At 54.1% G+C, this 114,285-nt stretch carries 113 protein-coding genes and 5 tRNA genes (2 of these 118 running past the window's edge); 45 read left to right on the top strand and 73 right to left on the bottom strand.

What is annotated here, in order from left to right; genetic code table 11:
• The 18 genes from yedE to rlmE all read right to left on the bottom strand — a co-directional run.
• A protein-coding gene (gene yedE / locus KGP17_RS02310) for a selenium metabolism membrane protein YedE/FdhT (RefSeq protein WP_223498766.1) crosses the window boundary here: on the bottom strand, nucleotides 1-529 show its start. Its footprint begins 686 nt before the window's first position; only the first 529 of its 1,215 coding nucleotides appear in the window; its start codon is at nucleotides 527-529; its stop codon lies off the left edge, out of view.
• A 139-nt stretch (nucleotides 530-668) separates the two neighbouring features.
• Nucleotides 669-2,627 (bottom strand): DEAD/DEAH family ATP-dependent RNA helicase, encoded by a 1,959-nt coding sequence (locus tag KGP17_RS02305; RefSeq protein WP_223498765.1) that lies wholly within the window; start codon nucleotides 2,625-2,627, stop codon nucleotides 669-671.
• Nucleotides 2,617-2,691, bottom strand: coding sequence for a protein YrbN (gene yrbN / locus KGP17_RS27955; protein ID WP_223499600.1), 75 nt, complete (start codon nucleotides 2,689-2,691; stop codon nucleotides 2,617-2,619). The genes KGP17_RS02305 and yrbN overlap by 11 nt, the downstream gene beginning before the upstream one ends.
• Before the next feature lie 123 nt (nucleotides 2,692-2,814).
• A complete protein-coding gene (nlpI, locus tag KGP17_RS02295; RefSeq protein WP_021179056.1) occupies nucleotides 2,815-3,699 on the bottom strand; it encodes a lipoprotein NlpI in 885 nt (294 codons plus the stop codon).
• A gap of 129 nt (nucleotides 3,700-3,828) precedes the next feature.
• Nucleotides 3,829-5,949, bottom strand: a complete 2,121-nt coding sequence (pnp, locus tag KGP17_RS02290) for a polyribonucleotide nucleotidyltransferase (protein ID WP_021179055.1) — start codon at nucleotides 5,947-5,949, stop codon at nucleotides 3,829-3,831.
• A gap of 240 nt (nucleotides 5,950-6,189) precedes the next feature.
• Nucleotides 6,190-6,459, bottom strand: coding sequence for a 30S ribosomal protein S15 (gene rpsO / locus KGP17_RS02285; protein WP_010279698.1), 270 nt, complete (start codon nucleotides 6,457-6,459; stop codon nucleotides 6,190-6,192).
• Nucleotides 6,460-6,574: 115 nt separating this feature from the next.
• Nucleotides 6,575-7,519, bottom strand: coding sequence for a tRNA pseudouridine(55) synthase TruB (gene truB / locus KGP17_RS02280; protein ID WP_021807515.1), 945 nt, complete (start codon nucleotides 7,517-7,519; stop codon nucleotides 6,575-6,577).
• Nucleotides 7,519-7,929, bottom strand: a complete 411-nt coding sequence (gene rbfA / locus KGP17_RS02275; protein WP_021179053.1) for a 30S ribosome-binding factor RbfA — start codon at nucleotides 7,927-7,929, stop codon at nucleotides 7,519-7,521. The genes truB and rbfA overlap by 1 nt, the downstream gene beginning before the upstream one ends.
• Before the next feature lie 70 nt (nucleotides 7,930-7,999).
• Nucleotides 8,000-10,687, bottom strand: a complete 2,688-nt coding sequence (gene infB, locus KGP17_RS02270; RefSeq protein WP_021807516.1) for a translation initiation factor IF-2 — start codon at nucleotides 10,685-10,687, stop codon at nucleotides 8,000-8,002.
• Between the two features lie 23 nt (nucleotides 10,688-10,710).
• Nucleotides 10,711-12,219, bottom strand: coding sequence for a transcription termination factor NusA (gene nusA, locus KGP17_RS02265; protein ID WP_021179051.1), 1,509 nt, complete (start codon nucleotides 12,217-12,219; stop codon nucleotides 10,711-10,713).
• A 21-nt stretch (nucleotides 12,220-12,240) separates the two neighbouring features.
• Nucleotides 12,241-12,693 carry a ribosome maturation factor RimP gene (gene rimP / locus KGP17_RS02260; protein WP_024529072.1) on the bottom strand — a complete coding sequence of 151 codons (453 nt, stop codon included), beginning with the start codon at nucleotides 12,691-12,693 and terminating at the stop codon, nucleotides 12,241-12,243.
• Between the two features lie 217 nt (nucleotides 12,694-12,910).
• A tRNA-Met gene (locus KGP17_RS02255) sits at nucleotides 12,911-12,987 on the bottom strand.
• A gap of 60 nt (nucleotides 12,988-13,047) precedes the next feature.
• Nucleotides 13,048-13,134 (bottom strand) — tRNA-Leu (locus KGP17_RS02250).
• A gap of 69 nt (nucleotides 13,135-13,203) precedes the next feature.
• A complete protein-coding gene (gene secG, locus KGP17_RS02245; RefSeq protein WP_223498764.1) occupies nucleotides 13,204-13,539 on the bottom strand; it encodes a preprotein translocase subunit SecG in 336 nt (111 codons plus the stop codon).
• 249 nt (nucleotides 13,540-13,788) lie between these two features.
• Nucleotides 13,789-15,126: a phosphoglucosamine mutase gene (glmM, locus tag KGP17_RS02240; protein WP_021807518.1), complete on the bottom strand. Its 1,338-nt coding sequence runs from the start codon at nucleotides 15,124-15,126 to the stop codon at nucleotides 13,789-13,791.
• Between the two features lie 7 nt (nucleotides 15,127-15,133).
• Nucleotides 15,134-15,967: a dihydropteroate synthase gene (gene folP / locus KGP17_RS02235; RefSeq protein ID WP_021807519.1), complete on the bottom strand. Its 834-nt coding sequence runs from the start codon at nucleotides 15,965-15,967 to the stop codon at nucleotides 15,134-15,136.
• A 139-nt stretch (nucleotides 15,968-16,106) separates the two neighbouring features.
• The gene (ftsH, locus tag KGP17_RS02230; RefSeq protein ID WP_037376529.1) at nucleotides 16,107-18,038 is read right to left on the bottom strand and encodes an ATP-dependent zinc metalloprotease FtsH; all 1,932 of its coding nucleotides are present in this window, start codon (nucleotides 18,036-18,038) and stop codon (nucleotides 16,107-16,109) included.
• Between the two features lie 56 nt (nucleotides 18,039-18,094).
• Entirely contained in the window at nucleotides 18,095-18,724 is a 630-nt protein-coding gene (rlmE, locus tag KGP17_RS02225) for a 23S rRNA (uridine(2552)-2'-O)-methyltransferase RlmE (RefSeq protein WP_021179046.1), read from the bottom strand.
• A 143-nt stretch (nucleotides 18,725-18,867) separates the two neighbouring features.
• Here rlmE and yhbY point away from each other — a divergent pair, with 143 nt between their 5' ends.
• Nucleotides 18,868-19,161 (top strand): ribosome assembly RNA-binding protein YhbY, encoded by a 294-nt coding sequence (yhbY, locus tag KGP17_RS02220; RefSeq protein ID WP_021179045.1) that lies wholly within the window; start codon nucleotides 18,868-18,870, stop codon nucleotides 19,159-19,161.
• A gap of 115 nt (nucleotides 19,162-19,276) precedes the next feature.
• On the opposite strand, the gene greA is transcribed toward yhbY, so the two are convergent.
• Nucleotides 19,277-19,753 (bottom strand): transcription elongation factor GreA, encoded by a 477-nt coding sequence (greA, locus tag KGP17_RS02215; protein WP_021807521.1) that lies wholly within the window; start codon nucleotides 19,751-19,753, stop codon nucleotides 19,277-19,279.
• Between the two features lie 304 nt (nucleotides 19,754-20,057).
• Here greA and dacB point away from each other — a divergent pair, with 304 nt between their 5' ends.
• The 3 genes from dacB to pmrB are packed head-to-tail and all read left to right on the top strand — an operon-like array spanning nucleotide 20,058 to nucleotide 23,226.
• Nucleotides 20,058-21,491 carry a serine-type D-Ala-D-Ala carboxypeptidase gene (gene dacB / locus KGP17_RS02210; RefSeq protein WP_021807522.1) on the top strand — a complete coding sequence of 478 codons (1,434 nt, stop codon included), beginning with the start codon at nucleotides 20,058-20,060 and terminating at the stop codon, nucleotides 21,489-21,491.
• A gap of 11 nt (nucleotides 21,492-21,502) precedes the next feature.
• Nucleotides 21,503-22,165, top strand: coding sequence for a two-component system response regulator PmrA (pmrA, locus tag KGP17_RS02205; RefSeq protein ID WP_021179042.1), 663 nt, complete (start codon nucleotides 21,503-21,505; stop codon nucleotides 22,163-22,165).
• Complete coding sequence (gene pmrB, locus KGP17_RS02200; RefSeq protein ID WP_223498763.1) at nucleotides 22,162-23,226, top strand: two-component system sensor histidine kinase PmrB; 1,065 nt, start codon at nucleotides 22,162-22,164, stop codon at nucleotides 23,224-23,226. Before pmrA ends, pmrB begins: the two co-directional genes overlap by 4 nt.
• 88 nt (nucleotides 23,227-23,314) lie before the next feature.
• Here pmrB and cgtA read toward each other — a convergent pair whose 3' ends face one another.
• From cgtA to rplU, 4 genes are all read right to left on the bottom strand, one after another.
• Nucleotides 23,315-24,487 (bottom strand): Obg family GTPase CgtA, encoded by a 1,173-nt coding sequence (gene cgtA / locus KGP17_RS02195; RefSeq protein ID WP_021179040.1) that lies wholly within the window; start codon nucleotides 24,485-24,487, stop codon nucleotides 23,315-23,317.
• A 16-nt stretch (nucleotides 24,488-24,503) separates the two neighbouring features.
• Entirely contained in the window at nucleotides 24,504-25,475 is a 972-nt protein-coding gene (locus KGP17_RS02190; RefSeq protein ID WP_021807524.1) for a DMT family transporter, read from the bottom strand.
• A 107-nt stretch (nucleotides 25,476-25,582) separates the two neighbouring features.
• The gene (gene rpmA / locus KGP17_RS02185) at nucleotides 25,583-25,840 is read right to left on the bottom strand and encodes a 50S ribosomal protein L27 (protein WP_004933559.1); all 258 of its coding nucleotides are present in this window, start codon (nucleotides 25,838-25,840) and stop codon (nucleotides 25,583-25,585) included.
• A 17-nt stretch (nucleotides 25,841-25,857) separates the two neighbouring features.
• Nucleotides 25,858-26,169, bottom strand: a complete 312-nt coding sequence (rplU, locus tag KGP17_RS02180) for a 50S ribosomal protein L21 (protein WP_004955927.1) — start codon at nucleotides 26,167-26,169, stop codon at nucleotides 25,858-25,860.
• A gap of 269 nt (nucleotides 26,170-26,438) precedes the next feature.
• On the opposite strand from rplU, the gene ispB reads away from it, so the two are divergent.
• Nucleotides 26,439-27,410 (top strand): octaprenyl diphosphate synthase, encoded by a 972-nt coding sequence (ispB, locus tag KGP17_RS02175; protein ID WP_021807527.1) that lies wholly within the window; start codon nucleotides 26,439-26,441, stop codon nucleotides 27,408-27,410.
• A gap of 44 nt (nucleotides 27,411-27,454) precedes the next feature.
• Here ispB and KGP17_RS02170 read toward each other — a convergent pair whose 3' ends face one another.
• Both KGP17_RS02170 and KGP17_RS02165 read right to left on the bottom strand, forming a co-directional pair.
• Entirely contained in the window at nucleotides 27,455-27,829 is a 375-nt protein-coding gene (locus tag KGP17_RS02170) for a DNA-binding protein (RefSeq protein ID WP_094981886.1), read from the bottom strand.
• A 242-nt stretch (nucleotides 27,830-28,071) separates the two neighbouring features.
• Nucleotides 28,072-28,428, bottom strand: a complete 357-nt coding sequence (locus KGP17_RS02165; protein WP_039995487.1) for a DNA-binding protein — start codon at nucleotides 28,426-28,428, stop codon at nucleotides 28,072-28,074.
• 181 nt (nucleotides 28,429-28,609) lie between these two features.
• Here KGP17_RS02165 and KGP17_RS02160 point away from each other — a divergent pair, with 181 nt between their 5' ends.
• Nucleotides 28,610-28,870 carry a helix-turn-helix transcriptional regulator gene (locus KGP17_RS02160; RefSeq protein ID WP_071783710.1) on the top strand — a complete coding sequence of 87 codons (261 nt, stop codon included), beginning with the start codon at nucleotides 28,610-28,612 and terminating at the stop codon, nucleotides 28,868-28,870.
• A gap of 62 nt (nucleotides 28,871-28,932) precedes the next feature.
• On the opposite strand, the gene mdh is transcribed toward KGP17_RS02160, so the two are convergent.
• Nucleotides 28,933-29,871, bottom strand: coding sequence for a malate dehydrogenase (gene mdh, locus KGP17_RS02155; RefSeq protein WP_021179035.1), 939 nt, complete (start codon nucleotides 29,869-29,871; stop codon nucleotides 28,933-28,935).
• Nucleotides 29,872-30,336: 465 nt separating this feature from the next.
• Between mdh and argR the strand changes: the two genes are divergently transcribed.
• The 3 genes from argR (at nucleotide 30,337) to yhcN (KGP17_RS02140) (ending at nucleotide 31,871) form a co-directional block, all read left to right on the top strand.
• Nucleotides 30,337-30,807, top strand: coding sequence for a transcriptional regulator ArgR (gene argR, locus KGP17_RS02150; protein WP_021179033.1), 471 nt, complete (start codon nucleotides 30,337-30,339; stop codon nucleotides 30,805-30,807).
• Nucleotides 30,808-31,210: 403 nt separating this feature from the next.
• Nucleotides 31,211-31,474 (top strand): peroxide/acid stress response protein YhcN, encoded by a 264-nt coding sequence (gene yhcN, locus KGP17_RS02145; RefSeq protein ID WP_021807531.1) that lies wholly within the window; start codon nucleotides 31,211-31,213, stop codon nucleotides 31,472-31,474.
• A 133-nt stretch (nucleotides 31,475-31,607) separates the two neighbouring features.
• Nucleotides 31,608-31,871, top strand: coding sequence for a peroxide/acid stress response protein YhcN (gene yhcN, locus KGP17_RS02140; RefSeq protein WP_021179031.1), 264 nt, complete (start codon nucleotides 31,608-31,610; stop codon nucleotides 31,869-31,871).
• Between the two features lie 212 nt (nucleotides 31,872-32,083).
• Here yhcN (KGP17_RS02140) and mpl read toward each other — a convergent pair whose 3' ends face one another.
• A complete protein-coding gene (gene mpl / locus KGP17_RS02135) occupies nucleotides 32,084-33,463 on the bottom strand; it encodes a UDP-N-acetylmuramate:L-alanyl-gamma-D-glutamyl-meso-diaminopimelate ligase (protein WP_024483358.1) in 1,380 nt (459 codons plus the stop codon).
• Between the two features lie 170 nt (nucleotides 33,464-33,633).
• Here mpl and fbp point away from each other — a divergent pair, with 170 nt between their 5' ends.
• Nucleotides 33,634-34,638 carry a class 1 fructose-bisphosphatase gene (fbp, locus tag KGP17_RS02130; RefSeq protein ID WP_029711176.1) on the top strand — a complete coding sequence of 335 codons (1,005 nt, stop codon included), beginning with the start codon at nucleotides 33,634-33,636 and terminating at the stop codon, nucleotides 34,636-34,638.
• A gap of 34 nt (nucleotides 34,639-34,672) precedes the next feature.
• Here fbp and KGP17_RS02125 read toward each other — a convergent pair whose 3' ends face one another.
• Nucleotides 34,673-36,226 carry a methyl-accepting chemotaxis protein gene (locus KGP17_RS02125; RefSeq protein WP_059199539.1) on the bottom strand — a complete coding sequence of 518 codons (1,554 nt, stop codon included), beginning with the start codon at nucleotides 36,224-36,226 and terminating at the stop codon, nucleotides 34,673-34,675.
• Between the two features lie 258 nt (nucleotides 36,227-36,484).
• Here KGP17_RS02125 and ppa point away from each other — a divergent pair, with 258 nt between their 5' ends.
• Nucleotides 36,485-37,012 carry an inorganic diphosphatase gene (ppa, locus tag KGP17_RS02120; protein WP_021179028.1) on the top strand — a complete coding sequence of 176 codons (528 nt, stop codon included), beginning with the start codon at nucleotides 36,485-36,487 and terminating at the stop codon, nucleotides 37,010-37,012.
• Nucleotides 37,013-37,062: 50 nt separating this feature from the next.
• Here the strand turns inward: ppa and KGP17_RS02115 are convergent, their stop codons facing one another.
• Genes KGP17_RS02115 through KGP17_RS02105 form a run of 3 tightly spaced genes read right to left on the bottom strand, consistent with a single transcriptional unit; the run spans nucleotide 37,063 to nucleotide 42,973 of the window.
• Nucleotides 37,063-37,413, bottom strand: a complete 351-nt coding sequence (locus KGP17_RS02115) for a gamma-glutamylcyclotransferase (RefSeq protein ID WP_024483355.1) — start codon at nucleotides 37,411-37,413, stop codon at nucleotides 37,063-37,065.
• A gap of 2 nt (nucleotides 37,414-37,415) precedes the next feature.
• Entirely contained in the window at nucleotides 37,416-41,240 is a 3,825-nt protein-coding gene (locus KGP17_RS02110) for a translocation/assembly module TamB domain-containing protein (RefSeq protein ID WP_223498762.1), read from the bottom strand.
• Nucleotides 41,237-42,973, bottom strand: coding sequence for an autotransporter assembly complex family protein (locus tag KGP17_RS02105; protein ID WP_071682908.1), 1,737 nt, complete (start codon nucleotides 42,971-42,973; stop codon nucleotides 41,237-41,239). The genes KGP17_RS02110 and KGP17_RS02105 overlap by 4 nt, the downstream gene beginning before the upstream one ends.
• Before the next feature lie 284 nt (nucleotides 42,974-43,257).
• Here KGP17_RS02105 and msrA point away from each other — a divergent pair, with 284 nt between their 5' ends.
• Together msrA and KGP17_RS02095 are read left to right on the top strand one after the other, a co-directional pair.
• Nucleotides 43,258-43,896, top strand: coding sequence for a peptide-methionine (S)-S-oxide reductase MsrA (msrA, locus tag KGP17_RS02100; RefSeq protein WP_094981894.1), 639 nt, complete (start codon nucleotides 43,258-43,260; stop codon nucleotides 43,894-43,896).
• A 175-nt stretch (nucleotides 43,897-44,071) separates the two neighbouring features.
• Nucleotides 44,072-45,403, top strand: a complete 1,332-nt coding sequence (locus KGP17_RS02095) for a hemolysin family protein (protein WP_021179023.1) — start codon at nucleotides 44,072-44,074, stop codon at nucleotides 45,401-45,403.
• Between the two features lie 65 nt (nucleotides 45,404-45,468).
• Here KGP17_RS02095 and KGP17_RS02090 read toward each other — a convergent pair whose 3' ends face one another.
• Nucleotides 45,469-45,675 carry a DUF1107 domain-containing protein gene (locus KGP17_RS02090; RefSeq protein ID WP_021179022.1) on the bottom strand — a complete coding sequence of 69 codons (207 nt, stop codon included), beginning with the start codon at nucleotides 45,673-45,675 and terminating at the stop codon, nucleotides 45,469-45,471.
• Nucleotides 45,676-46,005: 330 nt separating this feature from the next.
• Here KGP17_RS02090 and KGP17_RS02085 point away from each other — a divergent pair, with 330 nt between their 5' ends.
• Nucleotides 46,006-46,557 (top strand): YtfJ family protein, encoded by a 552-nt coding sequence (locus KGP17_RS02085; RefSeq protein ID WP_059199535.1) that lies wholly within the window; start codon nucleotides 46,006-46,008, stop codon nucleotides 46,555-46,557.
• Between the two features lie 41 nt (nucleotides 46,558-46,598).
• Here the strand turns inward: KGP17_RS02085 and cysQ are convergent, their stop codons facing one another.
• Nucleotides 46,599-47,339 carry a 3'(2'),5'-bisphosphate nucleotidase CysQ gene (gene cysQ, locus KGP17_RS02080; RefSeq protein ID WP_021807539.1) on the bottom strand — a complete coding sequence of 247 codons (741 nt, stop codon included), beginning with the start codon at nucleotides 47,337-47,339 and terminating at the stop codon, nucleotides 46,599-46,601.
• 254 nt (nucleotides 47,340-47,593) lie between these two features.
• Between cysQ and KGP17_RS02075 the strand changes: the two genes are divergently transcribed.
• The 3 genes from KGP17_RS02075 (at nucleotide 47,594) to KGP17_RS02065 (ending at nucleotide 50,511) form a co-directional block, all read left to right on the top strand.
• Entirely contained in the window at nucleotides 47,594-49,546 is a 1,953-nt protein-coding gene (locus KGP17_RS02075) for a bifunctional 2',3'-cyclic-nucleotide 2'-phosphodiesterase/3'-nucleotidase (RefSeq protein ID WP_209523765.1), read from the top strand.
• Nucleotides 49,547-49,680: 134 nt separating this feature from the next.
• The gene (locus KGP17_RS02070; protein ID WP_209523783.1) at nucleotides 49,681-50,109 is read left to right on the top strand and encodes a hypothetical protein; all 429 of its coding nucleotides are present in this window, start codon (nucleotides 49,681-49,683) and stop codon (nucleotides 50,107-50,109) included.
• A 75-nt stretch (nucleotides 50,110-50,184) separates the two neighbouring features.
• Nucleotides 50,185-50,511 (top strand): hypothetical protein, encoded by a 327-nt coding sequence (locus tag KGP17_RS02065; protein ID WP_209523764.1) that lies wholly within the window; start codon nucleotides 50,185-50,187, stop codon nucleotides 50,509-50,511.
• Nucleotides 50,512-50,772: 261 nt separating this feature from the next.
• On the opposite strand, the gene KGP17_RS02060 is transcribed toward KGP17_RS02065, so the two are convergent.
• A complete protein-coding gene (locus KGP17_RS02060) occupies nucleotides 50,773-51,252 on the bottom strand; it encodes an Hcp family type VI secretion system effector (protein WP_071784892.1) in 480 nt (159 codons plus the stop codon).
• Nucleotides 51,253-51,580: 328 nt separating this feature from the next.
• Between KGP17_RS02060 and ytfE the strand changes: the two genes are divergently transcribed.
• Nucleotides 51,581-52,246, top strand: coding sequence for an iron-sulfur cluster repair protein YtfE (gene ytfE / locus KGP17_RS02055; protein ID WP_223498761.1), 666 nt, complete (start codon nucleotides 51,581-51,583; stop codon nucleotides 52,244-52,246).
• 48 nt (nucleotides 52,247-52,294) lie between these two features.
• On the opposite strand, the gene KGP17_RS02050 is transcribed toward ytfE, so the two are convergent.
• Nucleotides 52,295-52,915, bottom strand: coding sequence for a peptidylprolyl isomerase (locus KGP17_RS02050; protein WP_021179017.1), 621 nt, complete (start codon nucleotides 52,913-52,915; stop codon nucleotides 52,295-52,297).
• Between the two features lie 341 nt (nucleotides 52,916-53,256).
• Here KGP17_RS02050 and KGP17_RS02045 point away from each other — a divergent pair, with 341 nt between their 5' ends.
• On the top strand, nucleotides 53,257-53,925 hold the full coding sequence (locus tag KGP17_RS02045; protein ID WP_037376533.1) for an OapA family protein: 669 nt from the start codon (nucleotides 53,257-53,259) through the stop codon (nucleotides 53,923-53,925).
• Here KGP17_RS02045 and KGP17_RS02040 read toward each other — a convergent pair.
• The 6 genes from KGP17_RS02040 to KGP17_RS02015 form a co-directional block, all read right to left on the bottom strand.
• Complete coding sequence (locus tag KGP17_RS02040; RefSeq protein ID WP_021807544.1) at nucleotides 53,922-54,281, bottom strand: DUF488 domain-containing protein; 360 nt, start codon at nucleotides 54,279-54,281, stop codon at nucleotides 53,922-53,924. The two genes, KGP17_RS02045 and KGP17_RS02040, sit on opposite strands and share 4 nt — an antisense overlap.
• 110 nt (nucleotides 54,282-54,391) lie before the next feature.
• On the bottom strand, nucleotides 54,392-54,844 hold the full coding sequence (rplI, locus tag KGP17_RS02035; RefSeq protein WP_004933629.1) for a 50S ribosomal protein L9: 453 nt from the start codon (nucleotides 54,842-54,844) through the stop codon (nucleotides 54,392-54,394).
• 39 nt (nucleotides 54,845-54,883) lie between these two features.
• On the bottom strand, nucleotides 54,884-55,111 hold the full coding sequence (rpsR, locus tag KGP17_RS02030) for a 30S ribosomal protein S18 (RefSeq protein WP_000135199.1): 228 nt from the start codon (nucleotides 55,109-55,111) through the stop codon (nucleotides 54,884-54,886).
• 4 nt (nucleotides 55,112-55,115) lie between these two features.
• Complete coding sequence (priB, locus tag KGP17_RS02025; RefSeq protein WP_065684090.1) at nucleotides 55,116-55,433, bottom strand: primosomal replication protein N; 318 nt, start codon at nucleotides 55,431-55,433, stop codon at nucleotides 55,116-55,118.
• 8 nt (nucleotides 55,434-55,441) lie between these two features.
• Nucleotides 55,442-55,840 (bottom strand): 30S ribosomal protein S6, encoded by a 399-nt coding sequence (rpsF, locus tag KGP17_RS02020; RefSeq protein ID WP_004933634.1) that lies wholly within the window; start codon nucleotides 55,838-55,840, stop codon nucleotides 55,442-55,444.
• Nucleotides 55,841-55,983: 143 nt separating this feature from the next.
• Nucleotides 55,984-56,130, bottom strand: a complete 147-nt coding sequence (locus tag KGP17_RS02015) for a hypothetical protein (protein WP_223498760.1) — start codon at nucleotides 56,128-56,130, stop codon at nucleotides 55,984-55,986.
• 181 nt (nucleotides 56,131-56,311) lie between these two features.
• Here KGP17_RS02015 and KGP17_RS02010 point away from each other — a divergent pair, with 181 nt between their 5' ends.
• Nucleotides 56,312-56,578, top strand: a complete 267-nt coding sequence (locus KGP17_RS02010) for a DUF1471 domain-containing protein (protein ID WP_071682913.1) — start codon at nucleotides 56,312-56,314, stop codon at nucleotides 56,576-56,578.
• 87 nt (nucleotides 56,579-56,665) lie between these two features.
• Here KGP17_RS02010 and yjfP read toward each other — a convergent pair whose 3' ends face one another.
• Nucleotides 56,666-57,418, bottom strand: coding sequence for an esterase (gene yjfP / locus KGP17_RS02005; RefSeq protein WP_223498759.1), 753 nt, complete (start codon nucleotides 57,416-57,418; stop codon nucleotides 56,666-56,668).
• Nucleotides 57,419-57,518: 100 nt separating this feature from the next.
• Here yjfP and bsmA point away from each other — a divergent pair, with 100 nt between their 5' ends.
• Nucleotides 57,519-57,827 carry a biofilm peroxide resistance protein BsmA gene (bsmA, locus tag KGP17_RS02000; protein WP_094982804.1) on the top strand — a complete coding sequence of 103 codons (309 nt, stop codon included), beginning with the start codon at nucleotides 57,519-57,521 and terminating at the stop codon, nucleotides 57,825-57,827.
• A gap of 66 nt (nucleotides 57,828-57,893) precedes the next feature.
• On the opposite strand, the gene KGP17_RS01995 is transcribed toward bsmA, so the two are convergent.
• The 16 genes from KGP17_RS01995 to nnr all read right to left on the bottom strand — a co-directional run bounded on the left by KGP17_RS01995 (nucleotide 57,894) and on the right by nnr (nucleotide 79,039).
• Nucleotides 57,894-60,425, bottom strand: a complete 2,532-nt coding sequence (locus KGP17_RS01995; protein WP_223498758.1) for a filamentous hemagglutinin N-terminal domain-containing protein — start codon at nucleotides 60,423-60,425, stop codon at nucleotides 57,894-57,896.
• 393 nt (nucleotides 60,426-60,818) lie between these two features.
• A complete protein-coding gene (locus tag KGP17_RS01990) occupies nucleotides 60,819-62,447 on the bottom strand; it encodes an isovaleryl-CoA dehydrogenase (protein ID WP_223498757.1) in 1,629 nt (542 codons plus the stop codon).
• A 123-nt stretch (nucleotides 62,448-62,570) separates the two neighbouring features.
• Nucleotides 62,571-63,302: a 23S rRNA (guanosine(2251)-2'-O)-methyltransferase RlmB gene (rlmB, locus tag KGP17_RS01985; RefSeq protein ID WP_021179009.1), complete on the bottom strand. Its 732-nt coding sequence runs from the start codon at nucleotides 63,300-63,302 to the stop codon at nucleotides 62,571-62,573.
• A gap of 60 nt (nucleotides 63,303-63,362) precedes the next feature.
• Nucleotides 63,363-65,882 carry a ribonuclease R gene (gene rnr, locus KGP17_RS01980; protein WP_094982807.1) on the bottom strand — a complete coding sequence of 840 codons (2,520 nt, stop codon included), beginning with the start codon at nucleotides 65,880-65,882 and terminating at the stop codon, nucleotides 63,363-63,365.
• 59 nt (nucleotides 65,883-65,941) lie between these two features.
• On the bottom strand, nucleotides 65,942-66,367 hold the full coding sequence (nsrR, locus tag KGP17_RS01975) for a nitric oxide-sensing transcriptional repressor NsrR (RefSeq protein WP_037376535.1): 426 nt from the start codon (nucleotides 66,365-66,367) through the stop codon (nucleotides 65,942-65,944).
• 219 nt (nucleotides 66,368-66,586) lie between these two features.
• Nucleotides 66,587-67,885, bottom strand: a complete 1,299-nt coding sequence (locus KGP17_RS01970) for an adenylosuccinate synthase (protein WP_024483338.1) — start codon at nucleotides 67,883-67,885, stop codon at nucleotides 66,587-66,589.
• Nucleotides 67,886-67,982: 97 nt separating this feature from the next.
• The gene (locus tag KGP17_RS01965; protein ID WP_021179005.1) at nucleotides 67,983-68,183 is read right to left on the bottom strand and encodes a DUF2065 domain-containing protein; all 201 of its coding nucleotides are present in this window, start codon (nucleotides 68,181-68,183) and stop codon (nucleotides 67,983-67,985) included.
• Between the two features lie 106 nt (nucleotides 68,184-68,289).
• The gene (gene hflC, locus KGP17_RS01960; protein ID WP_021807553.1) at nucleotides 68,290-69,300 is read right to left on the bottom strand and encodes a protease modulator HflC; all 1,011 of its coding nucleotides are present in this window, start codon (nucleotides 69,298-69,300) and stop codon (nucleotides 68,290-68,292) included.
• A gap of 3 nt (nucleotides 69,301-69,303) precedes the next feature.
• On the bottom strand, nucleotides 69,304-70,572 hold the full coding sequence (hflK, locus tag KGP17_RS01955) for an FtsH protease activity modulator HflK (protein ID WP_059199522.1): 1,269 nt from the start codon (nucleotides 70,570-70,572) through the stop codon (nucleotides 69,304-69,306).
• A 92-nt stretch (nucleotides 70,573-70,664) separates the two neighbouring features.
• A complete protein-coding gene (gene hflX, locus KGP17_RS01950; RefSeq protein WP_021807555.1) occupies nucleotides 70,665-71,945 on the bottom strand; it encodes a ribosome rescue GTPase HflX in 1,281 nt (426 codons plus the stop codon).
• A 98-nt stretch (nucleotides 71,946-72,043) separates the two neighbouring features.
• Entirely contained in the window at nucleotides 72,044-72,355 is a 312-nt protein-coding gene (gene hfq / locus KGP17_RS01945; RefSeq protein ID WP_021179001.1) for an RNA chaperone Hfq, read from the bottom strand.
• 113 nt (nucleotides 72,356-72,468) lie between these two features.
• Nucleotides 72,469-73,410, bottom strand: coding sequence for a tRNA (adenosine(37)-N6)-dimethylallyltransferase MiaA (gene miaA / locus KGP17_RS01940; protein ID WP_186486533.1), 942 nt, complete (start codon nucleotides 73,408-73,410; stop codon nucleotides 72,469-72,471).
• Nucleotides 73,403-75,265 carry a DNA mismatch repair endonuclease MutL gene (gene mutL, locus KGP17_RS01935; protein ID WP_094982809.1) on the bottom strand — a complete coding sequence of 621 codons (1,863 nt, stop codon included), beginning with the start codon at nucleotides 75,263-75,265 and terminating at the stop codon, nucleotides 73,403-73,405. Before mutL ends, miaA begins: the two co-directional genes overlap by 8 nt.
• Before the next feature lie 28 nt (nucleotides 75,266-75,293).
• The gene (amiB, locus tag KGP17_RS01930; protein WP_021807558.1) at nucleotides 75,294-77,036 is read right to left on the bottom strand and encodes an N-acetylmuramoyl-L-alanine amidase AmiB; all 1,743 of its coding nucleotides are present in this window, start codon (nucleotides 77,034-77,036) and stop codon (nucleotides 75,294-75,296) included.
• Nucleotides 77,037-77,043: 7 nt separating this feature from the next.
• Nucleotides 77,044-77,514 carry a tRNA (adenosine(37)-N6)-threonylcarbamoyltransferase complex ATPase subunit type 1 TsaE gene (gene tsaE, locus KGP17_RS01925; protein WP_021178997.1) on the bottom strand — a complete coding sequence of 157 codons (471 nt, stop codon included), beginning with the start codon at nucleotides 77,512-77,514 and terminating at the stop codon, nucleotides 77,044-77,046.
• Nucleotides 77,515-77,524: 10 nt separating this feature from the next.
• Entirely contained in the window at nucleotides 77,525-79,039 is a 1,515-nt protein-coding gene (nnr, locus tag KGP17_RS01920) for a bifunctional ADP-dependent NAD(P)H-hydrate dehydratase/NAD(P)H-hydrate epimerase (RefSeq protein ID WP_209523755.1), read from the bottom strand.
• On the opposite strand from nnr, the gene queG reads away from it, so the two are divergent.
• Nucleotides 79,038-80,177 carry a tRNA epoxyqueuosine(34) reductase QueG gene (queG, locus tag KGP17_RS01915; RefSeq protein WP_059199518.1) on the top strand — a complete coding sequence of 380 codons (1,140 nt, stop codon included), beginning with the start codon at nucleotides 79,038-79,040 and terminating at the stop codon, nucleotides 80,175-80,177. The two genes, nnr and queG, sit on opposite strands and share 2 nt — an antisense overlap.
• A gap of 288 nt (nucleotides 80,178-80,465) precedes the next feature.
• Here queG and KGP17_RS01910 read toward each other — a convergent pair.
• The 4 genes from KGP17_RS01910 to KGP17_RS01895 all read right to left on the bottom strand — a co-directional run bounded on the left by KGP17_RS01910 (nucleotide 80,466) and on the right by KGP17_RS01895 (nucleotide 81,864).
• Nucleotides 80,466-80,541 (bottom strand) — tRNA-Gly (locus KGP17_RS01910).
• 55 nt (nucleotides 80,542-80,596) lie between these two features.
• Nucleotides 80,597-80,672: transfer RNA gene (locus KGP17_RS01905), tRNA-Gly, on the bottom strand.
• 64 nt (nucleotides 80,673-80,736) lie between these two features.
• A tRNA-Gly gene (locus KGP17_RS01900) sits at nucleotides 80,737-80,812 on the bottom strand.
• 233 nt (nucleotides 80,813-81,045) lie between these two features.
• Entirely contained in the window at nucleotides 81,046-81,864 is an 819-nt protein-coding gene (locus tag KGP17_RS01895) for a helix-turn-helix domain-containing protein (RefSeq protein WP_021807562.1), read from the bottom strand.
• A gap of 102 nt (nucleotides 81,865-81,966) precedes the next feature.
• Between KGP17_RS01895 and KGP17_RS01890 the strand changes: the two genes are divergently transcribed.
• From KGP17_RS01890 to KGP17_RS01845, 10 genes are all read left to right on the top strand, one after another.
• A complete protein-coding gene (locus KGP17_RS01890) occupies nucleotides 81,967-83,133 on the top strand; it encodes an efflux RND transporter periplasmic adaptor subunit (RefSeq protein WP_223498756.1) in 1,167 nt (388 codons plus the stop codon).
• The gene (locus KGP17_RS01885; protein WP_037376537.1) at nucleotides 83,130-84,656 is read left to right on the top strand and encodes a DHA2 family efflux MFS transporter permease subunit; all 1,527 of its coding nucleotides are present in this window, start codon (nucleotides 83,130-83,132) and stop codon (nucleotides 84,654-84,656) included. Before KGP17_RS01890 ends, KGP17_RS01885 begins: the two co-directional genes overlap by 4 nt.
• Before the next feature lie 38 nt (nucleotides 84,657-84,694).
• The gene (locus KGP17_RS01880; RefSeq protein WP_021807564.1) at nucleotides 84,695-85,105 is read left to right on the top strand and encodes a hypothetical protein; all 411 of its coding nucleotides are present in this window, start codon (nucleotides 84,695-84,697) and stop codon (nucleotides 85,103-85,105) included.
• A gap of 269 nt (nucleotides 85,106-85,374) precedes the next feature.
• A complete protein-coding gene (locus KGP17_RS01875; RefSeq protein WP_021807565.1) occupies nucleotides 85,375-86,547 on the top strand; it encodes an acyl-CoA dehydrogenase family protein in 1,173 nt (390 codons plus the stop codon).
• A 39-nt stretch (nucleotides 86,548-86,586) separates the two neighbouring features.
• Entirely contained in the window at nucleotides 86,587-87,006 is a 420-nt protein-coding gene (locus tag KGP17_RS01870) for a thioesterase family protein (protein ID WP_021807566.1), read from the top strand.
• A 51-nt stretch (nucleotides 87,007-87,057) separates the two neighbouring features.
• Nucleotides 87,058-87,963, top strand: coding sequence for a CoA ester lyase (locus KGP17_RS01865; protein ID WP_037376538.1), 906 nt, complete (start codon nucleotides 87,058-87,060; stop codon nucleotides 87,961-87,963).
• Nucleotides 87,964-87,967: 4 nt separating this feature from the next.
• Nucleotides 87,968-88,633, top strand: a complete 666-nt coding sequence (locus tag KGP17_RS01860; protein WP_223498755.1) for a pyridoxal 5'-phosphate synthase — start codon at nucleotides 87,968-87,970, stop codon at nucleotides 88,631-88,633.
• On the top strand, nucleotides 88,624-89,853 hold the full coding sequence (gene metC / locus KGP17_RS01855) for a cystathionine beta-lyase (protein ID WP_051363762.1): 1,230 nt from the start codon (nucleotides 88,624-88,626) through the stop codon (nucleotides 89,851-89,853). Before KGP17_RS01860 ends, metC begins: the two co-directional genes overlap by 10 nt.
• A complete protein-coding gene (locus KGP17_RS01850; RefSeq protein ID WP_094982814.1) occupies nucleotides 89,847-90,488 on the top strand; it encodes a glutathione binding-like protein in 642 nt (213 codons plus the stop codon). The genes metC and KGP17_RS01850 overlap by 7 nt, the downstream gene beginning before the upstream one ends.
• Before the next feature lie 23 nt (nucleotides 90,489-90,511).
• Complete coding sequence (locus KGP17_RS01845) at nucleotides 90,512-91,237, top strand: glutamine amidotransferase (RefSeq protein ID WP_094982815.1); 726 nt, start codon at nucleotides 90,512-90,514, stop codon at nucleotides 91,235-91,237.
• A 61-nt stretch (nucleotides 91,238-91,298) separates the two neighbouring features.
• On the opposite strand, the gene orn is transcribed toward KGP17_RS01845, so the two are convergent.
• On the bottom strand, nucleotides 91,299-91,844 hold the full coding sequence (gene orn / locus KGP17_RS01840) for an oligoribonuclease (protein ID WP_021182111.1): 546 nt from the start codon (nucleotides 91,842-91,844) through the stop codon (nucleotides 91,299-91,301).
• A 162-nt stretch (nucleotides 91,845-92,006) separates the two neighbouring features.
• Here orn and rsgA point away from each other — a divergent pair, with 162 nt between their 5' ends.
• The 3 genes from rsgA to mscM all read left to right on the top strand — a co-directional run bounded on the left by rsgA (nucleotide 92,007) and on the right by mscM (nucleotide 97,372).
• Nucleotides 92,007-93,056: a small ribosomal subunit biogenesis GTPase RsgA gene (gene rsgA, locus KGP17_RS01835; protein ID WP_021182110.1), complete on the top strand. Its 1,050-nt coding sequence runs from the start codon at nucleotides 92,007-92,009 to the stop codon at nucleotides 93,054-93,056.
• Nucleotides 93,057-93,120: 64 nt separating this feature from the next.
• The gene (gene asd, locus KGP17_RS01830; RefSeq protein WP_021807572.1) at nucleotides 93,121-94,014 is read left to right on the top strand and encodes an archaetidylserine decarboxylase; all 894 of its coding nucleotides are present in this window, start codon (nucleotides 93,121-93,123) and stop codon (nucleotides 94,012-94,014) included.
• Between the two features lie 4 nt (nucleotides 94,015-94,018).
• On the top strand, nucleotides 94,019-97,372 hold the full coding sequence (gene mscM, locus KGP17_RS01825) for a miniconductance mechanosensitive channel MscM (protein ID WP_223498754.1): 3,354 nt from the start codon (nucleotides 94,019-94,021) through the stop codon (nucleotides 97,370-97,372).
• Nucleotides 97,373-97,422: 50 nt separating this feature from the next.
• Here the strand turns inward: mscM and epmA are convergent, their stop codons facing one another.
• Nucleotides 97,423-98,400, bottom strand: coding sequence for an elongation factor P--(R)-beta-lysine ligase (gene epmA, locus KGP17_RS01820; protein WP_021807574.1), 978 nt, complete (start codon nucleotides 98,398-98,400; stop codon nucleotides 97,423-97,425).
• Nucleotides 98,401-98,803: 403 nt separating this feature from the next.
• Between epmA and frdA the strand changes: the two genes are divergently transcribed.
• The 5 genes from frdA to blc all read left to right on the top strand — a co-directional run bounded on the left by frdA (nucleotide 98,804) and on the right by blc (nucleotide 102,743).
• Nucleotides 98,804-100,606 (top strand): fumarate reductase (quinol) flavoprotein subunit, encoded by a 1,803-nt coding sequence (frdA, locus tag KGP17_RS01815; protein WP_223498753.1) that lies wholly within the window; start codon nucleotides 98,804-98,806, stop codon nucleotides 100,604-100,606.
• Nucleotides 100,599-101,333, top strand: a complete 735-nt coding sequence (locus KGP17_RS01810; protein ID WP_021182105.1) for a succinate dehydrogenase/fumarate reductase iron-sulfur subunit — start codon at nucleotides 100,599-100,601, stop codon at nucleotides 101,331-101,333. The genes frdA and KGP17_RS01810 overlap by 8 nt, the downstream gene beginning before the upstream one ends.
• A 16-nt stretch (nucleotides 101,334-101,349) precedes the next feature.
• Nucleotides 101,350-101,742: a fumarate reductase subunit FrdC gene (gene frdC, locus KGP17_RS01805; RefSeq protein ID WP_021182104.1), complete on the top strand. Its 393-nt coding sequence runs from the start codon at nucleotides 101,350-101,352 to the stop codon at nucleotides 101,740-101,742.
• Nucleotides 101,743-101,754: 12 nt separating this feature from the next.
• Complete coding sequence (gene frdD, locus KGP17_RS01800; protein WP_021182103.1) at nucleotides 101,755-102,114, top strand: fumarate reductase subunit FrdD; 360 nt, start codon at nucleotides 101,755-101,757, stop codon at nucleotides 102,112-102,114.
• A 95-nt stretch (nucleotides 102,115-102,209) separates the two neighbouring features.
• Nucleotides 102,210-102,743 (top strand): outer membrane lipoprotein Blc, encoded by a 534-nt coding sequence (gene blc / locus KGP17_RS01795; protein WP_021807576.1) that lies wholly within the window; start codon nucleotides 102,210-102,212, stop codon nucleotides 102,741-102,743.
• Here the strand turns inward: blc and sugE are convergent.
• From sugE to efp, 4 genes are all read right to left on the bottom strand, one after another.
• Nucleotides 102,737-103,054, bottom strand: coding sequence for a quaternary ammonium compound efflux SMR transporter SugE (sugE, locus tag KGP17_RS01790; RefSeq protein WP_021182101.1), 318 nt, complete (start codon nucleotides 103,052-103,054; stop codon nucleotides 102,737-102,739). The two genes, blc and sugE, sit on opposite strands and share 7 nt — an antisense overlap.
• A gap of 170 nt (nucleotides 103,055-103,224) precedes the next feature.
• Nucleotides 103,225-103,356, bottom strand: coding sequence for an entericidin A/B family lipoprotein (locus KGP17_RS01785; RefSeq protein ID WP_021807577.1), 132 nt, complete (start codon nucleotides 103,354-103,356; stop codon nucleotides 103,225-103,227).
• A gap of 120 nt (nucleotides 103,357-103,476) precedes the next feature.
• On the bottom strand, nucleotides 103,477-103,608 hold the full coding sequence (locus KGP17_RS01780) for an entericidin A/B family lipoprotein (protein WP_179253911.1): 132 nt from the start codon (nucleotides 103,606-103,608) through the stop codon (nucleotides 103,477-103,479).
• A 69-nt stretch (nucleotides 103,609-103,677) separates the two neighbouring features.
• Complete coding sequence (gene efp, locus KGP17_RS01775; RefSeq protein ID WP_024484772.1) at nucleotides 103,678-104,244, bottom strand: elongation factor P; 567 nt, start codon at nucleotides 104,242-104,244, stop codon at nucleotides 103,678-103,680.
• 42 nt (nucleotides 104,245-104,286) lie between these two features.
• Here efp and epmB point away from each other — a divergent pair, with 42 nt between their 5' ends.
• The gene (gene epmB / locus KGP17_RS01770) at nucleotides 104,287-105,315 is read left to right on the top strand and encodes an EF-P beta-lysylation protein EpmB (RefSeq protein ID WP_223498752.1); all 1,029 of its coding nucleotides are present in this window, start codon (nucleotides 104,287-104,289) and stop codon (nucleotides 105,313-105,315) included.
• A 74-nt stretch (nucleotides 105,316-105,389) separates the two neighbouring features.
• Here the strand turns inward: epmB and KGP17_RS01765 are convergent, their stop codons facing one another.
• The 5 genes from KGP17_RS01765 to KGP17_RS01745 all read right to left on the bottom strand — a co-directional run bounded on the left by KGP17_RS01765 (nucleotide 105,390) and on the right by KGP17_RS01745 (nucleotide 110,056).
• Complete coding sequence (locus KGP17_RS01765; RefSeq protein ID WP_024484770.1) at nucleotides 105,390-105,734, bottom strand: DUF4156 domain-containing protein; 345 nt, start codon at nucleotides 105,732-105,734, stop codon at nucleotides 105,390-105,392.
• 302 nt (nucleotides 105,735-106,036) lie between these two features.
• Complete coding sequence (groL, locus tag KGP17_RS01760) at nucleotides 106,037-107,683, bottom strand: chaperonin GroEL (RefSeq protein WP_021807582.1); 1,647 nt, start codon at nucleotides 107,681-107,683, stop codon at nucleotides 106,037-106,039.
• Between the two features lie 48 nt (nucleotides 107,684-107,731).
• Nucleotides 107,732-108,025 (bottom strand): co-chaperone GroES, encoded by a 294-nt coding sequence (locus KGP17_RS01755; protein ID WP_004952634.1) that lies wholly within the window; start codon nucleotides 108,023-108,025, stop codon nucleotides 107,732-107,734.
• A 330-nt stretch (nucleotides 108,026-108,355) separates the two neighbouring features.
• The gene (locus tag KGP17_RS01750; protein ID WP_059199085.1) at nucleotides 108,356-109,315 is read right to left on the bottom strand and encodes an IS110 family transposase; all 960 of its coding nucleotides are present in this window, start codon (nucleotides 109,313-109,315) and stop codon (nucleotides 108,356-108,358) included.
• 249 nt (nucleotides 109,316-109,564) lie between these two features.
• A complete protein-coding gene (locus KGP17_RS01745; protein ID WP_094982818.1) occupies nucleotides 109,565-110,056 on the bottom strand; it encodes an FxsA family protein in 492 nt (163 codons plus the stop codon).
• Nucleotides 110,057-110,407: 351 nt separating this feature from the next.
• Between KGP17_RS01745 and aspA the strand changes: the two genes are divergently transcribed.
• From aspA to KGP17_RS01725, 4 genes are all read left to right on the top strand, one after another.
• On the top strand, nucleotides 110,408-111,844 hold the full coding sequence (aspA, locus tag KGP17_RS01740) for an aspartate ammonia-lyase (RefSeq protein ID WP_021807586.1): 1,437 nt from the start codon (nucleotides 110,408-110,410) through the stop codon (nucleotides 111,842-111,844).
• 122 nt (nucleotides 111,845-111,966) lie between these two features.
• On the top strand, nucleotides 111,967-113,268 hold the full coding sequence (locus tag KGP17_RS01735) for an anaerobic C4-dicarboxylate transporter (protein ID WP_021807587.1): 1,302 nt from the start codon (nucleotides 111,967-111,969) through the stop codon (nucleotides 113,266-113,268).
• Between the two features lie 126 nt (nucleotides 113,269-113,394).
• Nucleotides 113,395-113,718 (top strand): divalent cation tolerance protein CutA, encoded by a 324-nt coding sequence (gene cutA, locus KGP17_RS01730; RefSeq protein WP_021807588.1) that lies wholly within the window; start codon nucleotides 113,395-113,397, stop codon nucleotides 113,716-113,718.
• Nucleotides 113,694-114,285, top strand: partial view of a protein-disulfide reductase DsbD gene (locus KGP17_RS01725; protein WP_223498751.1) — the start only. It continues 1,124 nt past the right edge of the window; only the first 592 of its 1,716 coding nucleotides appear in the window; the start codon lies at nucleotides 113,694-113,696; the stop codon falls past the right edge of the window. Before cutA ends, KGP17_RS01725 begins: the two co-directional genes overlap by 25 nt.

Here is a 114,285-nt window from a genome sequence, read left to right as displayed (position 1 = left end):
GCTTGACCGGAATACGGAACATCGGCAGCAAGGTGAATTTGGCACCGAAGTAAGAACCCGCCGCCGTTGCCAGCGCAAAAAACCAGGCATGCAGCGAGAACTGTGGAATACCGGTAAAGAAGGCCGCCAGGTTACACCCCATCGCCAAACGCGCACCAAAACCGGCGATGATGCCGCCAAGCAACGCCTGTGCAATGCGGATGCGGTGCTGTGGCATACGTAATTTGATGTTGTTGGCCCACAGCGCGGCGGCGATACAACCCGCAAACATACCGATTATCATGCGCCCATCGATACGATCGAGTGGTGTGCCCTGTAGGCCGATCACCTTAAAGTAGCCCCACTGCTCGGGGTGGAAACCCAACCACTGCAAGATATGGCCGCCCCAGCGGGTAAATTCACCGGTGACCGCCCAGAAGGTGCCGGTCATGCCGAAATAGTAGGTCGAGAGGATCCCGGCTGCGATCACCGCCGGTAAAGGCGCCCAAAAGCGCACCAGGTATTGAGATTTGAATTGTTGCCAGTTCACGGCAGCTCCTGTGCATCCGTAAGATAAACCTTGCGAATGATACGCCCTTTAGCGGTATTAACTGAGATGCCAGGCAAAAAAAAACCAGTCCGAAGACTGGTTTCTTAAGCTGATTAACCGTATACGGTCAAATCAACGATTATGCATCACCGAAACGGCGACGTGGTGCGGCAGGAGCTGCTGCATCGTCACGGCGTGGTGCTGGCTTGTCACGGTTGAAGTTACCGCCACGGCGTTCGCCACCGGCAGCATTACCGCCTTCACGACGCTCACCGAAAGAACGGCGTGGTGCTGGTGTACCTTCGCGACGCTCGCCGTTGAATGGACGGGCACCGCCACGGCGCTCACCACCGTTACCACCGGCAGGACGCTCACGACGTTCATGCGGCTGTGCATCGCCCAGCAGTTGCATGTTCATCGGCTTGTTCAGAATGCGGGTGCGAGTGAAGTGATTCAGGATCTCGCCCGGCATGCCTTTTGGCAGCTCGATGGTGGAGTGGGAAGCAAACAGCTTGATGTTACCGATGTAACGGCTGCTGATGTCACCTTCGTTAGCGATCGCGCCAACGATATGACGAACTTCCACGCCGTCATCACGGCCAACTTCAATGCGGTACAGCTGCATTTCACCCACGTCACGGCGTTCGCGACGTGGACGCTCAGCGCCACCATCACGGCTGTCTGGACGTGCATCACGACGACGGTCGTTGCTACGCTCGCCACCGCGATCATCACGGTCGTTGAACTCACGACGTTGACGCGGTTTGAACACTGGATCGGGTGGCAGGATCAGAGGGCGCTCGCCCTGTGCCATTTTCAGCAGTGCAGCGGCCAACGTTTCCATATCCAGATCTTCACCCGGTTGCAGCTTAGCCAGCAGCGCACGGTACATATCCAGATCGCTGCTTTCCAGCTGCTGCTGAACTTTAGCGGCAAACTTGGCCAGGCGGCGCTCACCCAGCAGATCTGCGTTTGGCAGCTCGACTTCAGGGATGGTCAGCTTCATGGTGCGTTCGATGTTGCGCAGCAGGCGGCGTTCGCGGTTTTCTACGAACAGCAGCGCGCGGCCAGCACGGCCCGCACGACCGGTACGGCCGATACGGTGAACGTAAGACTCTGAATCCATAGGGATATCATAGTTTACTACCAGACTGATACGCTCAACGTCCAGACCACGAGCGGCAACGTCGGTGGCGATCAGAATATCCAGACGGCCACTTTTCAGACGCTCCAGGGTCTGCTCACGCAGCGCCTGGTTCATATCACCGTTCAGTGCGGCGCTGTTGTAACCGCTGCGCTCCAGCGCTTCAGCCACTTCCAGGGTCGCATTTTTGGTACGTACGAAGATGATCGCCGCGTCAAAATCTTCCGCTTCCAGGAAACGCACCAGCGCTTCGTTTTTACGCATGCCCTGCACGGTCCAGTAGCTCTGGCTGATGTCTGGACGAGTAGTGATGCTGGACTGAATGCGCACTTCCTGTGGATCTTTCATGAAGCGACGGGTAATACGACGGATCGCTTCCGGCATGGTCGCAGAGAACAGCGCGGTCTGATGTTCAGCCGGGATCTCCGCCATGATGGTTTCTACGTCTTCGATAAAGCCCATGCGCAGCATTTCGTCGGCTTCGTCCAGAACCAGGCCTTTCAGGCCAGAAAGGTTCAGGGTGCCACGTTTCAGGTGATCCAGCAGACGGCCTGGGGTCCCTACTACGATTTGCGGGCCCTGGCGCAGAGCGCGCAGCTGCACGTCATAACGTTGGCCACCGTACAGGGCCACCACGTTAACGCCATGCATGTGCTTGGAGAAATCGGTCATGGCTTCAGCTACCTGAACCGCCAGTTCGCGGGTTGGAGCCAGTACCAGGATTTGTGGTGCTTTCAGGGCTGCATCGAGGTTGTGCAGCAGGGGCAGCGAGAAAGCCGCAGTTTTACCACTACCGGTCTGCGCCATGCCCAGCACGTCGCGACCGTTCAACAGGTGAGGAATACACTCAGCCTGGATCGGTGATGGTTTTTCGTAGCCCAGATCGGTCAGGGCAGCAATGATCGGAGCAGACAGCCCCAGGTCAGCAAAAGAGGTTTCAAGCTCAGTAGTCATGTACACGTGCCTCATTAATAATGGCAGCCAGTCTACATAACTCGTCGAGAAAATTTTCAGTCATTTTCATTGAAAAGTGTGAACCGGCTCAAATTAGATTATAAAACAGACAAAAAAGCCCTCGCCCGTCAAGGCGATTACTTTGGTCAAAAAACCAATGTAAATCAGGCTGATAAGTGTCCGTCAGCTATTGCTGGTCCGATTCCGATAGGTCGTCTTGTTCTTGGCCCAACAGCGCCAATTCCAACAATGCATAGCGGTGCTCAACAAAGTTATGAACGTTGTTAGCCACCGTCAGTTTGAACAGCGCCGAAGCGGTGTCCTTGTCCCCCAGACTTAGGTAGTGCTTACCTAAATAGAAGTCAGTTTCACTGAGATGCTCAGCGAGCGAAGTGTTATCCGTTGCATCTGCCTTGAGGCGTTCCATCAGCGTTTTTTCGCTGATTTTGCCCAGGTAGAATTCGACAATATTCCATCCCCATTGCCCTCTGTCCGATTTGTCATAACGCTGCTGGAGCGATACGGTAGCCATCTTGGGATCGATTTCTCTCTCCACCAGATAAAGCCACAGCGAACGGAAGGGATCGTTTGGGTCGTCTTGATAAAACGCCTGCAGATCATCCTGCGCCAACGGGAAGCGGCCGCCATAATACAGTGCGATGCCCCGGTTTAAACGCGCGTAATTGTAAGTTGGATCAAGCTCTAGTACAGAATCAAACGCTTCATAGGCAGCATCAAAATTGCCTGCCTGCGTTAAGTAAATGCCCAGGTAGTTGAAAACTTCTGGCATATCAGGACGTATCGCTAGCGCTTGTGAAAAATCATTGCGCGCTAGAGCACGTAAACCAAGGCTATCATACAGCACACCGCGCTCATATAAAAGCTGTGCTCGCTCATCGTCCGTTAATGCCCGGCTGGCAAGTATTTGTTCCATGCGCGCCAGGATCACTTCCTGCTGCAGCGTAGGCTGCAACGGAATAGCCAGAACTTCGTCTTTACGCCAATCATGGTTGCTGCATCCTGCCAGCAATAGTGCTGTCGCAACGTAACACCAGCGCAAGAAAGGCTTCATTTCCCACTCCCGAAGACAAACATTGGATGAACGTCCTGTCCTCCGCTTGCTAATACGCGAGTATCCTACCCACGCGATAAGGACAGCCCCCAACCCTAACGGCAGGGAGCTGTAAAACTGCTGATACAGTTATTCTGCTTCTGGTGCAGGAGCCGCAGCGGATTCTGGCGCTGTGGCTTCTTTGATGCTCAGGCGCACACGGCCCTGGCGATCAACTTCCATTACCTTAACCGGGACTTCCTGACCCATCTGCAGATAGTCGGTCACTTTCTCAACGCGCTTGTCAGCGATTTGAGAGATGTGCACCAGGCCTTCTTTACCGCCGCCGATGGCCACGAAGGCACCAAAATCAACGATACGGGTCACTTTACCCTGATACACACGGCCAACTTCGATCTCAGCAGTGATCTCTTCGATGCGGCGGATAGCGAACTTCGCTTTGTCGCCGTCGGTTGCAGCAATCTTCACTGTACCGTCATCTTCAATTTCGATGGTGGTGCCAGTTTCTTCGGTCAACGCACGGATGACTGAGCCACCTTTACCGATCACATCTTTGATCTTGTCTGGATTGATCTTGATGGTGTGAATACGCGGTGCAAACTCAGAGATATCGCCACGCGGCGTGCTGATAGCCTGTTCCATCACGCCCAGAATGTGCAGACGCGCACCCTTGGCCTGGTTCAGAGCCACCTGCATGATTTCGCGGGTGATACCTTCAATTTTAATGTCCATCTGCAGCGCGGTGATACCCTCGCGGCTACCGGCCACTTTGAAGTCCATGTCGCCCAGGTGATCTTCGTCACCCAGAATATCAGACAGTACGACAAAGTTTTCTTCTTCTTTCACCAGGCCCATTGCGATACCCGCAACGGCGGCCTTGATTGGCACACCTGCGTCCATCAGTGCCAGAGAAGCACCACAAACGGAAGCCATTGAAGAAGAACCGTTGGATTCGGTGATTTCAGACACCACACGTACGGTGTACGGGAAATCTTCTGGTTTAGGCATCATAGCTAAAACGCCACGTTTTGCCAGACGACCATGGCCGATTTCACGACGCTTCGGTGAACCTACCATGCCGGTTTCACCAACAGAGTACGGAGGGAAGTTGTAGTGGAACAGGAAGCTGTCGGTTTTCTCGCCCATCAGCTCGTCGATGTTCTGTGCGTCACGCGCGGTACCCAGAGTGGCGGTAACCAGCGCCTGGGTTTCACCACGGGTGAACAGTGCGGAACCGTGGGTACGTGGCAGAACGCCAGTGCGCACGTCCAGACCACGGATCATGTCTTTCTCACGGCCATCGATACGCGGCTCGCCACGCAGCACACGGCTACGTACGACGTTTTTCTCAACGGTGCCCAGGATGTCCTGAATTTCAGACGCGTCCAGAGTTTCGTCTTGCGCCAGCAGAGTTTCCACTACGCTGTCTTTGATCGCATCAACCTGAGCGTAACGCTCTTGTTTTTCGGTGATGTGGTAAGCATCGCCCAGACGGCTTTCAGCCAGCTCAGCTACGCGCGCATGCAGCGCTTCGTTAACTGCAGGTGCCTGCCAATCCCACTTCGGCTTGCCAGCTTCGGCAACCAGAGCGTTAATGTTTTCGATAACGATTTGCTGTTGGTCATGGCCAAACACGACTGCGCCCAGCATCTGATCTTCGCTCAGCACGTCAGCTTCGGATTCCACCATCAGTACTGCACCAGCGGTACCGGCAACCACCAGGTCCAGACGGCTTTCTTTCAGCTCATCGGTAGTTGGGTTCAGTACGTACTGATCGTTGATGTAACCCACGCGTGCAGCACCGATTGGGCCATTGAACGGAATACCGGACAGGCTCAGGGCAGCAGAGGCACCGATCATCGCTACGATGTCTGGGTTCACCTGTGGGTTCACGGAAACCACGGTAGCGATCACTTGCACTTCGTTCAGGAAGCTATCTGGGAACAGTGGGCGGATCGGACGGTCGATCAGACGGGAAGTCAGGGTTTCGCCTTCGCTCGGACGGCCTTCACGACGGAAGAAGCTACCCGGGATACGGCCAGCAGCGTAGGTACGCTCCTGATAGTTCACGGTCAGAGGGAAGAAGCTCTGGCCTGGTTTGGCCTTCTTCTGGCCTACTACGGTGACGAATACTGCGGTGTCATCCATGCTCACCATCACGGCGGCAGTGGCTTGACGTGCCATCATACCGGTCTCAAGCGTCACGGTGTGTTGGCCATACTGGAATTTGCGAATAATCGGAGTCAGCAAAATTTAATCCTTAATTGGGGGCGCGCAATCGTTCTTCGACTCGACACGCCTGTGGTTCACTGACCTTCTCACTACATCCTCGCGACTAATGACAATCCTTATCTCTCATGAGATAAAGCCTCTCATTAGCCGCGCGAACCTCTGTAACGGAAGATCCTCAGTAATACATTAACCTGATTTGCTTATGCTTCCTAGAAGAAAGGGGCCACATTTGGCCCCTTTCTCCTGAAACTTGCTCGATTAGCGACGCAGACCCAGACGCTCGATCAGGCTGGTGTAACGTGCTACATCTTTACGCTTCAGGTAGTCCAGCAGCTTACGACGCTGAGAAACCATACGCAGCAGACCACGACGGCTGTGGTGATCTTTTTTGTGCTCTGAGAAGTGGCCTTGCAGATGGTTGATCTGCGCAGTCAACAGGGCAACCTGAACTTCGGTAGAACCGCTGTCGTTAGTACCACGACCGAAGTCAGCTACGATTTTAGCTTTAGCTTCAACACTTAGAGACATTGTCATACTCCAAAATTATAGATAATAAATACAGGCGCCGATCTCTAATTCAGCAACCCAATGCATAAGCTGCGCCATTCTACTCTTAGCGCAGGGCGATCGCAAGGCGGGCAGGTCAGTCGAAATATTCGACAACCAGGCGGCGCGGCGCGACTCGGCCATCATCGGCAATCTCACCAATGCCGATAAATTTACGTTCTTCGCCTTCGGTAATGCGCACCAGACCCGAGGCCGGGGCCCCTGCGGCCTGCACCGGCTGCCCCTGTTTGACGTAACCCGCTACCGCTGGCAGCAGGTTCACCTCAGGGAAGTCTTCGGCCGGGCTATCCATCGGCATCAGCAACGGATCGAGCAGTTCGCTCGGCGCGATACTCTGCTCCTGTGCCTGCTCCACTAACGCGTTCAGCTGTTCCAGAGTGACCATACGGGCGATCGGATACTTCGCCACTTGCAGGCGGCGCAGATAAATCACGTGTGCGCCACAGCCCAGCAACTCACCGAGGTCATCCGTGATAGTGCGGATGTAGGTGCCTTTTGAGCAGTGAATTTCCAGCTCAAGCTCATCCCCTTCCCAGCGGATAAACTGCAACTCATACACGGTGATGCTGCGTGCTTCACGCGGGACTTCGATACCCTGGCGAGCATATTCATACAGCTTTTTGCCCTGGTATTTCAGTGCGGAATACATCGAAGGCACCTGCTGGATGTTACCCCTGAAGGTGTCCAGCGCGGTATCGAGCTGCGCTTGGGTGAAGTTTACCGGGCGCTCCTGCACGATCTGACCATCGGCATCCGAGGTGTCCGTGCGCTGGCCCAAACGGGCAATCACGCGGTAACGCTTGTCGGAATCGAGCAGATATTGGGAGAATTTGGTGGCCTCACCCAGACAGATTGGCAGCATACCGGTCGCCAGTGGATCGAGCGCGCCGGTGTGGCCCGCGCGGTTGGCATTGTAGATACGCTTTACTTTTTGCAGGGCATCGTTAGACGACAGGCCCTGCGGTTTGTCCAGCAGCAGTACACCGTGAATGTCACGGCCGCGACGGCGAGGGCGACTCATTAAGCCTCCTCTTCATCGCCTGATGCATTGCGACGTTCGGCATCGTTCTTCACTACGTTGGTCACCAGGTTGGACATACGCATGCCTTCAACCAGTGAGTTGTCGTAGGAGAAGGTTAGTTCCGGCACGACGCGCAGGCGCATCGCTTTGCCCAGCAGCGTACGGATATAGCCAGAGGCATCCTGCAACGCTTTAATGCCGTTGGTCACCAGATCCGGATCGTGGTTTTCGGTCAGCACGTTCAGGAAGGTGACGTAAACTTTGGCGTAAGCCAGATCGCGAGACACTTCAACACCTGAAACGGTAGCCATGCCGACACGCGGATCTTTGACTTCACGCTGCAAGATCATCGCAATCTCTTTTTGCATTTCTTGTGCCACGCGTTGACCGCGGCTGAATTCTTTTGCCATTTGGAAACCCTCCAGACAAATCGGGGGGCACAAGGCCCCCCTAAAAACAGATTTAAGCGTTTTTCGAGGCTTAAGCGATAGTACGTTGGATCTCGATGATTTCGAACACTTCGATCATGTCGCCAACGCGCACGTCGTTGTAGTTCTTAACGCCGATACCACATTCCATACCGTTACGGACTTCGTTAACGTCATCTTTGAAGCGGCGCAGGGATTCCAGCTCGCCTTCATAGATAACCACGTTGTCACGCAGCACGCGGATTGGGTTGTGACGCTTGATGTTGCCTTCGGTCACCATACAGCCGGCAACAGCGCCGAACTTAGGTGATTTGAACACATCACGTACTTCAGCCAGACCGATGATCTGCTGTTTGTACTCAGGCGCCAACATACCGCTCATCGCCTGCTTCACTTCGTCGATCAGGTTATAGATCACGGAGTAGTAACGCAGATCCAGGCTTTCTGACTCAATCACGCGGCGAGCAGAAGCATCCGCACGCACGTTGAAGCCCAGGATGATGGCGTTGGATGCCGCAGCCAGGGTCGCGTCGGTTTCGGTGATACCACCTACGCCAGAACCCACAATCTTCACCTTCACTTCGTCGGTGGAGAGTTTCTGCAGTGAATCGGAAATCGCTTCACAGGTACCCTGTACGTCGGTTTTCAGCACGATGTTCAGTTCAGAAACTTCACCTTCGGTCATGTTCGCGAACATGTTCTCCAGTTTAGATTTCTGCTGGCGAGCCAGTTTCACTTCGCGGAACTTGCCTTGACGGTACAGCGCAACTTCACGCGCTTTCTTCTCGTCACGCACTACGGTCGCTTCGTCACCCGCAGCAGGAACGCTGGACAGGCCCAGGATCTCAACTGGGATAGAAGGACCCGCAGAGGTCACTTCACGGCCCAATTCGTCACGCATCGCACGAACACGGCCATACTCGAAGCCACACAGGACGATATCGCCCTTGTTCAGCGTCCCTTCCTGTACCAGTACGGTAGCCACTGGGCCACGGCCTTTATCCAGGAAGGATTCGATTACCACACCGCTCGCCATGCCGCTACGAACCGCTTTCAGTTCGAGAACTTCGGCCTGCAGCAGGATAGCGTTCAACAGTTCGTCGATACCGGTACCGGCTTTCGCAGATACGTGGACGAACTGAGCTTCACCGCCCCACTCTTCTGGCATAACGCCATACTGAGACAGCTCTTGCTTAACGCGATCTGGATCGGCTTCTGGCTTGTCAATTTTGTTAACCGCAACCACCAATGGCACTTTAGCCGCCTGAGCATGCTGAATGGCTTCGATGGTTTGTGGCATCACGCCGTCGTCTGCTGCTACTACCAGAACCACGATATCGGTCGCCTGAGCACCACGAGCACGCATTGAGGTAAACGCTGCGTGACCTGGGGTATCCAGGAAGGTGATCATGCCGTTTTCGGTTTCTACGTGGTAAGCACCGATGTGCTGGGTAATACCACCGGCTTCGCCAACTGCCACCTTGGTGGAGCGGATGTAGTCGAGCAGAGAGGTTTTACCATGGTCAACGTGGCCCATGATGGTCACGACTGGTGCACGAGACTCGGCACCTGCGCCGGTGTCACGGTCGCTCATCAGCGCTTCTTCCAGCTCGTTCTCACGACGCAGGATAACTTTGTGGCCCATCTCTTCGGCAACCAGCTGTGCGGTTTCCTGGTCGATGACCTGGTTGATGGTGGCCATGGCGCCCAGCTTCATCATCGCTTTGATGACCTGAGACCCTTTTACCGCCATCTTGTTAGCCAGTTCGGCAACGGTGATAGTCTCGCCAATCACCACGTCACGGTTCACTACCTGAGCTGGCTTGTTAAAGCCCTGCTGCAGGGTGCTTGGCTTACGTTTGCCTTTACCGCCACGGGTCATGGTGCGAGCTTCTTCGCGGTCTGCTTTAGACTCGGAGAGCTTGTTGCCTTTCTTCTGTTTGGTCGCTTTGCCACCGCGAGTACGGCTACGGCGCTCGCCTTCAACTTTGGCGTCGTTTTCGTCTTCGGCAGCACGAGCATGCTCGGAGGTGGTTACGTGGTAGTCGGCTGTTTCAACCGCAGCACTTGCTGCTTCGGCTTCGGCCCACTTCTCACCGTTTTCTTCGGCCATACGGCGCGCTTCTTCCGCTACGCGTTTGGCGTCTTCTTCCACCTTGCGGCGTACTTCTTCTTCCGCTTTACGTTTCAGTTCGGCGGCTTCGGCTTCACGGCGTGCTTTTTCTGCCTGAGCTGGCTTGGTCATTTCGTCGGTATGTTGATTGGTCACTTTTTCTTTTTCCGCTGAATTACGCTTAGCAATCTCCGCGGCCTCACGTTTGGCTTGCTCTTCGGCTGCGCGCTTAGCTTCTGCTTCGCGTTTCGCTAGCTCTTCCGCTTCGCGCCTTGCCTGCTCTTCCGCTTCACGCTGTGCCTGCTCAGCCGCTTCAGCCTGTTGGGCTTCCTGCGGATCGCGATTTACATAAGTGCGTTTCTTGCGGACCTCAATTTGCACCGATTTACTCTTACCGCCGGTGCTCGGAATATTCAAGGTGCTGCGCGTTTTGCGCTGCAACGTGAGTTTGCTTGGCGCACTACCGTGTTCACGGTTCAGGTGCGCCAATAAGGTTTCTTTCTCATGCTGTGTCACAGAGTCGGTCTCAGACTTGTTGATCCCTGCATCAGCAAACTGCTGTACCAGGCGATCAACCGGTGTCTGTATCTCTGCTGCCAGCGATTTTACGGTTACATCTGTCGTCATGCTGTTCCTTCCTGCTACAGTTATTACGCGTTGTCGCCAAACCAACAGATATTACGTGCGGCCATAATCAGCTCGCCGGCTTGCTCATCGCTAAGCCCTTCAATATCAGCCAGATCGTCAACACCCTGCTCGGCAAGATCTTCCAGCGTACAAACCCCACGCGCGGCCAGTTTAAAGGCCATGCTGCGCTCAAGACCTGGAAGATTGAGCAAATCATCAGCAGGTTTTTGGTCGCCCAGGCTTTCTTCCTGTGCCAGGGCCAGCGTGGTCAATGCAGCTTTGGCGCGATCGCGCAACGCTTCAACCATATCTTCATCCAGACCGTCGATTTCCAGCAGCTCTTTGATTGGCACGTAAGCCAGTTCTTCCAGCGTAGAGAAGCCTTCTTCGACCAGAACGGTGGCGAAATCTTCGTCGATATCAAGATACTTGGTGAAGGTATCAATGGCGGCATGAGCCTCAGCCTGATGCTTGGCCTGCAGATCGTCCGCCGTCATCACGTTCAGTTCCCAGCGATCATCATCACGATGCTGTTTCAACAGTTGGGAAGCTAAACGCACGTTTTGGCCATTACGGCCGATCGCCTGTGCCAGGTTGCTGGCTTCAACGGCGATATCCATCGTGCACCGATCTTCATCCACCACGATCGAGGCAACATCTGCCGGGGCCATGGCGTTAATGACGAACTGTGCAGGGTTATCATCCCACAGGATGATATCAATACGTTCCCCGCCAAGCTCGCTCGAAACGGCCTGGACGCGGGCACCGCGCATACCGACACAGGCACCGACCGGGTCGATACGCTTGTCGTTGGTTTTCACGGCAATTTTTGCACGGGAGCCAGGATCGCGGGCTGCCGCTTTAATCTCAATCACTTCTTCGCCAATTTCCGGCACTTCGATGCGGAACAGCTCTTTGAGCATATCCGGGCTGGAACGGCTGACGAACAGTTGCGCACCGCGCGCTTCCGGACGTACTGCGTACAGTACACCGCGGATACGGTCACCTGGGCGGAAGTTTTCCCGTGGTAGCATGTCTTCACGGCCAATGACCGCTTCGGCGTTGCTACCCAGATCCAGCGCAATGCTGTCACGGTTAACTTTTTTCACCACGCCGGTGACGATCTCACCTTCGTGTTGGCGGAAGGCGTCAACCACCATCGCACGCTCGGCTTCACGCACTTTCTGTACGATAACCTGCTTAGCGGTCTGAGTGGTGATACGGTCGAAGGTCACAGATTCGATCTGATCTTCGATATAACCGCCCAGTTCTATGGACGGATCTTCATACTGTGCAGCTTCCAGCGTGATCTCACGCGTTGGCTGGGTCACTTCATCAACGGCAACCCAACGGCGGAAGGTATCGAAATCGCCAGTCTTACGGTCAATGCTGACACGGACCTCGATTTCCTGCTCATATTTTTTCTTGGTGGCGGTGGCTAAAGCGGTTTCCAGGGCTTCGAAAATCTTCTCACGTGGTAGGGATTTTTCATTGGAAACTGCTTCAACAACAGCCAGAATCTCTTTGTTCATCCTAGTTGCCTCATCCAAACTTTAAAAGTGGGGTACCAGGTTCGCTTTCTGAATATTGCTCAGCGCGAACACTTCATCTTTCCCATCCACAGTAACCGTGATCATCTCGCCTTCTACAGACTTGATGATGCCCTGCCATTTGCGGCGGTTTTGTATCGCCATACGCAGAACAACGCTGACTTCTTCACCGAGAAAACGTTGATAGTGTTCCGCGGTGAACATAGGGCGCTCAAGGCCAGGAGAGGAAACTTCCAGGTTGTAAGCGACCGTAATCGGATCTTCGACGTCCAGCACAGCGCTGACCTGGTGGCTGACATCAGCGCAATCATCAACATTGATTCCGTTGTCACTATCAATATAGATGCGTAGTGTCGATTGGCGCGCCCGAATAAATTCGATGCCTACGAGCTCAAAGCCCAACGCCTCTACCGGTGCGGAAAGCATCTCTGTTAATTTTTGCTCTAATGTGGACAAGCCCACCCCCAAGACATAAAAAAAGGGCCTAATAGCCCAGTGATTCTGTTGCCAAATAACAAAAAACCCCGAAAATTCGGGGCTTTATGCAACTGGACCCTGTTTGCCGCAAAGCGGCTTCGGTGCAACTTTCTAGCAAGTGTCATTTTCAAATGTTGATCGAGAAAAGCGGAATTCAATCGAAAAGTGTATTTGAAAATAGACACTTAAAGGAAAGTGGTTGCGGGGGCCGGATTTGAACCGACGACCTTCGGGTTATGAGCCCGACGAGCTACCAGGCTGCTCCACCCCGCGTCCGAAAACGTGGCAAATATTACGCTGATAATTGCAAAAACGCAAGTTATCTCTGGGATTTGGTACCGAGGATGGGACTCGAACCCACAAGCCCGTTAGGGCACTACCACCTCAAGGTAGCGTGTCTACCAATTCCACCACCTCGGTACTGATTTTTACTGCTAACGGCTGTTTCTATTGAGGTCGAAAACAACCGTGTTCAAACTTTTCAGCGGCTTATTGCGGGATATCACTGACCGGTTTAGAGGGTGCTGCCGGAGTGCTGGTCTGCTCAGTTTGCGCTGGCTGACCCAGGTTTTCCCACTCGCTGCCTTTCTTGCCCTGGTTGGTGCTCAGGTTGCCCAGGATCAGACTGATGACGAAGAACAGCGTCGCCAGAACAGCCGTCATGCGGGTCATAAAGTTGCCTGAACCGGTCGATCCGAAGAACGTGCCAGAAGCACCTGCTCCGAATGAGGCTCCCATATCAGCGCCTTTACCTTGCTGTAGCATGATCAGAGCGACTAGCCCGATCGATATCAGCAAGAAAATTACCAGAAGAGCTTCGTACATAGTGGTACCTGTATCCTTGCGGGTTCACCGCGTGCCAAATGCTTCTCACCCCAGATGCTTCCAAACTAAAGAAGGCGTGGCGTGTCACTAAAACAGCCCACTGAAGCGGGTGTGAATACTAACCAAAGCCATCAAAGCGCGCAAGGGCAATTTGCAACCGCCGATGCGTTTGCGGAAAAAAACAGCAAAAGCAGGGCTAATCGGGAAATTACGCAGGCACTGACAGCGTACCTGCGTAAAAACAGCGTGTTAACCTGCCAGCTTGACCGCATCGGCGATACGATGCGCCAGCGCGATAACCTGCTGTTCATCTTCGCCTTCCACCATCACGCGGATCAGTGGCTCAGTGCCCGATTTACGCAGCAGCACGCGGCCACGGCCGGCCAACTCGGCTTCGACCTGCTCAGCGACCTTCAACACCGCCTCTGACTCCAGCGGGTTATGCTCACCGACAAAGCGCACGTTGACCAGGACCTGTGGCAGTAACTTCATGCCGCTGCAAAGGTCGTGCAGGCTCATGTTATTACGCACGATCGCCGTCAACACTTGCAGGCCTGCGACGATACCGTCCCCGGTGGTGGTTTTGTCCAGCAGGATCACGTGGCCGGAGTTTTCCGCCCCAATGCGCCAGCCCAGCTCTTGCAGTTTTTCCAGTACGTAGCGGTCACCCACCTTGGCACGGGCAAACGGGATGCCGAGCTGTTTCAGTGCCAGCTCCAGGCCCATGTTGCTCATCAGGGTGCCCACGGCACCGCCGCGCAGCTGCCCTTGGCGCAGGCCTTCACGAGCGATGATGTAGAGGATCTGATCGCCGTCGACCTTGTTACCCAGGTGATCCACCATCATCACGCGATCGCCATCGCCATCAAAGGCCAGGCCAACGTGTGCCTGTTCTTCCAGCACGCGCGCCTGCAGTTGACGTACATCGGTAGCGCCACACTCTTCGTTGATGTTCATGCCATCCGGCTCACAGCCGATAGCGATCACCGTGGCGCCCAGCTCACGCAAAACGCTTGGGGCAATGTGATAGGTAGCGCCGTTGGCGCAGTCCACCACGATCTTCAGCCCGTTCAGGCTCAGTTCGCTCGGGAAGGTGCCTTTACAGAATTCGATATAGCGCCCTGCGGCATCGACAATGCGGCTGGCTTTACCCAACTCGGCAGATTCAACGCAGGTCAGCGGTTTTTCCATTTCCGCTTCAATCGCTTCTTCCACATCGTCTGGCAGTTTGGCGCCATCGATGGAGAAGAACTTGATGCCGTTATCGTAAAACGGGTTATGTGAGGCAGAAATCACGATCCCGGCTTCCGCACGGAACGTTCTGGTCAGATAAGCCACTGCCGGGGTTGGCATCGGGCCGGTAAACGAAGCAGACAGCCCCGCCGCCGCTAAACCGGCCTCCAGCGCTGACTCCAGCATATAGCCTGAGATACGGGTATCTTTACCGATGATGATTTTACGGGAACCATGGCGCGCCAATACCTTACCGGCCGCCCAGCCCAACTTGAGGACGAACTCTGGGGTTATCGGGCTGTCACCCACCTTGCCACGAATGCCGTCGGTACCAAAGTATTTGCGTTCGCTCATGTTTCTACTATCCCTTAGCTGAAAGTGTTGCCTCGACGACACGCATCGCCTCGACGGTTTCTTTGACATCATGCACTCTGACTATCTGCGCCCCCTGCATCGCGGCAATCACCGCACAGGCCACGCTGCCGATAACCCGCTGTTCGGGTGGGACATTCAATAGCTGCCCAATCATCGATTTACGCGACATCCCCACCAACAGTGGCAAGCCAAAGTGATGAAATTCCGCCAATCGGGCCAGAAGCTGATAATTATGCGCTAAATTCTTACCGAAACCGAAGCCTGGGTCGAGCAACAATTTCTGTTTTGCTATGCCACCAGCAATACAGCGGTCGATATGGTGCTGGAAAAACGCATTTACGTCCGCCATCAGGTCATCGTAATGCGGTGCCTGTTGCATGGTACGCGGCTCGCCTTGCATGTGCATCAGGCAGACTGGCAGACCGCTTTCGGCGGCAGCCTGCAGCGCGCCAGGCTCCTGCAATGAGCGAACGTCGTTGATCAGGTGAGCGCCCGCTTTGGCGGATTCGCGGATCACTCCGGCTTTTGAAGTATCCACCGAGATAAAAATCTCAAACCGCTGCGCCAAGGCTTCCACTACCGGCACAACGCGCTCTATCTCTTCCTCTTCACTGACCTCGGCAGCACCCGGGCGCGTGGACTCGCCCCCCACGTCGATCATCGTTGCCCCCGCCGAAATCAGCGCATGTGCATGCAGCAGGGCATCATTCAGCGAATTATGCCGCCCGCCGTCAGAGAAGGAGTCTGGGGTAACGTTGAGGATCCCCATCACCCGAGGATGGTTGAGATCGAGGATTTGGTCGCGCACGGTTAACTGCATGATTAATCTACCTTGGAGTCAATACAACTGTGTTGCCTGGAGTGGATCCCGCCCCTCTCATCCAAGGAGAGGCAGCAATTTTCAGCCAGCAATAAAAAACCCCGGCTGGCCGGGGTTTTATTTTACGCTACAGCCGATGTTACTTGTCGAGCTGTTCAGACATGGTGTTGCCTGGGTTTGGCGTACGCGGCTCATCTACCGGCGTTGGCGCTTGTGGTTTGCCACCGTTGTCGGAGTTGTTGCTTTTCGCCACGTCGTCCCAACCGGCTGGCGGACGCACATCTTTACGGTTCATCAGGTCGTCGATCTGCGGTGCATCGATGGTTTCATATTTCATCAGTGCATCTTTCATCGAATGCAGGATGTCCATGTTTTCCATCAGCAACGAACGTGCGCGAATGTAGTTGCGCTCAATCAGGGATTTGACTTCCTGGTCGATGATACGCGCGGTTTCGTCCGACATGTGTTTCGCCTTGGCCACGGAACGGCCCAGGAACACCTCGCCCTCTTCTTCCGCATACAGCAATGGCCCCAGCTTCTCAGAGAAGCCCCATTGGGTCACCATGTTGCGGGCGATCGAGGTAGCAACTTTAATGTCGTTCGATGCACCGGTAGAGACTTTTTCCGGCCCGTAAATAATTTCTTCTGCCAGACGGCCACCGTACAGGGTAGAGATTTGGCTTTCCAGCTTCTGACGGCTGGCGCTGATCGCATCCCCTTCCGGCAGGAAGAAGGTCACGCCGAGCGCACGGCCACGAGGAATAATCGTGACTTTATGCACCGGGTCATGCTCAGGAACCAGGCGGCCAATGATGGCGTGGCCCGCTTCGTGATAGGCGGTCGATTCTTTCTGTGCTTCCGTCATCACCATGGAGCGACGTTCCGCCCCCATCATGATCTTGTCTTTGGCCTTTTCGAACTCCACCATCGACACCACGCGCTTGTTGCCACGTGCTGCGAACAGGGCCGCTTCGTTGACCAGGTTGGCCAAGTCCGCACCGGAGAAGCCCGGAGTACCACGTGCAAGCACAGAAGCATCAACATCTGGCGCCAACGGCACACGACGTGAGTGCACCTTCAGGATTTGCTCACGGCCACGTACGTCTGGCAGCCCAACCACCACTTGGCGGTCAAAACGGCCTGGACGCAGTAACGCAGGGTCCAGTACGTCAGGACGGTTGGTTGCAGCGATGACGATAATGCCTTCGTTGCCTTCAAAGCCGTCCATCTCAACCAGCATCTGGTTCAGCGTTTGCTCACGTTCATCGTGACCGCCGCCCAGACCTGCACCACGTTGGCGACCTACGGCGTCGATTTCATCGATAAAGATGATGCACGGTGCCGCTTTCTTGGCCTGTTCGAACATGTCGCGGACGCGGGATGCACCCACACCGACGAACATTTCGACGAAGTCAGAACCGGAAATGGTGAAGAACGGGACTTTTGCCTCGCCGGCAATCGCTTTCGCCAGCAGGGTTTTACCGGTACCCGGAGGGCCAACCATCAGCACGCCTTTCGGGATCTTACCGCCCAGCTTCTGGAAACGGCTCGGTTCGCGCAGGTAGTCTACCAGCTCACTCACTTCTTCTTTTGCTTCGTCACAGCCTGCAACGTCGGCAAAAGTGGTTTTAATCTGGTCTTCCGTCAGCATACGGGCCTTGCTCTTGCCGAAGGACATCGCGCCCTTTCCGCCGCCGCCCTGCATTTGCCGCATGAAGAAGATCCAGACCCCAATCAACAACAGCATTGGGAACCAGGAAATAAAGATGGAAGCCAGCAAACTTGGCTCTTCCGGTGGCTCACCAACAACTTTCACGTTTTTGGTTAACAACGTATCCAGCAACTTCGGATCGTTGACCGGGATGTAAGTGGTGTACTTGTTGCTGTCTTTACGGACAACGTTGATTTCACGCCCATTAATGCGCGCTTCACGGATCTGATCTTGGGTCAGTTCGGTCATGAAGGTAGAGTAATCTACCCTTCGGCCATTAGACTCGCTGGGCCCAAAGCTCTGGAATACCGACATCAAAACGACCGCGATGACTAGCCAGAGAATTAGGTTTTTCGCCATGTCACTCAAGGGATTAACCTCATATTACAACTGTGTTAACAAACAGCGTTAGGGTACTACAGTTTCCGCCCTGTCGCTACAATGTACACTTCACGCGAACGTGCGCGAGAAGCGTCTGGCTTACGAATCTTAACCTTCGTAAACAGGGAGCGAATTTCCCGTAGGTACTCGTCAAAACCATCTCCCTGGAACACCTTCACCAGGAAACTACCGCCTGGTGCGAGAACATCACGACACATTTCCAGTGCTAATTCCACCAGATACATCGATTTTGGGATATCGACCGCCGGGGTGCCGCTCATATTCGGGGCCATGTCAGACATGACTACCTGAACCTTACTATCACCTACACGTTCCAACAGTGCCTTGAGGACCAGTTCATCACGAAAATCGCCCTGAAGGAAATCGACGCCAACGATAGGATCCATTGGCAAAATATCACAGGCAATGATACGCCCGTTACCACCAATCTGGGTTACCACATATTGCGACCAACCGCCCGGCGCAGCCCCCAAATCAACGACCGTCATACCCGGTTTGAACAGTTTGTCACTTTGCTGTATTTCATCAAGTTTAAACCAGGCGCGCGAGCGCAGCCCTTTTTTCTGCGCTTGCAGTACATATTTATCGCTAAAGTGTTCTTGGAGCCAGCGACTGGAACTGGCCGAACGCTTTTTATTTGCCATCGAGTATTCCAACTATCCTAAAAAGAGTCTCATGCCAGGTTCGCTTCTCACGTAAACTCAATTCGGTGCAGACCGATTTGGTGATACACATGAGATGGCGGTAGAATGTACCGTTTTCAATCCCAACTTAAGCAAAAAAGACAATGAATCTGAATAATAAACAAAAACAACACCTGAAAGGCCTGGCACATCCGTTAAAACCGGTGGTCATGCTGGGTAATAACGGTCTCACCGAAGGGGTGTTGGCTGAAATTGAGCTGGCTCTGGAGCATCACGAGCTGATCAAAGTAAAAATTGCAGCTGAAGATCGCGAAACCAAAACCCTGATCGCCGACGCTATTGTGCGTGAAACGGGTGCCAGCAATGTGCAAGTGATCGGCAGTACGCTTATTCTTTACCGCCCGTCGAAAGAGCGCAAGATCACTTTGCCGCGCTAATCCGTAATCTGTTTGCTGAGACGGTGCCATGCGCCGGGCTCAGATAAAAGGCCGCTTGCGGCCTTTTTCCTTTCTTTACAAAACCCTGCTGAACTTTTAACCAACTCGGGCGAAATTAAAGATATTCTACTTTCAGGATTTCGTATTCTACATCACCACCCGGGGTTTTGATGACAACAACATCATCCTGCTCTTTGCCAATCAGGCCACGAGCCATCGGCGAGTTGACAGAAATAAGATTTTTCTTAAAGTCTGCTTCATCATCACCCACGATGCGGTAAGTCACCTGATCTTCGGTATCCAGGTTCATCACCGAGACGGTTGCGCCAAAAATCACGCGGCCAGTCTGAGGCATTTTGGTGATGTCGATCACCTGCGCATTGGACAGTTTGGCCTCGATTTCCTGGATACGCCCTTCACAGAAACCCTGCTGTTCACGAGCGGCATGGTACTCGGCGTTTTCTTTCAGGTCACCGTGTTCGCGTGCGGTGGCGATGTCGGCAATGATTTTCGGGCGACGCACACCTTTCAAATATTCTAGTTCTTCACGCAGCTGTTCTGCGCCAAACAAGGTCATCGGGATCTGTTTCATCGTTAAATACCTCTAAATCTATCCTGTTCAAATATACCCGTGGTGTTGCAAGCTAACCGCAGCTCGACATCCCCAGGGCATTAGCGTCATCCTGACGTGTTCGTATGAAATTACGGCAGACGTTGCGCCTTCCGTCTCCAGGCGATAAACAAAAGAAACCGAGCTCGGAGGTTTGCTCCAAGTCAGCGTCGATTTTGCATTTTGATACGCATTTTAGCCTAGAGTTCCTTAAGGGTCATCGTTTACTTTATCCCTTGATGCACCGTAGTATGACAGCACGTTATCCAGCTGTTACCCCGAGATTATGCGTTTTTCACGAATTGTCAGTGTTTTGGCCTGCGCATTTGCTGTTAATGCCCATGCGGCCCCGGTTGAAGATTACACCCAATATTTGCCTGATGGGGCGAACCTGGCCCTGATAGTTCAGAAGATTGGCGCGACCACGCCAACCATCGACTATCACTCACAGCAAATGGCACTCCCGGCCAGCACCCAGAAGGTGCTTACCGCGCTGGCGGCTTTGTTGCAGCTCGGGCCGGACTATCGCTTCACCACGACACTGGAAAGTCAGGGCAACATCACGGATGGCGTGTTGCGTGGCAACCTTATCGCCCGTTTCAGCGGAGATCCCACCTTCAAGCGGCAGAATCTGCGCAATATGGTGGCGGAACTGAAAAAACAGGGAGTGCGCGAAATCAGCGGCGATGTGCTGGTCGATACCTCGGTATTTGCCAGCCATGACAAAGCGCCCGGCTGGCCCTGGAACGATATGACCCAATGTTTCAGCGCCCCGCCAGCGGCAGCGATTGTCGATCGCAACTGTTTCTCGGTTTCCCTTTATAGCGCCCCTAACCCCGGTGAGATGGCGTTTATTCGCGTAGCCTCATTCTACCCGGTCAATATGTTCAGCCAGGTAAGAACGCTGGCGAAAGGCTCTCCGGATGCCCAATATTGTGAACTGGATGTGGTGCCGGGCGAATTGAACCGCTTTACACTGACCGGATGCCTGACCCAGCGCAGTGAACCGCTGCCGTTGGCATTCGCCATTCAAGACGGAGCCAGCTATGCCGGTGCCATCCTGAAAGATGAGCTGGTCAAGTCAGGGATCCAGATTGGCGGCCATTTGAAACGCCAAACCCAGCCAGGCATGACGGGCACGGTGATTGCCCAGACGCAGTCTGCACCGTTGCATGACTTGCTGAAAATCATGCTGAAGAAGTCAGACAACATGATTGCCGATACCGTGTTTCGCACTATCGGCCATGAACGCTTTGGCGTACCGGGCACCTGGCGCGCGGGGGCAGATGCAGTACGCCAGGTTCTGCGCCAGAAGGCAGGGGTAGATCTGGGTAACAGCATCGTGGTGGACGGCTCTGGCCTGTCGCGCCACAACCTGCTGGCGCCCGCAACCATGATGCAGGCGTTACAATATATTGCTCAGCACGACAGCGAGCTCAACTTTATCTCGATGTTGCCGCTGTCCGGTTATGACGGCACGCTGCGCTATCGTGGTGGCCTGCACGAAGCCGGGGTTGACGGTAAGGTTTCTGCCAAAACCGGGGCGCTGCAAGGGGTCTATAACCTGGCAGGCTTTATCACCACGGCCAGCGGTCAGCGCCTTGCCTTTGTCCAATATCTATCAGGTTACGCAGTACCGCCAGAAGATCAGAAACAGCGCCGAGCGCCGCTGGTGCGGTTCGAAAGCCGGCTGTATCGGGATATCTATCAGAACAATTGAGGCCCAAGGGCATGAAGCTACTGATTGTTGAGGATGATGAGTTATTGCAGCAAGGCGTGGCGTTGGCAATGTCCAACGAAGGCTACGCCTGCGATTGTGCGGCCAGTGCTGCGCAGGCCAATAGCCTGATCGTCACCAGCCAGTACAGTATGGTGATCCTCGACCTCGGCCTGCCAGATATCGACGGTGCCACCCTGCTGCGGCAGTGGCGGCGTCAGCACATCAGCATCCCGGTGTTGATCCTCACCGCACGCGACGCGTTGCAAGACCGTGTCGATGGCCTGGACGCCGGTGCCGATGACTATCTGGTCAAACCCTTTGCGCTAATTGAGCTGCAAGCCCGGGTCCGGGCGTTGATCCGCCGCTATCAGGGCCACAGCGATAACCTGCTGCAACAGGACGATCTGACACTCAACCTGTCCAGCCAGCAGGTGTATCTGCAACAGCAGGCGATAGACGTCACGCCGAAAGAGTTTGCCATTCTGTCGCGTCTGATGATGCGGGCCGGGCAAACCGTCAACCGTGAGCTGTTGCAACAGGATCTCTATACCTGGAACGACGATCTGGGCTCGAATACCCTCGAAGTCCATATGCACAACTTGCGCCGTAAACTGGGCAAAGATCGTATCCGTACCGTTCGTGGCATCGGTTACCGACTGGAGCCAGCATCTTGATCAGCATGCGCCGTCGTTTGCTGCTGATGTTGGCCCTGATCCTGCTGGTCACCCAGCTCATCAGCGCGTTTTGGTTATGGCACGAAAGCCAGGAGCAAATCAGTTTCCTGGTAGATGAAACCCTGTCGGCCAAAGTCCGCAACGAACGGGTCGATACCGAGATTGCCGAAGCGATCGCTTCCCTGCTAGCCCCTTCGCTGATCATGATGGTGGTGACCCTGCTGGCCTCCTTCTGGGCCATCAGCTGGATTATCCGGCCGCTGAATCAACTGCAGGAAAAGCTGGAGAAACGTTCGGCAGATAATCTTACGCCGTTGCCGATAACCAGCGACAGTCTGGAGATGGTGGCGGTCACCAAGGCATTGAATCAGCTATTTTCGCGCCTTGATCATACCATCCAGCAAGAGCGGCTGTTCACTGCCGATGCTGCCCACGAATTACGCACGCCGCTGGCGGGGATCCGGCTGCATCTGGAACTGATGGAGCAACAGGGGGTTGCGGGCAGTAAACAGTTGATCGCCCGCATTGACCAACTGATGCACGTGGTTGAGCAATTGCTGATGCTATCGCGCGCCGGGCAGGATTTCGCCAGCGGCCATTACCAGCAGTTTGACTGGGTGGCCAACGTTATCAAGCCGCTGCAGGGTGAGCTGGAGGAGCTTGCCGCTCTACGCGGGCAAAATATTGTCTGGCGACTGCCAGCCAGTGCCCCGACCCATGGCGATCCGGTGCTGCTACGCCTGATGCTGCGTAATCTGGTTGAAAATGCGCACCGCTATGGCCCCGAGAAGAGTGTCATTCGTGTTCAGCTCACCCCCGAGAATAATGGGCAACGTTTACAGGTGCTCGACGAGGGACCGGGTATCAAGCAAGAAATGGCGGGAGAGTTGACTCAGGCCTTCCGCCGGATGGATCAGCGTTATGGCGGCAGCGGGCTAGGATTGAATATCGTGATCCGTATCGTACAACTGCACCGCGGCTGTCTACGTCTGGAAAACCGCACCGATGCCAGCGGCCTGGATGCACAGTGCTGGTTACCCGATAATATTTTGAATCACTAGCGTCGCATCATCGATTGAGGTTTCAGCAACCGCAACAAACAACAAGGGCCCGGTTCATCGAACCGAGCCCTTACTTTATTACGCAGAATTACTTCTGGTAGACGATTTCGACGCCTTCGTCGTCATCTTCATCCCAATCATCATCCCAATCGTCATCCGCTTCAGCTTCCACTTCAGCGATTTGCTCACGGTGGTAATCATCCCACATGAACTCGACTTTTTCTGGCGCGCTTTCTTCGATCGCCATGGCTTTAGGTTGCGTATTGATGAAATTCATCACGTCCCAGCACAGCGCGTTAACGCCTTCGCGGTTCGCAGCGGAGATCATGTAGTACTTACCTTCCCAACCCATGCCTTCTACGATCGCCTTGGCGCGCTCGGCGGCCTCTTCCTCGTCCAGCAGGTCAACTTTGTTGAACACCAGCCAGCGTGGCTTGTGCGACAGATTCTCGCTGTACTGGTTGAGCTCGTTGATGATGACCTTGGCATTCTCTACCGGATCGGACTCGTCGATCGGCGCAATGTCCACCAGGTGCAACAACACGCGGCAACGCTCCAGGTGTTTCAGGAAACGGATCCCCAGGCCAGCACCTTCATGTGCGCCTTCGATCAGGCCAGGAATGTCCGCCACCACGAAGCTTTGTTCATGGTCCATACGTACCACGCCCAGGCTCGGCACCAGCGTGGTGAACGGATAGTCCGCCACTTTTGGCTTGGCAGCAGAAACCGCGCGAATGAAGGTCGACTTACCGGCGTTCGGCAGGCCCAACATGCCCACATCCGCCAGCAGCAGCAGCTCCAACAGGATATCGCGCATCTCGCCTTTGGTACCCAGCGTTTTTTGGCGCGGGGCACGGTTTACCGAGGATTTGAAACGGGTGTTGCCCAGGCCGTGCCAACCGCCCTTAGCCACCATCAGACGTTGCTGATGACGGGTCATATCACCGAGGATCTCACCGGTGCCCTGATCCTGCACACGGGTACCGACCGGTACCTTGATTTCAACATCTTTACCGCGTTTACCGGTACAGTCACGGCTCTGACCATTCTGGCCACGTTCGGCCCGGAAAGATTTTTCAAAGCGGTAATCGATCAGGGTATTCAGGTTTTCGTCTGCCACCAGGTAAACGTCACCGCCGTCACCGCCGTCACCGCCATCTGGCCCACCGTTCGGGATGTATTTTTCGCGGCGGAAGCTGACGCAACCATTACCGCCATCACCTGCCACGACCAGGATCGCTGCTTCATCTACAAACTTCATTTACCGTCTCCGTAACTCATTCACCGGGCCGCTTCAAAGAAGCAACCAGGTTGGTTTCTGCCCGTCGCGGCCACCAACGGTGACCAATTGCGGAAAACATGGCGCCTGCAACCACCACAAAAGCACCTACATAGCCAACGACATTCAATGCCGGGGCGGTAAATACCTGTGGCCAGGCCAGCGCCAATAAATCTGAAAACAGCAGGGTAAACAGGGGAGTCAGCGTGATTAACGCACTCACCTGGGCCGCCTGCCAGCGCGCCATCGCTTCCGCCAGCGCACCATAACCAATCAGCGTGTTAGCACCACAGAACAGCAGACAGGCCAATTGCCAGCCGCTGAGCTGGAAAATCACCGCTGGCTTCGCAAGCGGGAATAACGCGATCGCACATAAAGTGTACAACAAGACCAGGATCTGCGGTGAGGCCAATCGACGCAGTAATACTTTCTGCGCCACGCCATAGGTCACCCAAACCATGGCTGCACACACGCCCAACAACACACCGAGCGTGTAGTCTGTGAACTGAGTGAAGATCTCGATCAGGCTGACGTTGAAAAACAGCATCAGCCCGCAGATCAGCATCAGAGCGCCAATCACCTGAGTGATACGCATCCTTTCTTTCAGGATCAATACGCTGGCGAACATCATGCCCACCGGCGAGAGTTGGCCGATAACCTGCGAGGCCGTCGGACTCAAATATTGCAGCGAAGAGCTGAAGAAGACAAAGTTGCCCAACAACCCGGCAGTGGCGATCGCCAGCAACAGCAACCAGCGGGGTTGACGGAACATTTTCACCGGAGGTAAACGCCCGCGCACTGCCAGGATCATCCCCAGGCCGATGGCGGCAATCGTAAAGCGATACCAGACGATGGTAAACGGCTCCATCACTTCCAGCACTTCTTTCATTGCGATAGGCAGTGCGCCCCAGCAAACCGCTGTGGTGACCGCCAGAAAAATACCAACGCCAGCCTGCTGTTTTTTTTCCATCTTCTCACTGTCTGTGCGTTGTGCCGCCAGGCACAAGCAATCTATAAATGTAAAAAGCCCCGCAACGAATTGCGGGGCTTAACATCTATTTCGTAAGGCTCGAAAAATTATTCAGCTTCGATGCTGATAAATTTACGATTGCTCGGGCCTTTAACTTCGAATTTGACTTTACCGTCTTTCAAAGCAAACAGAGTGTGGTCTTTGCCGCAACCCACGTTGGTACCAGCGTGGAATTTGGTGCCGCGCTGACGAACGATGATGCTGCCTGCCAGTACTGCTTCGCCGCCAAAGCGTTTTACGCCCAGACGTTTAGCTTCTGAATCGCGACCGTTACGAGTCGAGCCGCCAGCCTTTTTGTGTGCCATTAATCCGCTCTCCTAACTTAAGCGCTGATGCCGGTGATTTTAACATCAGTGAACCACTGACGGTGACCTTGCTGCTTACGATAGTGCTTACGACGACGAAACTTAACAATCTTGATCTTTTCGCCACGACCGTGAGCAACCACTTCAGCTTTGATCTTACCGCCATCGACGAAAGGAACGCCGATTTTGATATCTTCGCCATTAGCGATCATCAGAATCTGGTCAAACTCAACCGCTTCACCAGTTGCGATGTCCAGCTTTTCCAAGCGAACGGTCTGACCTTCGCTTACTCGGTGTTGTTTACCACCACTTTGGAAAACCGCGTACATATAAAACTCCGCTTTCCGCGTGCCCAACTGTTCAGTACAGAGCGCGCTATAAATATTCACAATAGGGCGCGAATTCTACGCAATAATCCCGCATATGACAAGAGCAGATTAGGGCCAGAAGGTGAAAAAAGAAGAAAAAAAACACAGTTTCTCTCACAACGTTTATCTGGGCCGATTTTCAAGTACAATCAACAGGACAGTTACCGCCATGTACCGATGTGAGCAGCGTTCTCATCGCGGTCAACAGAAACACAGCTGAAAAAAATACAATGAACCTAGAACAAATTACTGAGTTAACCGCGCAAGATATGGCGGCCGTGAACGCAACAATTCTCGAACAGTTGAATTCCGATGTCACGCTCATCAATCAACTTGGCTATTACATTATCAGCGGTGGCGGTAAGCGCATTCGCCCGATGATCGCCGTTCTGGCGGCACGGGCCTTGCACTATCAAGGCGATAAACACATTGCCGTCGCTGCTCTGATAGAGTTCATCCATACCGCTACCCTGTTGCATGATGACGTGGTGGATGAGTCCGACATGCGCCGTGGCAAGGCGACCGCCAACGCGGCGTTTGGCAATGCCGCCAGCGTGTTGGTGGGTGATTTCATTTATACGCGTGCTTTCCAGATGATGACCAGCCTGGAATCGCTGCGCGTGCTGGCAGTGATGTCCGAAGCGGTCAACGTAATCGCCGAAGGTGAAGTGCTGCAGTTGATGAACGTCAACGATCCGAATATCAGTGAAGAAAACTATATGCGGGTCATCTACAGCAAAACCGCTCGTCTGTTTGAAGCGGCAGCCCAATCATCAGCCATCCTCTCCGAGGCTAACCCGGCCGAAGAGCAGGCGCTGCAAGACTATGGCCGCTATCTTGGCACCGCATTCCAACTGATCGACGATCTGCTGGACTACAGTGCAGACGGCGTGACCCTGGGTAAAAATACCGGCGATGACTTGAACGAGGGCAAGCCGACGCTGCCGTTGTTGCATGCGATGCATAATGGCAATGCCGAGCAGTCTGCGATGATCCGTGGCGCGATTGAACAGGGGAATGGCCGCCATCTGCTGGAGCCGGTTCTGGCTACCATGCAGGAGTGTGGTTCACTCACCTATACACGTCAGCGCGCAGAAGAAGAAGCGGACAAGGCGATCGCCGCATTGCAGATTTTGCCCGACTCGCCTTATCGAACCGCACTGGAAGGATTAGCGCATCTGGCGGTTCAACGAGACTTTTAAGAAATTTAAGTTTCTTAATATTCAAATAGGCCTGCAATGCGGGCCTATTTATTTGCCTTGCTAATGAGATCCAGTAGCCCCGCAGCCCCATTCTCCGCCAGAAAACTCACTAAAACCGCGTATTCGTCAGGTTTCATACCTGCCAGATAGCTCTGCAAACGCACCCAAGGATCGCCATCACGTAAGACGGTATAAGCCGCCGATTCCTCTGCGGCAAGGGGATACCGCTGGGGATACAACTCGTTTTGAGTCGAGAGGGGCAGGCTGCTGATATGATACTCCTTAGTCACCCCCTGCTTGCCAAAACGCCGCTGCCATAGCCAATTTTGCTCACGTGCTCGCTTATTGATCCCTTGCGGGGAGCTGCCCAATTCACCCTTCTCTTTCAGTTCGTTGGCGGTAAACCACTCCTGGTCCATTCCCCCTCCTTGATCACGGCGTTACCCCTAACTGACTTATCAGACCTTCCAGTTGCATGAACCACTAATGCCAATAAGTTAGTTATAACATTAACCAGGCCATTGCCAATAACCAAAAAATTGGCGAAATACTCAAGAAATACTTACTAAACAAGGAGAGGGAAACACAGAGGCGACGCAGAAAGGAGCCTGGTGGGAGCAGCATGCGGCCCCCTTACTAAGTGCACATCGGCCGAGGAGATTTACTGTTTGTTCTTTTCAGCAATCCAGGCCAGCAGGCTATCCATACCTTCACGCATCAAAAACGCCATCACTTGGCCACGCTCACTGTCTGAAAGCTGGTAATAGTATTCGACCCACACCGCCAGCGGGTCCTGACGCCCGGCCTCATAGATCGCAGGCTCTTCGCGCAATACCAGCAGGTTTTTGACGCCGGTAGGCAAGCTGTCGATATGGTATTCCAGCGCCTTGCCTTGTACGCCTTTGCGGCGACGGCTGAGCCAATTTTCGCGCCGGGCCATTAGGTTGATTCCCTGTGTAGAGGACGGTAATCCTGCGATGCCTATCAGCTCCTTGGCAGCAAACCACTCGTTTTTCATAGCCATGATCTCGGGACAATAGTGTGGCAAGACAAATTTTTCAGAAACCATAAGGTATTTTTGGGAAACTTGGTGGTATTCTAGTTTCTGAATAAACGCTTCACGTTGTTCAAACGATTAATACTGACCTGTTAGTTATACCACTAACAGAACTTTCTCTAATCAAAAAAGGAATGAAAATATGAATTCACGGGACCCAGATTGGCATCCAGCAGACGTCATCGCGGCTTTGAAGAAGAGAGGTACCACTCTGGCAGCGGTTTCTCGGGGGGCAGGGCTAAGTTCATCGACGTTGGCCAACGCGTTGTCACGTCCTTGGCCCAAGGGAGAGTGGTTGATTGCTGATGCACTGAACGTACATCCGGCAGAGATCTGGCCGAGCAGGTATTTTGATCCGCTTACCCATCATCTGCGAGATCGGAAAAGTCGAATCAAATCATGATAAACATAAGAAAGCCGCCGGATTCGGCCCGGCGGCTTATCAAAACATCACATTCTGAGGGATCAGTTGTTGATAAACTTCTCACCCAGTTCGATATCTTTGTGCAGCACGTCCAGCATTTCGCTCAGCGCTTTTTGCTCGAAGGCACTCAGGGTACCGATATCTTTACGCTCTTCGATACCGTTTTTACCCAGTAGCAGCGGCTGTGCAAAGAAGCGGGCATATTTGCCATCCCCTTCAACATAAGCGCATTCCACTACACCTTTCTCACCGCTCAGCGCACGCACCAGAGACAGACCAAAACGTGCAGCAGCCTGGCCCATAGACAGGGTTGCAGAACCGCCACCGGCTTTGGCTTCAACCACTTCGGTACCCGCATTCTGGATACGTTTGGTCAAATCAGCCACTTCCTGATCGCTAAAGCTTACGCCAGGGATCTGCGACAGCAGAGGCAGGATGGTCACGCCTGAGTGGCCGCCAATCACCGGTACGTTCAGTTCTTCCGGTTGTTTGCCTTTCAGTTCCGCGACGAAGGTGTTGGAACGGATGATATCCAGCGATGTGATGCCAAACAGTTTGTTTTTGTCGTAAACACCCGCTTTCTTCAACACTTCTGCCGCAATGGCTACCGTGGTATTCACCGGGTTGGTGATGATACCGATGCAGGCTTTCGGGCAGGTTTTGGCCACTTGCTCAATCAGGTTGCGTACGATGCCAGCGTTTACGTTGAACAGATCGGAACGATCCATCCCTGGTTTACGCGCAACGCCAGCAGAAATCAGCACCACGTCCGCACCGTGCAGCGCAGGGGTTGCATCTTCGCCACTGAAGCCTTTGATTTTAACTGCGGTTGGGATGTGGCTTAAGTCAACGGCAACGCCTGGGGTAACAGGGGCAATGTCGTAGAGGGAGAGTTCAGAACCTGAAGGAAGCTGGGTCTTGAGTAGAAGGGCGAGGGCCTGGCCGATACCGCCAGCAGCACCGAGAACTGCAACTTTCATCCTATACTCCTTTATTGTCTTAAATATAAAAGCGCCGTGAATTCTTTGGTCACGGACCTTAATTTATCACGCCTTTAAAAACAACCTCTTAACAGTCGGTTTTAGATCTGGCGCAATAAAATGGCCGATGTTGCGAGCATTTTAAAGTAAATAGCTTATGCATTAAGGGCATAGCGCACACTAATCGAAAATAGTGCCAAGCTTTTCACGATCGCGTTAACCGGCGGTTACATTACACCCTTACGTAACATCAGAACAACATCATTTTAATAACATTTTCGTTACCGGAGAGCTGACTCGCTTCCCGCACCGAAAGGGCATATTCATGAGCATCGGATTTTGTTAAAATCGCGCTCTTGCCTTTCTGTCTGGGCATTTTTGATTTTCCAGACGGCCCCCATATTGCATAAAAATGCATTTATATGCATAATAATCAGCTCTATTACCAACATTCCACGGTGCAAAATGCGTAATCCCGCAAAGCAGGAAGATCTGATCAAGGCGTTTAAGGCGTTATTGAAAGAAGAAAAATTCAGTTCTCAAGGCGAGATCGTTTTGGCGCTGCAAGAAGAAGGCTTCGAGAACATTAACCAGTCCAAGGTATCACGCATGCTGACCAAGTTCGGGGCGGTACGCACGCGTAATGCAAAAATGGAGATGGTGTACTGCCTCCCGGCTGAACTCGGTGTCCCTACCACCACCAGCCCGCTCAAGAATCTGGTGCTGGACGTGGACCATAACGATGCGGTGGTGGTGATCCATACCAGCCCAGGTGCGGCGCAGCTGATTGCCCGCCTGTTGGACTCACTGGGCAAATCCGAAGGGATCCTGGGCACCATTGCCGGTGACGATACTATTTTTGTCACTCCGGCCAGCTCCTTTACCGCACGTCAACTGTTTGAAGCCATTCTCTCCTTGTTCGAACAGGAACTTTGATGCATTCAGCACAGCCTGCGGCTTTCCGTCGCGGGCGGTGCACCCTTTATTAACCCCTCGTTTACTTCTCCAGCGCTGCCTACCACGTTTAAAACTGCCAATAAGCCGACCTGCAGCACATTTCAATGACATTTCTTGGTGACTAGTGATAGTGACTGGAAGCTTCCGCACTTTTAGTCAAAAGCACTTAGCTCATTGAAATTACATAAATTTAACATCAGAAGTGCATTTTATCGCCGTTTTTTATTCCATTAGGTTATTAAAAGTAACGGCCACCCCAATAAAGTTTCACTAGAAACTGTTAGCCAGCTATTAATTTTTGCCGTTACTAGATGTATACTCATTTTCGTGACGTAAATCACAGTTCATTGGAACTGATAAAAGAATACGAAGAGGATAAATCATGAAAATTAAAACTACTGTAGCGACAATTAGCCTGCTGTCCATGCTGTCTTTCGGTGCATTCGCAGCACAATCCATTGATGCTTCGCAGGCTGAAAAGCTGCAGTCTGCCGGTACCATCACCGTGAGCGGCGTCGGTGCAGCACCTTCTGATATCCGTCAGGCACTGTCTGCCAAAGCCGATGCTCAAGGCGCGACCGCTTACCGCGTGATCGAAGCTCGTAATGAAGGCAACTACCACGCTACCGCCGAGATTTACAAATAAGTACAAGATGTTATCTGAGCATTGCACGACAACTCTCTGGTAAAAAACCAAGTAGATAACCGCCTTCAAGTATAAAAAACGCTGTAAAGCCCTTCCAGGCCGTTATCTCTGAACGATTAAGGATCCAAGTACTATGAACATGAAAACTACTCTCGTTGCACTTAGCCTGCTGTCTGCCGTTTCTTTCGGTGCTTCTGCGGCTAACCTGGTCACTGATGCCCAAGCCAGCAATCTGCAGTCTGTCGGCACCATCACCGCTAGCGGCGTGGGTGGCGCACCTTCTGATATCCGTCAGGCGCTGTCTGATAAAGCGGACCAGCAAGGGGCCAAAGCCTACCGTGTGATCGAAGCCTATGAAAATGGCAACTGGCACGCAACGGCTGAAATCTACAAGTAAAAATCCAAGGTCGCGCTTACTGAACTGACTACCCTCGTCACTGCCACTGCCGAGTTCTCAGGTAAACGCCAGTATCTTGGAAATTATCGTCGTCCTATCCGACGAACCCCATTGCCCTCGCTCGCGAGGGCTTTTTTATGGGGGCAAAAAAGGCCGCATCAGCGGCCTCATAGTGGTAGGGTCGCCGCATGCGGCGCCCGTTTAACTAAACGTCAGTAGGTTTCTTTCGGTTCGGCCTTGTTAGCCAGCCCTGCCAGCAGTTTGTCATGAATGCCGCCAAACCCGCCGTTGCTCATCACCAGAATATGGTCACCCGGCTGCGCGGTTTTCACAATCATCTCCACCAACGTATCCAGATCGGCACTCCAGTGCGCGGGCTGAACGCAAGCTTCGGCAACTTCCGCTACCTGCCACGGGATGTGGTGAGGCTGGAACAGGAACACTTCGTCGGCACGGCCCAGTGAGGGGGCCAGATCGTTTTTGCTGATCCCCATTTTCATGGTGTTTGAGCGCGGCTCCAGCACGGCCAGGATGCGTGCGGTGCCGCCCACTTTGCCACGCAGCGCCGCCAAGGTAGCCAGAATGGCGGTGGGATGATGGGCAAAGTCGTCATACACCGTGACACCATTGGCTTCACCACGCAATTCCAGACGGCGGCGGGCATTGATAAAGTCTCCCAGCGCACGGCAGGCATCGGCTGGCTGTACGCCAACATGGCGGGTAGCGGCGATCGCCATCAGGCCGTTATGCATGTTGTGTTCGCCCACCAGTGCCCAGTTAACCTCGCCCACCTTCTCGCCGTTGAGGAACACTTCGTAATGGCTGGCATCCGTCGTCAGTTTGTGTGCACGCCACGCGCCCCCTTCCCCGACCCATTCCTGTTCGCTCCAGCATCCCATTGCCATCACCTGTTTCAGATGGGTGTCGTTTTCCGGCAGGATAATCTTGCCTTGGCCCGGCACCAGGCGCACCAGGTGGTGGAACTGTTTCTGGATGGCTTTCAGATCGTCAAAAATATCGGCGTGATCGAACTCGAGGTTGTTCATGATCAACGTGCGCGGGCAGTAATGAACGAACTTGGAGCGTTTGTCGAAGAAGGCACAGTCATACTCATCGGCTTCTATGACAAAGAACGGGCTGCCGCCAAGACGGGCCGAGACATCAAAATTGCCCGGTACGCCGCCGATCACAAAGCCCGGCTGATAGCCGCAGGCTTCCAGGATCCAGGTCGCCATCCCGGCGGTGGTGGTTTTACCGTGTGTTCCCGCTACCGCCAGTACCCAGCGATCGCGCAGGACATAATCATGCAGCCACTGAGGGCCAGACATGTAAGGAATGCTCTGTTCCAGCACCGCTTCTACGCAAGGATTACCACGGCTCATGGCATTGCCGATAATTACCAGATCAGGAGCCGGATCCAACTGGGCAGGATCGTAACCCTGGATCAGATCGATCCCCTGCTTTTCCAGTAAGGTACTCATCGGAGGATAGACGTTGGCATCTGAACCGGTCACCTCATGCCCCAGTGAACGAGCCAACATGGCTAGCCCACCCATAAAGGTGCCGCAGATCCCAAGAATATGTATGCGCATTAGGTTTCTCATGTTAGTGCATCGATTTACTGCCTATTCTAGCGCTCAGAATCGCTCAGAAGAAATGGATTTGCCTATGAATCGCAAGTTGCTTTGGGCTACACTGCTGACGAAAACGTTGGCGGTATGTTAACAAGCCGCTATCCATCCGTAGATTCAGGGATTGTGTCATGAAAACGTTAGGCGAATTTATCGTCGAGAAACAACACGACTTCTCTCACGCCACCGGTGAGCTGACTTCATTACTTTCTGCCATCAAACTGGGTGCCAAAATCATTCATCGTGATATCAACAAGGCGGGTTTGGTTGATATCTTGGGGACTAACGGCATTTCCAACGTTCAGGGCGAAGTTCAGATGAAGCTGGACCTGTTCGCGAACGAAAAGCTGAAAGCCGCGTTGAAGGCTCGTGGGGAAGTTGCAGGCATCGCGTCGGAAGAAGAAGACGAGATCGTGATTTTCGACGGCGAGCGAGCTGAAAATGGCAAGTATGTGGTGTTGATGGATCCGTTGGACGGCTCGTCCAACATTGATGTGAACGTCTCGGTCGGGACGATCTTCTCTATCTATCGCCGCATCACCCCGATTGGCACGCCAGTCACCGAAGAAGATTTCCTGCAGCCTGGCCATGCCCAGGTAGCGGCCGGTTATGTGGTTTATGGCTCCTCCACCATGCTGGTGTACACCACCGGTTATGGCGTGCATGCCTTTACCTACGATCCGTCTCTGGGGGTGTTCTGCCTCTCCCACGAGAAAGTGCGCTTCCCGGAAAAAGCCAATATGTATTCCATCAACGAAGGTAACTACATCAAGTTCCCGCTCGGGGTGAAGAAATACATCAAATACTGCCAAGAGCAGGATGAAGCCACCCAGCGCCCTTATACCTCACGCTATATCGGTTCACTGGTTGCCGACTTCCACCGTAACCTGCTCAAGGGCGGCATCTATATCTACCCAAGCACCGCCAGCCACCCACAGGGCAAGCTGCGTCTGCTGTATGAATGCAACCCGATGGCGTTCCTGGCTGAACAGGCCGGTGGGAAAGCCAGCGATGGTAAAAACCGTATTCTGGATATCGTGCCGCAACAACTGCACCAGCGTGCGCCATTCTTCGTCGGCACCAAATCGATGGTAGAAGACGCCGAACGCTTTATTGCTGATTTCCCGGACCAGTAACGAGTTAAAAGGGGCGGCATGCCGCCCCTTCATATCATAGTTTGAACACAGCCATACTCTGTGCCAATAGCTGCGCCTGCTCTTCCAAAGAGCGCGTTGCCGCCGCAGACTCTTCCACCAGCGCCGCATTCTGCTGTGCCACCTGATCCATTTGCACTACCGCTAGGTTGACCTGCTCGATACCACTGCTTTGTTCGCGAGTGGCCGCCGAGATTTCACGCATCAGCGCCGTGACGCGCCCCACTTCCCCGGTTATTCCGTTCATGGTCTTCGCCGCCGTAGCCGCCATCTGTTCACCTTCCCGCACGCGGTGTTGTGAAACCTCGATCAGCCCTTTGATCTCTTTGGCCGATTGCGCACTGCGTTGGGCCAGGCTGCGTACCTCACCGGCCACCACGGCAAAACCACGGCCTTGCTCACCGGCGCGTGCTGCCTCTACCGCCGCGTTGAGCGCCAGGATATTGGTCTGGAAGGAGATACCATCCATCACGCTGATGATGTCGGCGATGCGTCGTGAGCTGTCGGTAATGGCCTGCATCTTGCTCATCACCTGGCTGACCACGTCACTGCCCTGTTCGGCAATATCGGAGACGCTCAGTGCCAACTGGTTGGCCTGTTCGCAGTTTTCAGCATTCATTTTCACCGTAGAGGTCAACTGCTCCATACTGGCGGCGGTTTGCTCCAGCGAAGCGGCCGATTCCTCCGTACGCTGCGCCAGATGAACGTTACCCGCAGCCAACTCGCGGGAGCCGGTATCGATCTGGCTGCTGGCATCGCGGACTTTACTGACCGACATCACCAGCGATTGCTGCATACGCTGCATGGCGTGCACCAAGCGCCCCATTTCGGTATCACCTTCACCGCTAATTTCGTGGGTCAGATCCCCTGCGGCGATATGTTCCAATTGGACGATCGACTCATCTAACGGGCGCAGCAAGATCACACGCATAGCAAACCAGGCCAGCACCGCCAGTAACACGCTGAGCAGCCCAGCCGCAACGATCAGGATAATCTTGGTGCTGGCATTTCTTTCTGCCTCATGCGCATGCTGCTGGCCAATCTCCATGGCAAACGCGCGGAACTCACTGAGGTCGGCTTCAAAAGCAATGCTCAGCTTAGAGATATGATTTTCTTGAATGGCGTAATAGTCATCCAACTTCCCCGCCTTTATCGCCGCCGCCATGGGCGCAATGCCTTGTTCCAGATAGGCGCGATAGCTCGCCTGCATGCGCATTGAGAATTGACGACCCCGTTCGGTCACCGTGCCTACGTCGACAAAGCGCGCCATTTCCTTTTTCGACTGTTCCAGATAGCCATAAATGCGCCCCACAGAGGCGTCAGCAACCTCAATCTGACCAATCTCGCGCTGGCGTACTGCAAGCGAGGCAGCCGTTCTGGCCCGTAGCGCCAGGTTGGAGCTGTTGGCCAACGAACCCAGCTCTTCCCCCAGGATCTGGTTCAGAGTCTGTAGCGAACGTGTTCCGTCGTTAATGGCTTTAACCCCGATGATGCTGACAACAATCAACAGCAACGTCATCAGGCTCAACAGGGCAATCAGCCCGGCCTTAACGGTGATCTTTTTTAACATGAGTGTTTCCCGGCTTTAGAAAAAAGTAGCTTCAGATGTAGAGGAGGCAAGAAGGCAGGGCCAGCTAGCGGCTGGACCGTTATTATTTGAGGAAGTTATCGGCAGCCGGGGAGTAAACTTCAATCAATAGAGGATTAATCTGGAAAAGTTGCTGTTACAGACCAGTCAGCATCTCAATGATGAAAAGGGCGGGAAATCACAAAAGACTCCGCTATAATAGCCGCCACTCCATTTCTGGTTTGATTAAAGGAAACCGACATGAGCTTGAACCTGGTCCCTGCTGGCAAAGACCTGCCAGAAGACATCTACGTAGTTATCGAAATCCCGGCTAACGCCGATCCAATCAAATACGAAATCGACAAGGAAACCGGCTCGCTGTTCGTTGACCGTTTCATGTCCACAGCGATGTTCTACCCGTGCAACTACGGTTACATCAACCACACTCTGTCACTGGACGGTGACCCGGTAGACGTGTTGGTGCCAACCCCATACCCACTGCAACCAGGCTCAGTGATCCGCTGCCGCCCAGTTGGCGTGCTGAAAATGACCGACGAAGCCGGTGAAGACGCAAAACTGATTGCCGTACCGCACAGCAAACTGACCAAAGAGTACGATCACATCAAAGATGTGAACGACCTGCCAGAACTGCTGAAAGCGCAGATCAGCCACTTCTTTGAACACTACAAAGATCTGGAAAAAGGCAAATGGGTGAAAGTGGAAGGTTGGGCAGACGCTGCCGCAGCCAAAGCTGAGATCGTTGCCTCTTTCGAGCGCGCCAAGAAGTAATTCTCGCCCGAACTGATAAAAAAACACCGCCCAGATGAGCGGTGTTTTTTTTACTGCTTTTCGTCAAGACGCTTCAGCCAGTCACCGCTTTCAATCCGCGGGAAACCGTCCACACTGTGTCTATACAGGTAGATCCACGCACTGCCATAAGGCGTGCGGATCAGCTCGCGCTTGTAGTCTTTGGTATTGCTTTTCAACTCGTCCAGCTCGGCCAGAATCGATGAGTTAATACGATACACTTCGCAGTGTACCGTGCCCTCTCCAGGGATCGCCGCCGGGTAGTGCCCCAGATTATAAAGCTGGTAGCCTTCTAACTCATGTTCACCCAACCATTGGGCGTTGGTCATCCAATGGCTGTTTCCCTGTTTGCGTCGTAAACTGCCGTAGACAATTATTCGCATAGCTAAAACTCAAACTGATAGAGCACATCCAGTGCCTGGTCGAGACCAGACACCGCTTCCAGATACAACCTAGGCATCAGGCGGTATCGCAACGTCAGCGTGGCCAATGAGTCGAAGATCCCCACCCCATATTTTACTTGTAAGCCAGGGAGGACATAGCCGCTCACCACTACCTGAGAGCTGTCGCCAACTCCCTCGGTATCAAGGGCCAGATTACTTACGCCAAACGCCTCGCCGATTTTACCCACAAGTTGACCACTTTGTGCAACCCCCATACCAATTAACATTGAGGTCATGGCGTTGCCATCGGCACCGCCAGCCCCTAATCCCTGGCCGCGCAGCAGGTAAGACAGCGCTTCTTGCTGAGACTTGGCCGGATCGGAGAACACTTCCAGCCTTGGTGCATCGGCCATGCCGGTCACGCGAACACCTGCGACCACGTCATCTTCCGTCGCATCCGGATTACGGATCGCTTCGATATTCAGCAACGGTTGATCCGGTGGCCCAGAGAAGATCAGTTGGCCTTTGCGCACGAGCAGATCCTGGCCATAGGCATGGAAACGCCCCGATGGAATATTAATCTGGCCATGCACCCCCAGACCATTTCGGTCCTGTGCCACACGCAGATCGCCACGCAGTCTGGCTTTCAGGCCGAACGCATCCAGGCGCACGTCGTTACCCACGCGGATCGTCAGATTGCTGTTGATTGGGATCCCTGCCGTCGCCGGTTGGATCGGCTTGAGCTGGTTATTCAACATCACTTCATCAGGAGAAACACCGACAGCGCTTTCCGGTAGCTCTTGCACCGTGATACGAGCCCAAGGGATATCTACGCTACCGTTGAGTGAGAACAGCTGCGGCGTGGCTTCAAACACCACATCCGGTGAAACATCAATACGGACCATTGGCGGCAGGGTCACCCGCAACCGATCGCCCTTGGCTGCAATACGTGCACGCCAGGCATTGATATCCCGCCAGTCGGCATCCCCAGACAGATTGAGCTGCCCATGCGTAGTCGCCAGCAATCCTTCCAGGGTCGAAGTCATCCCGTTGAAGTTCAGCGCCAGGCGGCCTTCGGTCATATCGAACGGCATCCAGTGGCCAACGATCGCCACCTTATCCAGCGCCAGACGGCCAAACACCAGTGGGTTCTGCGCATTGCCGCCTAATTGCAGGTTGGCATTCAGCATCCCCGCGGCTTTCTCGCCCTGCGTCAGTATCGGATTAAGCAGCGCCAGCGACACATTGGTGATATTGACGTTGCCGCTGATGGTACGGCGTACCTGCGGATCGGCGATCTGAACGTTACCGTTAAACTGGCCGTTATTGGTCAGCTTGATCAGCCAGTCTGCCTGTGCCCGTCCATTGTTCAAGCCCGCATTGAGGTTTAGCGTGTCAAAGGCGATCGGCAATGCGGCACCCTGCACCTGCTGCACCACTTTCACCCCCTTGCCCACCAGGGAAACCTTCGCCTGTGGCAATGCGCCACCCGGTTGCCAACTCACGTCAGCTCGGCCAGTAAAGACCCCGTTCATGGCGGTATCCGGCCCCAGGAACGGTTTGATCATTGCCAGGTCAAAGCGGTTGAGTACTACGCTAGCCTGGCCGCTGGCCCCTGCCTCGATGGTTCTAGGTACGCACAGCTCGGCATTCGGGTTCACCCAGCAATGCGGTCCTACGCTGATCTTCTGTTGCGTATTCAGGTAATCCAACGCGATGGCACGGCTAAGACGCCATTCACCCACCGGTGTATCAAAACGAGTATTGTTCAGGTTGCCTCGCCAGCGCTGTTGCTGACGATAAAAGCTGCCCTCCAGGGCCAATTGTCCGGAAACCGGCTTACCGTCGATATTCACTTGCAGCCGATGTTGGCGCTCGCTGCCTCTGGCATCCAACGTCAACAGATTGACCTGCAGCGCATCCTGTTTGAGCTGTTCAACCCGTACCGCCAGTTGCCCCTGGATCTGATCGCTGGAACGGACATCGCCGTTGACCTTCACCCGATTGATGTGCAGCGCCTGCCATTGCAAGCCCGTCGCGGTCAGATCTGCCAACAGCTGCGGTGCCTGCAAATTCCCACGCAGCTTCAACTGCCCGCGGACATTGCCTGCAAGCCCCGGTAAAGCACCGTCGAGATGCGCTGCATCAACATTGGCATCCAGCACCCAGCTTTTCTCATCCAACTGGCCTTTAACGTTGAGCGTATTGCGCCCTAACGCCAGATCGATACCCGGGATCGTCCACTGCCCGGCCGCATTGCCACGCAAAGAGCCCCGCGCTGATACCTTGTTTTGTTTCACATTGCCGTCGAGCTGCAACACCGGCACCTGTAATTGCCAACTGCCGCCGTGCAGGCTGCCACGGGTGGTGATTTTCCCTTCCAAGCGCGCTGGCCATTCCGGCCATTGCTTGGCGGTATTAATGCCCGACAGCGTCAGCTGTGACGTCCAGCTGATCGCTTTGCTCCAGTCCACCAGCGCCGTCAGATCGGTATTCCCCTCCAGCGCAACCAACCGCAGGCGCTCGAGTCTGAACTGTTCAAGATTACCTTTACCATCCAGCTGTAGCACTGCCGGTGGCAGATCCTGGCCTTTGAAATTAGCGCGGGTAGAAAGCGCATAATCAGCGGCCTCGCCGTTAAAGCGCAGGCGGAAATCATTAACCTGATACTGTGCCTCGCCGGTCAGCGGCCATTTCAGCTGTTTGCTTTGCAGCGTCAGCGCCAAGGGTAAACCCGCCTCTACCAACTGGGTTTGCACATCCAGTTGCGCACCAACGGGGCCCGACAGGTTAAGCGCGACTTTCAGCTCTTCACGCAGCCCACCAGACACATTCAGCTTCACCTTCTCGCCTTTCAGCGGATCGATATTCAGCGTGCTGTTGGCCACCATTTCCACCGGCCAATTGCCGGTCAGCGTTGCCTGCCCTTTGGCGAAAAGCATGCCCTGCGGCGATCTCACGTCAAAGCGATCCAGCTGAATATGCTGATCTTTGGTGCTGGCCTGCAGCTGCAAGCGGGTGATCGACACCTCAGTGTCCCCGGTCAGATGTAGCTGCTCACCGTTGATTTCCTCAACGGTAATATCCAACGGCAGGCGAATTTCTGGCAGGTCCGGCAGCAGCGGTTTGGCAAACAGCGCTTTCAGGGTTTCGCCCAACGGTTTCTCTTCCGCTGGCGGTGGCACCAATGCTGGCGCAACCGTCGTTTTCTCTGCAACCTTGTCCGCCACTTTCTCTGCTGCGGGCTGCAGCGCTTCCGGTAAAGGATTCACCGGCGTTTTTGGCAGCGCGATCAGCAAAGCGCGCACCGTAGTTGGCATCAACGTCAATGCACGTTCCTGCCACTGTGCGCCAGTGCTGAATTCCCCCAGCGAGATCGCCGTATCGTCCACGGTAACCTTGACGTTATTCAACGCCAGCTTACGCAGGGTAATAGGATAAGGTGTGCTGAGATCGCCGATCGGCTCGTTGCTTTCCTCAACCGGCGCAGAAGGTGTCATTTCGGCGGTTTTCACCACCACATCAACATCCTGAGCGGTCAGCGCATTGACGCACAATGAACTGCGTTTCAAACAGGAGAGATCGAGCGAGAGATGGAACTGCCCGGCGTTAACGGCCACACCCGGCATCTGATACTTCACGCCTTTCAGGGTCAGATCGCGCCAGCCACCGCTGACCGCCGCAATTTCCAACCCGGGTACCCAGCGGGCGGCCCCGTTGATCACCATATGCAAGCCGGTCGTGGTGCCAAGCAGAAACGCCAACGTGCCGATCAGCAGTAACAGCAGGATCAAAAATCCCAGACAAATCTTTTTTATCAGGCTCATAGTTCAGGCCCCAAACCGATATAAAACTGTAGGCCGTGGGTTTCTTGATCCCCAACCGGCGCGGCGATATCCAGTTTCACCGGCCCTACCGGCGATTGCCAGCGCACGCCAACGCCCGCACCGGTCTTGAAATTGCTGTCTGAGAATTTATTGACCGCCTGCCCGGAATCCACAAACATCGCCCCCCACCAGCGGCCAGTGACGTTATATTGGTACTCCAGCGACCCCGTCACCATTTTAGAGGCACCGGTCAGCTTGCCATCATCGCCACGCGGGGAAATTCCCTGGAATTTATAACCACGGATACTGCGATCGCCACCGGCGAAGAAGCGCAAATCCGGCGGCACCTTGTCAAAATCGTTGGTTTCGATCCAGCCAACCTGACCACGGATCACAAAGCGGTTTTTCTCCCCCAAGCTACGGATCCAGACGTTTTGTGCCTGCAATAGCGCAAAGTCCACCCCGGAGCCCCAGGTAGTATCCGACACGTCGATGGAATAGCGCTGGCTGTCGCCCCACACGGGCATCAGGCCTCCCCGTGAACGAGTTCGATTCACGGTCACCCCAGGATAAAGCAGCATGGTGGTATTGGTGACGGAACCCTGGGTAAAGTGGTCCAGACGCCAACTGAGGTTCACCGCATGCTGCCAGCCGCTGGAGAGATCCCAGTTACGCGAAGCCACGACCTTGGTACTGTCAGATTGAGTGTCGTTCAGATCGGTACGTTTGAAACCGCCCTGTAACAGGTAATACTGTTCTAGTGGGTTGCGTAGCAATGGGATTCTATAGGTCAGATCCAGCTGCTGCTGCGGCTGAGAGATACTAGCGGCGGTTACCAGGCTGTGGCCGCGATCGTTCAGCCAGGGTTTTCTCCAGGTTCCTAGCACACGTGGACCAATGTCGGTAGAAAAACCACCGCCTAGCTCCACGATATTGCTGCTACGCGGCGTCAACACCGCATCTAGCGGCAGGATCTTGCTCTCTTTGGAGTCGGTAAAGTCTGGGGACACCACCACAGAGTTGAACCAGTTGGTGGCGGATAAACGGCGGTTCAGCTCGGCAAGATCGTTCGAACTGTAATAATCACCCTGATGGAAGGGAAGCAGATTTTGCAAATAGTCCTCGCGGATTTGCGAGCCCTTGAAAATCACTTTGCCGAAGTGATAACGCTCACCACTGTCGAAATCAATGTCCCAAAACGCCTTATGCAACTCTTCCGCCACGCCAAGCTGGCTCTTGAGCATTTGAGCGTCAAAATAGCCTTTACGCAGCGCAAGGTTGGTCAGCGAACTTTTAAAACTGTCGAACTGCCCATGATTGAGGATCTCACCTATCGTTGGCCGATCGGTTCGGACCAGATTCAGGTAATCTTCGTCGGTTCTGGCCCCGCCTTGCAGCTGGATATCCACACCTGCAATACGCACCGGTTCACCCGGATCGACCTTGGCGGTCAATACCGGCCGCGAAAGCTTCGGGTTATCATCAAAGGTGAATTCAATCGTAGGCTGATAATAGCCCAACGGCCGCAGCCCCAGGCGGATGGCAGCGTCCACCCGAGCGCGAAAACGCCCCTCGGCATTGACCTCTTCCGGCGTGATCGCTGAAAGGCGCACACGAACGTTGCGCTCCAAATCCCCACTCAGGCCGTCAACCTGCAGCCGCACATTCGCCGCTAACACCGACGGCATAACGAATAGCGCACATAACACGCAAAGGACACGATATCGTGGCACTGGTGCTCCTTAATTGATTTTTCTGTCCTGTCAGTACCTTTGCTCTGGTGCTGGGGCAGCGCTATCAGACTGCCCCCCTTACCTTTAGATCCCGGACGTTGCCCATACGGCATCAACCGTTACCGAAAACAAGACGCATTCTTAGCTTTTGGCGCTCAAAATACTGCGTTAAGCTGATACATAAACCTTAGATAGGGCTTATTGTGGGCAAAGAAGCGGCCAGTTACAACTGACACGCGTTCCTATTAGGCTAATTCTTATTATGGCAACAGGAGTCAAACGTGGTGCAATCTTTTGATAAGTCTCAAAACATCGATAAGGCGAGTGCGCTTCCTGGCCGTACTACGCCGATGCCCGTCGCTACGCTTAACGAGGTGACCGGCCATTCCATGACCTTCGTGCCCGAGGGGATGGCAACGGCCATCTTTGGCATGGGCTGTTTTTGGGGCGTTGAACGCCTGTTTTGGCAGCAGCCGGGGATTTATAGCACTGCCGCAGGCTATAGCGGTGGCTATACGCCAAATCCAACCTATCGCGAGGTATGCAGCGGCCAGACTGGTCATGCCGAAGTGGTACGCGTAGTGTTTGACCCGCAGGTCATCAGCTACCGCAAGCTGTTACAGGTATTCTGGGAAAACCACGATCCTGCACAGGGCATGCGTCAGGGCGGAGATATCGGCACCCAATACCGCTCTGCTATTTACTATCTGGATGCAGAGCAACAGGCCGAAGCGGAGCAAAGCCTGCAAGCTTTCCAGCAGGCAATGGATAAAGCGGGCGATCAGCGCACCATCACCACTGAAATCGCACCGGCACTGCCTTTCTACTATGCAGAAGATGATCACCAGCAATACCTGCATAAGAATCCGGGCGGCTATTGTGGCCTGGGCGGCATTGGGGTGTGTCTGCCTCCACAGGGTTAAGCTGTTAATTTTTAACCACTGGCGGCCCTCACGGGGCAACTGCTATACTGTGTTGGGCCGCGTTTGCGGCCCGCTTTTGTGGGCACGTGATATAACGGCCCTTGGATCCACCTTTTTTTACGGTATTACCCCTCCGAAAGATCGCCGACATCCCGTCGGTACGAATGGATAGACTATGTTAAACAGTATTTTACTGATTCTTTTTCTGATCGCAGTGAGTGCGTTTTTCTCGCTTTCAGAAATCTCTCTGGCCGCGTCACGCAAGATCAAACTCAAACTGATGGCTGACGAAGGCAACATCAATGCCGCCAGAGTCCTTAAGCTGCAGGAAACCCCGGGTATTTTCTTTACCGTGGTGCAAATCGGCCTCAACGCCGTGGCCATCCTCGGCGGTATCGTCGGCGATGCAGCCTTCTCCCCCAGTTTCAAATTGATTTTCGACCGTTTCCTGTCACCCGAAATTTCCGAGCAGGTAAGCTTTATGTGCTCGTTCGTGATGGTGACCAGCATGTTCATCCTGTTCGCGGATTTAACCCCGAAGCGCATCGGTATGATTGCACCAGAGACGGTTGCCGTCCGGATCATCAACCCGATGCGTTTCTCGATCATGCTGTTCCGCCCGCTGGTCTGGTTCTTCAACGGCATGGCCAACCTGATTTTCCGCATGTTCAAGCTGCCGATGATGCGTAAAGACGACATCACCTCCGAAGATATTTACGCGGTGGTGGAAGCTGGCGCGCTAGCCGGGGTACTGCGCAAACAGGAACATGAGCTGATTGAAAACGTTTTCGAGTTGGAATCGCGCACCGTGCCCTCGTCGATGACGTCCCGCGAAAGCGTGATTTACTTCGACCTGCGGGAAAGTGAAGACAGTATTAAAGAAAAGATCTCCACTCATCCGCATTCCAAGTTCCTGGTGTGCGACGGTCATATCGATCAGGTCGTTGGCTATGTTGACTCCAAAGACCTGCTGAACCGCGTTTTGGGCAACCAGAGCCTGGTACTGAGCAGCGGCGTGCAGATCCGCTCGGCGCTGATCGTGCCAGATACCTTGACCCTGTCAGAAGCGCTGGAAAGCTTTAAAACCGCCGGTGAAGACTTTGCGGTGATCCTCAATGAATATGCTTTGGTGGTCGGGATTATTACACTGAACGATGTCATGACCACCCTGATGGGTGACCTGGTAGGCCAAGGTCAGGAAGAGCAGATCGTGACGCGTGATGAGAACTCGTGGCTGATTGAAGGCGGGACGCCAATCGAAGACGTGATGCGTGTACTGCATATCGATGAGTTCCCACAGGCTGGCAACTATGAAACCATCGGCGGTTTCATGATGTACATGCTGCGCAAAATCCCGAAACGTACCGACTTTGTGAAATATGCCGGCTACAAGTTTGAAGTGGTCGATATCGACAGCTACAAAATTGATCAGCTATTGGTAACAAGGCTGGTCGACAAACCGATCACGGTGCTACCAAAAGCCCCGGACGAAACACCTCAGGCATAAACATTAGCGGCCCCTTCGGGGGCCGCAATTATTTTTACTTTGCAGGGTACTCCATAAATCGCGCTTTATCCCATCTCTGCCTGTAGTAACAACACCTGCCGGTTGACCTCTGACATCACGTTGAAGTGGCGCTTGTCACGAACCTTCGGCAACAGGATTTTCCCCTTGTCGAATTCGAACGCCCCCACATCCTTGATGTACAGCCGCCCCCGGAACAGGGTTTTTACATACGTAGCCACTTTCAGTGGGTTATAACGCTGGAAGATTCTCATAGTTGTTACTCTCCTCCCGTTGGATCCATGCGCTCAGCGAGCGGCCAAAGTGGCCACCTCGACATTCGGAGCGCAACTTGATTGCTTTCTAGTAGACTGAGTAAAGACCATTTTGTTCAACTCCGCCTGGATTTCTATCCTGGATTTACACTTACTGACAGAATTGTGTATACCTATTTATAACCTTTGCAGTATATCCATTCAAAAACCGCGTGATTGCCCCCAGAAGGAAAAACTGCGATCCGGTTAACAGGACAGACCTCGGATGAGCACCTATGCTTTAATCACCTTGAGTCATATTGAGACTTATTTCCCTCTGCAGGAGAACGCATGAAAAATTGCATGCTGATAATATCGCTGCTGTTGGCCCCGATGTTGGCCTCTGCTCACAACCTTCAACTCCACCAACGCGTGGCACCGATCGGCGTCAGCGATAAAGGCGAGTTGGACTATGTTGATAATAAGTTTAGCTACAAAGGTTGGAATAGCGCGCAGCTCGGTGGAAAAGTGCGAGTGGTGCAGCATATTGCTGGCCGCACTTCGGCCAAAGAACTCAACGATCCGCTGATTGAAGCCATCAAGACCGCCAAGCTACCGCACGATCGTTACCAAACGACGACCATCGTCAATACCGACGATGCCATCATCGGTACCGCCGTCTTTGTGCGTAACAGCATTGAAGACAGCAAGAAAGAGTTCCCTTGGTCGCAGTTTATTGTCGACAGTAATGGCAACGTCAAAAAAGCTTGGGACCTGCAACCAAAAGGCTCGGCAATTGTGGTGCTCGATAAAGAAGGCAACATCCAGTTTGCCAAAGATGGCGCACTGACGCCGCAAGAGGTGCAGCAGGTGATGGAGATGCTGCACCAGTTGCTGAAATAGCGCTTAAACGGCGTCCCGCACGGCAATGAGCGGGGCGCGGCCTAAAACAGAGAAACCCTAAAGCCAGGGTTCAGGAAAGACTCACGCGGGGTATATAACAGCGGCTTGCCCTGCCAATCGTGGATCTGAGCCCCGGCCGCTACCGCTACCGCGTGCCCTGCCGCCGTATCCCAGATATTGGTTGGCCCAAACCGTGGGTAAAGCTGCGCCCGCCCTTCCGCCACCAGGCAAAACTTCAGTGATGAGCCTACCGAGATGGTTTGGTGTTCGCCCAACTGTTGCAGGTAATCCTGTAACTCCTCATCGCTATGAGAGCGGCTGACCACCACCAACGGTAGCTCGGCATTACTCACGCTAATCTCACGACGCCGGCCCCCTTCTTCCTTCCAGGCCTTGCCGCGTTCGGCCAGATACAGCACGTCCATCGCCGGGGCATAGACCACGCCCATTACCGCCTCACCCTCTTCGATCAACGCGATATTGACCGTGAACTCACCGTTACGGTTTAAAAACTCTTTGGTACCGTCCAGCGGGTCGACCAGCCAGTAACGCGTCCAGTTGCGGCGGATTTCCCAGGCGGGAGGGTCTTCCTCTGACAGCAGTGGGATCTCCGGCGTCAGTGCCGCCAGACCCCGTTTGATGATATGGTGTGCGGCCAAATCGGCAGCGGTCACCGGTGAATCATCTTTTTTCTGTGCCACATCAAGCGGTTGTTCACCATGATATACCGCCATGATCGCCGTACCCGCCTCGCGGGACAGCTGGCAAATCTGCTCCAACATAGTGCACCTCAGACATTCAGTTGCGTGGGACATTTCCCCTTTCTATAGCTTGCAGCCTAGTTTTTTTTGGGCGGAATATCCATCTCAACTCGCTAAGCTGCGGTATTTATTCAAGTCTTCTCCGTCACAACTTTGCATATCTGTCCGTTACATTCGGCCAATTTATGCCAGACTTCACAGTTTGCTGAGAGAGGTAGTGGTAATTACATACCCCCTTGAGATGCCCCTCGAAGAATAATCCAATGGAGATAACCATGATCAAGCGCCCTTTGGGACTATCTGCCCTGGCCCTGCTGGTCTGCGCCTCAACGCAGGCAGCCACGGTTGACCTGCGCGTGCTGGAAACCAGCGACCTGCACGGCAATATGATGGACTTCGACTATTACAAGGATAAGCCCACCGATAAATTCGGCCTGGTGCGTACCGCCAGCCTGATCCAACACGCTCGCCAGCAGGTGACCAACAGCGTACTGGTCGATAACGGTGACATCATCCAGGGCAGCCCAATGGCTGACTATATGGCTGCCAAGGGCTTGAAACCCGGCGACATGCACCCGGTCTACAAGGCGATGAATACCCTGGATTATGTGGTGGGCAATATCGGTAATCACGAGTTCAACTACGGGCTCGACTATCTGAAGAATGCCCTGGCGGGGGCCAAATTCCCCTACGTCAACGCCAACGTTATTGATGCCACCACGCAAAAACCGTTGTTCACTCCCTACATTATTGTCGATACCCCGGTAAAAGACCGTGATGGTAAAGCTCATACTTTACGTATCGGCTATATCGGCTTTGTGCCGCCGCAGATCCTGGTGTGGGACAAAGCCAATCTGCAGGGGAAAGTAACCGTAAACGACATCACCGAAACCGCCAAACGCTACGTACCGGAAATGCGCAAACAAGGGGCCGACCTGGTCGTCGCGATCCCCCACTCTGGCCTTTCCAGCGACCCCTATAAGGCCATGGCGGAAAACTCGGTGTACTATCTCAGCCAGGTTCCAGGCATCGACGCCATCATGTTCGGCCATGCGCACGCGGTGTTCCCCAGCAAGGACTTCGCCAATATCAAAGGCGCGGATATCGATAAAGGCCTGCTGAACGGGGTGCCTGCGGTGATGCCCGGCCAATGGGGAGATCATCTCGGCATTGTGGATCTGCAGTTGAATAACGATGGTGGAAATTGGAAGGTTACCGCAGCGAAGGCGCAGGCCAGACCGGTTTATGACAAAGAGAACAAGCGTTCGTTGGCAGTGGAAGATCCCGCGCTGGTCAAGGTGTTAGAGGAAGATCATAACGGAACGCGTGAGTTCGTCAGCAAGCCTATCGGCAAGTCCGACGGCAATATGTACAGCTATCTGGCCCTGATCCAGGACGATCCTACCGTGCAGATCGTCAACAATGCGCAAAGAGCCTACGTTGAGCGCTATATTCAAGGCGATCCGGATCTGGCCGATCTGCCGGTATTGGCCGCTGCTGCACCGTTCAAAGTGGGTGGCCGCAAGAACGATCCCGCCAGCTTTGTCGAGGTGGAAAAAGGCCAGCTCACCTTCCGCAATGCCGCCGATCTCTATCTCTATCCCAATACTTTGGTGGTGGTCAAAGCCAGCGGTAAGGAAGTAAAAGAGTGGCTGGAATGCTCCGCCGGGCAGTTCAACCAAATTGACGTTAACAGCAGCAAACCGCAGGGGCTGATCAATTGGGACGGTTTCCGCACCTATAATTTCGACGTGATCGACGGCGTCAATTATCAGATCGACGTCAGCCAACCGGCACGTTACGACGGGGAGTGTACGCTGATCAATGACCAGGCGGAGCGTATCAAGCAGCTGACCTTCAAGGGCAAGCCGATCGATCCTGACGCCCAGTTCCTGGTGGCGACCAACAACTACCGCGCCTACGGCGGCAAGTTTGCCGGAACGGGCGATAAGCATATTGCCTTTGCTTCACCGGATGAGAACCGCGCGGTATTGGCGGCCTACATCAGCGAAGAAACCCAGAAGCACGGCGCGGTGCATCCACAGGCGGACAATAACTGGCGTTTGGCCAGCTTCCACAGCGCGCAGCCGCTGGATATCCGCTTTGAGACCTCCCCTAGCGAGAAGGCTGCCGCATTTATTAAAGATAACGCCCAGTATCCTATGAAATCGGCAGGTAACGACAGCATCGGCTTTGAGCTGTATAAGATCGACCTACAAGCCAAATAATTGAGCGTTAGGCGCGTTACGGCGCGCCGTTACCATTTTATGCCTCAATACAGGGCTGACGAGTAGAAAATTTAACAACAATCTGGCTACATGGGATTTTGCTTGATAGTATGCCTATAGCCGGAAACATAGGAATGAGCTTTTGGCAGGACGATGAGGATTACCCAATGGTTAACCTGCTTGGTAACTATATAGGGATTAAAAAGGAATTTATTGACATGATTTATAGCAAACAATCCGCAGATGCCGTATTAGAAAGATATTTTGATGCGTTTGTCAAAAAGTCATCGACCGTGATTATTGATACAGTTGAAACTATGGGGTTAGGTGCTGAGAGAACGTTTATGACCGTTGCACCTGAGCTTGTGCCTGAACTAACAATGTTTCCCCAGTATAACCGGGTCATTAAAAGTCATTTATCAGCCAACCGAGAACTCATTCTTGTAGAAAATAAAAGAATGGTTATGGCAATAATGATGCTGTCAAGGGATCCACTCACGATCCCAGAGATGATAAAAGTAACCATACATACGATTTTCATATCAATGCCAGCGGAATTATAAGATAGAGTTATTGAAAAACTACCTAGCTTAATTGCTCCGAAAGGATCTTCGCTTGTCGCTAACACAGCAACAAAAATGGCAACAAAAATAGCGCTAACAGAAGCGATAATACGTATCGTCTCATATACGATATCCTCAGACCCTGATGTGTTAAAACAAGCCGGAAGAATAACCACTATCACCCTCACTGCCTTTCAAATCTATGCCATCGTAGAAAAGGCATCAAGGTCTGCACGAAAATTGAGACGTGAGAACACTGCTATTTACAATCAATTATACCAGATGAAAATAGAGATGCTTTATTTCTTAATCGAGAAAAAAGTGGATACACTCATCAATGCCGTCAAGGAGAAGTCAGCCGATGATGTAATCCAAGCGTTGAGTGAAATTTTACAACAATGAGGACTCTATGAAGCTCTTAATTAGTATACTGGCAGGGTGGTCATTTATTGCCTTAGCTCTCTTGTTTTTCGCATTCTTCATATTCCTATCTTGGCAAGTACCTGAGTCCTTTATGATGTACATTGTGTATGGTGGCTTCTTTTTATCATTTTACTTATCCTATCTTTTGCAGGACTATTTGAAGAAAAAATTTAAACGCTAATTCCCATTATATCGCCTGTTCATTGCATCTTGAATGCACGGGCGATATAATGGACCACATCAATAAACTCTATCGTCCCATATACTATAACCCGAGGTTCCAGCTATTTTATGTTGACATGAGATTGATTCATATCTAAGTGATATTTTCTCAAATGGCATTGCACCCTGATTATTAACAACATGTGGAAAGCTAGGGCTAATATCTATTATTGTGGCTTTGCTTAGCTTCATTTCATAAAACACTTCCAATGCACCAGATTGATTCAGTCGGTATATTGAAAAAACAGGAGTCAATATTTCATTATTTGATACAGCCATAAGCAACAATGGCGATGATTTATCAATAGGCTTGATAAATTCTATAGGGTGATGAGTACAGTGTTGCTCTCTTGTAATGGCACCGTTTAATGATAACACTTGGATTTCGTCTTCATGACCACTCTGATGGCGATTCCCAATTGAATCAAAAGAACTACACCCGGCAGAAATCAAGCCTTGTGTGCTTCCTGCTAAACTTAAATAAGTATTAAAGCTCATAAAAATATCCTTATCGTCTTAGTGGCATAGCTACAGGTTTTCATGGTATATCTATTTTCACCGGAGGAAAAGTAAAATACCTTCTCAAAGTTAGAGGTAATTATATCGACTCATTCGCGAGCTCACTCTTAAATCTCTGCGCTTCTTCTGACGATTCGAATGCCACAATCACGATTTTATCCTCATCGAGCCTTATGCTTACCATACTCATTCATGGTTGTCAGTTCGCCCATCACAACACTGTTCTACCCCTTTTTAACCATGGCGCGCCCTTTAAATTGCATTTAAAATGCATGTTATAGTTTTCTTCCTTTAAAGGGGCATCATCATGGATTACCGTAACCAATCCCTAGGCGCACTCGCCATTGCAATCCCACGTGCCAGCAAGCTGTTCCGCGACTACGATCTGGACTTCTGCTGCGGGGGTAAACAAACCCTGGAGCGCGCTGCCAGCCGCAAAGAACTGGATCTGGATAAGTTGGAAAGTGAGCTGGTCGCGCTGGCGGCAGACCCCGTGGATACCCGCGATTGGCGTCTGGCTCCGCTGGCTGAGATCATCGATTACATCCTGCCGCGCTTCCACCAGCGCCATCGTGAACAGCTGTCAGAACTGGTATTGATGGCGGAAAAGGTTGAACGCGTCCACGGCGACAAGCCCACCTGCCCACGTGGGCTGGCCAAGCAGCTAAACCTGATCCGGCTCGATCTGGAAAATCACATGATGAAGGAGGAACAGATCCTGTTTCCGCTGATTAAACAGGGCATGGGGCAACAGGCGGCAGGGCCGATTTCGGTGATGGAGCATGAACATGATGAGGCTGGCGAACAGTTTGAAGTGGTGAAATTCCTCACCAACAACGTCACGCCACCGGAAGGGGCCTGCAATACCTGGCAGGCGCTGTATAACGGTATCAATACGTTTATCAGCGATCTGATGGAGCATATCCATCTGGAGAACAACCTGCTGTTCCCACGCGCACTGAGCGGCAAATAGCCCCCTCACCCGAACCCTCTCCCAAAGGGAGAGGGTTCATAACGCGGATTACAGAATTTCGAGCAACTCAACGTCAAACACCAGCGCGCTGAATGGCGGGATGGATGCGCCTGCACCACGCTCGCCATAGGCCAGGTTGTGAGGGATATACAGCTGCCACTTGGAGCCAACCGGCATCAGCGTCAGGGCTTCGATCCAGCCAGGGATCACACCGCTGACCGGGAACTCGGCAGGTTGACCACGTTCAACGGAGCTATCGAACACATCACCGTTGATCAGGCGGCCGGTGTAATGCACGCGCACGCGATCCTGACGAGATGGGATTGGGCCATTGCCCTGCTCCAACACGGAGAACTGCAGGCCAGACTCGGTCAGCGTCACTTCATCACGCTTGGCGTTATCTTCCAGGAACTTCTGGCCTTCAACGGCCATCGCCTGCTGGCGCTCAAGGCGTACAGCATCCGCACGTTCGTGGATTTCGCGCAGCGCACGATGAACCACATCTACCGGAACCGCCGGGGCATTCCCTTCCAGCGCGTCACGCAGGCCAGCCAGCAGAGCTTCTGGTTGTAAACCTTGCAGGCCGGACTCTTGCAGTTGCTGACCGACCTGTAAACCAATCCCGTAACTTGCTTGCGCTTCAACGCTATCAAAAGAAGGGGTTGTCATGGGGTTTTCCTTTAGTCTGTAAAAAGTCGAAAGCGCAGCATAACAGCGCGGCAAAGCCGGGTAAAATCTTGTGTGGAGAATGATGACTTTTGTCGTAGAAAAAGAAACAATAACCTGCTGTTAACGTTTGGTGTCATTATTCTCTCGGCTACCAATCGTTTCAAACAGTTAGCGATATAGACCCGGTATGGCTCAAGGCCGGCACCGAAGTGGCGCAGTACAGAGACTATTCGGCCCTCAAGGTGCACAAGTGCACTGTGGTTTGAAACCATAGGGTATACTGGGGTCAGCGATACACTTTTTGTAAAGTGACAAATTTACGCAGTTGAAGAGAGGTCACCATGGGCAGAATCGCGCCCAGGAGAAGGAAAACCACCCGTGTCTACCAGCCATTGCTGCGCACCTGGCTGAACCTGAGCCAACGCCTGAAGCCTGGCCCGGCACCGGAAACGCCAGCAACCACCGATGAGCCGGACTCACCACCGCCGCAACAGAGCGGTAAGGGGCAAAGGCTGAAAGCATTGCTGCTGAAAGTATGGCACCTGCCGGACAGCCTCCACTGGATGGAACCGCTGCCCTATTTTCACCGCCGTTGGGTGATTATTTTTGGTGCTATCCTGCTGCTGTCGCTGCTTTGGCCGTATTCCGACGATAACGCGCGCCCGTTCCCGGTCACCAGCCAGGAAAACCAGATCCCTTTGCAGGCTCAATTGCAAAACGATAGTCAGCAAACGGCAGGCGAAAGTGATAACTGGCAGCGTTATCAGATCCAGGCTGGCCAAACTCTGGCGCAGCTGTTCCGTGACAACAACCTGCCGGTGAACGAGGTGTTTGCTATGGCGCGGGTTGAGGGGAACGATAAGCCGCTCAGCAATCTGAAGGCCGGGCAAGAAGTGCGTATTGAACGTAATGCTAACGGCGTGATCACCGCGCTCTCCGTCACCACCGTGGATAACAGTGAAGCCCTGTTCCGTCGCCAGAGCGATGGCAGCTACCTGCGTGTTCGCTAATCTTTAAGCTGATCCAGCAGAAAATCACGCAGTACAACCCCCTGGTTGTGCTGTGTGTCCTTACTGCCATACAGCAGGGTCAACGGCTCACCTTGCTTTAACAACGCCACCAGCGGCTGCCAGGCCTCATTGGCGACCAGTTGTTGGCGATAAAGCGCAACAAACTCATCCCACTGGTCGGTATGCTGATGAAACCACTGGCGTAACGCCGTATCCGGTGCCACCTGCTTAAGCCAGATGACGCCCTGCAATCTCTCCTTACTCACACCGCGCGGCCATAGCCGGTCGGTCAGATAGCAGTGCTCCGGTGCCGGGCCGCTGAAATCGTAGACTCGCTGTAAGATAATTTCTGCCATTTTCGCCTCTCCTTGCCAACAGATGGCCTCAGAGTAGCGCGTTTTACCCGGCGCTGAAAAGCAAAACGCCAGCACTAGGCTGGCGTTTTAACTTGGTGTACTAAAGCCGATTAAGCTTCAGCAACCACAACTACATTCAGCTGTGCGAACACGTCGCTGTGTACCTGGAAGTGCACTTCGTGCTCACCAGTGGTACGCAGAACGCCGTTCGGCAGACGAACTTCGCTCTTGGCAACTTCAACGCCTGCCGCAGTGACTGCGTCAGCGATGTCGCGGGTGCCGATAGAGCCGAACAGTTTACCTTCGTCGCCTGATTTAGACGCGATGGTGACTGAACCCAGTTCGTTGATCTTGGTTGCGCGAGCTTCAGCAGCAGCCAGAACGTCAGCCAGTTTGGCTTCCAGTTCAGCACGGCGTGCTTCGAAGAACTCTACGTTTTTCTTGGTAGCAGGAACAGCTTTGCCCTGTGGTACCAGGAAGTTACGGGCATAACCCGCTTTAACGTTAACCTGATCACCCAGGCTGCCCAGGTTTGCTACTTTATCAAGCAGAATAACTTGCATTACCTTATCCTCTCAAAGTCGTTAATGGACAGTGGCCGATTACTGATGACGATCAGTGTACGGCAACAAAGACAGGTAGCGCGCGCGCTTGATAGCACGGGCCAGCTGGCGCTGATATTTTGCACGAGTACCGGTGATACGGCTCGGGACAATTTTACCACTTTCAGTGATGTAGTTTTTCAGCGTAGCGATGTCTTTATAGTCAATCTCTTGAACGCCTTCCGCGGTGAAACGGCAGAACTTGCGACGACGGAAATAACGTGCCATTTGGCTAGTCTCCAGAATCTATCAATTCAATCTGCTCGGCATGCAGGACCAATTTGTTCAGCCCGTTGCGCCCTTGATGGCAGCTAACGAAGCCTTGAACGGTAACCTGACTGCCGACCGTTAATCTTTGAGTTAAAGCTTGTGACTGTTGTCCGCTGACAACCACGGGCATTCGGCACCATGCTTGCCTGCTGAATCCGGCTTCCATCTGCGACGATCGGTGCTCAAGCACAAACTGGCAGTGGGGTATCCCGGAAGGACTCACTTTTCGCACCGGCGTCTTGCACACTGTGCCAGACAACACCAGACGATTAGCCGTCACGACAGCAATTACTCTTCAGAATCCCCAGCATCTGCATCATCTGCGGTTTCGTTAGCGAAGTCTTCGCGGCGATCGCCACGACGTTCGTCTTTCGCTTTAACCATCGGAGATGCTTCAGTTACCGCGTGCTTAACGCGCATAACCATGCTACGGATAACGGCGTCGTTGAAGCGGAAGTTAGTTTCCAGCTCATCGATCGCTTCCTGCGGAGCTTCAACGTTCAGCAGAACGTAGTGGGCTTTGTGCAGTTTATTGATCGGGTAAGCCAGTTGACGGCGGCCCCAGTCTTCCAGACGGTGAATCTGACCTTGCGCGTTAGTGATGGTAGCACTGTAACGCTCGATCATGCCCGGAACCTGTTCGCTTTGGTCAGGATGGACCATAAAAACGATTTCGTAATGACGCATCGAATTGCTCCTTACGGATTATTCAGCCTCCTGTCAGGGTCAACCGCGGCCCATGGAAGCAAGGAACGTGTGTATGTGTGCGGCTGAAAAATGACGCGTAATCATACCGGCGCAAGGGGGGGAACTCAAGGACTGAGTAGGATTTATTGAGGTTTATGCGTAAGGCCACGAGAAATAGCACGATTTGCTGGCAGAGAAAGCGATGTATGCCGATCCATAGGTTTTAAAAATCCTGCAACAAAATCATCAGCCCACTGGAAATCATTATCATTTTTTTTGAATAAAGCCATCAAAATCTCCCCCTTTTTAATCCTGACTATCGGACTAAAGTTAAATTATCCGCCGCAGAAAGCGCAGCGATAAAGGGTTGCAGTTATTCAATACTGATAAATAACTTTTTGCTTAATGGGCAGTATATCGGAGGCGGACCCAGCGACACGCCGCTGTAGCAAAGAGTTAAGAGAGGTGCCTATGAAACGTATCACCATCGCTACCGCTATCGCGTTGCTGTTTTCCGCCAACGCCATGGCCGCCACTGAAATCACCGCACACCAGGCCGCAGAACGCCAAAGCATTGGCTTCGTCAGCCTGACTCAGGAAGTGGTTTCACCCGACGATGCGACGTCACAAATCAACAAGATTGCCGATCAACGCGGTGCCACAGCTTACCGGATTGTTGCGCTACATGAGCCAGGCAGTACCGCGTCTATCCACGTCAGCGCAGAGCTTTATCGCTAACCGAAAATGCAGCGCCAGGGAGCCCAGCCGCACCAAGAGGCGGTCAATCAGTAACAGCCATACCTTGCCCCCTCCCTCGGGGGCTTTTTACAGTGAATCCTGGAAGAAAGCGGCGGTAGCGTTCAACGCGCCAGGAGTAATGCGATGGCGTACTTCCGCTTCAGTGAGGTAGGTCAACCTCCGATCCAGGCCGCGCTGACGTAACTCACCGGCCAAGCGCTCACTCTCCAACGCTGGCACCACATCATCGGTTTCACCATGCCATAACAGCAGTGGCCGCCCAGCAAAACTCTCCCAATGCTGTTCAACCTCATAAGAGGCCAAGGGCGCAAGGCGTGCCTTGAGCGCGGACGGATCCAGCGGCTGGCCCTGCGCATCCAATGGCGGATACAGCGTCTGCGCCAGCGAGGTAAAGTAGCCCGACCCCATCAGGCTGGCGGCCGCTTTCACCCAAGGGTAACGGATAAAGGCACCCAAAGTGGTCATGCCCCCCATAGAAGCGCCCGCCACGCCAATGCGATCCCCGGCAATTAGTCCACGCTGCTCAAAGTGCGTTTTGAGCGCGGGTAACTCATCGACGTTACTTTTGAGGATTTCCCAGAAATACGCCAGCCGCCGTGCTTCATCACCATCAAACCGCTCACCGTGCATCGCACAATCGGGCAGCACCACCCGGAAACCGACCTTGGCCAGCGCATAGGCAAAATAGGCGTACACCTCTTTCGATGAGGTATAACCGTGATAGAAAAAGATCGTAGGTAACGGCTGCTCGTAGCACCCGGCCGGTACCGCATGGATCACCGCAACGTCACTCACCCGCTCATCATGGATCTCGATCATGTATTCCCCCTGTGGCTAATCTTCACTATGATGGCAAAAATCGGCCCGTAACCTTAGTTCAACCCATTCTACTCTATGCTAAATAGTAATGAGGCCAGCCATGACTCTTTCTCGTCCCTTGATCACCCTATTACTGTTTAGCTTGCTGTCTGGATGCAGCGTATTTAAAACCACGCCCAAGCCCCCGCCGCCGCCTACCACTCAGGCACAGGAGATCACTCGTGCCCAAACCACCGAGTTGGAGAAGATGGCAACGATCAGCGCACTGGTGCATGGCAGCCCGATGAACGTGGAAGCCGAGATCCAGCGCAAAGCTAACGCCAGCGGGGCACGCTATTACATGATCATCATGAACAGCGAAACCATCGTGCCTGGCCAGTGGTATTCACAGGCGATACTTTATCGGTAGCGCTGGCTCTGAGAGATAAGTAAAAACGGGTGCCTGAATAGGCACCCGTAGAAGAGATTTTCGCGATTACTCTTTGATTACCGGCCCAGTTACATCACCGTTATTGGTGTATCTGCCCGTCAGGTTCAGTTTCACACCTTCCAGGCCGCCGATCACCGCGCCACGCCGGTTAGTAAGATTCTGGCTGTTGATCGTGGTGATCTTGTCGGACCATAATTGACCGCTGTTGGTCAATGCCCCATTGACGCGAATACCCAGCCCTTCTTTACCATGGACCAAGCCGCTGTTGGTAAAGGCTGAAGTCACTTCTACGCTACTGCTACCTGTAGAAGATATCGTGCCATTGCCGTTATCCAGGCGGTTAGCCAGCAGTGACAGAGAAGCCACACTTGAAAGGGTGCCGCGGTTGTTATCCACGTTGCCAGCATACTGCATGTTCAAGTTGCCGCCGCTGGCAGCAATCAGACCCCGACTGTTATACACCCGGTTACCGGCCATGCTCAGATCGCCCATGCTGATAATGCCCCCCTGAGTATCTTCCGGCATATCGATATGCACGCCCATCACTCGACCAAAATTCTCACCATTACGGTTATAGAGAGTCACCGCCTTTATTTCTGCCGTCTTATCGGCAAAAATCAGACCTTCGTCATTGCGCAATGTGTCGGTATGCACATGAACTTCCTGCCCCGCCAACAAGCCCGCATTGTTGTTGACCGTGCTGGCGTACACCTCTGTGCTACCCAGCGCGCTACGGATCACGCCATAGTTGTTATTAAGGGCATTGTTGACGCGAACGTCATTGCCCTTGTCCAGGGTTAACCCACCCGTGCGGTTATCCAGGCTGTTTGCTCGCAGCAGCAGCTTACCCTCACCGCTAACACTGCCATCCCGGTTGTCCATGGCGTTGATATTGGCGAGCTGGATATCCCCCATTGCAGAGATCTGCCCACTCTCGTTAAGCAGGTTACTGCCATTGGTGTTTACGTTCAGCATCTTGGTCGCTTGCAGACTACCGGTTCTATTGGTCAGTAGCCCACTGTTGATATCCAACACCCCAGCCGACTCAATCAAGCCGTTGGTGTTATTGAGCGCAGCTTTGTTTGTCGTCAGCTTAAAATCGTCACCCGCGCTCATTTTGCCGTTAGCGCTATTGTTCAACGTACTGCTGGTAGACAGATTGACATGATGTTGAGCCGCTATTTCGCCGCCACGGTTATCAAGCGTGCCGCCAACGGTCATCGACAGATCGGACAATGAAGAGCCAAAGGCAAAAATCTGCCCATTACGGTTATCCAGCGCACCGCTGATGATAGTGGAGTTACCACTGGTGGTGATCAGGCCATTGTTATTGTTCAACTGACCCGTTTTTAGGGTCATACCCAAGGTGCTGTAAATGCCGGTATCGTTATTGCGGCCAGTATTGGTCAGCAACTGCCCATGCGTATCGATAGTGACCTGTGAACTGGATTGCACCCTACCGTTGGTATTGTTCAATTGCCCACTATTGATGCTCACAGAGCCGATAGCGGCTATGTTGCCGTTGGTATTGGTAAGGCGGTTTTTATGAGTATCGATAGTGATACCGCCGTTCCCTCCGGTGATTTTCCCCCTGGTATTATTAATAGTGCCTGCGGTGTTCAGTTTGTTGGCGTGTGCGGCGGATAGGGTCCCTGAACGGTTATCCAGCACACCATTAACGTCCATCACCAGGTCTGAGGTGGAAGCCGCGATGGTACCGGCATTACGAACGCCCACTCCGCTTTCTGTCCCCACCAGGGTGATCTTGCCGGCATACATCCCCCCCAAAGCAGCAACGTCAATCCCGACACCAGGTCTGCCCAACGCCGAGGCCAGCGCAGTCGCCTGGGTATTGTCCGCATTGACGTTATTACGGCCAGTGGTCACTTTCAAATCCTTGGCCCAGACACCGGCATTAATCGCCACCGAGCGGGCAATCAGATCGGTATAATTACTGTCGCCGCTGTTCAGGCCATTGCCATTAATAACAATGCTGCCCTTCTCCGTTTTATATCCCTGTATGGCACCATCGACAATCTGGGCACTACCGGTGGTCAGCGTTGCTCTGCCAGCATTAATAAACCCGCATCCGCTACAGGTAATACCTGCCGGGTTGGCAATAATGACCTGAGCCTGCTGGCCTGCAACCTCCACCATGCCATTTAACACGCTGGCCCGATTAGAGTTGACCTCATTAAGGATCACCGAGGCTGCTCCACCGCTTAAATTCGCATTACCCGCAAGACTCCCCGCCAGTTGGCTATTCGCCCCGTCGACGCTGTTATTCAGTACAACGCCGTTTTTATCAACATTGAACTGGTTGAAGATATTATGTGAAACACCCCCTTTACCCGCAGCGTTGATATTCACCACGGTCGAACCATTCGCCCCGGCATTAACCGCAGGGCTAGAGGCCTGCCCGGCATCGGCAACGATTGCCGCATTAGCCACGGAAACGCAGCCAAAAGCCAGCAGCCCGGCAAAGTAGAGTGGCGAAAGGGTCATCCGCAAAGATGAATTGCTCTTTTCTTTACGTGCCGATAAATCGGTTGTGGATGAATGATAACTATATGTCATGCTGTTAATTCCTTTTAAAAAATAGGAAAGCCAGTGGATTGACCTGAACAAGCCGCCATAAAAAAGACTTTCCCAAATAAATAATTAGCGCAGATTGGCACTCACGAGCCGTGCTTAATCTCCATTACATTAAAAATGTAACATACAACCCGTTACCCACTCAGCCAATTAGTTAAGCAGAACCCAAAAAAGGGTATATCCCATGCATTAACGAGAATCATCCTTAAAATTACAGCAGAATACATCTTGGGCGCTCACACGAAATTAATATCATGCGGGATATTTCTATAATTAATCACTCGAGCTGAAATCAGGCAGGAAATTATACATCCAATGCCATCAGCCTATTATCTGATGGCATTTACCTCTAGGCTATAAGCCCCGAGTTCCTGTTTATCCCCCCATAGCCCGCTGGAGCAGCGTATCGCACACCTCGGCAGGCAGCACTCTATCTCCACGATAATCCAGCGTTAAGTGGCACCAGGCTTCCCCAATGGGCGGGCTGGCATGCTGCAGAAGTTGGGCGGCACAGCACAGATCGAATAACTGCTGGGTTAACAAGCGCCCCATTTCTTCACGTGGCTGACGCATACGCTGTTGCCATTGCCGCCAGGCGCGATCGAACAACCGGTTCTGCCCGCGTACCGGTAGCAACTCCTGTTGCAGCAACTCCAACGCACCAGGCAACTTATGCAGGCTGCGCATCACATCCAGGCACATGATGTTGCCCGAGCCTTCCCAAATGCTGTTTACCGGTGCTTCTCGATACAGACGCGGCAGCTCGCTGTCTTCGCAATAGCCGATCCCTCCCAGCACCTCCATGGCTTCCCCGATAAATGCCGCGCCTTGATGACAGATACTGTATTTTGCCGCCGGGGTCAGTAAGCGGCTGTAGACCACTTCGCCTTCATCCCCCCGGCTTTCCCAGGCTCGCGCCAAACGGAGCAGCAAAGCGATATGCCCCTCAAGCCGTAATGCCATACGGGCCAACACCTGCCGCATCAACGGCTGTTCAATAAGACATTTACCAAACGCCTGCCGTTGCAGAGCATGGTACAGCGCCACCGAAAGGCCGCGGCGCATCAGCCCATGGCTACCCAAAGCGCAATCGAAGCGGGTCATCCCCCCCATCTTGAGGATTTGCCTGACACCATCCCCTTCATCGCCCAATAACCAGGCCGTTGCGTCCTGAAACTCGGCTTCGCTACTGGCATTGGAACGGTTACCCAGCTTGTCTTTAAGCCGCTCCAGACGGATGGCGTTACGGGTACCGTCTGGCAGGAGCCGGGGCAGGAAGAAACAGGAAAGCCCTCCCTCCGCCTGTGCCAATACAAGATGCGCATCGCTTTGCGGCACCGAAAAGAACCATTTATGGCCCACCAGGCGATAGGCCTCTCCATTGCCTCGACTAGCGAGCGGTACGGCGGTGGTGGTATTACTCAGCACGTCCGAGCCACCCTGCTTTTCCGTCATCCCCATACCGATCAACAGCCCGCGCTTTTGTGCACCAGGCAGCAGATGAGGATCATAACGATCGGAAAGTAACGGGGATAACCAGGATTGATACTCTTTTGGCAGGGAACGCTGTAGCAGTGGGATAGCACCAAAGGTCATGGTGATTGGGCAAAGCGTGCCGGCCTCCACCTGAGCATGCAACATAAAGCGGGCGGCACGGGCCACCAAGGAGCCATTACGGGCATCTTCTTGCCACGGCAGGTTATGCACCCGGTTAGCGACCAATCCCTGCATCATGATGTGCCAGGCTGGATGAAAGCGCACGTCGTCCAGGCGTTGCCCGGTGGCGTCATAGCGCAGCAACTCCGGTGGGTTGGTATTGGCCAGCCGCCCCAACTCCAGTGACTCCTGTGTGCCTAACTGTTGCCCAAGCGAGGCCAGAACATCGCTATCCCAACCCGCCAACTCGCGCTGCAACGCTTCACGCAGCGGCGTATCTGACAGGAAAAGGTTGCTGTTCCCCAAGGGCTTGGGTTGGTTAAAGACGGTATGCGTAGTCCAGACCATGAGCTTGCTCCCTGATTAACGCTTCAGGGGTAATTATGGTCATTAGCCGGATTTCTGCCGCTGGCGGGATCACAAGATAGGAGATTAGAGGTAGGGGTGACAGGTTTCACCCCTATTAAATCATCAGCTGCGCTGACGCACCGCTTCAAACAGACAGACACCGGTCGCTACCGAGACGTTCAACGAGGAAACCGTACCGGCCATCGGAATGCTGATCAGTTCGTCGCAATGTTCACGGGTCAAACGACGCATACCTTCACCTTCCGCGCCCATCACCAGCGCCATCGGGCCGGTCATTTTGCTTTGATACAGCGTGTGGTCGGCTTCACCCGCCGTGCCCACGATCCAGATATTCATCTCTTGCAGCAAACGCAGGGTACGAGCCAGGTTGGTGACGGTGATCAGTGGGACGTTCTCGGCCGCACCACAGGCCACTTTCTTCGCCGTTGCGTTCAGTTGAGCTGAGCGATCGCGTGGGACGATCACCGCATGGACACCGGCAGCATCGGCACTACGCAGACAAGCCCCCAGGTTATGGGGATCGGTAACGCCATCCAGCACCAGCAGGAATGGTGTTTCAACGCTTTCCAGCAGCCCAGGCAGATCGTTCTCCTGATATTTCCGCCCTTCACGCACCCGCGCAATAATGCCCTGGTGGACGGCCCCTTCGACCTTCTCATCCAGCCATTGGCGGTTAGCCACCTGGATCACAATACCGGTCGCTTCCAGCTCGGCAATCAAAGGCTGCAAGCGACGATCGTCACGCCCCTTGAGAATAAACACTTCCAGGAAACGTTGTGGATCGTTGTCTAGCAGGGCTTTGACAGCGTGAATACCGTAGATAATTTCGCTCATGATGCTCTTTTAACTGTGCGGCCGGGGGTGACCCGGCCGGGGATAATAACGTGCGGCAGGTTAACCCTGCTCGGCACCTTTCTTCTTGCTGGCACGCTTGGCTTTGGTCGCGGCCGCTATCTTTTTGGTTTTGTCAGACGCTTTTTTGGCTTTCGCCTTCGGATCGGTTTTCGCTTTCGCCTTCGGGTCTGGCTTCACCTTGTCTGCGGGTTTGGCCTTGGCCCCCTCTTTTTTACGGAAGGCGCTGTCTGGCTCAAAGTTGGCAGGCGTCTTGCCGCCACGGCGTTTACGTTGAGCCTGACTACGGCCCGCTCCGGCACCGTCGCGCAGCGTACGCTGGCCGCCATTCTTGGCACGTTCGCGCTCGGTTTTGCCTTCACCACGCGGTTTGCGGGTACTGGAAACCAGGGCGAAGTCGATCTTGCGTTCGTCCATATGCACGGCCTCAACGCGGATCTCCACCGTATCCCCCAGGCGATAGACCATGCCGGAAGATTCGCCGATCAGACGCTGGCCGATATTATCGTAGCGATAGTAATCGTTATCCAGCGTAGACACGTGTACCAGACCATCGATAAACAGATCGCTCAGGCGGACGAAGAAACCAAAGCCGGTGACGCTGGCAATAACGCCGCTGAACACTTCACCGACGTGATCCTGCATAAAGTCGCACTTCAGCCAGTCCGCCACGTTACGCGTAGCTTCATCGGCACGGCGCTCGGTCATCGAGCAGTGCATACCCAGTTGCAGCATCTCTTCCAGATCGCTGTGCCAGCCTCCGGTTGGCGTCCAACGCTCTTTCTGATCACCTTGCTCTTTCGCCAGCACGTACTTGATGGCGCGATGCAACGACAGGTCCGGATAACGACGGATCGGCGAAGTAAAGTGGCCATAAGAGGCCAACGCCAGGCCGAAGTGACCACGGTTTTCCGGATCGTAGATCGCCTGTTTCATCGAACGCAGTAGCATGGTTTGCAGCATTTCGCGGTCCGGGCGTTCCGATACTTCGTCCATCAAAGTGGCGTAATCTTTTGGCTGCGGCTTCAGGCCTCCACCCAGGGTCAGGCCCAGTTCGCTCAACACGCTGCGCAATGCGGAAATGTGATCGTCGCTTGGGCGATCGTGCACGCGGAACAGCGCAGGTTCGTTATGCTTCTCAACAAAGCGCGCCGCAGCAACGTTCGCCATGATCATGCACTCTTCGATCAGTTTGTGCGCGTCATTACGTACCGTTGGCTCTACGCGCTCAATACGGCGCTCGGCGTTGAAGATAAACTTGGCTTCTTCGGTTTCGAAGGCAATACCACCGCGTTCGGCACGAGCCTGATCCAGCACTTTATACAGCGCATGCAGCTCCTGCAGGTGTTTGACCAACGGATGATACTGCTCGCGCAGCTCCTGATCGCCCTGCAAGATATGCCAGACCTTGGTGTAGGTTAAGCGCGCATGGGAGCTCATTACCGCTTCGTAGAATTTAAACGAAGACAGACGGCCCGATGCGGAGATCGTCATCTCACTCACCATACACAGGCGGTCGACCTGCGGGTTGAGCGAGCACAGGCCGTTGGAAAGCACTTCCGGCAGCATTGGTACCACTTCCGACGGGAAGTAGACTGAGGTGCCACGGCTACGGGCTTCGTCATCCAACGCCGTGCGAGGGCGCACATAGTAGCTGACATCTGCAATCGCGACCCACAGGCGCCAGCCGCCACCGCGTTTCTTCTCGCAGTACACGGCATCATCGAAATCGCGGGCATCTTCGCCATCAATGGTGACCAGCGGCAGGTGACGCAGATCCACACGCCCTTTCTTGGCGGCCTCCGGCACCTGCTCACTGAGGTCGGCAACCTGCTTCTCCACCTGAGGTGGCCAGGTATGCGGGATCTCATGGGTACGCAATGCGATATCCACCGCCATGCTGGTGCCCATTTTATCGCCCAGGATCTCGACGATTTTGCCCACGGCTTTGGTGCGGCGCGTTGGGCGCTGGGTCAGCTCGACCACCACCATAAAGCCCATCCGCGCTCCGCTGACCGAGTCGGCAGGGATCAGAATATCGAAGCTCAGGCGGCCGTCATCCGGCACCACGAAGCCGGTACCGGCATCGGTGAAGTAGCGACCAACAATCTGGCTGGTTTTAGGCACCAGGACGCGCACGATACGCGCTTCGCGGCGGCCTTTGCGGTCTTCGCCCAGCGGTTGAGCCAACACCACATCACCGTGGATGGCCATTTTCATTTGCTCGGCGGAGAGATAAAGGTCGTCTTTACGCCCTTCAACCCGCAAGAAGCCGAAGCCATCGCGGTGGCCGATCACCGTGCCACGCAGCAGGTCCAGACGTTCCGGCAGGGCATAGCACTGGCGGCGGGTAAAGACCAACTGGCCATCACGTTCCATCGCACGCAGGCGACGGCGCAGGGCTTCCAGCGCTTCTTCGCCGGATAAGTTCAGTTCATTGCCCAACTCTTCGCGGCTGGCCGGCGTTTCACGTTTCGCCAAATGGGCCAGAATAAATTCGCGGCTAGGAATTGGGGATTCATATTTTTCTGCTTCTCGTTCCAGGAATGGATCTTGTGACATTGAGGTTCCTCCGTTGTCATCAGCAGGGTGTCGCTGAGCCTTGTCTTCTCAGTAACGCTTTATTCGACAAGCAAAAGCTTGTAGAGCGGTGAATTGTCTTCGACCATGTCGGCCAATGTGTGACTATCCAGCTCCTCAAGGAAATTCTTTACCGCCTGCTGGAGCACTTGCTTCAAACGGCAGGCTGGGGTGATATGGCAGAAATCGCCGCTGCAGTTAACCAACGAAAGCGGCTCCAGCGCCCGCACCACGTCGCCAATACGGATGCTCTCAGCCGGTTTACCCAAGCGTATACCGCCGTTTTTACCCCGCACGGCGGTGACAAAGCCTTCACGGCTCAGCTGATTGATAATTTTTACCATATGGTTACGGGAAACTCCGTACACCTCCGTAACTTCAGAGATGCTGGTCATTTTGTCCGCAGGCAATGATGCCATATAGATCAATGCCCGTAGGCCATAGTCAGTAAAACTTGTTAACTGCACGTTTACCTCTGGGTATCTGCCGATTTTCGGCGATTTTCTTTACTATCTTATTGGATGATAAACCAGCCGGAGAGTTCGCAGCTAATTATTTAGCGCATAGGTGACTCTCAACCGGAGCAACGAAGGGATTTTGTGAGGTGAAAACGCCATCGGGGAGGATACATGAGGCAAACAAACCGGGACTTGGCCCGGTTTGTTTGATGACAGTAGGTAAACAGATTATGCGTCGAACGGATCGCGCAGGATCATGGTTTCGCTACGGTCTGGGCCAGTAGAGATGATATCTACCGGTACATCAGTCAGCTCTTCGATGCGTTTGATGTAGTTCAGCGCAGCCTGTGGCAGTTTGCTGTAGTCTTTCACACCAAACGTCGTTTCGCTCCAGCCCGGCATGGTTTCGTAGATTGGCTCAATACCTTCCCAACCTTCTGCAGCCAGCGGCGTGGTGGTCATTTCGCGGCCGTCCGGCATGCGATAACCCACACAGATCTTCACTTCTTTCAGGCCGTCCAGCACGTCCAGCTTGGTCAGGCAGAAGCCAGACAGGGAGTTGATCTGCACGGCACGGCGAACGGCAACCGCATCCAGCCAGCCGGTACGACGGCGACGGCCAGTGGTAGCACCAAACTCATTACCCTGTTTGCACAGGTATTCGCCGGTTTCGTCGAACAGTTCGGTTGGGAACGGACCTGCACCTACACGGGTAGAATAGGCTTTCACGATGCCCAGCACGTAGTCCACGTAACGTGGCCCAATGCCAGAACCGGTTGCTACGCCACCCGCGGTGGTGTTGGAAGAAGTCACGTACGGATAAGTACCGTGGTCGATATCCAGCAGCGTACCCTGTGCACCTTCGAACATGATCAGATCGCCACGCTTGCGCGCACCGTCCAGCAGTTCGGAGACGTCTACTACCATCCCGGTCAGGATATCGGCAATCGACAGCACATAGTCAAGGGTGGTCTGGTAATCGACGGCTTCTACTTTGTAGTAGTTAACCAGTTGGAAGTTATGGTAATCGATGATGTCTTTCAGCTTGGTCGCGAAGGTAGCTTTATCGAACAGGTCACCCACGCGCAGACCGCGACGGGCAACTTTGTCTTCGTAAGCCGGGCCGATACCACGGCCGGTGGTGCCGATGGCTTTGGCACCACGCGCTTTCTCACGCGCATTATCCAGAGCGACGTGATAAGGCAGGATCAGCGGGCAGGCTTCAGACAGTAACAGACGTTCGCGTACCGGGATGCCGCGCGCTTCGAGTTCACCCATTTCCTTCATCAACGCGTCTGGCGCCAGAACCACACCGTTGCCGATGACGCTGGTCACGTTTTCACGCAGGATACCTGAAGGAATTAAATGAAGAACGGTTTTTTCACCGTTGATAACCAGAGTGTGGCCAGCGTTATGGCCACCTTGGTAGCGCACAACATATTGAGCCCGTTCAGTCAGCAGGTCTACGACCTTACCCTTACCTTCGTCACCCCATTGGGTGCCCAGTACGACGACGTTCTTACCCATTTTAAAATCACCAGGTTGCTTAAAAATGGATTCTACCACCCTAATTCTTCAGTTTCAGCACTTTTAGCATACGATTGCGTACTTTTTCGGCTAAAATTTAAACCCCCGTGTGTGCACGCAACATGTAGTAGATCACACAGCCTGCAACCACTAATCCCCCACCAAAACGCCGCAGCGTAGCATCGGGTAGTTGCGACATTGTCTGAACCATTTTACGCCAAGCCTGTGGGAACAACATCGGCCCCAGCCCTTCCAGCACCAAAACCAACCCAAGCGCCAGCCAGATTGTCGAATTCATCCTTCCCCCAAAAAAAGAAAGGCCCGCGTTTAAACGGGCCTTGGTTCTACCCCTGTTGTTTCAAACCATGGCCTGAAAGCTATCGGGGATCGCCATCATGCTGACGTTATCTGTTGCGCGTAGCAACCGGCGACTTCATGTAGCGGAAGAAATCGCTGTCCGGGCTCAACACCAACACGTCCTGGTTGCCAGGGCCGAAGCTGGTTTCATAAGCACGCAGGCTACGGATGAAGGCATAGAAATCCGGATCCTGACTGAAGGCATCGGCAAACAGTTTAGCTGCTTCCGCATCGCCCGCACCGCGGGTGATACGCGCCTGACGCTCGGCTTCCGCGATGGTACGGGTCACTTCGTAGTCGGCGGTGGCTTTGAGCTTCTCAGCCTCTTCCTTACCTTGTGAACGGTGACGACGGGCTACCGCCTCACGCTCTGCACGCATACGCTGGAAGATCGCATCGGACACTTCCGCAGGCAGGTTGATCTGCTTGATACGCACGTCCACTACTTCAATACCCAGTGCCGCCATGCTGTTCGGGTTAACCGCTGGCTGTTTGCCATTGGTTTCACGCTCAACACGGGCTGCAGCAGAAGCAATAGCGTCATCGGCTTCGGTAGCGGCGGCTTCTTCGCCGTCACCCACGGTACCGGTGTTCAACGCATCACGCACGTCTGCCATCAGACGTCCACGGGAGTCGGTCACGATATCACGCACGTCCAAACGGCCAATCTCGGAACGCAGACGGTCGTTGAACTTGCGTTTCAGCAGCAGTTCCGCCTGAGAAACGTCACCACCACCGGTGGCCAGGTAGTAGCGGCTGAAATCACTGATACGCCATTTCAGATAGGAGTCGACGATCAGGTCTTTCTTCTCGCTGGTCACGAAGCGATCGGCCTGGTTGTCCATGGTCTGGATACGAGCATCCAGCATTTTCACGGTTTCAATAAACGGGATCTTGAAGTGCAGACCCGGTGCATAAACCAGCGGTTTGTTTTCGCTGTCGCGCAGGACTTTACTGAAACGCAGCACGATGCCGCGCTCGCCTTCCTGAACCACAAACATTGAGGCGTAAAGGGCTACCAACACCACCGCGAGGATAACTATGAAAGACTTACGCATTGATTATTCTCTCCCTACGCGTGTGTTGTCGCTACGCTGCGCATTAGCCCGGCGTTGGTCCATGATGGAACCACTGCTGGAACTGCTGGTGCTCGCCTCCGATGAAGGAGCCGAGGCTGGCGCAGGGGCGAGAAGGTTCTGCCCGGCATCTTTGCTGCCTTCGGTAGCCGACTTACCGGCACCGCGCAGCATCTGATCCAGTGGCAGCACCATCAGATTGTTATTGCCTTTATTGTCTGCCACCAACACCTTACGGGTGTGGCTCAGCACTTTTTCCATGGTTTCGAGGTACAGACGCTCACGGGTAATTTCCGGTGCGGCTTTGTACTCCGGCAACAGCTTGGCGAAACGAGCAACCTCACCCTGGGCTTCCAGAACGGTCTGGGCCTGGTAGGCGCGCGCATTTTCCAGCAGGCGCTGTGCAGCACCGTTGGCACGCGGCTGGACTTCGTTGGCGTAAGCTTCTGCTTCACGAATGGATTGCTGCTCGTTTTCACGTGCGGCGATCGCATCATCAAACGCGGCTTTCACCTCTTCCGGCGGACGTGCAGCCTGGAAGTTGACGTCCAGCAGAGTGATACCCATTTTGTACGGACGGATGGTATCTTCCAGTACACGCTGAGTGTCGCTACGGACGATGGTACGGCCTTCGGTCAGGATCTTGTCCATGGTGTATTTACCGATAACACCACGCAATGCGCTGTCTGTCGCCTGTCTCAGGCTGTCGTTGGCATCGGTTACGCTGAACAGATAGGCTGCCGGATCGGAAACGCGGTACTGCACGTTCATCTCGACACGCACCACGTTCTCATCGGAAGTCAGCATCACACCGGACGCGGACAGGTCACGGACCGACTCCACGTTAACCGGGCGAACCTGATCGATAAACGTCGGTTTCCAGTTCAGACCTGGCTGCACCAGATGGCTGAATTTACCAAAGCGAGTGACTACACCACGCTCGGCTTCTTTGATGGTATAGAAACCGCTGGCGGCCCAGATCACCACCACCGCAACCGCAGCGATGCCGACAATCTTGCCACTGAATCCCGGCCCGATTGACCCCGTGCCACCGCCGTTATTGCCGTTGGAGCCTTTGCCACCGCCGGTCAGGCTGCTCAATTTCTTGCTCAGCTTGCGGAAGATATCGTCTAAATCCGGTGGCCCTTGATCGCGACCGCCTTTATTGTTACCGCCAGAGTTGCCGCCATTATTATTGCTGCTCCCCCACGGGTCGCGGTCCTGTCCGTTATTACCGGGCTGATTCCACGCCATGTTTTAGCTCCATTATTCTGTGATTGGGTACTTCAGGCTAATGCTTAGCCCACTCTTCTATTGAGCGGGCACACAAATGTAACAGGATATGATCATACGATAAAGTTAATCAGTTCCTGTTCCTGCTTGCAGAGGCGACGCCACTCCACGATCGGCATACGCACCACCACGCCGATACTGCCGTCCTCTTCATTCCACTCTTTTTCGATCGCCTGAAGCTGGTAGAAACGGCTACGAAGACGGCCTGCCTGTGGCGGTAAGCGCAGCTCAAAATGCGCGATTTCCCCCGATAAGCGCTCCGTCAACGCCTGAAATAGCAACGGGATACCTTCACCGCTGGCGGCGGACAGCCACACACGGATCGGTAAGTTTTCCTCGTTGCGATCGATACGCGGGACAAAATCATCCAGCATATCTATTTTGTTCATCACTAACAGTGTAGGGATCTCATCCGACTCAATCTCTGCCAACACGGAGTTCACCGCTTCAATGTTTTCATCCACCCGGGTATCCGCAGCGTCGATCACATGTAACAACAGAGAGGCCTGGCGCGTCTCTTGCAGTGTCGCTTTGAACGCGGCAACAAGATCGTGCGGCAAGTGCCGGATAAAGCCTACGGTATCCGCCAACACGGTATCGCCTACGTCCGCCACGTCAATACGCCGCAGGGTAGGATCCAGGGTGGCAAATAGCTGGTCCGCCACATACACTCCGGCAGACGTAATTCGGTTAAACAGGGTTGATTTGCCTGCGTTGGTGTAACCCACCAGCGATACGGTTGGCACATCGGCACGGGTACGCGCTCGTCGCCCTTGATCGCGCTGCTTCTCTACGCGCTCAAGGCGGCGCAGAATCAGACTGATGCGATCGCGTAGCAGACGACGGTCAGTTTCTAACTGAGTCTCCCCCGGCCCGCGTAGGCCAATCCCCCCTTTCTGACGTTCAAGGTGAGTCCAACCACGAACCAGACGAGTGGCAATATGACGCAATTGCGCCAACTCTACCTGCAGCTTACCTTCATGGGTACGGGCACGCTGGGCAAAGATGTCGAGAATCAACCCGGTGCGATCGATCACCCGGCATTCACACAGGCGTTCGAGATTTCTCTCCTGCGCTGCGGAAAGGGCGTGATCAAACAGGACAACAGACGCGCCGCTGGCTTTCACCGCATCTGCAATTTCTTCGGCCTTTCCTTCACCGACAAAGTATTTTGGGTGAGGTGCTTTGCGGCTACCAGTAACCACTTGCAAAGCCTCAACGCCCGCAGAGGACACCAGCGATTCGAACTCACTGAGATCTTCTGTATCTTTGTCTTGCGAGAAATAGATATGAACCAGGACGGCCTGCTCACCGGCTTCATAACGGTCAAACAAGCGTGCAACCTCTCAAACGGAACAAAACCGCGAGTTTGGGGGACATAAACAGCACTGCGCTGCTTATGCTCCCCGTCATGGTTGACTCGCAACGCGCTTTATTCAGCGTCATCGCTTTCCTGCTGCGGCTGTTGCGGCGCAGACGGGTTGTTACCATGGTGATAATTGCTGGTGCCGCCGCTGCTCGGGGTGTTGCTGTGGTGCGATACCGGGCGCGATGGAACAACGGTAGAGATAGCGTGCTTATAAACCATCTGGCTCACCGTGTTCTTCAACAGGATGACAAACTGGTCAAAAGACTCAATCTGGCCTTGCAGCTTAATACCATTCACCAAATAAATAGAAACCGGAACACGTTCACGACGCAATGCGTTCAGGAACGGATCTTGCAAAGATTGCCCCTTAGCCATTCTATCTTTTCCTTATTTGTTTGTTGTTTTTAACCAAGAACCTGTCGGCTCAAAATAAACGACCTAAAAAATTTGCGCGCTGAATACTCATCAATTGTACACAATCACTCAACCTATGCACTAACAACCTGTGTTACCGAGTCTAAAGCCTCTCCCGGCTTTTCACTGTCCAACCACCGAACCGACTCCCAACCCCGTAACCAGGTCATCTGGCGTTTGGCCAACTGACGTGTTGCGCAAATACCTCGAAAAACCATCTCATCGTAACTAATCTCGCCAGAAAAATATGACCACATCTGGCGATAACCGACACAGCGAATGGAAGGCAAATCCGTATGCAAATCACCCCGTGCAAAAAGTGCACGCGCTTCCGCCTCAAAACCCGCCGCCAACATCTGATTGAACCGCAGCTCGATACGTTGATGCAACAACTCCCGGCTGACTGGCGCTATCGCAAATTGGTGAACATGATACGGTAACGATTCACCCGAAATTTTAGTCAGTTCAGTTAAAGTTTTACCCGAAATCAAAAAAACTTCCAGTGCTCTGGAGAGTCTCTGTGGATCATTCGGATGAATACGTAAGGCCGCAACCGGGTCTATCGCCTGCAATTGGCGGTGCAAAGCCTCCCAACCAAGCTCCGCCGCCTGCTGCTCAATCCGCTCGCGTACTGCGGGATCGGCAGAGGGTAACGGCGATAACCCTTCCAGTAACGCCTTAAAATAAAGCATTGTGCCCCCCACCAACAGCGGAATACGTCCGGCGGCAGTAATATCAGCCATTTCCCGCAACGCATCGGCACGAAAATCGGCCGCCGAGTACGCTTGCGCAGGATCGCGGATATCAATCAAACGGTGTGGTGCCAGGGCAAGCTCTTCCGCCGAAGGCTTGGCGGTACCAATATCCATACCGCGATAAATCAGGGCGGAATCGACACTGATCAGTTCGACGGGCAAGCGCTCACGCAGCGCCATCGCCAAGGCGGTTTTGCCTGAGGCCGTTGGCCCCATGATAAAAATGGCTGGGGGACGAGGGTTCATTTCAATTTCAGTCATGCTTAAGCGCTGCCAATGCAGCCTGCAAATCAACGGGTTGTAAAAGAGCGGCAGGAGGGGATTTGACCAGTTGCGGGCAAAGTCGTTCAACTTCTGTCAACAATTGTATCGCTTGCGAGCTGTTCCACACTTCGTGTTCGCTGCCTAATTGGCTGGCGATCCAGATGGATAGCACCGTTGGCGACATCTCCTGATGTTCGGCCAGATAGCCTAACAGCTCGGGTATCAACTTTTGTAAATTTTGTTGGCGTAATGGTAAAGGTACTGCGCGCAACGTCACACGACCGTGATCGGATTGCAGCTCCAACCCCATTTTGACCAGCAGTGCCTGATGTTGCACGCAGGCGGCCGCTTCATTTTTATTCAACGTCAGCTTAATCGGGATCAGCAGCGGCTGCGGCCGTAATCCCTCTTCCGGCGGGCAAAGCTGCGCCTGACGCAGCCAACGTTCGGCCATGGTCAGATTCAGTAACGCCAACTGCTGACGCTGTTCAACCAGCGCATAGCTCGGCGGGCAAATCATCAGAACGCGGCCAAAACTGTGCTGACTACCAGCGAGCGGGGTTTCCTGCACGGCGTTAACCGGCGGGAACAGCGGCTGTTTTACCGTATCTGCTGGCGGTGTCGCCTGCAACAGCTTGCCATACAGCTCACCTTCACGCTTTTGGTAACCCGCACCGGCCTGATAGGCTGGCTGCGGGGCTCGTTCACGGGCAGCGGAGGGCTCTGCAGGCTGACGTTCACGCTGTGGCGCAGGCTGGGAGAAGTGGTTGCCACCGGCAGCAACGCGGTTCTCCGGCTGCCAGACGGGAGCCTCCTGCGCAGCGGACTCTTCAGCCAATGGCAGCGCGACATTACCCGCCTGCTGCAACACCGTGGTAACCGCCTGGTAGATAAAATCATGTACCAGCCGAGCCTGATGAAAACGCACCTCATGCTTGGCCGGATGAACGTTGACATCCACCTGATGCGGATCCACTTCCAGATACAGCACATAGGCAGGCAGTTGATCGTCTTTCAACTGATCCTGATACGCCTGACGAATGGCATGATTAATCAGCCGATCGCGCATCATCCGGCTGTTGACGTAGCAATACTGCATTTCGCCAAGCTGGCGTGCCCCTTGCGGATCCGCCACCCAGCCGCGGATGCTGAGATCGCCATGCTGCCAGGAAATCGCCAACGCATGCTGCAAGAAGGCGGGGCCACAAATGCTGGCCAGACGCCGCTCATGCTGGCTTTCTTCTTTTGCCGCGCGGTACTGACGCATTAGCTTGCCGTTATGGCTGAGGTTGATCGCCACATCGAAACGCGCCAGCGCAATGCGCCGTACCACTTCGTCGATATGACCAAATTCGGTTTTTTCGGTGCGCATGAATTTGCGCCGTGCGGGGGTGTTGTAGAACAGATCGAGCACTTCGAGCGTGCTGCCCACCGGATGAGCTGCCGGTTTGACGGTGACCGCCTGATCGCGCCCTTCCGCGTAGGCTTGCCAGGCTTCGCTCTGTTCCGCCGTGCGTGAGGTCAACATCAGGCGTGACACCGAGCTGATACTGGCCAACGCTTCGCCGCGAAAGCCCAGGCTGACTATGGCCTCAAGATCGTCAAGCGTACTGATTTTACTGGTGGCATGGCGCGCCAGGGCCAAGGCCAGGTCGGCTTTGGCAATGCCGCAGCCGTTATCACGGATACGGATCAGTTTGGCCCCGCCGCGTTCGATATCAATATCAATCCGCGTTGCCCCGGCATCCAGGCTGTTTTCTACCAGCTCTTTGACTACCGACGCAGGCCGTTCGACCACTTCTCCGGCGGCAATCTGGTTGGCTAGCTGTGGCGGTAACACCTGGATAGGCATGGGGTTCCCTCTGTTGTTGGCATCAGGCCTACGGAATGATCAGCGTCCGATCCAGCGGCGCAACATCCGACTTTAATTTGTTAACCCGTTTAAGCTCGCTGACGCTGACGCCATATTTCGCGGCGATGGATGACAGCGTATCACCCCGAGTCACCTTATGTTTACTCGGTTTAGCGCTTTTTGCCTTGGCCTTGGCCTGAGCCGGTGCTGCCGCCGTTTTCCCGGCAGGGACCTTCAGACGCTGGCCAACCCAGACGCCATCTTTTTTCAGTTTGTTCAGCTCACGTAGCGCCGCCATGCTGGTGCCATAACTATCGGCAATGCCGGAAAGCGTTTCCGCCCGCTTCACCACATGGATCTGCGTTTTTCCTACGCTGGCGCTGCTTCTGGCCGGGCTGGTCACCGGCTCAGGCTGTCTGAGATCGTCTGTCGTGGAGTTAACCGCCGCTGCGACGTCCAGCGGGCGGTTTTCCACCTTTGGGTCGGCTTGTAGCGGATGCGCCAGGAAATAACTGCGCAGGCCGTTGTGGATCGCCCGTGCAATTTTATCCTGATATGCGCTACTGCCCAGCAGTCGCTCCTCCGTGCTATTACTGATAAACCCGGTTTCCACCAGTAAAGATGGAATATCCGGTGAACGCAGCACTCCCAGGCTGGCGTGTTCCGGACGGCGTTTGTGCAATGAACCTACGACCTGTAACTGCTGTAATACCTTGACGGCTACGTCATAACCGACGCGCTGCGAATGACCGAACTGCAGATCCAGCACCGCCTGACTCAGATAAGGGTCGGCCTGGCTATTGGCCAACAGATCGCCCGCACCGCCCAGCAGTTCGGACTGTTTCTCGTGCTGTTCCAACCAACCGGCCATCTCGCTGTTAGCCCGGCGATTGGACAATACCCAAACCGAAGCCCCTTTGGCGCTACGATTCGGCGCGGCATCCGCGTGGATGGACACCAACACGTTGGCCCCCTGCTTGCGCGCCACATCAGAACGGCCCATCACCGAAATAAAGTAATCCCCGTTACGCGTCATCACCGCTTTGAACATCGGATCGGCATCCAACAACGCACGCAGACGATGCGCGATAGCAATGGTGACGTTTTTCTCTTTCAGACCGTTTGGCCCGATAGCGCCAGGATCCTGTCCACCATGGCCGGCGTCGATCGCCACCACCACCCGATCGCCAGAACCGGCGGACACCCGGCTGCTACGTGGGGTAATGCTGGTTGCCGTGCCTGATACCGCAGCCGACTTCGGAGTAAATGGATTGGCGCTACTTGACGTGACCGGCGCCTTACGCACTGGCTCACTCACCACCGGCACAGGCACAGGAACTGGTGCCTTACGAACGGTGTTAGTCGCCGTCCTGGCTTCTGAGGTGATGGTGAAGACGACGATGTAACTGTTACCCTCTTGACGCGTCGCTACACGGGTTTTGGCACGTTGGGTTAAATCAAACACCAAGCGTACGCTTTGCGCATTTTTCGGCTGACTGGAACGAATTCTTTTTACCAGGTTCTGGCCGCTGAAGTTCAACGGTAGGCCGCCCACCTTGCCAGTTTGGGTAACGTCCAGCACCACCCGATCCGGGCCATGTAACGTGGCGAAGGTATACTCCGGAGGGCCAGTAAAGCTCACTGACACCGTGGCTTCACGCTGAGCATTGGTCACTTTGACGTCGGAGAGGGACGATGCCGCCCAGGCACCAAACGGCCCCAGCAGCGCAAGCAAGGCAATTACAGCAAATCTTCTTAACCCATACATCATTGCTGCGTCATCCTTGTTGCCTCTGGATACTTTCTAATAATTGTTCGCCATAGGCGGAAACCGCCTGGAGCTTCGCCTGACGCCCTTCGTCTTGGTAACTGAGATGCAGTTCCAGATCGGGATCGGGCAGCACGCCGGTACCCTGCTGCGGCCACTCCACCAGGCAAATCGAGTCCTGGGCAAAATAGTCGCGGATACCCATAAATTCGAGTTCTTCCGGATCGGCCAAGCGATAAAGATCAAAGTGATAGACCGCCAGCGGTTGCAGCGCATAAGGTTCCACCAGCGTATAGGTTGGGCTTTTCACATTGCCCTGATGGCCTAACGCCTGCAGAAAGCCGCGGCTGAAGGTGGTTTTACCGGCACCCAAATCCCCATAAAGATAAATCACGCTGGCACGATCGCATGCCTGGGCCAAGACGGCCCCCAGTGCGACTGTGGCTGCCTCATCCGGCAGCGGTAAAACGAGTTCTTTCATTCGATAATGTCTATTTTGCCAACTCAGGGTTAACGTAATAAGGGATCACCGCCAGCAGATCGGTGGCCAGTAATCCCCTTGTTCCTTGTTTTGCAGCAACCTGATCTGCCGCTGCGCCGTGCACTACGCAGCCCGCGCAGGCGGCATCATACAGCGGTAGCTTTTGCGCCAGCAAACCGCCAATGATACCCGACAGCACATCTCCCATGCCACCGGATGCCATGCCAGCATTGCCAACGTCGGCGATCGCCATCTGTCCATGCTCATCGGCGATCAAGGTGCCTGCGCCTTTCAGCACCACAATACCGCCGTATTGCGCGACCAACCTGCGGGTTGCAAGTAAGCGATCACTCTCAATATCAGCGGTGCGGCAGCTCAATAATCGCGCGGCTTCACCAGGATGCGGGGTAATAATACGATTCTGACGCTTCTCGGGGTGTAATGCCAGTAAGTTAAGCGCATCAGCGTCCCATAATGTTGGTTTATCACTGGCTTGCAGCTGTTGCAACGCGTTGCGGCCCCAATCGCCCTGGCCAAGCCCCGGGCCAATCACGACCACATCGGCCCAGTCCAGCGCCTGTTGCAGGATATCATTACTCAGGCGTTGCACCATCAACTCAGGCCGGGCGGTCAGCAGCGGCCCAATGTTCTCACTGTGAGTAAGCACTCGCACTAGTCCAGCCCCGGTACGCAGTGCGGCTTCCGCTGCCATGCGGATGGCTCCGCCAAAACCGTGATCGCCACCCACCAGCAGTAAACGACCATGCTCCCCTTTATGAGAACAAGGGCGGCGAGGCTTCAGCCATCTGCCCAAATCGTCAGCCGTAATACGCTCGATCTGCGGGGACTGTGTTGTCAGCCAATCCGCTAATCCTAGCGTACTGTAATGCAGTTGCCCCACCCAATCACGCGCCTGCCCGGTCAGCAACCCTGGTTTGAGTGCAATAAAAGTCAGCGTAAGGGCCGCACGGATCGAGACTCCCGGCACGGCTCCGCTTTCAGCCAGCAGGCCAGAAGGGATATCCAGAGCAACCACTGGCGCCTCGGCTCGGTTGGCCGCTTCGATCAGGGCATCATAGGGCGCTCTGGGGGCCGCCCCCAATCCGGTGCCTAATAAACCATCAATGATGAGATCGACATCCTCTGGCCAACGGCTGGTCGCGGGCAGGACTTCTCCGCCACTTGCCAACCAGGCTTGCCGGGCGTTGGCAGCCTCTGGTGGCAATGGACGAACGCCTTCGCAGGCAATCAGCGTCACCTTGATACCCGCCGCACGGGCCAGACGAGCAACCACGTAACCATCGCCACCGTTATTGCCATGCCCACACAGCACCAGCCAATGCCTGCTGGCCGGATACCGGTCGCACGCCAGCTGGTAAGCCGCCGCACCGGCACGCTCCATTAACGAATACAAGGAGAGACCCAGCGTTGCGGCAGCAGCAGGTTCTGCCTGGCGGATCCAGTCTGCAGACCAAACAGAGTGTGGTAAACTGGAACAGTATTGTTTCTCACTATGGCCCGTCATGACACACCCCCTCGATCTCGATCAACTAGCCCAACATATCAAGCAATGGGGGCAATCGCTAGGATTCCAGCAGGTGGGGATCTGCGATACCGATCTCAGCGCGGAAGAACCCCGATTGCAGGCGTGGCTGGATAAGCAATACCACGGCGAGATGGAGTGGATGGCACGTCACGGCATGATGCGCGCGCGGCCACATGAATTATTGCCCGGCACACTGCGGGTGATCAGCGTGCGCATGAACTATCTCCCCGCGAAAGCCGCGTTCGCCAGTACGTTAAAAAACCCGCAGCTGGGCTACGTTAGCCGTTATGCGCTGGGGCGTGATTATCACAAGCTACTGCGCCAGCGGCTAAAAAAACTCGGCGATCAAATCCAGGCTTACTGCGGTGAACTGAATTTCCGGCCCTTTGTGGACTCGGCCCCCATCATGGAGCGAGCCTTGGCCTCAAAAGCCGGCATCGGCTGGGTTGGTAAACACTCACTGATCCTCAACCGCGACGCCGGTTCCTGGTTTTTCCTGGGCGAGTTGTTAATCGATCTGCCCCTGCCTGTGGATAAGCCGCAGGAAGAGCAGTGTGGCCGCTGTGTCGCCTGCATTACCACTTGCCCCACCGGTGCGATAGTAGCCCCTTACACCGTCGATGCCCGGCGCTGCATCTCCTATCTGACCATCGAGCTGGAAGGTGCTATTCCAGAAGAATTCCGCCCTCTGATGGGCAATAGAATCTACGGCTGCGACGATTGCCAGCTCATTTGCCCATGGAACCGCTTCTCGCAGTTGACGGATGAAGACGATTTCAGCCCTCGCGCTGCGCTGCATGCCCCGCAACTGATCGAGCTGTTTGGCTGGAATGAGGAGAAGTTTCTCCGTATCACCGAAGGCTCTGCCATCCGACGTATCGGCCATTTGCGCTGGTTACGCAATATCGCGGTAGCACTCGGCAACGCCCCTTATCTGGATCAGATCGTTATCAGCTTGCAGACCCGGCAGGGTCAGGATCCGATGCTGGACGAGCATATCAGTTGGGCACTGGCTCAACAGCTTGCACGCCGTGAAGCCCTGGCGGTTGAGGTGCAGACGATGCAGAAAAAACGTTTAATTCGGGCGGTCGAGAAAGGATTACCGAGGGATGCCTAGAAAACCCTCAGACTCTCCCTGTGGATTTGTGCATAAAAATAAAAATGCGTTGTCTTTCAAGCGTCACAAAAAGAGCAAGTGATCGAGATAACGTTTTATAAGAAAAAAATATTGATTATTATCAATAAGATATAAATTTCATTTGTGAGGCGTTGCATTTTTGCACAGAAGGTATTATGTACAGGATCTGTGGATAACTCTGTTCACAACCTATTTTCTGAGTATGTATAACTGAAAGAAAGTCACACCTGAAGCGGCGTAGGATTGAATCTAAACTGGAGATAAATTTGGAGCGGGAAACGAGACTCGAACTCGCGACCCCGACCTTGGCAAGGTCGTGCTCTACCAACTGAGCTATTCCCGCATTGATATGCTTGAAGCATCCGGCCAACAATGAACAACATGGCCTTTGAAATTTTTGGAGCGGGAAACGAGACTCGAACTCGCGACCCCGACCTTGGCAAGGTCGTGCTCTACCAACTGAGCTATTCCCGCGTCGCATGGGTGTTACTTTAACTACTTTTTCTTCATCATGCTACATCAGCAGCATTTTTGAAGTTGGAGCGGGAAACGAGACTCGAACTCGCGACCCCGACCTTGGCAAGGTCGTGCTCTACCAACTGAGCTATTCCCGCCCGGCGTAACGATGGTGAATGAAACGAAATTCTTCATCGGTACGGGGTGCGCATTATACGAGAAATCCTTTTCGCCGCAAGCCCCTGAAAGCAAAAAAACGCGAATTTTGTCTGATTGCTGCTTTAAGCACCGAAATGGTGAATTTTCATGCCGGGATAGGTAAAAACCTGCTTTGCGGGCAACCAAGGTCAGGATTTGGTCTCTCATCACGGTGAACAACCAATGGTCCGAATCACAGCGACTTGCGCTTGGAGAAATAATGGGCGGGAGAATCGCCGAAACACCGTCTAAACATCGCAATAAAGTTGCTGGGGGTCGCGTACCCCAAGGCATCCGCAATACTGCTCACAGGCATACCATTAGCCAACATTTCCAACGCGTGAGACAACCTTGCCTGTTGACGCCATTGTGCAAAGCTGTTGCCCGTCTCGGCCATAAACAATCGCGATAGGGTGCTGGGGGAAAGCCCTCCCCAAGCCGCCCAGGCTTGCAAGGTTCTGGTGTTATCAGGCTCGGCAAGGATCGCATTGGTGATCCGTAACAAGCGCCGGTCGGTAGGCATTCTCAAATGCAGCGGCTGATGGGGCGAACGCCGGATTTCATCCAACAACACCGCAATCATCCGCTCCTGTTCAACCTGCAAAGTCTCTTCAAACGACCAGGACACCGCACGGCGTACTAGCGCATTCATCAACTCACTGATGCCAATCACGCAGGGTTGGTCGGGCAAGTCTTTGCTCGCATCAGGCGTAATCAGCACCGTCCAGCCGCTCATGACGCCGCTGATGCTGACCTTGTGCGGCTCGTGTGAGGGTATCCAGCCAGCGCGGTTCGGGGGTAACAGCCAGGATCCCTGCCTGGTGCGAACATGCAACAAGCCGTTCTCCACGCAGAACAACTGCCCCCGCAAATGATGGTGCCAATCGTATTCGCGCGTCCCCAGACAAAACTCAAGCCCCGGATCGTCTTCACCCCACATAGCGATGAGTGAAGGGCCATCGGCTCGTTCACTGAGGTCGGAGGGATGGTTGGCAAGCACCGCTACCGTCATGATTGTTTCTCATTGTTTTTAGCCTAAATAACGTTACCCAACTTTTCGTCAATTGTCCATTATTCATACATTCTCCGCTCATTGACCAACCAGAGGCCCCTAATGAATGACGTTAAGACCCCTTCCCCCACCCCTGCGAAAAGTAAACGCCCTTGGCTGCTGTATTTACTGGGGGCAGCCTGTCTGCTTGCCGCTATTCTCTGGGGGGGATGGTATGGCGTGTATGGCCGCTGGTATGCCAGCACCGATAACGCCTATGTTCAGGGTGATGTCGTACAGATCACGCCACAGTTTCATGGCACCGTGGTGTCCATCAACGCCGATGATGGTGAATTGGTGTTCGCTGGCGATACGCTGGTTGTGCTCGATCCTGGTGACAGCCAACTGGCACTGGACAATGCCAAGGCCCATCTGGCCAACGTGGTGCGCAAAGTACGTGGTTTGTATAGTGCGGTCAGCGGTGCCAAGGCCGAAATCGCTGTCCGCCAGGCCACGCTGGACAAAGCACGCGCCGATTACCAACGACGCCGCGTACTCACCCTTTCTCATGCCATCTCCAAAGAGGAGTTAGCCCATGCCAACAACGCTTTTCTGGAGGCACAGAGCGCGCTGGACGCTATCGAGCAACAGTACCAGCAAACTCTCTCATTAGTTGATAACACCAGCCTGACTTCGCACCCAGAAGTACTGGCAGCGATAGCGGCATTGCGTGTCGCTTACCTCGATCGCTCACGCACCACCATCGTCTCCCCGGTCACAGGGTATGTCGCCAAACGCAAGGTGCAGTTGGGACAGCGGGTACAGCCAGGCGAAGCGCTGATGGCCGTCGTGCCGCTGGATAAAGTCTGGGTCGAGGCTAATTTCACTGAAGCTCAACTGCGTGATATTCGCATCGATCAGCCAGTAGAGATCTATGCCGATGTCTATGGCAAAACCATACGCTATAACGGCCAAGTTCAGAACCTGGGTATTGGAACCGGTGCCGCATTCGCGCTGCTGCCAGCACAAAATGCAACGGGGAATTGGATCAAGATCGTTCAGCGTGTACCGGTACGGATCTCCCTCACTCAGCCCGAGCAACTCATTAGCCACCCGCTACGCATTGGCTTGTCCATGCAGGTCAATGTGGATCTGCATGACCGCAGCGGTGCGTTATTAGCTCAACGCTCGCCAGAGCCCTTGCTGGCGACAGATGTCTATCTTGATCAACTGAGTCAATCAGACGCCTTGATCGAACAGATCGTTAAGGCCAACGGAGGGGACATATGAGCTCCGCTATCCCTGCCCAGGATTTCCGTCCGCCCAGCGTCAACTGGACCACCTTTGGCCTGGCTCTGGCGGTATTTATGTACGTGCTTGATGGCACTATCGCCAACGTGTCCTTGCCGACCATCGCCGGTAATCTGGGAGCCAGCAGTAGCCAGAGCGCCTGGGTGATCACCAGTTTTGCCGCCAGCAACGCGATTGCCTTGCCACTCACCGGTTTTCTGGTACGTCGTGTTGGCCAACTGCGGCTGTTTCTCTGGTCAATGGGATTGTTCACTGCCGCTTCATTAGCGTGCGGAATGGCCATCAATATGGAAATGTTAATTCTCTGTCGCGTGTTACAAGGAGCGGTGGCCGGGCCACTGATCCCGACGACCCAAGCGCTGATGTTGTCGATTTATCCGCCGGAAAAACGGGGTTATGCGCTGTCGATGATCGCCATGGTCACCGTGGTCGCTCCGGTTGCAGGCCCTTTGCTCGGCGGGTGGATCACCGATTATTACTCCTGGCGCTGGACCTTCCTGATCAATATTCCCGTCGGCATTTTTGCCTGCACGCTGGTTGCCAGCCAAATGCATGGTCGCCCCGAGAGCACCCAGCGTGCCAAGGTGGATCGAGTTGGCCTAGTCGCGTTGATCCTGGGGGTTGGAGCACTCCAGATCTTGCTGGATAAAGGCAACGAAGAGGATTGGTTCAACTCTACCCAGATCGTCGTGCTGGCTATCGTTGCCGTGGTCAGCTTACTGTTTTTTGTGATCTGGGAACTGACCGACTCACAGCCGATCGTCAATTTGCAGCTATTTCGTCATCGCAATTTCCGGGTGGGTACGCTTGCGCTGATCGGTGCCTATTCCGCGTTTTACGCTACCAACGTCATCATGCCACTTTGGCTACAGCGCACCTTGGGCTACACCCCCATCTGGGCGGGGTTGGCTGTCGCTCCCATGGGGATCTTGCCGCTGCTACTGATGCCCTTTATGGGCAAATATGCGCCGCGTTTCAACATGCGCTGGCTGGTGTGCGGGGCTTTCATCCTGCTAGCTACGGCCTCTTACCTGCGCTCAGGCTTTGTCATTGAGATTGATTTCCAGCATATCGCGCTGATCCAACTGTTACAGGGGTTGGGGCTGGCCCTGTTTATCATGCCGATCAACGCCATCCTGCTCTCCGACCTCAAGCCAGACGAGATCGCGGCTGGCTCAGGGCTGGCCACTTTTATGCGTACGCTGGGTGCCAGCCTGGCGGTCTCCATCACCACCCTGATGTGGGATCGCCGTGCGATTTCCCATCACGCCCAATTAGGCGAGTCCCTGACGGCCTACGATCAAGACACTCACCAGGCGGTCGCGACTTTAGGGCAGGGCCAGGCGCAGCTAGGCTATGAACGGCTGAATAGCCTGCTCTCCGAGCAGGCCACACAGATCGCCTTCAATGATATTTCTTATGCGCTGGCTGGCGTATTTCTGTTAGCCATCGTGCTGGTTTGGTTTGCCAAACCGCCTTTTGTGCCTAAAGCCAAAGCATAGTCATCATCCCATTCACCTTAATAGACAGAGGAATCACCATGACACTGAGTTCACAACGCTTTACCGTCTACGACATTCGACAATTCCCTTTGGTGATCATGCGTAACCAGGCCATCGTGCCTGGTTACACCAAACGATGGGAAGAGGAACTCAATAGCCTGATCGCTCAAGCTCTCCCCTTCGTGATCGTTTTCCCCCCCAATCGCCCTAAAGAAGAAAGCAATGACGATCGCAAATGCCGTATGCGCTGGTTCAAAGCGAACAAGGAAAAGTTTGGCAGCATCTGCCGCGCCCTGATTAGCGTCGAACCTGATGCTAAAGAGCGTGAACAACAAATGGCTCATGCCAAAGAAATGATGAAGTTTTTCGGCACCCCGCTGGCAACAGCGGCAACCCTGGAAGAGGCGCTGACATTAGGTGAAAAGTTGATGAGTGCTGATAACCGTTAGCGCATTTTTCGGCGCTGTCGGGTGTCAGTCTCGCTGAATCTCCCAACAGCGTCGAAATAGGGCGACACAGTGATTCGCTAATATGGCCAAAATTCATTATTTTTAGTGCCAAAATCATTATCCGGCTTCCTTTTTATTGTTTAAATATAACCAGTAACGCTAAGCCAGAAAAGCCAAGCCGAAAGATTATCAGTTTTTTCATTGATGAAAAAATACGTTTGTTATGGTGACATCAAAGGATCATAGCGAGAGACATGGAGGGGTTCAAAATGCAATTCGACTGGACGGAAGAGCAAAGAGAAATTCGAGCAAAATATTATGCTGTGGGTACCTCATTAGCCCATCAGGAAAACAACTCCCTCGGTGAATTTAATACCGAAGGATGGCAACGGCTTTTACAGGAAGGGCTTTGGCAGTATATCGTGCCATCGGAATATGGGGGTAACGGGTTAGGATGGTGGCATTTCACCACGGCGCTTGAAGGGGTCGCGTCATCCATCCGGAAACCCGGTTTATTGTTATCGATTATTGCTCAAGCGGGCATGGTACGCGCATTAACGCTGTACGGTAATGACATGCAGCGTGAACGGTATTTCCCTGCCATCCTACGGGGAGAGTTAAGTGCAACCGCCATAGCCGAGCCAGAGACAGGAACCGATACGCGTAACATTAAAACCATGCTCATTGAAGATGAACAAGGTTATCTGCTGACAGGCGAAAAATACAATATTGCTCACGCTCCTATCACTCAATTTACCTTGGTTGTCACTCGCCTGGCCAATACGGAAAATCAGGGTGGTATCGCTTTGGCACTCGTCGATCGCGAAACCACAGGGGTTACCTACCAAACACCAGACAATAAATTAGGGCTGGCAGATTTGCCTACCGGCAGCATACGTTTTGCAAATGTGCGTATCCCCCCTGAACAACTGCTTGGCAAACCGGGCGATGGCCATAAAAACTTAATACAAATCATATCACTAGGCAGAATATATTACGGCTTGGTCGCCGCGCTTATTCCCACCTGCTTTATGAAGGACGCCTTGTCTTACATCCACAGCCGGGCAAGCTTTGGCAGCACCATCGATCGGCACCAGTACGTTCAGCAACGCATCGTCGAAATACAGCTCGGGATCGAGCGCAGCCGCTGGCTGGCTTATGGGGCGTTAAGTCACTTGCTCAATGAGCATACGGAACAGGAATTATTGATGGTCAGTTCCATGGCAAAAATTATGGGTGCCAATGATTTGGTCAATAATGCCACCAGCTTGCTCAAACTGTACGGCAGTATCGGCTATCAGCAAGGGCCAATAGCCGACTTTGTTCGCGATGCGCTCGGTTTTTGCAGCGTGGGAGGAACAGAAGAAATGCATAAAAAGAATATTTTCAATCAGATTAATCGCCTGCCGATTTATAAGCAGCGCATTGACCCAACTCGATAATTTAATTCCCTATTTTCGTCATAACGTTGGAGAATACTTATGGAAAAGCAAGCCTTCATCATTGCGCTGGAAGTCAAATACCGTGACACTGATTCAATGGGGCATGTCAGCAGCCCGGTTTATTACGAATATATTCAGCATGCCTATGTAAAATATATGCACACCCTTTTAGCGATCCCTTACAGCGAAAAGTTACCGCAAATCATGGTGAAAACCTCTTGTGAATACATTGCGCCGGCTATATTAGGCGATAATTTAGAGGTCAGCTGCCGCGTGATCAATTTCGGCAGCAAAAGTTTTGAAATGCATTATGAAATCCATAAAAACCAGCATGGCGACAAGACACTGATTGCGCAAGGTGCCTCTACGCATGTCTGTTTTGATTACCTGATTAATAAATCGGTCCCAGTACCTGATGACATGAAACAACGAGTAATGAATTTCCAGGACTCGTTATAACGGCTCCAATACTCATCGCTTGATACAGCCTTTTAACACAGGGGATCGTTAATGCCATTATCCGCACCCATAACACCGTCAAACCCACGTCGTTCATGGCTATTTTTAGCTGGGGCCGATCGCGATGCCTTGCGACAAGGGGCAGAGAGTGGGGCTGATGTCCTGATACAGGAACTGGAGACTTTTACCCCCCCAGCACTAAGACCACAAGCCAGGCACTTGACCAAAGAGATCCTGCCCATCTGGCACGCCGCGGGTTCACTGACGTCAGTACGCATCAACCCGCTTGATGACGGGGGGCTAGAAGACCTTGATAGTGTGATGTCCGCACGCCCAGACATCATCATGATGTCCTTGGTTTCCACGCCACAACAGGTTGCAGAGTTGGATAAAGCGGTTCATCACTTTGAAATACGCTACGACATTGAGCCTGGTTCGACAGAATTGGTCCCCAATATCGAATCCGCTCGCGGGCTCATCAATACCTGCGCCATTGCACAGGCAAGTTCGCGTATTCGCGCCATTCTGGTCGGCACTGAAGATATGGTGGCCGATATCGGTGCGGAAAGAACCCGGGCCGGCAGCGAATTAAGCTACATACGCCAGCGCTTTTTGGTCGAATGTACGGCAATGGGCATTACACCGATTGATTGCCCCTACAGCTATTCGGATAACGAAGGTGCACAACGCGATATGCGCCAGTCCCGCAGCATGGGGTATCGGGCCAAAGCCATTGTTAATGAGCAATTTGTGGGGCTGGTGAATCAAACGTTAACCCCTTCGGCTCAGGAAATTGCACAGGCCAGGCAGATTATCTCCACGTTCGAAACCGCATGCCAGGCAGCAAATGGCAAGCGCGTTGCCGCCGCCGTGGTGAACGGCTTCCTCACCGAAGTGCCCGACTATCTTGCCGCACAGCGGCTTCTTACATTCGCCGCTCAATTTCACAGGGAGTAATGGCATGCTAATGGATATGAAAACCAAGCTGGCTCAGTTGCAGGTGTTTTCCGGTTATGCCCCCACACCGTTCGATACCGCAGTCGCTCCCGGCACACCCCAGGAACTGTTTGAACAATGGCTGGATCAGGCCATTGCCTTGCAGGTGATGGAACCCCACGTGATGACCTTATCCACCGTCGATCGTGAAAACATGCCCGATGCGCGCGCCGTCGTGCTGCTGGATGTCACCACGCAGGGTTGGCACTTCGCCATCAATATGCGCAGCCCTAAAGGCCAACAGCTCGATCATCACCCCTATGCTGCACTCACCTGTTACTGGCCTGAGTTAGCCCAACAAATCCGTCTGCGTGGCCCTGTCGTCCCCCTGTCTGCGGACGCCAGCATTGCCGATTTTTCACGCCGCCCAGAACGCTCTCGTGCCGCTATTCTGGCAGCACGGCAAAGTGAAATACTCGAGTCCCCAAGGGACTTGGAGACAGCCATACAGGGACAACTGTATCGGCTTAGCGCCGAACCTGGCCTTATCTCTCCACACTGGGTTCTGTTTGCACTGGCTCCCAGAGAAGTCGAATTTTGGCAAGCCGATAGTAATCGCCACTTTACCCGCCTGCGATATCGTCGTGACGGCGACGATCAACGTTGGGAGCGTAACCTGTTATGGCCATAAATCACTCACACGACGAGGTCCTCTCCTCATCCCTAACCGTAGGCTGTAACACCTTGCTGACTCATACGGGGCGTAAATCTAGTGAGTACCACGGCTTTGTAAACCCACCGGTCTACCACGGTTCTACCGTGTTGAGCCCAACGGTGCAGGATTTACTCAACCGAACCCAGCCGTATATTTACGGGCGGCGTGGCACCCCCACTTCTGAAGCCCTGGAACAAGCCTTGAACCAACTGGAAGGGGGCGCAGGGGTGGTATTATGCCCCTCCGGCCTTACGGCCTGTAATCTGGCGTTACTCACCTGCCTGAAACCCGGTGACCACCTATTAATGACCCGGGGTAGCTATGCACCGGTGCGTCATGCCTGCGATACCCTGCTACGCCGTCTGGAGATCAAGACTTATTACTACCAGCCCACCATAGGCAGCGGCATAGCGGCATTAATCACTCGGCGTACCCGTGCCATCTACATTGAAAGCCCCAACTCCAACACCTTTGAGCTACAAGACGTTGCCGCTATTGCCCGTATTGCGCACCAGCGTGGAATTACCGTCATCATGGATAACAGCTGGGCCACCCCATTCTTTTTCAAACCCCATGAGCACGGCGTCGATCTCTCCATTCAAGCGGGCACCAAATACTTGGCAGGGCATTCCGATGCCATGCTCGGTACCGTATCCGCAACGGCACGGCTCTGGCCAAAACTAAAGCAGTTGCACGGCGATCTGGGGCTATGTGTCGGCCCTGATGATATTTATCTGGCACTGCGTGGCTTAAGAACGCTTGGCGTTCGGCTGCGTGAGCATCAACGTAACGCGCTGGCTATCGCACGCTGGTTAACCGGGCGGGAAGAAGTCCAGGCGGTGCTGTATCCGGCCCTGGAAGACTGCCCAGGCCATCCCATTTGGCAGCGTGACTTTAAAGGTGCATCGGGCCTGTTCTCAATAGTACTGCGTCCTTTCCCGGCACAGGCGATTGCCGCCTTCTTAAACGGGCTCAGGCTGTTTGGCCTTGGCTATTCCTGGGGCGGTTTCGAAAGCCTGGCAATCCCATTTGCACTCGATAAACCAAGCGCAGCGGCACGCTGGGCCGCAGGGAGTTCAGGCATTCGTTTGCATATTGGGCTTGAAGATCCCGAAGATTTGATCGCGGATCTCAACGACGGTTTCACCCGGTTGACCACCGCATCCATTGGCTCACAGAGGGAGTTGCCATGCTAAGCGTTTGGGGGCGTAAAAACTCATTTAATGTGCAGAAAGTGATGTGGTTTATCGGTGAATTAGGCCTGCAATATCACCTTATTCCTTTTGGTGGGCAATTTGGCGATTGTGACACAGAGGAGTTTGCCGTCATTAATCCAACCCGCCATATCCCGGTGATCGACCTGGATCGGCAGGTTGTCTGGGAATCTCACACCATCCTGCGCTTCCTTGCTGCCGGTAGTCATTTTTGGCTTGATGACCCGCGAAAACGGGCCCATGTGGAATGCTGGATGGACTGGTGCCAAACCACCTTGGAACCGGATCTGATGATGGGGGTTTTTTGGGGGCTGATCCGCACCCCTGAGGCCGAACGGGACTGGCCAACTCTCCATGACAAGGTGGCCCGCTGTTCTCGTCATTTCCAGGTGCTGGAGACAATACTAAGCCGACAACCTTTTTTAAGCGGGGACAGTTTTGGCCTGGCTGATATTCCCACCGGGGCCACCTTGTATCGCTATTTTTCGTTGGATATCGAACGCCCGCCGCTCCCTGCCGTGGAGGCTTGGTATCAACGGTTACAAAGCCGCCCAGCCTATCGCGAGCATGTGATGGTTCCCTACGATGATTTACGTGGGCAGCGCATTCGTCTGTAAGGTTTCCCCAAAAAGATAATGATATGAAAACAATCGCTAAACCGGCATCTTTGCCAGTACTCATCGTTTTACACCGGGAGCAATCCGCTCCCGGGCGTGTTGGTCAGTTGCTGCTGCAACGGGGCTATTCCCTTGATATTCGCCGCCCACCGCTCGATGATCCGTTACCCGATACACTCGCCAAGCACAGCGGTGCGATCGTCTTTGGTGGCCCCATGAGTGCAAATGACAATACAGACTGGGTTAAGCGCGAAATTGAATGGATAGGAGTCCCCCTGCGTGAAGACGTTCCTTTTTTAGGCATTTGCCTTGGCGCACAGATGATGGTTCGTCATCTCGGGGGTCGGGTGATGGCCAGAGACGATGGACGAGTCGAGATTGGTTACTGGCCCATTTACCCAACCCGGCCAGGTCGAAAGCTAGGTGTTTGGCCGACACATGTTTATCAATGGCATAGCGAGGGATTCGACACTGTCGAAGGCATGGAGCTTCTTGCAACAGGTGAGCAATTTTGTCATCAGGCCATACGTTACGGCAGGCAGGCATATGGCGTACAATTCCACCCCGAGGTCAGCTACCAGACCATGCAACGCTGGGGTAGGGCTGCCGAACATAAATTAAGCCAGCCAGGGGCACAGTCCCTGGCCGAACAGCAACTCAACGGGCAAAGGTATGACCGTGAGGGTATTGCCTGGTTAAGCGCCTTTCTGGATATGTGGCTACGGCCAAACGATAGGAAAAATGATTAACCGCGCAATAGAAAAGGGGCGAGGATTACTCCTCCGCCCCCTTTTATGAACCTGCTCCCGGCTACAGCTGAATAAAATGCTCGCGGTAGTACGCCAGTTCCGCAACGGATTCGCGGATATCATCCAACGCCTGATGGGTACCCTGCTTCTTGAAGCCTGGCAGGATTTCCGGTTTCCAGCGGCGTGCCAGCTCTTTCAGGGTGCTGACATCCAGATAACGGTAATGGAAGTAGGCCTCCAGCAGCGGCATATAGCGGAACAGGAAACGGCGATCCTGACCAACGCTGTTGCCACAGATAGGTGATTTACCTGCTGGCACCCACGCTTGCAGGAAAGCGATAGTCGCCAGCTCGGCGGCACGATCGTCATGCTTGCTGGCTTTAACGCGCTCCACCAGCCCACTGCCGGTATGCGTACGCACATTCCAGTCATCCATTCGCGCCAGTTGCTCATCTGATTGATGCACCGCGATCACCGGTCCTTCGGCAAGGATATTCAAATTGGCATCGGTCACCAATGTCGCGATCTCGATAATACGATCGCGTTCAGGGTCCAACCCGGTCATCTCCAGATCGATCCAAATCAGGTTGTTTTCGTTTCCTGTCATGATTTTTCCTGCGTAAAAGCCGAAAGATAAACAAACCACGGGCAAACCCGCGGCTAATGCCAGCGTGCGTGGCGGTCAAGAACGGTTATTTAATATAAAATAGCGTGTATCATAGCCTTTTTGCTCGCCCCGAGCGATAAATGCCGATTCAAGTGAGGCTCAGTGAGTAAGAACAAACTGTCCAAAGGTCAAGAACGCCGCGTACAGGCCAACCATCAGCGTCGCCTGAAGCGTACTGACAACAAGCCGGAGCTGGATGATTCCCAATTGGGCGAACCGCAAGACGGGATCGTCATCAGCCGCTTTGGCATGCATGCCGACGTGGAAGCCGCAGACGGCGTCCAGCATCGCTGCAACATTCGCCGCACCCTACGTTCGCTGGTTACCGGCGATCGCGTGGTCTGGCGCCCTGGTGTAGGCACTCATGCGGGGGTCAAAGGCATCGTAGAAGCGGTGCATGAACGCACCTCGGTGCTGAACCGCCCTGATTTCTACGACGGCGTTAAACCTATCGCCGCCAATATCGATCAGATCGTCATCGTGTCGGCCATTTTGCCCGAACTTTCTCTCAACATGATCGATCGCTACCTGGTCGCCTGCGAAACGCTGCAAGTCGAGCCGCTGATCGTGCTCAACAAAATCGACCTGCTGGACGCCGCAGCGCGTAAGGTGGTCGACGGGATGATGGACATCTATCGCCATATTGGCTACCGCGTTCTCGAAGTGTCCAGCCAGACCCGCGAAGGGATGGAAGCCTTTGAGCAGGCGCTGGTCGACCGCATCAGTATCTTTGCCGGGCAGTCCGGCGTGGGCAAATCCAGCCTGTTGAACGCCCTGCTGCCGCAGACGGAAAAGCAAATTCTGGTAAATCAGGTTTCCGACGTCTCCGGCCTGGGGCAACATACCACCACGGCGGCGAGGTTGTATCACTTCCAACATGGCGGTGATGTTATTGACTCCCCCGGCGTGCGTGAATTTGGTCTGTGGCATCTGGAGCCAGAGCAGGTCACCCAGGCCTATGTCGAATTCCGCGACTATTTGGGCGGTTGTAAATTCCGTGACTGCCGCCACGACACCGATCCGGGCTGCGCCATTCGCGCCGCGATGGAAAGTGGCGCGATAGCCAAAGAGCGTTTCGACAACTATCACCGCATCCTGGAAAGCATGGCGCAGGTTAAAACCCGCAAAAACTTCCCGGACGCAGATAACTGATCCACAGTGCGGGGGTTGCGCTAATCGCCACCCTCGCCCTTATATCCCCTTTCAAGAGGTTAATGTGCTGGATAGCATCAAGATTAAATTACAGTATTGGCTGCCAAAGCTGGCGTTAACCCGCCTGGCGGGCTGGGGCGCAGATAAAAAGGCCGGTTGGCTGACTAAGCTGGTGGTAAAAGCGTTTGCCCGCTATTACCGCGTGCAGATGCAGGAAGCACAGAACCCGGATTTAGCCTCCTATGCCACGTTCAATGAATTCTTCGTTCGTCCATTACGTGATGGCGCACGCCCGATCGTAGAGGAGCCTCACGTGCTGGCACTGCCAGCAGATGGTGCCATCAGCCAGCTCGGTGCGATCCGCGACGATCAGATTTTCCAGGCCAAAGGCCATAATTACACGCTGGAAGCCCTGCTGGCCGGTAACTATCTGTTGGCGGAGCCTTTCCGTAACGGCCTGTTCGCCACCACCTATTTGGCCCCAAGCGACTATCACCGTGTCCATATGCCTTGTGACGGCGTACTGCGCGAAATGATCTACGTGCCGGGCGATCTGTTCTCGGTCAATCCGCTAACTGCCGCCAACGTGCCGAATCTGTTTGCGCGCAATGAGCGTGTGATCTGCGTATTCGATACCGCCTTTGGGCCGATGGTGCAGATCCTGGTCGGCGCGACTATTGTGGGCAGCATCGAAACCGTCTGGGCCGGTACCGTAACGCCCCCCCGCGAAGGCATCATCCGCCGCTGGACCTATCCAGCCGAAGGCATGGAAGGCGCGATCCAACTGGTCAAAGGTGAAGAGATGGGCCGCTTCAAACTCGGTTCCACGGTCATCAACCTGTTCACGCCTGGCAGCGTACAGTTCGCACCGCACCTGAACAACGGCACCGTAACCCGGATGGGCCAGGCTTTTGCTGAAGCCGCAGCCGCGCCAGAAGCCACCTTCGAAGGGAATTGATGCTGTGCGCCTGATTATCGCTTTATTGCTCAGCCTGCTACTGATCCAGCCGGCTCTCGCCGCCGCGATCCCCAACGAGTCCCAGTTACGGCAAGAACTGAAGCTGGCCGAGGGCAATAAAAACGCGCCTAATCAGGCGGAAACGGTTGAGGCGCTGCAAAGCGCCATCAACTGGCTCACCGAACGCAAAGAGTCGCAGAACAATTCCCAGCAGTATCAGCGGGTGATCGACGATTTCCCGAAGATGACGCAGGAACTGCGCCGCCAGCTTACCCTCGAAGAAACCAAAATCCTGCCCAACGGTGAAAACCTGCCCGCCAGCGATCTGGAACAGTTAATCCTGCAAACCAGCAGCCAACTGCTGGAACAGGCCCGCCTGTTGCAACAGGAGCAGGACCGGACACGCGAGATCAGCGACTCTCTCAGCCAGCTGCCACAGCAACAAACCGAAGCTCGGCGCGCATTAACGGAAGTTCAGCGCCGCCTACAGGCTCAGGGCAATAACCAAACCACACCGTTGGCACTGGCGCAGCTTGCTCTGTTACAGGCAGAAGCGGCGGCACGTAAAGCGAAAGTGGATGAGCTGGATCTGGCTCAACTCTCGGCCAATAACCGCCAGGAACTGGCGCGGATGCGTGCCGATGTCTACAAAACGCGGCATGAAAAAATTGATGTCCAGTTACAGGCGCTGCGTAACAACCTCAACAGCCAACGCCAACGGGAAGCGGAACGGGCGCTGGAAAAAACCGAGCAATTGGCCGAACAGAATGGCGATTTACCCGCCAGCCTGCGCAAGCAGCTGCAAATCAACCGTGAACTTTCTGCTGCGCTGAACGATCAGGCGCAACAGATGGATCTGATCTCTTCCCAACAGCGCCAGGCCGCCGCACAAACGCTGCAGGTACGCCAGGCATTGAGCACCATCATTGAGCAGTCCCAATGGTTGAGCGCCTCTACTGCTCTGGGGGAAACCCTGCGCGCCCAGGTCGCCATCTTGCCTGAAATGCCAAAACCCCGGCAGTTGGACAGCGCCATGGCCGATCTGCGCGTTCAACGCCTGAATTTTGAAAACCAACTGGAGAGCCTGCCTCAGCGAGCTAAAGAGCTTAAACAAGACGACGGTAGCCCCCTGACCAGCGCCCAGCAGCGTATCGTCGATGCCCAGCTACGCACCCAGCGTGAGCTACTGAATTCGCTGCTTTCCGGCTGCGATACCCAGATCCTTGAGCTGACCAAACTGAAGGTGGCCAACACCCAGTTGGTCGATGCGCTGAACGAAATTCAGGATGCAGCGCACCGTTACCTGTTTTGGGTACCAGACGTCAGCCCCATCACCCTGTCGTATCCGCTCAATGTGGCACAGGATCTGACCCGTGTACTGTCACTGGATACCCTGACGCAGCTCAGCGGCGCTTTCGTGATGATGGTCACTAGCCGGGAAACCTTGATCCCGCTGTTTGGTGCGGTGCTGTTGGTGATTTTCAGCATCAGTTCGCGCAAGCATTACCATGCGTTCCTGGCACGGGCCAGCAGTAGAGTAGGCAAGGTCACGCAAGATGAATTCCTGCTGACGCTGCGTACCGTATTTTGGTCAATCCTGGTGGCCTTGCCGCTGCCGGTCTTGTGGGCAGCGCTGGGCTTCGGCTTGCAGAATGCCTGGCCGTATCCGGTTGCTGTCGCAATTGGTGAGGGCGTCACCGCCACGCTGCCAGTGTTGTGGATCTGTATGATCAGCGCCGCCTTCGCCCATCCGCAGGGGTTGTTCATCGTGCATTTCGGCTGGCCGGTGAAGCAGGTTTCCCGCGCCATGCGTTATTACCAGATGTCGATCTGGCTGATCGTGCCGTTGATTATGGCGCTGATCACCTTCGACAATCTCAACGATCGCGAATTTGCCAATACCCTTGGCCGCCTGTGCTTCATTCTGCTCTGTCTGGCGCTGGCGCTGGTCACCAACAGCTTGAAGCGGGCCGGTATTCCACTGTATCTGGATAACAAAGGCTCCGGTGAAAATCTGATTAACACCGCGTTGTGGGGGCTGTTGCTTTCCGCACCGCTGATTGCTGCGCTGGCTTCCACCGTCGGCTATCTGACCACCGCACAGAAGCTGCTGGCACGCCTGGAGACCTCGGTTGCCATCTGGTTCCTGCTGTTGGTGATTTACCACATTATCCGCCGCTGGATGCTGATCCAACGGCGCCGCATCGCCTTTGATCGTGCCAAACAGCGCCGTGCCGATATCCTGGCGCAGCGTGCCAAAGGCGAAGAAGAATCCACACATACCCCTAACAGCATCGAAGGTGCGATTGAGGTAGATGAAACGGAAATCGATCTGGATGCCATCAGCGCCCAGTCGCTGAGGTTGGTGCGTTCGATCCTGACGATGGTGGCACTGGTCTCGTTGATCGTCCTGTGGTCAGAGATCCACTCGGCCTTCGGCTTCCTGGAAAATATCAAGCTCTGGGATGTCAATTCCACGGTGAATGGCATCGATATCGCTCAGCCGATCACCTTGGGGGCGCTGCTGATCGCCATCCTGGTGCTGATCGTCACCATGCAGCTGGTGCGTAACCTGCCAGCGTTGCTCGAGTTGGCGGTGTTGCAGCACCTGGATCTGACGCCTGGCACCGGCTACGCCATTACCACCATCACCAAGTATCTGTTGCTGCTGTTCGGGGCGATCCTCAGTTTTTCCTGGATCGGTATCGAGTGGTCAAAACTGCAATGGGTGGTCACCGCGCTCAGCGTGGGCTTGGGCTTTGGTATGCAGGAGATCTTCTCCAACTTTATTTCAGGCCTGATCATTCTGTTTGAAAAACCGATCCGCATCGGCGATACGGTGACAATCCGTAACCTGACGGGCACGGTTACCAAGATCAATACCCGTGCCACTACCATTTCAGACTGGGACCGCAAAGAGATTATCGTGCCTAACAAGGCCTTTATCACCGAGCAGTTTATCAACTGGTCGCTGTCCGACACGCTGACTCGTGTGGTGTTGACCGTACCGGCACCGGCAGAGGCGAATACGGAAGAGGTGACCAAGATCCTGATCAACTCGGCCGAACGTTGCTCACTGGTGCTGGAAAACCCAACACCGGAAGCCTATCTGGTCGATCTGCAACAGGGTATTCAGATCTTCGAACTGCGTATCTACGCCGCCGAAATGGGCCACCGCATGCCGTTACGCCATGAGATCCACCAGTTGATCCTGGCGGGTTACCGTGAACACGGCATCACGCTGCCATACCCACCTTTCCAGGTTCGCACCGAGACGCTGTCGCGCATGACCAGTAATGGCCGCACACCGCCTTCAACTCCACCGCGCAACACGCGCCGCGAGTCGGGCGGGCTATAAAAGCAAAAAGGGTTCGGCAAGCCGAACCCTTTTTCATTGAGGCAAAAACGTTATGCCCGGCTGACCGGAAACGCGATCACTTCGCTCAGGCTTTCGGCTCCCAACGCCAACATCACCAAACGATCGACGCCCAATGCCACGCCCGCACACTCCGGCATACCATGCTTCAGGGCATCCAGCAGGTTGTTATCAATCGGGTGCTCCGGCAAGCCACGCGCCACGCGTTTACGATTGTCCTGCGTAAAGCGCTGGCGCTGCTCATCGCCGTCGGTCAACTCGCGGAAACCATTCGCCAACTCAAGACCTTTGAAATAGACCTCGAACCGCTCTGCGACACGGTGATCTTCGGTGCTGATTTCTGCCAACGAGGCCTGTGAGGCCGGGAAGTGGTAAACGAATGCCGGTTTATCACGGCCGATATGGGGTTCGACGCCCACGGTAAACAGCAGTTGCAGCAAGGTATCGCGATCTTCTTCCGTATCGGCAATGTTGCTCAGATCGAGCTTGGCCGCAGCCTCACGCAGCTGTGCCTTCTCCGCCGACAGCGGATCGAGATCCAGATGGCGCAGGAACGCCTGCTGATAGGACAGGGTTTCGGCGCTGTCGCAATCCAGTACCTGTTGCAGCAGATCGTCCACCTCGTTCATCAGGCGATACATATCATAGTGCGGGCGATACCATTCCAGCATGGTGAATTCAGGGTTGTGATGCCGCCCCGCTTCTTCATTACGGAAGCTGCGCCCCAGCTGATAGATCGGGCCGCTCCCTGCCGCCAGCAGACGCTTCATGTGGTATTCCGGGCTGGTCATCATGTACAGCGTCAGGCCATCTGCCGCGCCCGGGCCGACGAAACGCGTCTGGAACGGGACCAGGTGGATGTCGGTGACTGTCGCCTGGCTCATCGCCGGGGTCTCCACCTCCAATACGCCACGATCGGCAAAGAAACGCCGGATCTCAGCCAGTATCGCTGCGCGCTTCAACAAATTGGCGATGGGTGCACTTGGCTGCCAGCTTGCCGTTTCGCTCATGGTAATTACTCCGAAATCAAACAGGGGGTGCAGTCTACTCGCATCCTCTCAAGCAAACAAATTCTTGGCTATTGTGTGCGCTGGTCTACATTAAAATCATAAAAAACATATAAGCCATATAAACCACCGACAATCGCGCGAATCAAAGACAAAGGCGAGGCAACACCTTATTTTTGCAGGAATGCCTCTTGCGTAACGGTTAAAAGGCAAAACAATCGATCACATCAAATTTCTACTACTTAACTTTAGGTATAGTGATAACCCTATATTCGGTAGCAGTTATCTATCCTTAGTGTTTAGTTTTAAAAGTCACTGAATTTAGCTTAGCACCCGAAGCACCTTTATAAATATTAAGCATAGATTAATTAAATTGTCGTTTTAACGAGAACATTGGAGGAGTGCAGTGCAAACCTTTAACGCCGACCTAGCCATCATTGGTGCCGGGGGAGCTGGTTTACGGGCCGCTATAGCCGCCGCGGAAGCCAACCCCCAACTGAAAATCGCGCTGATATCTAAAGTATATCCAATGCGTAGCCACACGGTAGCCGCCGAAGGGGGCTCCGCCGCAGTCACTCAGGATCACGACAGCTACGACTATCACTTCCAGGACACCGTAGCCGGTGGCGACTGGCTGTGTGAGCAGGACGTGGTCGATCACTTTGTTCACAGCTGCCCACGTGAAATGGCCCAGTTGGAGCAATGGGGTTGCCCGTGGAGCCGTAAGCCAGACGGTTCGGTCAACGTGCGCCGCTTTGGTGGCATGAAGATTGAACGTACCTGGTTTGCCGCCGATAAAACCGGCTTCCACATGCTACACACCCTGTTCCAGACTTCGCTGAAGTATCCGCAAATCCAACGTTTCGATGAGCACTTCGTGTTGGACGTGCTGGTAGATGATGGCCAGGCGCGCGGCGTAGTTGCCATGAACATGATGGAAGGTACCCGCGTGCAGATCCGTGCCAACGCCGTCATCATGGCCACCGGCGGTGCAGGCCGTGTTTATCGCTATAACACCAACGGCGGCATCGTCACCGGCGACGGTATGGGGATGGCGTTCCACCACGGCGTGCCACTGCGCGATATGGAGTTTGTGCAATATCACCCAACCGGCCTGCCAGGTTCAGGCATCCTGATGACCGAAGGCTGCCGCGGTGAAGGCGGTATTCTGGTTAACAAAGACGGCTACCGCTACCTGCAAGACTACGGTATGGGCCCGGAAACCCCGCTGGGCGAGCCAAGAAACAAATATATGGAGCTGGGCCCGCGTGACAAAGTGTCGCAGGCTTTCTGGCATGAATGGCGTGCTGGCCGCACCATCGCCACCCCGCGCGGCGACGTGGTCTATCTGGATCTGCGCCACCTGGGCGAGAAGAAACTGCTGGAGCGTCTGCCGTTCATCTGTGAACTGTCGAAAGCCTACGTGGGTGTCGATCCCGTTAAGGATCCAATCCCGGTCCGTCCAACCGCGCACTACACCATGGGCGGTATCGAAACCGATCAAAACTGTGAAACCCGCATCAAAGGCCTGTTCGCCGTCGGCGAATGTTCCTCGGTTGGCCTGCACGGCGCGAACCGCTTGGGTTCCAACTCGCTCGCTGAGCTGGTGGTGTTTGGGCGTGTGGCAGGTGAACACGCAGCCCACCGCGCGCTGGAAAGTGGCCCGGCCAACGGCAGCGCTTTGGAAGCACAAGGCCGCGACGTGGAAACCCGCCTCAGCAATCTGATGAAGCAAGAAGGTAGCGAGAACTGGTCGAAGATCCGCGATGAAATGGGCCTGTCGATGGAAGAAGGCTGTGGTATCTACCGTACGCCGGAGCTGATGCAGAAAACCATCGATAAGCTGGCGGAGCTGAAAGAGCGCTTCAAGCGCGTCAAAATTACCGACAACTCCAGCGTGTTCAACACCGATCTGCTGTACACCATCGAGCTGGGCTATGGCCTGGACGTTGCCGAATGTATGGCGCACTCGGCCTTCAACCGTAAAGAATCGCGCGGCGCACACCAGCGTCTCGACGAAGGTTGCACCGAGCGTGACGACGTGAACTTCCTGAAACATACGCTGGCGTTCCATAACCCGAACGGTGCACCACGCCTGGAGTACAGCGACGTGAAAATTACCAAACTGCCACCGGCCCAGCGTGTTTATGGCGCCGCAGCCGAAGCGCAGGACAAAGAGAGAAAGGATAAGGAGCAGGCGAATGGCTGAGCTGAAAACCCTGAAAATCGAGGTCATGCGCTATAACCCGGAACGCGACGCCGAGCCGCATTTCGAGACCTTCAGCGTACCTTACGATGAGCAGACTTCGCTGCTGGACGCACTGGGTTATATCAAAGATAACCTGGCGCCAGACCTGTCCTACCGCTGGTCGTGTCGTATGGCCATCTGTGGCTCTTGCGGCATGATGGTCAACCGCGTGCCTAAGCTGGCCTGTAAAACCTTCCTGCGTGAATATACCGATGGCATGAAGGTTGAGGCGTTGGGCAACTTCCCGATCGAGCGCGATCTGGTGGTGGATATGACCCACTTTATCGAGAGCCTGGAAGCGATTAAGCCTTACATCATCGGCAACGATCGCAAGCCGGAAGATGGCCCGAACGTGCAGACCCCGGCGCAAATGGCGAAGTATCACCAGTTCTCCGGCTGCATCAACTGTGGCCTGTGCTACGCCGCTTGCCCACAGTTCGGCCTGAATCCGGAATTCATCGGCCCGGCAGCGATTACGCTGGCGCACCGTTATAACCTGGATAACCGCGACCACGGCAAGAAACAGCGTATGCCGCTGCTTAACGGCCAGAACGGTGTCTGGTCCTGTACGTTTGTTGGCTACTGCTCTGAAGTCTGTCCAAAACACGTCGACCCGGCCGCTGCGATCCAGCAGGGTAAGGTAGAGAGTGCCAAAGACTTCATGATCGCAATGCTGAAACCGCAATAAGGGAGGGGAGACAGCAATGACAACACAACGTAAGCCCTATGTGCGTACCATGACGCCAACCTGGTGGCAAAAGCTGGGTTTCTACCGTTTCTACATGCTGCGTGAAGGCACTTCGGTGCTGGCGGTGTGGTTCAGCATCGTGCTGATCTACGGCGTCTTTGCCCTGAAGGGTGGCCCTGAAAGCTGGGCCGGGTTTGTCGGCTTCCTGCAAAACCCGCTGGTGCTGCTGATTAACATCATCGCCCTGCTGGCCGCCGCACTGCATACCAAAACCTGGTTCGATCTGGCACCGAAAGCCGCCAACATTGTCGTCAACAGCGAGAAAATGGGGCCGGAGCCAATCGTTAAGGCGCTGTGGGCAGTGACGATCGTCGTCACCGTGATCATTCTCGCCGTAGCGTTACTGTAATCCGGAGGAAACATGATAAATCAATCACCTAAACGCTCTGACGAGCCGGTTTTCTGGGGATTATTTGGCGCTGGCGGTATGTGGGGAGCGATCGTTGCTCCAGCTATCGTGCTGCTGGTCGGCATCCTGTTGCCACTCGGCCTGTTCCCTGGCGAAGCTTTAGGTTATGAGCGCGTCCTGGCGTTTTGCCAAAGCTGGATCGGCCGCCTGTTCCTGCTGCTGATGATCATTTTGCCATTATGGTGCGGGCTACACCGTATCCACCATGCCATGCACGATCTGAAAATCCACGTGCCTGCAGGCAAATGGGTGTTCTACGGCCTGGCAGCTATCCTGAGCGTCGTTACCCTGATCGGGGTCGTCACGCTGTAAGACCTCTGGCGGCCAACTCCCGTTGGCCGCCTATTCCGCTACTCCCACTCTTTCGACTACACTGTTTATCTGTAACTGAAAAACAGGAGTCACCCATGCGTTTTTGGTCAAAGCTTTGCGTCATTTTATCCGCCCTCGCTTCCGTTGCCTGTAGCGTGACACCCCCGAAGGACGTCAAGGTCATAGATAACTTCGATAGCAAACGCTATCTGGGCACCTGGTATGAAATCGCGCGTCTGGATCATCGCTTTGAACGAGGTCTGGAGCAAGTTACGGCCAATTACAGCCCGCGCACAGACGGCGGTCTGAAGGTGATTAACCGGGGTTTCGATAGCAAAAAACAGCAGTGGCAGGAGAGCGAAGGCAAGGCGTACTTTATCGGTTCGCCGCAGACGGCCTCGCTGAAAGTCTCATTCTTCGGCCCTTTCTATGGCGGCTATAACGTCATCGAACTCGATCCGGAGTACCGCTATGCGCTGGTTAGTGGCCCAAACCGCGACTATCTGTGGATATTGTCGCGCACGCCGACGTTGGAAGCCGCCACGCGCGACAGACTGGTGCAGATTGCCAAGGGCTACGGCTTTGATACCGAAGCGTTAATCTGGGTCAATCAGCAGCCCACTCATTGACTGCTGAATTTTAGCCCCAGGATCCCGGCCACGATCAGGCACAGGCTGAGAATACGCATGATGTTGGTCGACTCACCGAGCAGCACCATGCCCATTACCGCCGCGCCCACCGCCCCAATCCCGGTCCACACGGCGTAAGCCGTGCCCGCAGGCAACGTTTTCATGGCGTGCGCCAGCAACACCATGCTCACCACCATCGCAGCGACGGTAATCAAACTGGGGGTCAAACGGGTAAAACCGTGGGTATATTTCAGGCCAATAGCCCAGACGACCTCTAACAGGCCCGCAAAAAGCAAAATGATCCATGCCATGACACTGGCTCCAGAACTTATGGGGTCGTCCCCAGACAACAGAAGCGCAGGCGGGTCGTCCCACTTGGCTGATTGAAGACGTGGATTATAGCAAACAAGAGAATTAAATGGGTATTCCACGGAAGGGAAAATCAAGCGCTGCCGTGGAATACCGTTGAACCCAAAGGAATTTACTGTGCGCTACGCTGGATCGCCTGACCACCAGCTTCAACATCTTTGCCCACACCTTCGGTAGTATTACAGCCCACAAGCGATGACAGGATCAACAAGGAAAAAATGGCGAAAATAGTTTTCTTCAGCATAAGATTACCCTTATTCGTTATTAGTGAAAAAGTGTAGCTCTCTAAGCGTAGTAAAAATCAGGAGGGTTGCCGGAATAAACGGATTTTTCTGCATTATCCGATTAATGGCGCTAATCGGTATCAGCTGGCACTGCGGGAAATCGCGCCGCCTAAGTGTTGAACGTCTTCACCAAAACCACGGAAGGTATTACAGCCGCTGAGGGACATCAGCAACAACAGAGAGAGCACGGCCAACAGCGTTTTCTTCATCATGCGGTTCTGCCAACGTGTGACGGGAAGGGATAACACAGAGGAACCACGGGGGTTCCTCTGTGTTGAAACTTATTTAACGCGGGAGACGTATTCGCCAGAGCGGGTGTCAACCTTGATCACTTCGCCAATCTGCACGAACAATGGCACTTTAACTACAGCGCCGGTGCTCAGGGTAGCTGGCTTGCCGCCGGTACCTGCGGTGTCGCCTTTCAGGCCTGGATCGGTATCAGTGATTTCTGCTTCGATAAAGTTCGGTGGCAGAACAGCGATAGGACGGCCATCCCACAGGGTGACGATACATTCCGCATTGTCCTGCAGCCATTTCGCTACGTCAGAAACGGTTTTCTCTTCAACCTGATGCTGTTCAAAAGTCTCAGGGTGCATGAAGTGGTAGAACTCACCGTCGTTGTACAGGTAGTTCATGTTGGTATCTACCACGTCCGCGCCTTCGCAAGAGTCGGTAGACTTAAAGGTTTTCTCAACGCGGGTGCCGGTCAGCAGGCGACGCATTTTTACACGCGCAAAAGCCTGGCCTTTACCTGGTTTGACGAACTCGCTGGATTCGACAGCGTAAGGTTCGCCTTCGAACATGATTTTAAGACCCGGACGGAAATCGTTGCTAGAATAAGTCGCCATGATGGCCCTCTGAAAATTTAAACTGGTAGCTTAGCCAAAAAAATGGCACACATTATAACCCAAAACACGGCGCATAGAGAAGATTGGTTGCATCAACTCGCCGATGTTATTACCGACCCAGATGAATTACTGCAGCTTCTGTCACTAAATACGCACCCGGAACTGCCACAGGGGCGCGATGCACGCCGCCTGTTTGCGCTACGCGTGCCGCGAGCCTTTGCCGCGCGTATGCAACCCGGTGATGCCAATGACCCGCTGCTGCGCCAGGTACTCACCGCCAGCGCAGAATTCATCGATGCCCCAGGCTTCACGACCGATCCGCTGGATGAACAGCGCAGCGTGGTGCCGGGGTTACTGCACAAGTATCGCAACCGTGCCCTGCTGTTGGTAAAAGGCGGCTGTGCGGTTAACTGCCGCTACTGTTTCCGCCGTCATTTCCCCTATCAGGAGAACCAGGGCAACAAGGCAAACTGGCTTCAAGCGTTGGAGTATATCCGTCAACAGCCGGAACTGGATGAAATTATTTTCTCCGGGGGCGATCCGCTGATGGCCAAAGACAATGAACTGGATTGGCTGATCGGGGAACTGGAGGCCATCCCACACCTCAAACGCCTGCGTATTCATACCCGCTTGCCGGTGGTGATCCCTGCCCGCATCACCGCCACGCTGTGCCAACGCTTCTCGGCATCGCGCCTGCAGGTGCTGATGGTCACCCATATCAATCATGCCAACGAGATTGACCCACCGCTGCGCGCCAGTATGGCACAGTTGCGTAGCGCCGGAGTGACGCTGCTGAACCAGAGTGTGCTGCTACGGGGGATCAATGATGACGCGGATACGTTGGCAACGCTGAGTAACGCCCTGTTTGATGCGGGTATCCTGCCCTACTACCTCCACGTGTTGGATAAGGTACAGGGCGCGGCCCACTTTATGGTCAGCGACGACGAGGCTCGTGCGATCGTGAAAAGTTTGCTGAGCAAGGTTTCCGGCTATCTGGTACCCCGTCTGACCCGTGAAGTCGGCGGCGAACCCAGCAAAACACCGTTGGATCTACGCCTGACGCAAAGCTAAGTGGCCTACATGAATGCAAAAAGAGGAATGCCTAGGCATTCCTCTTTTGTTTTATACGGGTGCTTATGCCAGCGTTACGGGCACTTATACACCTGGCCGATCATTTTGCTGTCCAGCGGTGCAAAGCTTGAAAGCAGGTTCTGGCTTGGGCTGGTCGCACCGTAAATCACGTTGCCGCCCATTGCTGCTGCCTTGTTGCGCAGATCGTTAGCCGCGCCGCGCATAGAGCTTCCCTCACCACCGCTCCCCGACAGCCAGTTGCTCTGAGTGCCGGTGACTTCGCCTACCAACTGGCATTCTGCTGCGGGCTTGGTGTCGGTAAATTTGACCTGTTGACCTGCGGCGGTCAGTTCATTGGTGCTGCTGCACCCTGCCAGCAGCAGCGCTGCCGATAGACCCAGTAAGGCTTTAATCCGCATCTTGTTCCCCATATGATGTTGAGAATTACGCAAAAGCTTATCAGAAAGCGTTGCCATCTCTTAAGCATCCGTTGCCACCGGCCACAGGTGCCTGGTCAACGTCTTGAGCGACAGCTGATGAACTATCAGTTTACACGCTTAATGGATACGGTCTGCAAAAATATCATCAAATTCAGCACTGACGCATCGTTAGCCGCTGACGTTGAAAAAAACGGGCACGATATTCAGCCCCACACAGAAGAAAGGAATAAAAAACCCGGCCGAAGCCGGGTTTTGTGGTTAGCTCACAGAGGTGAGGGGAATTACATCATTCCGCCCATACCACCCATGCCGCCCATACCACCAGCGCCACCCATGTCTAACTTGTCTTCTTTCGGCAAGTCAGTGACCATGCACTCGGTGGTGATCATCAGGCCAGCTACAGAGGCCGCGTACTGCAGAGCAGAACGGGTCACTTTAGTTGGATCCAGGATACCCATCGCGATCATGTCGCCGTATTCTTCGGTGTAAGCGTTGTAGCCGAAGCTGCCTTCGCCTGCTTTCACCTTGTTGGCAATCACAGAAGCTTCTTCACCGGCGTTGATCACGATCTGACGCAGTGGAGATTCCATAGCACGCAGGGCAACTTTAATACCCACGTTCTGGTCTTCGTTATCGCCTTTCAGGCCAGCAATTTTGTCTGCTACGCGGATCAGCGCTACGCCACCGCCAGCAACCACGCCTTCTTCTACCGCAGCACGGGTAGCGTGCAGGGCATCTTCAACGCGGGCTTTCTTCTCTTTCATTTCAACTTCAGTTGCGGCGCCAACTTTGATAACGGCAACGCCGCCAGCCAGTTTAGCAACACGCTCTTGCAGTTTTTCACGATCGTAGTCAGAGGTCGCTTCTTCGATCTGCTGACGGATCTGGGAGACGCGACCCTGAATGGTGGTTTCGTCGCCCACGCCATCGATGATGATGGTGGTGTCTTTGTTGATTACGATGCGTTTTGCCTGACCCAGATCTTCCAGGGTAGCTTTTTCCAGCTCCAGACCGATCTCTTCAGAGATCACGGTACCGGCAGTCAGGGTAGCGATGTCTTGCAGCATGGCTTTACGACGGTCGCCGAAGCCAGGTGCTTTAACCGCAGCCACTTTCACGATGCCACGCATGGTGTTAACCACCAGGGTAGCCAACGCTTCGCCTTCAACATCTTCAGCAATGATCAGCAGTGGTTTGCCCGCTTTCGCAACGGCTTCCAGCACTGGCAGCATTTCACGGATGTTGGAGATTTTCTTGTCAGCCAGCAGGATGAACGGGCTTTCCAGCTCGATAGAACCGGTTTCTGGCTTGTTGATGAAGTACGGAGACAGGTAGCCGCGATCGAACTGCATACCTTCAACCACGTCCAGCTCGTCTTGCAGGCCGGTGCCTTCTTCAACGGTGATCACGCCTTCTTTGCCCACTTTCTCCATCGCTTCTGCAATCAGTTTACCCACGGTTTCGTCGGAGTTTGCAGAGATGGTGCCTACCTGAGCGATAGCTTTAGAGTCAGAGCAAGGTACAGATAATTTTTTAAGCTCTTCAACCGCAGCGATAACCGCTTTGTCGATACCGCGCTTCAGGTCCATCGGGTTCATGCCGGCAGCCACAGCTTTCAGGCCTTCGGTGATGATGGATTGAGCCAGCACGGTTGCAGTGGTGGTACCGTCGCCCGCAGCGTCGTTCGCTTTAGAGGCAACTTCTTTCACCATTTGTGCACCCATGTTCTCGAACTTGTCTTCCAGTTCGATTTCACGAGCAACAGATACGCCATCTTTGGTGATGGTAGGAGCGCCGAAGGATTTATCCAGCACTACGTTGCGGCCTTTCGGGCCCAGAGTTACTTTTACTGCATCAGCGAGAACATTCACACCGCGGAGCATCTTCACGCGAGCGTCATTGCCGAATTTTACGTCTTTAGCTGCCATTGGTATTTCCCTTCAACTCGTTCAGTTCAGAAGATTTATAAAGCGTTATTACGCTTCAACAATTGCCAGAATGTCGCTTTCGGACATGATCAACACTTCTTCATTGTCGATCTTCTCTGCTTTCACGCCGTAACCGTCGTTGAAAATCACGATGTCGCCTACTTTCACATCCAGCGGCTGGATGTTGCCGCTTTCCAGAACACGTCCTTTACCAACGGCTACCACTTCACCACGAGTAGATTTACCCGCTGCAGAGCCAGTCAGAACGATGCCGCCAGCAGATTTTGATTCAACTTCTTTGCGCTTGACGATAACGCGGTCATGCAATGGACGAATACTCATTGAACGCTCTCCTGTAAGAAGGTTTCTATCAGATTTAGGGTTGTGCGCCAGATTATTGATACCGGCTCCGTGGGATTTGAAATGGGGGCGTTCCATCCCCCTTCAAGGGGCAGCAGCAAAAAAATTTTCGATTTGATGGTCTGCGGTGAACGCCATTAGCAAAAACGCGGCCGATCTCCCCTCACCCCGACCCCCTCCCACTATACGGACCGGATAACACATGGGCACTTGTTTAGGGAGTGGGGGTAGTCCAGAGTCGCGGTCAGGTACCGGGGGCAATTGTAGCACGTTCAGTCCCCTCTCCCTTTGGGAGAGATACCGTCTTGTCGGCTATCCGGCAAGCGGTATTTCCGCATTAAATGTCTTTCCTGATTTCACCACACCATAGGCCAGTTGCAGCAACTTTCGCATCGCCGCACACACTCTTTCTTTGCCCGACTTCCCACGCAACTTCAGCCTTTCTGTTAAGTCTTTAACCACAACATTGTATTGGCCTGCCACTACCGCGGGCATGTATAACGCACTTCGCAGCTCACCGTGCCCCACTTTCGATAACCGGCTTTTCCCTTTAAACATCCCCGACTCACATCGCTGTGGATTCAGTCCTGCGTACGCTACCAGGGCCTTGCTGCTGGTGAACCGACGCAGGTTTCCTGCGAAGGCCAGCAGGCTGGAGCTCAGCATCTCTCCCACTCCAGGGATACTTTTTAGCAACTCGCTGTCCCGTTTCAGGTCAGGGTTATCATCGATGTGCTGACTGATTTTCTTTTTCGTTTCTCGTATCAGTTCATCCAACGTGGCGATGTGCTCATTGAGTGAAGGGACGATGACTGCTTCGGCCACCTCCAGGCGATTTTCTTCCATCTGACGCATCTCTTCCAGGTTCTTAAGATGCCTGACCAACGCGGTCAACTGGCGCTCGCTCAACGGGGCTGGGAACCACGGGGCAGGCTGATGCAGTGCGCAGTAGCGGGCTATCATCGCTGCATCGCTTTTGTCCGTTTTGTTCCGGGCCAGTTCTGTATTGCCGAAGGAATGGATACACGCCGGGTTCATCAGACTGACGTGGTAGTTGTTGTCTGCCAGATAAGTGGCCAGTTCCGTGCTGTAGCTCCCGGTGGCTTCCATACAGACATGACAGTCGCCAAAGCGGCTCAACCAGGCTGCGAACTCGCGGCATCCAGAAGGGGTATTGGCAAACTTTTTGGTTTTATACTTCTGATTGTCCAGCAGTACGGCGACATCAAATTTGTGTTTAGCGATATCAACGCCGACAGGGGTTCTACGCATTATGGCACTCCATAACCATGTCTGAAATTTATCGCCGGACCATCCTTATATGTAGGTGCTCATAGGCACAGGATACCGTTCGGTCTACAAGGCGACAGGGAAATAGACAGCCGGGGCACAATCTCTCCCACGGGCTCATAGGCACTAGGGTTAGGGGGAGCTCACCGGCTATCTCCCGATGATCAGTCGGGGATCTTCTCCGCTAAGGCGGAGAAGATCAAGACATAAGGGTTAGGGTGAGAGGAGATATCAGCGATCGTCACGCTTGTCGCGATCGTCAGGTTGATGATCCAAGGTGTAGCGGTCGTCTTGCTTGCGCTGGAATTCTCCGTCGAAGGTGTTGCCATTAGCGGCACCTCCGCCTTGACCCCATCCGCCTGGACGATAGATGTTCAGATGCGGCATCAGCTTCAGCGTCAACGATTTCTGCACCGGCGGCAACAGCAGCAACAGGCCAAGGAAATCGGTGAAGAAGCCCGGTATCACCAGCAGGAAGCCCGCCAGCACCAGTGAAACGCTTTTCACCATCTCCGCTGCCGGGCTTTCGCCCGCCGCCAGCTTTTGTTGCATCTGCACAAAGGTCTTCATGCCCTGATTACGCACCAGGGAAACGCCGACGCAGGAGGTAAACACCACCAGCAGCAGCGTCATTGCCACGCCGAACACGGCGGCAACTTTGATAAACAAGGATATCTCTATGTAAGCCAGTAGAAATATCAGCAGTAACGGTAACCAGCGCACCTGGTTCTCTCCTCTAGGTAGAGTCGGCGTACCCGCCCGATGGCGCATACGTGATAAATGGGGCCACTAATCGGCCAACCTTCTTACAATGGGGGCTTCCCGCCGCCATTTCAACCGGGCGATCTTTTTTATTCTCTATGTTACAAACGTGAAGCTCTTCACAGAAATCAAAAGCTGTCATTTGCTGAAGCACCAGATAGTGATCTACGTTCATTCATTTATTACCAACCAGCATATGATCTGGGCAGCGACAATAGCTGCGGTCAATACTTCCGCAGTTGGCCCGCTCGGCAACATTATTTTGTTATCCTGCACATAATTATATTCGGCAGCAACATAGAGAAGGTTCTCATGTCAAACAACATTCGTATCGAAGAAGACCTATTAGGAACACGTGAAGTCCCTGCAGAAGCCTACTACGGTGTTCATACTCTGCGTGCGATTGAAAACTTCTATATCAGCAACAGTAAAATCAGCGACGTTCCTGAGTTTGTGCGCGGCATGGTGATGGTGAAAAAAGCCGCCGCCATGGCAAACAAAGAGCTGCAAACCATCCCACGTAAAATTGCCGACGTCATCATCCAAGCATGTGATGAAGTGCTGGATAAAGGCAAATGCATGGATCAATTCCCGGTGGATGTGTTCCAGGGCGGTGCTGGCACCTCGCTGAACATGAACACCAACGAAGTACTGGCAAACATCGGCCTGGAGCTGATGGGCCACCAGAAGGGTGAATACCAATACCTGAACCCTAACGATCACCTCAACAAGTGTCAGTCTACCAACGACGCTTACCCAACCGGATTCCGCATCGCGGTTTACGCTTCCAACCAGAAGCTGATCGATGCTATCAACCAACTGCGTGAAGGGTTTGACCGTAAGGCCAAAGAGTTCGAAACCATCCTGAAAATGGGCCGTACCCAGTTGCAGGACGCGGTGCCAATGACCCTGGGCCAGGAATTCCACGCGTTCAGCGTGTTGCTGAATGAAGAAACCCGTAACCTGCACCGTACCGCAGAGTTGCTGCTGGAAGTGAACCTGGGCGCGACGGCGATCGGTACCGCGCTGAACACCCCGGAAGGTTACCAACACCTGGCGGTTAAGAAACTGGCGGAAGTCAGTGGCCTGCCGGTGGTCCCTGCCGAAGACCTGATCGAGGCCACCTCCGACTGTGGCGCTTACGTGATGGTGCACAGTGCGCACAAGCGCCTGGCGGTCAAACTGTCCAAGATCTGTAACGACCTGCGTCTGCTGTCTTCCGGCCCACGCGCTGGCCTGAACGAAATCAATCTGCCTGAACTGCAGGCCGGTTCTTCCATCATGCCAGCCAAAGTGAACCCGGTGATCCCAGAAGTGGTTAACCAGGTTTGCTTTAAGGTGATCGGCAACGACACTTGCGTTACCATGGCCGCCGAAGCAGGCCAGCTGCAGTTGAACGTGATGGAACCGGTAATTGGCCAGGCGATGTTTGAATCCATTCACATCCTGACCAATGCCTGCTATAACCTGCTGGAAAAATGCATTAACGGTATTACCGCCAACAAAGAAGTGTGCGAGTACTACGTATTTAACTCTATCGGTATCGTTACCTATCTGAACCCGTTCATTGGCCACCACAACGGTGACATTGTCGGCAAGATCTGTGCTGAAACCGGCAAGAGCGTACGTGAAGTCGTGCTGGAACGCGGTTTACTGACCGAAGCTGAGCTGGATGACATCTTCTCCGTAGAGAACCTGATGCACCCGGCCTATAAGGCGAAACGCTATACAGATGAAAATGAACAATAATAGACTCATCCGGTAGCCTGAAAGGCACGCTAATCCTCTGGATAGCGTGCCTTTTTTCTTTCTAAGAATACAAAGTTGCAACCTTTGGTTTTCATAAAAATCCATTTTAAGGGGTAAACACTATGCTAGTAGTAGAATTGGTGATCGTTCTACTGGCCATCTTTTTGGGGGCCAGGCTGGGCGGTATCGGAATAGGCTTTGCAGGCGGTCTTGGGGTATTGGTGCTGGCGATGATTGGCGTTAAGCCAGGCAGCATTCCCTTCGACGTTATTTCAATCATTATGGCGGTTATCGCCGCTATCGCCGCCATGCAGGTCGCTGGCGGGATGGACTACCTGGTGCAGCAAACCGAAAAACTGCTGCGCAAAAATCCAAAATACATCACCATTCTGGCCCCAATCGTCACCTATTTCCTGACCATCTTCGCCGGTACCGGTAATATCTCCCTCTCGGCCCTGCCGGTGATTGCAGAAGTGGCCAAAGAGCAAGGCATCAAACCTTGCCGCCCACTGTCTACTGCCGTGGTTTCCGCGCAGATTGCCATTACCGCCTCGCCTATCTCGGCAGCGGTGGTGTACATGTCTTCCGTTATGGAAGGCCACGGTGTGAGTTATCTGCATTTGCTGATGGTGGTGATCCCTTCCACCTTCCTGGCCGTGATACTGATGTCGCTGCTGGTTACCTGGCTGTTTGACTCCAAGCTGTCTGACGATCCGGTGTATCAAAAACGCTTCGAAGAAGGTCTGGTAGCCCTGCGTGGTGAGAACGTAATCGTGATCAAACCGCGTGCGAAAACCTCCGTGATGCTGTTCCTGGCTGGCGTACTGAGCGTAGTGGCTTATGCCATCATCAACAGCCCAAGCATGGGGCTGGTGACGACGCCGCTGATGAACACCACCAATGCCATCCTGATCATCATGCTGAGCGTGGCCACCCTGACCACCATCCTGTGCCGTGTCGAGACCGACCTGATTTTGAACTCCAGCACCTTCAAGGCCGGGATGAGCGCCTGTATCTGTATCCTGGGCGTGGCCTGGTTGGGTGACACCTTTGTGCAGGCCAACCTTGACTGGATTAAAGAGACTGCGGGTACCGTGATCCAATCCCATCCTTGGTTACTGGCGGTGATCTTCTTCTTCTGTTCGGCGTTGCTGTACTCTCAGGCCGCCACTGCCAAGGCGTTGATGCCGATGGCGCTGGCCCTGAACGTCACCCCGCTGACGGCGATCGCCTCCTTTGCTGCCGTTTCTGGCCTGTTTATTCTGCCAACCTACCCTACCCTGGTGGCGGCGGTACAAATGGACGATACCGGAACGACGCGCATCGGCCGCTTCGTGTTTAACCACCCGTTCCTGATCCCTGGCACCTTGGGCGTGGCGTTTGCCGTCATCTTCGGCTTCCTGATTGGTAGCGTTATTCTGTGATCCTCAAGCGGGGCTTCGGCCCCGCTTTCTCCTCCTCATTCTCCTGCTGCTGATAATCTAACCTTCTAGCCAACACCGCTTCAGGGTATAGTGCCCTGTTACCAAACCTGGTTGAGAGGGCCGAAGATGTCTGATTGCGAAGCTATCGTCATACTCTGTACCGCACCCGATGAAGCCACGGCGCAAGAGCTGGCGGCACGCGTCCTGGGAGAGAAACTGGCGGCCTGCGCCACGCTGCTGCCTGGGGCAACATCGCTGTATTACTGGGAAGGGAAACTGCAACAGGAATACGAAGTGCAGATGCTGTTTAAAAGCGATCGCCAGCATCAACAAGCGCTACTCACCTACCTGAAACAACATCACCCGTACCAGACACCCGAACTGTTGGTGCTGCCGGTGATGGCTGGAGATAAAGATTACCTGTCATGGATCAACGCCTCATTAAACTGATATTGCTGCTTTGCAGCCTGTTCTTTCTGCCGACTGCGGCCCAGGCTTCACTGTTCGGCCAAAACGCGGGCAACCAGTTCGTCCCCGTCGATCAGGCATTTGCCTTTGATTTTAAACAACAGGGCCCCCAGATGACGCTAAGCTGGCAAATCCGCCCTGGTTACTACCTGTACCGCCAGCAAATCAAGCTGGTGCCACAGCAGGCAACGCTAGGCCAGTTCGAGCTGCCCGCCGGGCTGAAGCATAAAGATGAATTCTTTGGTGAAGTAGCGATATTCAAAGAGCCATTGGCCCTGAGCATTCCCCTGTTGCAGGCGGGAGACAATGCCAGCCTGAGCGTCACCTACCAAGGGTGTGCTGAGGCCGGTTTCTGCTATCCACCGGAAACCCGCGTGATCCCTCTGAGCGCAGTAGCGCTGGCCGCAGAGCCCGCAGCACCGGTAGCCGTAACACCAGCAGAAACAGCACCGGCCAATCTGCCCTTCTCCCCCCTGTGGGCCTTGCTGATTGGTATCGGTATTGCGTTTACCCCTTGCGTGTTGCCGATGTATCCGCTGATTTCCGGCA

It is taken from the genome of Serratia sp. JSRIV001 (assembly GCF_019968745.1).
Classification (GTDB): Bacteria; Pseudomonadota; Gammaproteobacteria; order Enterobacterales; family Enterobacteriaceae; genus Chania; species Chania fonticola_B.
This window is presented reverse-complemented; position numbering and strand designations above follow the sequence as displayed.

Coding starts and splice junctions, on each gene's coding strand:
- KGP17_RS02110 (WP_223498762.1), bottom strand. CDS start 41,240: ATGAGCCTGATAAAAAAGATTTGTCTGGGATTTTTGATCCTGCTGTTA.
- KGP17_RS02060 (WP_071784892.1), bottom strand. CDS start 51,252: ATGAGCTTTAATACTTATTTAAGTTTAGCAGGAAGCACACAAGGCTTG.
- metC (WP_051363762.1), top strand. CDS start 88,624: ATGGCCATAAATCACTCACACGACGAGGTCCTCTCCTCATCCCTAACC.
- ftsH (WP_037376529.1), bottom strand. CDS start 18,038: ATGGCGAAAAACCTAATTCTCTGGCTAGTCATCGCGGTCGTTTTGATG.
- KGP17_RS01750 (WP_059199085.1), bottom strand. CDS start 109,315: ATGCGTAGAACCCCTGTCGGCGTTGATATCGCTAAACACAAATTTGAT.
- queG (WP_059199518.1), top strand. CDS start 79,038: ATGACACACCCCCTCGATCTCGATCAACTAGCCCAACATATCAAGCAA.
- KGP17_RS01810 (WP_021182105.1), top strand. CDS start 100,599: ATGGCTGAGCTGAAAACCCTGAAAATCGAGGTCATGCGCTATAACCCG.
- bsmA (WP_094982804.1), top strand. CDS start 57,519: ATGACTCTTTCTCGTCCCTTGATCACCCTATTACTGTTTAGCTTGCTG.
- yhcN (WP_021807531.1), top strand. CDS start 31,211: ATGAAAATTAAAACTACTGTAGCGACAATTAGCCTGCTGTCCATGCTG.
- KGP17_RS02010 (WP_071682913.1), top strand. CDS start 56,312: ATGAAACGTATCACCATCGCTACCGCTATCGCGTTGCTGTTTTCCGCC.
- frdC (WP_021182104.1), top strand. CDS start 101,350: ATGACAACACAACGTAAGCCCTATGTGCGTACCATGACGCCAACCTGG.
- KGP17_RS02075 (WP_209523765.1), top strand. CDS start 47,594: ATGATCAAGCGCCCTTTGGGACTATCTGCCCTGGCCCTGCTGGTCTGC.
- dacB (WP_021807522.1), top strand. CDS start 20,058: ATGCGTTTTTCACGAATTGTCAGTGTTTTGGCCTGCGCATTTGCTGTT.
- nlpI (WP_021179056.1), bottom strand. CDS start 3,699: ATGAAGCCTTTCTTGCGCTGGTGTTACGTTGCGACAGCACTATTGCTG.
- hflC (WP_021807553.1), bottom strand. CDS start 69,300: ATGCGTAAGTCTTTCATAGTTATCCTCGCGGTGGTGTTGGTAGCCCTT.
- KGP17_RS01780 (WP_179253911.1), bottom strand. CDS start 103,608: ATGATGAAGAAAACGCTGTTGGCCGTGCTCTCTCTGTTGTTGCTGATG.
- amiB (WP_021807558.1), bottom strand. CDS start 77,036: ATGATGTATGGGTTAAGAAGATTTGCTGTAATTGCCTTGCTTGCGCTG.
- KGP17_RS02190 (WP_021807524.1), bottom strand. CDS start 25,475: ATGGAAAAAAAACAGCAGGCTGGCGTTGGTATTTTTCTGGCGGTCACC.
- yjfP (WP_223498759.1), bottom strand. CDS start 57,418: ATGATCGAGATCCATGATGAGCGGGTGAGTGACGTTGCGGTGATCCAT.
- truB (WP_021807515.1), bottom strand. CDS start 7,519: ATGAGTCGCCCTCGCCGTCGCGGCCGTGACATTCACGGTGTACTGCTG.
- rplU (WP_004955927.1), bottom strand. CDS start 26,169: ATGTACGCGGTTTTCCAAAGTGGTGGTAAACAACACCGAGTAAGCGAA.
- argR (WP_021179033.1), top strand. CDS start 30,337: ATGCGTAATCCCGCAAAGCAGGAAGATCTGATCAAGGCGTTTAAGGCG.
- secG (WP_223498764.1), bottom strand. CDS start 13,539: ATGTACGAAGCTCTTCTGGTAATTTTCTTGCTGATATCGATCGGGCTA.
- blc (WP_021807576.1), top strand. CDS start 102,210: ATGCGTTTTTGGTCAAAGCTTTGCGTCATTTTATCCGCCCTCGCTTCC.
- KGP17_RS01765 (WP_024484770.1), bottom strand. CDS start 105,734: ATGCGGATTAAAGCCTTACTGGGTCTATCGGCAGCGCTGCTGCTGGCA.
- KGP17_RS01990 (WP_223498757.1), bottom strand. CDS start 62,447: ATGGTCTGGACTACGCATACCGTCTTTAACCAACCCAAGCCCTTGGGG.
- fbp (WP_029711176.1), top strand. CDS start 33,634: ATGAAAACGTTAGGCGAATTTATCGTCGAGAAACAACACGACTTCTCT.
- KGP17_RS01860 (WP_223498755.1), top strand. CDS start 87,968: ATGCTAATGGATATGAAAACCAAGCTGGCTCAGTTGCAGGTGTTTTCC.
- KGP17_RS01965 (WP_021179005.1), bottom strand. CDS start 68,183: ATGAATTCGACAATCTGGCTGGCGCTTGGGTTGGTTTTGGTGCTGGAA.
- KGP17_RS01850 (WP_094982814.1), top strand. CDS start 89,847: ATGCTAAGCGTTTGGGGGCGTAAAAACTCATTTAATGTGCAGAAAGTG.
- epmA (WP_021807574.1), bottom strand. CDS start 98,400: ATGAGCGAAACGGCAAGCTGGCAGCCAAGTGCACCCATCGCCAATTTG.
- efp (WP_024484772.1), bottom strand. CDS start 104,244: ATGGCGACTTATTCTAGCAACGATTTCCGTCCGGGTCTTAAAATCATG.
- rplI (WP_004933629.1), bottom strand. CDS start 54,844: ATGCAAGTTATTCTGCTTGATAAAGTAGCAAACCTGGGCAGCCTGGGT.
- KGP17_RS02095 (WP_021179023.1), top strand. CDS start 44,072: ATGTTAAACAGTATTTTACTGATTCTTTTTCTGATCGCAGTGAGTGCG.
- ppa (WP_021179028.1), top strand. CDS start 36,485: ATGAGCTTGAACCTGGTCCCTGCTGGCAAAGACCTGCCAGAAGACATC.
- orn (WP_021182111.1), bottom strand. CDS start 91,844: ATGACAGGAAACGAAAACAACCTGATTTGGATCGATCTGGAGATGACC.
- rbfA (WP_021179053.1), bottom strand. CDS start 7,929: ATGGCAAAAGAATTCAGCCGCGGTCAACGCGTGGCACAAGAAATGCAA.
- cysQ (WP_021807539.1), bottom strand. CDS start 47,339: ATGTTGGAGCAGATTTGCCAGCTGTCCCGCGAGGCGGGTACGGCGATC.
- yhcN (WP_021179031.1), top strand. CDS start 31,608: ATGAACATGAAAACTACTCTCGTTGCACTTAGCCTGCTGTCTGCCGTT.
- groL (WP_021807582.1), bottom strand. CDS start 107,683: ATGGCAGCTAAAGACGTAAAATTCGGCAATGACGCTCGCGTGAAGATG.
- KGP17_RS01895 (WP_021807562.1), bottom strand. CDS start 81,864: ATGACGGTAGCGGTGCTTGCCAACCATCCCTCCGACCTCAGTGAACGA.
- KGP17_RS02065 (WP_209523764.1), top strand. CDS start 50,185: ATGGCAACAAAAATAGCGCTAACAGAAGCGATAATACGTATCGTCTCA.
- pmrA (WP_021179042.1), top strand. CDS start 21,503: ATGAAGCTACTGATTGTTGAGGATGATGAGTTATTGCAGCAAGGCGTG.
- rlmB (WP_021179009.1), bottom strand. CDS start 63,302: ATGAGCGAAATTATCTACGGTATTCACGCTGTCAAAGCCCTGCTAGAC.
- KGP17_RS02070 (WP_209523783.1), top strand. CDS start 49,681: ATGAGCTTTTGGCAGGACGATGAGGATTACCCAATGGTTAACCTGCTT.
- ispB (WP_021807527.1), top strand. CDS start 26,439: ATGAACCTAGAACAAATTACTGAGTTAACCGCGCAAGATATGGCGGCC.
- rlmE (WP_021179046.1), bottom strand. CDS start 18,724: ATGGCAAATAAAAAGCGTTCGGCCAGTTCCAGTCGCTGGCTCCAAGAA.
- KGP17_RS02115 (WP_024483355.1), bottom strand. CDS start 37,413: ATGCGAATAATTGTCTACGGCAGTTTACGACGCAAACAGGGAAACAGC.
- sugE (WP_021182101.1), bottom strand. CDS start 103,054: ATGGCATGGATCATTTTGCTTTTTGCGGGCCTGTTAGAGGTCGTCTGG.
- KGP17_RS01995 (WP_223498758.1), bottom strand. CDS start 60,425: ATGACATATAGTTATCATTCATCCACAACCGATTTATCGGCACGTAAA.
- KGP17_RS02165 (WP_039995487.1), bottom strand. CDS start 28,428: ATGAAAAACGAGTGGTTTGCTGCCAAGGAGCTGATAGGCATCGCAGGA.
- ytfE (WP_223498761.1), top strand. CDS start 51,581: ATGGATTACCGTAACCAATCCCTAGGCGCACTCGCCATTGCAATCCCA.
- KGP17_RS02040 (WP_021807544.1), bottom strand. CDS start 54,281: ATGGCAGAAATTATCTTACAGCGAGTCTACGATTTCAGCGGCCCGGCA.
- KGP17_RS01785 (WP_021807577.1), bottom strand. CDS start 103,356: ATGCTGAAGAAAACTATTTTCGCCATTTTTTCCTTGTTGATCCTGTCA.
- rpsO (WP_010279698.1), bottom strand. CDS start 6,459: ATGTCTCTAAGTGTTGAAGCTAAAGCTAAAATCGTAGCTGACTTCGGT.
- hflK (WP_059199522.1), bottom strand. CDS start 70,572: ATGGCGTGGAATCAGCCCGGTAATAACGGACAGGACCGCGACCCGTGG.
- KGP17_RS01870 (WP_021807566.1), top strand. CDS start 86,587: ATGGAAAAGCAAGCCTTCATCATTGCGCTGGAAGTCAAATACCGTGAC.
- KGP17_RS01885 (WP_037376537.1), top strand. CDS start 83,130: ATGAGCTCCGCTATCCCTGCCCAGGATTTCCGTCCGCCCAGCGTCAAC.
- cutA (WP_021807588.1), top strand. CDS start 113,395: ATGTCTGATTGCGAAGCTATCGTCATACTCTGTACCGCACCCGATGAA.
- tsaE (WP_021178997.1), bottom strand. CDS start 77,514: ATGAAAGAACTCGTTTTACCGCTGCCGGATGAGGCAGCCACAGTCGCA.
- KGP17_RS01890 (WP_223498756.1), top strand. CDS start 81,967: ATGAATGACGTTAAGACCCCTTCCCCCACCCCTGCGAAAAGTAAACGC.
- KGP17_RS01845 (WP_094982815.1), top strand. CDS start 90,512: ATGAAAACAATCGCTAAACCGGCATCTTTGCCAGTACTCATCGTTTTA.
- mpl (WP_024483358.1), bottom strand. CDS start 33,463: ATGCGCATACATATTCTTGGGATCTGCGGCACCTTTATGGGTGGGCTA.
- frdD (WP_021182103.1), top strand. CDS start 101,755: ATGATAAATCAATCACCTAAACGCTCTGACGAGCCGGTTTTCTGGGGA.
- KGP17_RS02125 (WP_059199539.1), bottom strand. CDS start 36,226: ATGTTAAAAAAGATCACCGTTAAGGCCGGGCTGATTGCCCTGTTGAGC.
- miaA (WP_186486533.1), bottom strand. CDS start 73,410: ATGACTGAAATTGAAATGAACCCTCGTCCCCCAGCCATTTTTATCATG.
- KGP17_RS01875 (WP_021807565.1), top strand. CDS start 85,375: ATGCAATTCGACTGGACGGAAGAGCAAAGAGAAATTCGAGCAAAATAT.
- yhbY (WP_021179045.1), top strand. CDS start 18,868: ATGAATCTGAATAATAAACAAAAACAACACCTGAAAGGCCTGGCACAT.
- KGP17_RS02045 (WP_037376533.1), top strand. CDS start 53,257: ATGGGCAGAATCGCGCCCAGGAGAAGGAAAACCACCCGTGTCTACCAG.
- KGP17_RS02085 (WP_059199535.1), top strand. CDS start 46,006: ATGAAAAATTGCATGCTGATAATATCGCTGCTGTTGGCCCCGATGTTG.
- KGP17_RS02170 (WP_094981886.1), bottom strand. CDS start 27,829: ATGGACCAGGAGTGGTTTACCGCCAACGAACTGAAAGAGAAGGGTGAA.
- KGP17_RS01755 (WP_004952634.1), bottom strand. CDS start 108,025: ATGAGTATTCGTCCATTGCATGACCGCGTTATCGTCAAGCGCAAAGAA.
- glmM (WP_021807518.1), bottom strand. CDS start 15,126: ATGAGCGAACGCAAATACTTTGGTACCGACGGCATTCGTGGCAAGGTG.
- KGP17_RS01880 (WP_021807564.1), top strand. CDS start 84,695: ATGACACTGAGTTCACAACGCTTTACCGTCTACGACATTCGACAATTC.
- KGP17_RS02050 (WP_021179017.1), bottom strand. CDS start 52,915: ATGACAACCCCTTCTTTTGATAGCGTTGAAGCGCAAGCAAGTTACGGG.
- rpsF (WP_004933634.1), bottom strand. CDS start 55,840: ATGCGTCATTACGAAATCGTTTTTATGGTCCATCCTGACCAAAGCGAA.
- KGP17_RS02305 (WP_223498765.1), bottom strand. CDS start 2,627: ATGACTACTGAGCTTGAAACCTCTTTTGCTGACCTGGGGCTGTCTGCT.
- folP (WP_021807519.1), bottom strand. CDS start 15,967: ATGCAGTTAACCGTGCGCGACCAAATCCTCGATCTCAACCATCCTCGG.
- rnr (WP_094982807.1), bottom strand. CDS start 65,882: ATGTCACAAGATCCATTCCTGGAACGAGAAGCAGAAAAATATGAATCC.
- rpmA (WP_004933559.1), bottom strand. CDS start 25,840: ATGGCACACAAAAAGGCTGGCGGCTCGACTCGTAACGGTCGCGATTCA.
- rpsR (WP_000135199.1), bottom strand. CDS start 55,111: ATGGCACGTTATTTCCGTCGTCGCAAGTTCTGCCGTTTCACCGCGGAA.
- epmB (WP_223498752.1), top strand. CDS start 104,287: ATGGCACACATTATAACCCAAAACACGGCGCATAGAGAAGATTGGTTG.
- mutL (WP_094982809.1), bottom strand. CDS start 75,265: ATGCCTATCCAGGTGTTACCGCCACAGCTAGCCAACCAGATTGCCGCC.
- KGP17_RS02015 (WP_223498760.1), bottom strand. CDS start 56,130: ATGGCTTTATTCAAAAAAAATGATAATGATTTCCAGTGGGCTGATGAT.
- cgtA (WP_021179040.1), bottom strand. CDS start 24,487: ATGAAGTTTGTAGATGAAGCAGCGATCCTGGTCGTGGCAGGTGATGGC.
- nusA (WP_021179051.1), bottom strand. CDS start 12,219: ATGAACAAAGAGATTCTGGCTGTTGTTGAAGCAGTTTCCAATGAAAAA.
- KGP17_RS02090 (WP_021179022.1), bottom strand. CDS start 45,675: ATGAGAATCTTCCAGCGTTATAACCCACTGAAAGTGGCTACGTATGTA.
- aspA (WP_021807586.1), top strand. CDS start 110,408: ATGTCAAACAACATTCGTATCGAAGAAGACCTATTAGGAACACGTGAA.
- KGP17_RS02160 (WP_071783710.1), top strand. CDS start 28,610: ATGAATTCACGGGACCCAGATTGGCATCCAGCAGACGTCATCGCGGCT.
- infB (WP_021807516.1), bottom strand. CDS start 10,687: ATGACGACAGATGTAACCGTAAAATCGCTGGCAGCAGAGATACAGACA.
- greA (WP_021807521.1), bottom strand. CDS start 19,753: ATGAAACAGATCCCGATGACCTTGTTTGGCGCAGAACAGCTGCGTGAA.
- KGP17_RS01970 (WP_024483338.1), bottom strand. CDS start 67,885: ATGGGTAAGAACGTCGTCGTACTGGGCACCCAATGGGGTGACGAAGGT.
- nnr (WP_209523755.1), bottom strand. CDS start 79,039: ATGACGGGCCATAGTGAGAAACAATACTGTTCCAGTTTACCACACTCT.
- hfq (WP_021179001.1), bottom strand. CDS start 72,355: ATGGCTAAGGGGCAATCTTTGCAAGATCCGTTCCTGAACGCATTGCGT.
- KGP17_RS01865 (WP_037376538.1), top strand. CDS start 87,058: ATGCCATTATCCGCACCCATAACACCGTCAAACCCACGTCGTTCATGG.
- mdh (WP_021179035.1), bottom strand. CDS start 29,871: ATGAAAGTTGCAGTTCTCGGTGCTGCTGGCGGTATCGGCCAGGCCCTC.
- KGP17_RS01735 (WP_021807587.1), top strand. CDS start 111,967: ATGCTAGTAGTAGAATTGGTGATCGTTCTACTGGCCATCTTTTTGGGG.